This is a genomic window from Oceanobacter mangrovi (assembly GCF_019740315.1).
Lineage (GTDB): Bacteria > Pseudomonadota > Gammaproteobacteria > Pseudomonadales > Oceanobacteraceae > Oceanobacter > Oceanobacter mangrovi.
In genome coordinates this window covers 57,672-172,331 of the sequence record NZ_JAHXZR010000009.1, presented here as the reverse complement: position 1 = coordinate 172,331, position 114,660 = coordinate 57,672, and the positions used below count along the sequence as shown (strand labels likewise).

Here is a 114,660-nt window from a genome sequence, read left to right as displayed (position 1 = left end):
ATTTCCGGTACGTCATCACGGGTAATCGCACCGTCATCGACAATCGCGCCACGAATCAGCCGCCGGGCATCGGAAAATGTCAGCCCTTTAAGGTTGGCCACCAGGGTTTTCAGCGTCAGCTCATCGGTTTTCACCCGGCGGCCGGAATGAGCGGTGTAACGACGCGCCTCTTCCTGCACCAGCGACATCAGCTGCTCTTCATTGGGCATCTGCAACTGGAAGCGGGCACTCAGGCGCAATAGTTCTGCTGGAATCGTCAGCTGATGGCTAACCAGCACCAGGGTTTTGCCCGAGCTTTCATGCTGCAACGCGATGTCTTTCAGCATGCGGATAATGCCAGCTTCTTCGAGGAACGGATGCAGATCACAAAACACCCAGATGCCATCCAGATCCGAGGTTTTTACGTGTAACAGCGCCCGTAGCGGATCTTCACTTTTTTCTACCGCCGGATCTTCACCAAACCCCAGCCGTCGCAGACCATCAGTCAAGGTCCACTGTTGCAGAGCCTTGCCCTGTTTTATGGCCAGACGGGTTAATAAATCCAGCGCCCGGGGTTCTTCCCAGGTTTCGATTACCAGAATCGGGGTCTTGCGATCCAGCATCAAGCCGAGGTCATGTACATCCTGCATCTGATTCTTCACCCTGATTATTTGGAAGCTGATTTTGCGGTAAGACTCGCCACATTCGAGCCTGGCCGTGCGCGCTTGCTGCAAGAATCTGACAACAGTCATGCAGCCCGGTCCAGAAAAACGTAAACTAGCATGTCACGGCATATTTGTGGCGGAAGTCGGTAACATCTGCTTGCGCGAGAAGAGGTATTTTTATGCAGCCCCGTCAGTTTTCCATGCTCGACCGCCTGATCACCAGCGCTGATCAGGCCCTTCGTACCCTGGTTCCCGGTGCGGCCAACGCTGGCCGCCCAACCCCAGCCAATGGCCGCACCGATGCGGAAATGAGTGAAACCGAACGTAAACACGCCGCCGGTTTGATGCGGATTAACCACACCGGTGAAGTGTGCGCCCAGGCGCTGTATCAGGGCCAGGCATTAACCGCCAAATTGCCTGACGTGCGTGAAGCGATGGAAGAAGCAGCAGAAGAAGAGATTGATCATCTGGTCTGGTGTGAAGACCGCATCAAACAACTGGGTGGCCGCACCAGCTTGCTGAATCCAGTGTTCTATGGTCTGTCGCTGGGCATTGGTGCTGCGGCTGGCAAGATCAGTGACAAGATGAGTCTGGGCTTTGTTGCCGCCACCGAGCAGCAGGTTTGCAAGCATCTCACCAGTCATATCAGCTCCTTGCCAGTACAGGATGAAAAGAGCAAAGCCGTGCTGCTGCAAATGCTCGAAGATGAGTCCAAACATGCAACTGTCGCACTGGAAGCTGGTGGTCACAAATTCCCGTTGCCGGTAAAACTGGCAATGACTGGCCTGTCCAAAGTGATGACCAAGTCGGTTTACCGTATCTAGCTTTCTTCCCGATCCTGTCCTGATGAGCATGCGCTCGACCTGATTATCAGTGTCGGGCGCTGCTCTCGCCCCACAACAACCCAGTTATCCCAGCCCAGTTATCTTAACCCGCGGCTATCCATCCGCCTGCTGGACCCAATCCTCTTATTAGGTCCAACCTGCTTTTTAGATCGAATTCTGCTTTACCCGGCAGCCTGCCATTTGCTGGCTTATGGTTATATCAGTCGTCTGTTGGAGGCTGATATGAAGAACTGGAACCCGATCGTCTGGCTACGCCGTTTTTATCGTCTTCCCGATACTCCAGATCTGCTCTGGACTCAAACTGATACCCACAAGCGCCGACTCGAACAGGTCAAAACCGGCTGGATCATTGCCGGGCTATTGATGCTGGCGCTGGATCACAATGCTGCGGTGCTGATGCTGCTGTTGTTCGGCATATTTCTGACATTCGCCTTTCTCGAACGGGATATTACCGAAGAGTCCTGACGCCCTGGTTGCAGCCAACAAAAAAGCCCGCGAACCGAAGTCAGCGGGCTTTTCATCAGGCAATCTGATCAGGATCAGATGCTCAGGACTTTCTCACCACGAGAAATACCGGACACACCAGTACGCACGGTTTCGAGTACCTGGGCGGCACCAATTGCCTCAATAAAGGCTTCCAGCTTGTCGGTCGCGCCGGTCAGCTGGATGGTGTAAACGCTTGGCGATACATCAACGATCTGGCCACGGAAGATGTCTGCTGTGCGTTTGATTTCCGCACGCTGGGCACCAACAGCCTTCACCTTGATCAACATCAGTTCACGTTCAATGTGCTGACCTTCAGACAGATCCACCAGCTTCACCACTTCAATCAGCTTGTTGAGCTGTTTGGTGATCTGTTCAATCTTGCGGTCGTCGCCATGAGTGGTCATGGTCAGACGCGACAAGGTTGGATCTTCTGTTGGTGCAACCGTCAGGGTTTCAATGTTGTAACCACGCTGGGCGAACAAACCAACCACGCGGGACAAGGCCCCTGGTTCGTTTTCCAACAGGATTGAAATGATATGACGCATAATCAGGTACGCTCCGTCTTGCTCAGCCACATGTCACGCATGGAGCCCATTGGCACCTGCATTGGATATACGTGTTCTTCCGGATCAACAGCCACATCCAGGAACACCAGACGATCCTTGTATTTCACCAGCGCGTCTTCCAGAGCCTGTGGCAGCTCATCACGGGTTTTCACCTGAATACCAACATGGCCATAGGCTTCCGCCAGCTTGACGAAGTCAGGCAGCGACTGCATGTAGGAGTTGGAGTGACGACCTTCGTAGTTCATATCCTGCCACTGGCGAACCATGCCCAGTGAGCCGTTGTTCAAACAGACGATCTTGACCGGAATGCCGTACTGCAGACAGGTCGACATTTCCTGGATGTTCATCTGGATCGAACCTTCACCGGTCACACACACAACATCGTGATCCGGGAAGTTCAGCTTGATGCCCATAGCCGCCGGGAAACCAAAGCCCATGGTGCCCAGACCACCGGAGTTGATCCAGCGATTGGGCTTGTCGAACTTGTAGTACTGGGCCGCAAACATCTGGTGCTGACCCACGTCAGACGTCACGTAGGCATCGCCTTTGGTGGCTTCCCACAGACCCTGAATCACTTCCTGTGGCTTCATCAGGCCATTGTCGTTCTTGTCAAAACGCATGGCGTGACGCGGACGCCACTCGTTGATCTGTTTCCACCAGGAGGCAATGGCATCGGTGTTTGGCGCTTCGCCGGCTTCATCCAGCAATGCCATCATTTCGTCCAGCACGTTGCCAACCGGGCCTACGATCGGTACATCGGCAGTGATGGTCTTGGAAATGGAAGACGGGTCAATGTCGATATGAATGATCTTGGCGTCCGGGCAGAACTTGCTGGTCGCGTTGGTCACACGGTCATCGAAGCGCGCACCAACGGCCAGAATCACGTCGGCATGGTGCATTACCATGTTGGCTTCGTAGGTACCATGCATACCCAGCATGCCAACGAAGCGGTCTGCTGTGCCAGGGTAGGCACCCAGCCCCATCAGGGTACTGGTGCACGGGAAATCCAGACGATCAACCAGTTCGCGCAGCTTGTCAGAACTGCCATCAATTACCACACCACCACCGGAATAGATTACCGGACGCTTGGCTTTCACCAGCAATTCAACGGCTTTCTTGATCTGGCCAGAATGACCACGCTGTGGTGGCGTGTAGGAACGCAGTTTGACCTTCTTCGGATAAACGTATTCATAACGTTCATTCGGCATGGTCATATCTTTGGGAATATCGATCACCACCGGGCCAGGACGGCCAGTGCTGGCGATATAAAACGCCTTGGCAACCAGTTCCGGAATTTCTTCAGGACGACGGACACTGAAGCTGTGCTTCACCACCGGACGGGAAACGCCCAGCATGTCGGTTTCCTGGAACGCATCATCGCCAACCAGGTGACTCATCACCTGACCGGAAATAACCACCATCGGAATGGAATCGGTAAAGGCGGTCGCAATACCAGTAATGGTATTGGTAGCGCCCGGGCCGGAAGTGACCATGACCACGCCTGGTTTGCCGGTCGCACGGGCATAACCATCGGCCATATGGGCGGCGGCCTGCTCGTGACGGACCAGTACGTGTTTCACGGCACTTTGCTTGTATACGGCATCATAAACGTGTAGCAGCGAGCCACCCGGATAGCCGTAGATGTATTCAACACCTGCCTCGTGCAACGCACGAACCAGCATATCTCCGCCGGAAAGTAATTCCACCGTACTTATCCTCTTGCACAGGCTCTTCTCAGAGCATGAGTGAAATACAAAACTTGCAGGACCACGCCAGGTGTTCGCCTCGCGCTACCAGCATGATCCCCTGTTGATGAGGATGAATAACTTGTAGTTGCTCATCAGAGTCCCGTCGTCGGTCGGACGGCCGGGTTTAGAACTGGATCGGAGGATAACCGTTGTCCAGAAATGCTTGCGTCAAGCCCTGACCGGGATGTTGGCCAATATGGTCTGATGGAAGCCCGACAATTTTAACATTGCAAAGCTGTTTGTCCAGACAACATGCGGCCTTCCGATGTGTTTCAACGAGGTCTATTTCCTTGACTTACGAGATCGTTGGCATAGTGTGCAAGCATTGTTCGCTGCAATTTTCGGGTATCAGATTTATGCCATTACGTTTTTCCCTGTTGGCCGCCACCATGGCACTGGGACTGGTCTGCCTGACCACCAGTGCAACTGCTGATGTCTACCGCTGGGTCGATGAAAAAGGTCAGGTGCACTTTGGCAGTCAGCCACCACGCGCCGATGAAGGCCTGGCCGAGCGTTACGACGTCCGGTTGAACTATGAAGGCCAGGCCGCAGAACGTAAGTCTCTGGTTGATATCGCCAACCCCAAAACCGACCAGACAACCACAACGGCTGAAGCCAGTAATGTGATCAAGCCAGGTGAAAAGAAAGAAAATTGCTCCAAGGGGAAACAGTATATGGAAACCCTTGGCGGCAACCGCAGTCGCCGCTTCAAGATCCCCGGTACTGATGAGGTTCGTCCGTTAACTGATGACGAATATCAGCAGGAAGTAGCCAAGGCCAAAAAGGTTATTAGCGAAAACTGCAACTGAGTATTGCGCTGGCGAGCTCAATATTCAGACAGCGTCTAACCAGATCAGCCAGCATCAATCCAGATCAGACTGGCCATCCGGCCGGTCTGGCCATCGCGGCGGTAAGAAAAAAACTTTTCTGCCTGAGTGACGGTACACCAGTTTTCCGACCAGATTTCAGCAATACCGGCCTGCTGTAAACGCCAGCGCGCCAGCCCGTAGATATCCGCCTGCAAGCGATCTCCTTGCCCAGCTCGAAAACAGCGCTGCGGTGCACCAGCAAAGGCTTGCTGAACTTCCGGCCCCACCTCAAAGGCATCCTGACCAATCGCCGGTCCCATCCAGGCAACCAGCTGACTGGCTGGCAATCCCATCGCAGCAATGGTGTTTTCCAGCACCCCGGCTGCCAGCCCTCGCCAGCCAGCATGAGCGGCTGCCACACAGGAACCATCCTGTGCAGCAAACAAAACCGGCAAACAATCCGCCGTCATCACCGCACAGGCCAAACCGGCTGTCCGGGTCACGCAGGCATCAGCAGTGAGCGCTTGATCAGCGCCGACAGCTGTCAGACAGTCATTGCCATGAACCTGATCGAGCCACTGAATCTGCTTCACGCCGGTAAGCTGGGATTGCAATTGCCGGCGGTTACTTTGCACCTGCACCGCATCGTCGCCAACGTGTAAACCCAGATTGGCCTGATTCCAGGGAGCGGCTGATCCACCGCTCGCCATACCGCGACAACTGATCGCCAGTTGTACGCCAGCAGGCAGCGGCCAATCCGGGAGCAATAACTCAATCATCCGCTTCGGCGTCAGCCTTGAGTGCTGCCAACAGCTCTTTAAAATCTGCAGGCAGATCCACTTCCCACTCCATCCATTCCTGTTCCACCGGGTGCAATAACGACAGCGCCTTGGCGTGTAACGCCTGACGCGGGAAAGCCTGCAGCATGGAGCGCAGCTGTGGGCCAATGCCGCGGGTCAGTCGAGTACGGGCGGCATAGGTAACATCGCCCACCAGCGGATATCCAATATGGCTCATATGCACACGAATCTGGTGGGTCCGGCCAGTTTCCAGTTTCAGACGAATATGGGTGTGGGTCGGGAATTTTTTCAACACACGGTAGTGAGTGACCGCTTCCTTACCTAACGGAGAAACGGCCATCTTGGTGCGCTGGGTACCGTGACGGCCAATCGGCTCATCCACCTTGCCACCGCCGGTCATCTGCCCCTGTACAACGGCTTCATATTCACGTCCCATGGTGCGATCCTGCAGCTGGCCAACCAAGTGCACCTGGGCCTGCAGGGTCTTGGCAACCACCATCAAACCAGTGGTGTCCTTGTCGAGGCGGTGCACAATACCGGCCCGCGGTACATGAATCAGTTCCGGACAGTGATACAGCAAGCCATTCAGCAAGGTGCCGGTGTAGTTACCCGCTGCCGGATGCACCACCAGATCGGCCTGCTTGTTGATTACCAGGATATGCTCATCTTCGTAGACTATATCCAGGTCAATCGCTTCCGGCTCCCAGGTGCCTTCGGATTCCAGCACGGCTTCCAGTTGCAGCACTTCGCCGCCCACCAGCTTGTCACGTCCACGTACGACCTTGCCATCCACGGTTAGCTGGCCATCCTTGATCCACTGTTGCAGGCGCGAACGCGAATAATCCGGAAACAGCTCAGCTGCAACCTGGTCAAGGCGCTTGTTGCCAAGTTCAAAGGGAACATCTACTCGTTGGGAAATCTGGTTGGTCATAGGGACTCTGACTGTGGCCGACTGCGGTTTTGCAAGCAGGCCAATTGTTGGCTAAAAATCGATTATGCGCGTTTGGGATGACCACCGGGTCGCTATTCAACAATCCGACAACAGCCGCTGGCCACCTGTCGGGCACCTTGTTGATGCTTTGGGGTCACACAACGTCTGTGCTTTAATACCGCGCTTTGTTACCAGTATATCCAGAATCAGGAATTCTCTCCATGACACGCCACTGGCTGATGATCCTTCTTGCTGTCACCGTCACAGCCTGCTCGAACTCGCCATCCAAACCCACCGAACAAACCGAGCAAGAACTGTATAAGGAAGCCCGTGACACGCTTGAAAATGGCAGCCAGCTGGCTGCGATTGAAAAGCTCAAGGATCTGGAATCCCGTTACCCATTTGGTCGTTATGCCGAACAGGCCCAGCTGGAGCTGATTTACGCCTACTACAACAGCGCCAATATGGAGTCGGCATTGGAAGCTGCCGAGCGCTTTATTCGCTTGCACCCCCTGCACCCACAGGTTGACTACGCCTATTACATTCGGGCACTGGCTACCTACGACATGGGTTTTTCAATGATTGAACGTCGTTTCTCCGATGACGTTGCCAAGCGTGATCCCACCCCACTGCAGGATGCCTTCCGTTACTTCTCCGAATTACTGACCCGCTTCCCGGACAGCCCTTACGTCGCCGACTCCCGTGCCCGAATGGTGTACCTGCGCGAACGGCTGGCCAGCCATGAAGTGGGTGTCGCCCGTTATTATATGAAACGTCACGCCTTTATTGCCGCCGCAAACCGTGGCCAGAAAGTGATGACCGAATACCCTCGAACCAGGGCGGTAGCCGATGCCATGGCCTTGATGATCGAAGCCTATGAAGAGCTGGGCATGAAAGATGAAGAGCAGAAGACGCTGGCGCTTCTGAAGCTCAACTATCCAGACTATCCGCAATTGCAAGACGGTGAATTCGTCAGCAGCGGGCTGGCCAAAACCGACCGTCGTACCTGGCTGGAGATCATCAGCTTTGGCTTGTTTGGTAGCGAAGACTGATATTATTTTCGCTCTGACAATAAAAAACGGCGCAAATCAGCGCCGTTTTTTATTACTGCTAACCAACTGGCCAGGCAATCAAATACCGGCTTTCCAGCCATTGGTGATTGGATAACGACGATCGCGGCCAAAGCCACGGCTGGTCACCCGCACCCCAACCGGGGCCTGACGACGTTTGTATTCATTCACGTCCACCAGCCGCACCACCCGCATGACATCTTCGCGCAGGAAACCGGCGGCAATAATATCTTCCGCGCTCATATCCCGTTCGATATAGCTTTCCAGGATCACGTCCAGCACCGGATAGGCAGGCAAACTGTCTTCATCAATCTGGCCCGGTGCCAGTTCCGCAGACGGCGGACGATCAATCACGCGCTGGGGAATCACTTCACCATCGGCCAGTGAATTACGGTAGCGTGCCAGTTCGAATACGCGGGTTTTGTAAACGTCTTTCAAAGCGCCATAGCCACCAGCCATGTCGCCATACAGAGTGGCATAACCCACCGCCATTTCGCTCTTGTTGCCAGTAGTCAGCACCATGTAGCCGGTCTTGTTGGAGACGGCCATCAGAACAACACCGCGGCAACGGGACTGCAGGTTTTCTTCGGTGGTATCAACCGCCAACCCGGCAAACTCACCTGCCAGCGATTCCATAAAGGCTTCGTACATCGGGGCAATGGAAATCGACTCATAACGCACGCCCATTTTCTCTGCCTGCAAGGCGGCGTCCTGCTTGCTCATATCCGAGGTGTAACGGAACGGCATCATAAAGGCCTGCACCCGATCAGCGCCAAGCGCATCCACCGCAATCGCCAGCGTCAATGCTGAATCGATACCGCCAGACAACCCCAACACCACGCCTTTGAAGCGGTTTTTGTTAACGTAGTCCCGCACCCCCAACACCAGCGCCCCATAAAGACTGGCCAGCTCAAACTGGTGCGCAATCGCCGGTGTATCCGCAACCACAGCGGTCAGATCGCCATTCTGAAAGCTCAGGTCGCCATGCCCTTCGACATATTCCGGCAACTGGGCGACACATTCACCACGGGCGTTCATGGCAAACGAAGCACCATCGAACACCAGTTCGTCCTGACCGCCCACCTGATTCACGTAAACCACCGGCACTCCATGACGCTGGCAATGCTGACGCAGCAAGCCCATGCGCTCTTCCTGCTTGCCAATGTGGTAAGGGGAGGCATTGAGGTTGAGGATAACTTCAGCTCCGGCAGCCACCGCCTGATCAACCGGCTCTTGGTGCCAGATATCCTCACAGATGGTCAGGCCCAGTGATACGCCATCAACCGTCACAACCAGAGCGTCATCGCCAGTGGCAAAATAACGCTTCTCATCAAACACCTGATAGTTCGGCAGGCACTGCTTGGCGTAACGCCCCAGTGACGCGCCATCCAGCAAAACACTGGCGCAGTTAAACAGCTGATCCGCTTCACGCCACGGATATCCCGTCACGATGGCAATGCCATCGCTGGCGGCCATCAAACGCTGTAAGGCAGCCTCTATCCGCAGTTGCAGACTTGGCCGCAGCAGCAGGTCTTCAGGCGGGTAACCGGTCAGTGCCAGCTCGGAAAATACAATCACGCGCGCGCCGCGCTGGCGTGCTGCCGAGACTTCCGAGATCATGCGATCACAGTTGCCGTCGATGTCGCCAACCAGGAAATTACACTGCGCCATCGCAATGAGAAGTGACTCTGTCATGCTGTCGGGTTACCTTCTGATACTTTTCCCGGCTATTGTCGGGAAATTCCGGGTAGCAAGCAAACACTGCCAGGGAAAGGATTATGTCAGGAATGATTTTATGTCGAACAACATTGGCGATCTGATTGTAAACGGCAATCGATTGCTGAAGCTTTATAGTTACTACTCGTTAGGGATTTCCCTCATCATCATGGTGCTGCACTCCATCGACCCGGACGGCACTCTGATTGGCCACGAAGCCATTACTGCCAGCCTGATCGCCACCATCCTCTATGTGATTGTCGCCGCCAGTTTTGTCGCTATTGCCGCGTTGAGCCCAAATGTTCAGCAGGCCACCAGCTATTTTTTCCTCGAAACCGCACTGCTGACGGTGTTGATGTTTTCTTCCGGTGGCTTGGACACCGGCTTTTCCAGCCTGATTCTGGTGTCGGTGGTCGTTGCCAACCTGATCGCCCCCGGCTTGCTGGGCTTTGCCGTAGCGGCCTGGACCACACTGGCGACCCTGCTGATCCAGCATTTATTGCCCGAACGCTATGATTCCGGCCAATTGCTCAACTCCGGCATGTTCGGGTTTATTTGCTTTCTGCTGGCAGGACTGACCCAGGCGCTGTCACGCAAACTCAACAGTGCGCTGGAGCTGGCCACGTCCCAGACCAGTTACCTGAGAAAACTGCGCAACATCAGCTGGCAGGCACTGGCAGACCTGCCCAATGGTCTAATTGCCTGTGATCGCCATGATCAGATTATTTTCCATAACCAGAAAGCCCGCGAGTGGTTCAACCTGCAAAATGGGGATCCCTTACCCGACGCCCTGCGAGAACTGTTTTCAGGCCCTGAAGGTCGGCGGCTGATTCAAACCACCGATGTCCGTCTGCAAGCCAAAAAAATGCCACTTGCAGGCTCCGAAGCCGACGACTATCTGATTTACATGGAAGACCAGACCCAACTCGCCAGTGCCGCCCAGCAGCTTAAACTGGCCTCTCTCGGTCGCCTGACCGCCAGCATCGCCCATGAAATTCGCAACCCATTATCTGCACTGCGGCAGGCCAGCCAGTTACTGGCAGAAACCGATTATCTGAAAGATGACGAGCTATATCTTTGCCAGGTCATTGAACAGCACTGCCTGCGGATTAATCGCACAGTTGAGGATATTCTGCAGCTCAGCCGCAAACGCCAGCCGGTTACCGAGCAGATGCGCTTGCGCCCCTGGCTGGATCATTTCCGTGAACAATTTGACGGCCTTAATCGCGACAAGGACTATCACCTCCTGATTTACTGTGACGATGACCTCTTGTGTAGCGTCGATCCGGATCATTTACAGCAAATCCTGCATAATCTCTGTGCCAACGGCCTGCGTTATGCGCTCAAACAACACCCCAACGACGCCCGCCTGGTCATTTCAGCCGAGCTGCTGGATGGTAAACGCATCCAGCTGGACGTCATGGACAATGGCAGCGGCATCGATGACGAACAGGCTGAGCATTTGTTTGAGCCATTTTTTACCACCGAACATAATGGTACCGGCCTGGGGCTTTACCTCTGTCGCGAATTGGCGGAGGCCAATCGAGCCAGTATCCAGTATCTGAGAATCCCGACGGGCTCCTGTTTCCGTTTGATGTTGAACATGGAAAACACCGCATGAAAACCTATTCTGCCCTCATCATTGATGATGAACCAGACATCCGCCAGCTGATCAGCATGACGCTGTCACGGATGGATGTGGACTGCTATCTGGCTGGCACGGTCAGTGAAGCCCTGAAACTGCTGTCAGAACGCAGTTATCATTTCTGCCTCACCGATATGAAATTGCCTGACGGTAATGGCCTGGAAATTATCCAACTGTGCCACGCTCGCTATTCCGACATGCCCGTCGCCATGATAACTGCTTATGGCAGCATGGACATGGCCGTCAATGCACTCAAGGCTGGCGCCTTCGACGTCGTCGCCAAGCCGATCGACATCAATCGTTTACGTGAGCTATCTGAAGCCGCACTGCGGCTCAGCAAGGTGCCGATTCATCTGGAGTCACTGCCATCCAGCGATGCCCTGTTGGGTAAATCCGCTGCCATGTTGCAACTCAAGGATCGCATCCAGAAAGTCGCCCGCACCCAGGCGCCAGTGTTTATTTTTGGTGAATCCGGTACCGGTAAGGAACTCGTAGCCCGCTTGATCCACCACCAGAGTTCACGGGCGGATAAACCTTTTATTCCGGTGAACTGCGGTGCCATCCCAAAAGATTTGATGGAAAGCGAATTCTTTGGCCACAAACGCGGCGCCTTTACCGGTGCCAGCAGTGATAAAGAAGGTTTCTTCAAGGCCGCTGAAGGTGGCACCCTGTTTCTCGACGAAGTCGCCGAATTGCCGCTCGACATGCAAGCCAAGCTGTTGCGAGTCATTCAGGAAAAGGCCATTCGTTCGGTCGGCAGTGAGCATGAGGAAAATATCGACGTTCGAATTCTCAGTGCCAGCCACAAAAATCTCGAAGCCATGGTCGAAGCCGAAACCTTCCGCCAGGATTTGTATTTCCGCCTCGACGTCATCCAGATTGCAGTGCCACGCCTGAGTGAACGCCGTGAAGACATCCCCACGCTGGTGAATCACTTTATTACCAAATACAGCCGGGAATGGGGCATGCCAGCCTCTTCTGTCAGCCAGGATGCGATGCAAGGGCTGCTGGCCTATTCCTACCCAGGTAACGTACGGGAACTGGAAAACATCCTCCAGCGTGCGGTTACTATGGCGGAAGGCGATGAAATTGCACTGGCAGACCTGAACCTGCGTACCGACAGTGCCAGTAACCATGACCCGGCAAGCGCCATCTATGACCAGCAGGAAGAAACCATTGAGACCAATAATCTCGAGGCTTATCTGGAAAACATTGAGCGTAGAGCCATTATGCAGGCACTCGAAGTGACCCGCTGGAACAAAACCGCCGCCGCCGAAAAACTCGGTATCAGCTTTCGGGCATTGAGATACCGCTGTAAAAAACTCGATATCGACTAGGAAAAAAGTACCAGCAAAAATTTCGCCGAACTCAGTCGGTTGCCTGAGAGACAAGCGCCGCTCCGCAACAGAGAATAATGCATCAGCAGTGATCGTCAGGGAGGACGAAGCATGCTTGCTGCAAATTCTTTTAACTCATCAGGCTACAAACGGCAGCAGGGGTTGACCCTCATCGAGCTGATGGTGACCTTGCTGGTATTTACCCTGCTGGTCAGCGTTGGAGCTCCCTCGCTTTCCACCATGCTGGAGAGGACCGATGCCAGCGCCGACTTCGACAAGGTCATCACATCCATTAGCGCAGCACGAACGCTGGCCATCAGCACTTCGATTCCCCATACCCTGTGCCCACTCGATAATAGCTTGCAATGCCAACGTAGCTGGAACGAGCAGCTGACCCTGTTCGCAGACTACAACCGCAACCAGATTCTTGATGGCAATGATTGGGCCGTTCAGATCGTGCCTGCTGCTGACGCCAGCGTGCTGAGAGATTACCCACGTAACGCCATCTCATTCCGATCAACCGGAGCTGCCGGTGGCTATAACGGTTCATTCAGCTATTGCCGTAAAGGCTTACAAAATGACACTTACGGCAACGTTGCCATCATCTCACTGCAAGGCCGCATCCGGCGCGGAGCCGACAGTAATAACAATGGCCTGCCAGAAACCGCAGACGGCAAGGATATCCCCTGTAACTAGCCGCTTGTCGAAGCTTTCGAGCCATTAATCTGCCAGTAGTAGCTTATCGCCGACACTCAGATAATCTGACAATGTAAAAAATCCCCAAGCAAGGGTAGTTGTATGAAACATCGAATCTCATACGTCCAGCGTGGCTCCGCCCTGCTGGTCAGTCTGGCGGTACTAACGGCAATCACTGTTGTAGCAACCGTTGCGATGCAGCAAAGCACTCTTCAGGTTCGAATGGTCAACAACCTGAGTACTGAAAAGCAGGTATTAGCTGCCGCTAACAGCTTTGGTGATCGCGCTTTTTCAAATCTTGAAAACAGCTCCAGAGATAGGCTCGCCGCATTACGTAACAAGGAAAATCAGTCCATCTCGGAACAGGTCAATAACGGTACAGAAACGGATGATCTGCTGTATCGCCAGGCCAGTATTAATCCATTCAGTTCTGAGTCCTATAACTGGGAAGAGCCTAGCATCAGCAAGCTCAATGCGGTTAATAGTGTTAGCGCCTCAATTGTCTATGCATCTGATATAGCTCAGGACTCTTCCAGCAATACAGGAAATTACGCGGTAAAAAACAATAAAGATAACTCGTCTGGAGTATCTCAAAAATATCCCTATATCATGACAACCACAGCAACTGACAAAAGCGGCAATATTACGTCCTCAGTCCAGGTCGGGTTATTGATTGAAGGCGCAGCCAGCCAATAAGCACAGGAGAACCCCATGAATAAATTCCGGATTACATCTGCGCTTATCTTATTCAGCGCTATTCACGCCCATGCACAGACCAATCAGCACGTCGAGTACCATATAACACCAGATCAGCTGATTACTTTTTCACGAGAGGGAATTACAGCTTACTTATGCGGAGAGTGTAGTAAGCAGTCCTTTTCAATCACGAGTGATACAGAGTTAATGGAAAAGCAGCAAACTATTGACCTGTCCCGTGCCAGTGAGCTCTATCTGAGGAAAAATAGCAGCGTCATCTTTGTTGGTATCGATCAACAAAACAGTACTGTTGACTACATCAATTTTGGCGGTCATCCGACCGACGTTTATTAAGGAGGGGGCCATGAAACTGTATTGGTTGCTACTGATCACGCTGGGGCTGTTCCATAACAGCCTAGTACTGGCTGATGACACTGAGATTTATGTTGCCAAGCAAAGCACCTCTCAGCCTAATGTCGTTTTCCTGATGGATACCTCGGGCAGTATGGGGTACACCACCTATCAGGATGGGGTGAAAACAACCCGCCTGGCAGTAGTACAAGAAGTAGCAGGCGACGTAATCACAAACACCTCCGGGATTAATATTGCCATTGCCCGCTTCAACAGCAATTCAGAAGGCGGCAAGCTGAGTACCCCCATGCTCCCCATCGACAACACCGGTGTACGCAATATGGTGCGTGAGGTACTGAACGATTACTCAGCCAACGGCGGCACTCCCATCACGGAAAGCGTTATGGAAATGACCCGGTTTTACAATGGCTGGGAGAAAGAATTTGGTAGTACCAGCACGGACTATTCCAATCTATGTATGGTGTGGTCTGATTCAGGAACAGGGAGCTCTGGAACTGGCACAACCACAACAACTGAAACGACCAGTACCGATGTCTCTGCTACCTGGTGGTATCAATTACTGGACGAACACTCTGCCGATTTCGAAACCTACTTCCTGACTTCTGATCTCAGTAGCTGGAAAGCCTACAGCGACTTGACCATCACTAAAACACAGACTACGACGGAAAAGGTCTGTACTGGCTGGGGTTGGAGTAAAAGCTGTAAATCGGTTGAAACAACCACCTCTGTTGAAGACAGTAACGCCTATAAAATTCTGGGAGACTACGGAATTACAGAGGCCGAATACGGTGCGGGCGAGGTTCCCTGGTTTATGTCTCTGCTTGACTCTGGATACTGGGAACGATTATTTGACTCTTCAACCGGTACCTACAAGTCCTGGGATGAGCTGAGTGGAAATACCAAAAAGGCCCTTGAAAAAGTAGTCACTCAGGCTCAGTACGCAGCATATACCACCACCACTTATACTGTTGTCACCGAGACAGATTCAAGCACAGATACTGACGATACCTCTGGTTTGACATGCAGTGAGTACCTGAATCTGGATGATGTCTTTGACGGCACCACGTATGTTTCGCCTATCACCGATGAATGCCAAAGTAACCATATTGTTTTGTTTACAGATGGTGAGCCAAACAGCGACTCAAGTTCCAACTCGGATGTTCATACCCTGTTGTCTGCACTACCGTCTGCCGACTTCCCTAATGATTCAGACTTCAGTACCAGCTGCTCAGGTAGTGGTGGATGTGCCGAAGAGCTTGCATACGCTATCTATCACCGGGATAACAGCACATCGTTTGATGGTGACCAACCGATCTATCTGCACACTATTGGTGGTTTTATTGGCGGTGACTATGAAGAACGCCTGAACGATATGGCAACCTATGGCGGTGGTATTTCAGGTGCAGGGGATGACTCTGATGAATTGCGCGACGCACTCACCAAGGTATTTGAAAATATCACCTCAACTTCAGGTACCTTCGCAGCACCAGCCGTAACGGTTAACGCTTTTAACAACCTGGAGCATCTGGACCAACTTTACTATTCCGTATTTGGCCCAAAAACCACAGCGGGCTGGGATGGTAACGTCAAGCGCTACCGAATTGATACCAACGGTGATATTCGGGACGTCAACGACGATCTGGCAGTAGACAGTACAACCGGCTACTTTGCTGATAACGCCATCAGCTACTGGACTGAAAGCGAAGATTCGCCAGATGGCTCGACCGTCACCAAAGGCGGCGCTGCTCGCCGTCTGGACGATGCGTCATCCAGGGTTATTGTTTCTAATTTGGTCAGCAATACCCTGACAGCATCGGGAAATATAGTATCCACCAGCAACACCACGTTAAAGGCGCAGTCTGTTTTTGCGGATCTCAGTTCAGACGAGCTAACCAAAGTTCTGACCTGGCTGTCCGGCTATGATCCTGATTCTGCGACTACAACCTCCCGCCGGGAGATGGAAGATCCGTTGCACAGCCGGCCAGTACTGCTGACCTATGGTTCTCGAACCAATACCATTTCTGGCGAAGTAGAACCAGATACTACAATGTTTGTAGGAACCAACTCTGGCTACCTGCACGCTTTTGACACAGCAGAAAATAACCCCAAGGAGCGATTTGCCTTTATTCCCAAGGATCTGTTTGGTAGTGCCCTGGCGTATTATCAAAATGATACCGACAAGGTATATGGGCTGGACGGGCGTATTAGCTCTTACCACATTGATACCAACCGCGATGACATCATAGATTCTGATGAAAAAGCCTATATCTACGTTGGCATGCGCCGGGGTGGCCGCAATTATTACGCTCTGGATATTTCCGATCGGGACGCACCAAAACTGGCATGGACGATCGAAGGCGGATCAGGAGACTTTACCGAACTGGGCCAGACCTGGTCAGAAATGACTCCAATTACCATTCTGTGGAACGGCGAGCAAAAAGATGTACTGGTGTTTGGTGGTGGTTATGATGAAGCCGAAGATGACTACCTTCAACGTACCGACCATACAATGGGGAACGCTATTTATATAGTAGACCCGCTGACTGGAGAACTGATCTGGAAAGCCTCCAACTCTGGTGCAGACCTGAACTTGTCGGCTATGACCAGCAGTATTGTGGCAGATATTACACCGGTAGATAGTGACGGTGACGGTGACGTTGATGTCCTGTACACCGCTGATCTCGGTGGCCGTATCTGGCGTATCGACCTTGCCCAAACAGATTCGGATTCCGCTAATGCCAGCTCTCTGGCTACCGGCGGTGTGATTGCTGATCTTGGCAATGATAACACTGAAGTTAACAATGTTCGTTTCTTCAGTACGCCTGATATATCCTACACCGAACGCGGTACTTTCCTGGATGAGGACTCGAAGACTACTTACAAGGCAGGTCGTTATCAGATTGTGATCGGCTCTGGTTACCGTGCCCACCCACTAAATACCACAACGGTAGACAACGTCTATATCATCAATGATTTTGATGTTGACGGTGCTCCAGAGAGCTATGCGAATTTGAGTAAGTCGGATCTGGCCGATCTGAAAAACTTCGCCTCCTATTCGCAAACCAAACGTATGAATGGCGGATATTACGAGTTGACTGGTAGTGGTGAAAAAGTGCTCTCCGATGCTATCACCCTGAGTGGTACCAGCTATCTCACTTCATACAAACCAGTATCAACCACAGCCAGTTCAGGCTGTGAACCAGATATCGGTGAAAGTACTGTTTATACCTTTAGTATTAACTATGATGCCAGCGCATCCACAGCTACCGCTGAAGAAACAGATGAAATTTCCGATGGTTCAGATACAAGTGATGCAGATAGTGGTAGTGGTAGTGATACAGTGACAGTCAACCAGTCAACCGCCACAATGCCAGGAATTCAGGACAGCCCGATTGTTATCTATCAAGAAGAAGAACTACTGGTAGATGACGACTGTACTGGCGACGATTGTGCAACATACACATCCACCGATCGAAACATCGTCATTGGTCTGGAAGCGATTTCTGCAGTCGATCCAGTAGTACCCGTTGTCAGAACATACTGGAGGGAATTGCAATAGTGGAAGCCCAGCCACGTAACTGTGGGTTCGCGCCCTTACTGCGCGGATTCACACTCATTGAGCTCATGATTACCGTTGCAGTATTTGCAGTTATGGCGTCTATTGCTGTGCCATCAATGAGAGACTTCTACAACAATCGCCAGGCTGAAAGCCTGGCCCGCAAGCTGCAGACTGACCTGCAGTTTGCTCGTAACCATGCCATTACGACCTCATCTACTGTCGAGTTTGATGGTAACCCTACCTATAGCGATGGCTGGGCTATCCACGTGAGTGGTAGTTCAGTCGACCTTCGCATCGTCACGCTCGACAGTGATGTCACACTGACAGCCCAGCTGAGTACCGGTACCGTATTCGGATTTGACGAGTCCGGCCGGGCAATCGCTACCGGTTCAATTAAACTACAACAGTCCTACTGCACCGGTAATCGGGTTTACACCTTTCAAATATCAGCGATTGGACAAATCATCAGACAAGATGGAGCCTGCCCATGAAGCGCAATGGCAAGCCTAATCAGCCCCAGCGTGGCTTTGGCCTGGTTGAGATCATTGTCACAGTTGGCATTACGACGATAGGCCTGGTAGGACTGGTCGCTCTGATGCTTGAATCTGACCGCTCTGCACAGGACTCAGGTAGCCGCGCTCTGGCAATGACAATGGTCGAGGACATCAGTAACCGTATCTTTGCGAACCCTGATGGAATTGCCAATTACGACTCAGGAGGAGTCGTAAGTTGTAGCTCCTCTCCGTCCACTCGATGCGCGGCCTATTACAATGGCACGGCTCAGGTCGATGCAGCTTCCTGTACTCCGGAAGAAATGGCGGCCTTTGACCTCTGGGACGTTGCTTGCCCTGCAGGCGTCGTTGATAGCTCAGCAGACTTCACCCGCTCTGGCAATGCCGATTTTCTCCCAAACCCGCAACTAACGGTTGAGGTATCAAGTGGATTAGGGGAAGGAGCCACTTCAAATCAGGTTTCGATTACGGTTACCTGGGATGTCAGGACTTCCGGCACAGACAGCAGCGGTAACGAGGTTTATAACAACTCCAACGATATCACCTCGCGTAAAGCCTCTCTCACGTCAGAATTCAGTATTGAGGACGGTAACTAATGATTATCCCGTCACATTTGGCGATTCAGCAACGCGGCATGAGTTTGATCGAACTCATGATAGCTGGTGCCATCTCTATCATTATTGGTCTGGTCGTTATGCAATTAATGATTGGTTCCAATCGTTCCGCCAACCGTCTAGATGGCATGGCACAAGCTCAGGAAAATGCCCGTTTCAGTATCACTTGGTTGAGTCAAAATATCCGACATGGAGGTTATCATCCCAATATATACGCCGATACTATCCCTGCAGCAGCAAAGCCCTGTACATCCAACCTGATTCCACCGGCTGATAATGCCGACTGTGCGTATGAAGATACGGCGAACACCAAGTCTGGAGACCGTTTGGCCATTAGACGCGTTTATGAAGCGGGTACGGGAACTTCCTGGGACCAAACAACCTGTACAGGTACCGCACTGTCTACTTATGCTCTGGATGACGACGAAATTGTTGTCGACGTCTATTGGGTTGAGGCTGATTCAGATCCAACCAACATCGGCGACGATTATGATGATGTACTGCGCTGCGCCACCTATAGGGAGTCCACCGGTACAATATTAGGTAGCACCCAATCCATCGCATCTGGTGTCGAATCCATGCAAGTGCTTTTCACTGAGCCCGGTGCCGGTAACAGTGCATCAGAATATATCCGTGGCAATCAGATAACTTCGACCAACAGTACCGATATGAGTGATGTTACTGCTGTGCGAATAGCAATTTTGGCCAGAGCTTTTAGCGATGCTGCCCAGTTGGATGGATCACAAAGCTATATTCTACTGGATGCAGCACCTCTGGTATTTGACGATGGTATTCCAAGACAGATAATGGAAACCACCGTATTTTTCCCCAATCGCCCTGTAAATGAAGACTAGACTCTCATGAATAGAAATATGAGCTTTGCCAGACTTACGCGTACCAAAGGCTTTTCTCTGATTGAATTAATGGCTGTACTCGCCATTCTGGGTGTGTTGTCAGTTATTGTTATCCCTTCTTATCAGAATCATATCCAGAAGGCCTACCGATCCGAAGCTATCCAGGAAATCACCCAAGTTTTACAGGCACAGGAACGTTACTACAGTAACAATATGACCTACACCAAAGATCTGACCAAATTAGGTTACACATCAACCTACAAGGTGGCGGATGATCGCTACACCATTACAGCAGTTGCCTGCGACAGTGGAGCTACCCTGACCCAATGTATTCAGATAGAAGCTACAGCATCGACAGAACAAGCCGATGATGGTGATTTGATGGCTGATTCTATTGGGAATCAGACCCGCACCGTAGGTGGCGATACTTACGACTGGTAAGAAAAAGGGCTACCCGATCACGGAACAGCCCTTTTACTCAAATATGGTTTGTCGGGAAACATCACCCAGCTCAAACTTCCTGCAACCGCAGCTCCTTCGGCAAGGAAAACACCACGTTTTCCTTTACGCCTTCGATCTCCACCGGTGAGCTGCCACCGAGCTCTACCAAATGATCAACAACTTCCCGAACCAGCACATCCGGTGCTGACGCTCCGGCAGTAATACCGACACAGGCAACACCTTCCAACCATTTGGGCTGAATTTCACTGGCGTTGTCGAGCAAATAGGCGCGTGCACCCATACGTTCGCCAAGTTCGCGTAGACGATTGGAGTTGGAGCTGTTTGGTGAGCCGACCACCAGCAGCAGATCACATTCTGCTGCCAACTGTTTAACGGCATCCTGACGATTCTGGGTGGCGTAACAAATGTCGTCCTTACGCGGCCCCTGGATCAACGGGAAATGCTCACGCAGCGCATCAATCACCTTGGCCGTGTCATCCATCGACAAGGTAGTCTGGGTGACATATGACAAGCGTGCTGGGTCTTTTACCACCAACTCCGCAACATCTTGCTCATTCTCAACCAGGTAGATATCACCGCCCTTGCTGTGATCGTACTGCCCCATGGTGCCTTCCACTTCCGGATGCCCCTTGTGGCCAATCAACACGCATTCGCTACCATCAGCGCTATAACGCGCCACTTCCATGTGTACTTTGGTAACCAGTGGGCAAGTCGCATCGAAGACTTTCAGACCGCGATCTGTTGCGGTTTTACGCACAGCTTGGGAAACACCATGGGCCGAAAAAATAACAATGCTGTTATCCGGCACTTCGTCGAGTTCATCAACAAAGATGGCACCACGGTCACGCAGACCGCTGACAACAAACTTGTTGTGAACCACTTCGTGACGCACATAAATAGGCGGCTCGAACAGGTCGAGCGCCCGGTTAACAATATCAATAGCCCGATCGACCCCGGCACAAAAGCCCCGGGGATTGGCAAGTTTAATTTGCATCTTCGGTCTCGGCAGCTTGCTGCACTTCCAGAATCTGGACTTCAAAAATCAGTGGTTTGCCAGCCAATGGATGGTTGAAGTCCACTTCCACCCAGTCGCCTTCAACCGAAGCGATCACACCCGGCAATTCGTTATTGGAAGCGTCGGCAAAAGACACTACCAGGCCCGGTGCAATCGGCATATCAGCGGCAAAATCCGCACGTTTCATGCGCTGGACATTGTTCGGGTTGTGCTGGCCGAACGCTTGCTCGGGAGCCACTTCAAAGCTCTTGCGGTCACCGGTGACCAGTCCCAACAGCTTGTTTTCAAAGCCTTCGGGCAAGTTGCCGTCACCAACGACCATGACGGCTGGCGTACCATCAAACGTTGAGTCAATAACCTGCTCGCCATCCAGTTTCAGAGCAAAGTGAAAGGATACCTTGCTGCCGCTGGAAATTACGCCCAAAGACATAGTGCCACCTCTTGTTATCGGGTTATTAGTGGTTGCTATCTGGTTTGGTGGCGGATGCATCCGACGCAAAACTGTCGCGAATCACATCCACCGCCATCATCAGAGCACCAACCGTAATCGCTGAATCGGCAATGTTAAAAGCCGGGAAATACGCGTTATTCCAATGCACCGATATAAAATCGATCACGTGGCCAAACACAATCCGGTCAAACAGATTACCCAGTGCTCCTCCCAAAATCAGAGCAAGAGCGATGCCAAGCCAGACAGACCGTTTTGGCAAACGGCTCATCCACACCAGCAAGGCAATACTCACCACCAGCGAAATCAGGGTAAAAAACCAGCGTTGCCAGCCCGCCTGATCCGCCAGCATGCTGAACGCAGCCCCACGGTTATACAGCAGGGTAAAGTCCAGCACTGGCAGCAGGAAAACCGGGTTGCCGTAAGACAACAGGTTTTCTGCAATCTGTTTGGTGGCGATATCCACCACAAACACCAGCAACGCAATCCACCACCAACACAGGGCGGTTGTTTTTAACTTGGCCATCAGGCGTACAGGCGGACTTCGCCCTCTCCTTCTACGTTATCAACACAACGCTGACAAAGAGTCGGATGCTGTGGATTGGTTCCAACGCTGTCACTGTGATGCCAGCAGCGTTCGCACTTTTCTTGCTCGGAAACAACCACAGCAACACGCAGGCCAGCCAGTTCAGTTGCAGTGCCCAGCGACTCGTCGAACGCTTCCACGGTCGCAGCTGAGGTCATCAGCACAAACCGCAGTTCATTGCCCAGCTTGTCCAGCGCTGCTTTCAGTTCAGCATCAGCGTACAGCACCACTTCGGCACTCAGGCTGGCACCAATGGTTTTGTCGCTACGGGCTTTTTCCAACTGGCCGTTAACGGCTTCCTTGGCTTTCAGAATCTGCTGCCAGTACGCGTTATCAAAGCCGGTTTCGGCCAGGGCCGGGAAGCTGGTGTACCACTCTGCCAGGAACACGGAGTCTTCGCGCTCACCAGGCAGGTTGTCCCAGATCTCTTCAGCAGTGAACGACAGTACCGGTGCAATCCAGCGGGCCATGGCTTCCAGTACGTGAAACAAGGCAGTCTGGGCGCTACGACGTGGCAGGCCATCGGCTTTACAGGTGTACTGGCGATCCTTGATGACGTCCAGATAGAAACCGCCCAGCTCGGATACACAGAAGTTCATCAGGGTCTTGGTCAGGCCCTTGAAGTCATAATCCATGTAGAACGCGATCACTTTTTCCTGCAGCGCCCTGGTGTAGTCCACCATCCAGGCATCCAGAGGCAGCAGTTGTTCGCCATCAACCAGATCGGTTTTGGGGTCAAAGCCATTGATGTTGGCCAGCAGAAAACGACAGGTGTTACGTACCCGGCGGTAGGCGTCAGCGTTACGCTTGAGAATCTCGTCAGAAACCGTCATCTCGCCACTGTAATCGGTGTCAGCTACCCACCAGCGCAGGATGTCACCACCCAGACTGTTAAGCACTTTCTGTGGCTCAATGGTGTTGCCCAGTGATTTGGACATCTTGCGACCCTGACCATCGACGGTGAAGCCGTGAGTCAGCACAGTTTTGTATGGCGCATGGCCATAAGCAGCAGTACTGGTCAGCAACGAGCTCTGGAACCAGCCGCGGTGCTGGTCTGAGCCTTCCAGGTACATATCCGCCGGGAAAGTCAGTTCTTCACGAGCCTGACACACGGCGGTGTGGGTCACACCGGAGTCAAACCAGACGTCCAGCGTATCAGTAACCTTGACGTAATCTGCAGCCTCATCGCCCAACAGTTCAGCCGCTTGCAGATCAAACCAGGCATCAATACCGGTTTGTTCGACCTTCAGCGCCACCTGCTCGATCAGCTCAGCAGACCGCGGGTGCAGTTCACTGCTGTCCTTGTGAACGAACAGTGCGATCGGCACCCCCCAGGTACGCTGACGGGAGATACACCAGTCCGGACGATTGGTCATCATGCTTTCGATACGGGCCTTACCCCAGCTCGGACGCCATTCGACCGTGTTCTGCACTTCGTGCATCGCCTGATCCAGCAAGCCATTCTGGTTCATGGCAATAAACCACTGCGGTGTCGCACGGAAGATAATCGGGGTCTTGTGGCGCCAGCAGTGCGGGTAGCTGTGGGTAATATTGGCTTTTTTCAGCAGTGCGCCTTTCTCAGCCAGAATACCCAGAGCGCGGAAGTTACCCTTGTCGGCGGTACTGAGGCCGGTCAGTTCCAGCGCTTCCAGCGCCGGCGTGGCAATAAAGTTGCCCGCGCTATCGACCAGCATTTGTTCAGCCACCACACCAAACAGCTGGCAGACGTTATAGTCGTCGGCGCCGTGCATTGGCGCAGTATGTACAGAACCGGTACCGGAATCAGCGGTAACGTGATCGCCGGTAATGATTGGAACCAGTTTTTCAACGGAATCCTTGCCGGGCATAAATGGATGGCGAACAGCGAACGGTGCGCCCTTGCCAGCTGCCTTTTGTTCAGCGGTCCAGCCAAAAGCAGCACCTTTGGCGGTAGCAACCACTTCATAAGCAGATGCTTCGATGCCATAACGTTGCATCGCTTCAGCCACCAGATCCGCCGCCAGTACCAGCATTTCACCCTGCTCTTGCAACAGTACCAGCGAGTACTCCAGCGTTGGATGCACGGAAACCGCTTCGTTGGCAGGCAGTGTCCATGGCGTGGTGGTCCAGATGACGATGGAAGCCGTTTTGCCTTCCAGCGCCGCGTCAGCACCAAAGGCCGCCAGCAGTGCCGGGGTATCCGGGAAAGCAAACTTGACGTCGATGGCAATCGACTTCTTGTCCTGATATTCCACTTCAGCTTCAGCCAGCGCAGAACCACAGTCAGGACACCAGTTAACCGGCTTGAAGCCCTTGTGCAGGTGGCCCTTGTCGATGATCTTGCCCAGCGTCCGGATGATGTCCGCTTCGGTTTTGAAGTTCATGGTCAGGTAGGGGTTTTCCCAGTCACCAAACACCATCAGACGCTTGAAGTCTTCCTTCTGTCCGGCAACCTGCTCGGCAGCGTATTCACGACAGTGGGTACGGAATTCCGAAGCCGTGACCTTGTCACCGGCCTTGCCGACCTTTTCCTCGACCTTCAGCTCGATTGGCAGACCATGACAGTCCCAGCCCGGCACGTAAGGCGCATCAAAACCCGCCATGGTGCGGGACTTGACGATCATATCCTTGAGAATCTTGTTAACCGCGTGACCGATGTGAATTTTGCCGTTGGCGTATGGAGGGCCATCGTGCAATACGAACTTGTTGCGACCGGCACGGGCCTCACGAATTTTCTGGTAGAGCCCCATTTCCTCCCAGCGAGCCAGCATTTCAGGCTCACGATTGGACAGATTGCCGCGCATCGGGAAATCGGTATCCGGCAAATTCAGGGTGGTTTTGTATTGGCTTTCCACTTTATCGTTCATATCGGGTCGTCACTTCGGATAACGTTTAGTCAGTGCCATCCAGCTGTTCTTCACTGGAAGTAACGGCGGCGGCACTGCGGAGTGAGTTGGGCAAATCGGCAAAGTACCGTCTTGCAGTATTCTTGTCGCATGCAATGGCCTGCTTGAGTTCATCCAGACCATTGAATTTCTTTTCGTCGCGAATCTTGTGGCAAAAGGTCACGGTCAGATGATGACCGTACAGGTTGCCTGTAAAATCAAACAGGTGAACTTCCAGAGAAGGCTCTGGCACCTCGGTGATACTGGGCTTGTTGCCAACATTGGCAACACCTTCAAAGCGCTGGCCAGTGTTTTCATCCAGCACCTCAACGGCAAACACCCCTTGCAGCGGTAGCAGATGGCGCTTCAGCATTACGTTGGCCGTCGGTGTGTCAATGGTGCGGCCTAACTGGCGACCATAACCAACCCGCCCGGACATCCGGTACTTGTGACCGAGCAGCTTCTCGACTTCCGCCAGATTATTGGCCTGCAGCTCTGATCGTACCCGGGTACTACTTACCCGTTGGCCAGCGACCAGATAGGTGGATGAGTCTTCGACATCAAAACCGAATTGCTGTCCGGCAGCAGCCAGCGCCTGATAATCACCACTGCGGTCACAGCCAAAACGGAAGTCATCGCCCACAATCAGGTGGCGAACGCCGAGTGTTTGCACCAGTACCTGCTGGATAAAATCCGCCGCCGACATCGACCGCAATGCCTGATTAAACGGCAGGCACAGCACATAGTCGACGTGATCAGCATCAAGATCGATCAGCTTTTCACGCAGGTTGGCCAACCGAGCTGGCGCCTTGTCGATGGCAAAAAATTCTTTCGGTTGCGGCTCAAAAATCATCACCAGCGTTGGCAACTGATGGGAGTCCGCGACCCGGTGCAGAGCCTGCAAAATCGCCTGATGCCCCAGATGCAGGCCATCAAAATTGCCGATCGTTGCCGCGCAACCGGGAAAATCATCGGGAATGTTGTGAAGGCCGCGCAATAAACGCATCGTCGGGTCAGATCCTTAAATACTTCTGGCTCAAATACTTCCTGGCTGATTCGCTGCAACCAAGGGGGCGGATTATAGCCAAGGCGCTGCTCAGGTTACAGCCAAATAGCCCATCCGGAACGGATTGATTGGCTTGCAACACTGATAGCGCCTTGAATCCACCACTGTCAGACTAGTCAAACAGCGCACCACGTAAATGACGAGGCCGCAACCCCACCGCCAGCAGCGTGCCGATATAAGCCACCACGCCCGCCAGCACCACGGCGGACATCTGGCCAATACGCTGATGACTGGACATCGTCAGCCACTGGGCCACATCGCCAGCCAGCCACACCACCACCGCCCCCATAACCAGATTGGCAGCTACCAGCTTCAGCAGGAAACGCCACCAGCCCGGCTGCGGAACGTAAACTTCACTTTTACGCAGCCCCAGATACAACATCAGCGCATTAAAGTAAGACGACAAACTGGTTGCCAGCGCCAACCCCACGTGCGCCAGCGAAAACACCAGCGCCAGGTTCATCACCATGTTAACCACCATCGCCTGAATACCGATGCGCACCGGCGTCTTGGTATCCTGCCGGGCGTAATAACCAGGCGCCAGCACCTTGATCAGCATAAAGGCCAACAAACCAGCGGCATACGCCTGCAGCGCCGTACTCATCTGGCCAACGTCATAAGCGGTCATTTCGCCATGAAAAAAGATCGTCGCCATCAAGGGGCGAGCCAACAGCGCCAACGCCAGCGCTGCTGGTAAAGCCAGCAACAGCACCATCCGAATGGCCCAATCGATGGTTCTGGCAAACGCATCGGCTTCTTTCGCGGCATGCTTGCTGGACAGCGCTGGCAGGATCACCACCCCAATGGCGATGGCAAAAATCCCCAGCGGCAAGTTATTGAGACGGTCGGCGTAATACAGCCAGCTGACACTGCCACTTTCCAGAAACGACGCCAGCATGGTGTCCAACAGCAGGTTGATCTGACTGACTGACACCCCAAACAGCGCTGGCACCATCAGAGTCACAATCCGGATAACGCCTTCATCCCCCCGAGTTACTGTCGGCCGCACCAACAACTGCAAGCGCGCCAGAAATGGCAACTGGAACAGCAACTGAATCAGACCAGCAAAGAATACCCCCCAGGCCAATGCAAACAACGGCTCCTCAAACAGATCCGTGGCAAAGATAGTGGTGGCGATCAAAACCAGATTCAGCAGTACCGGCGTAAAAGCTGGCACCGCAAAGCGACCATAACTATTCAGGATACCGGCCGCTAGGGCCGTCATGGTGATAAAAAACAGATAGGGAAAGGTGATTCGCAACAGCTCACCTGTCATGGCGAACTTTTCCGGCTGCTTGGCAAAACCTGGCGCAAACAGCCAGGGCAAATAATCGGAAAACAACAGAGCAACCACAGTCACCCCAAGCACCGCCATCCCCAGAGTGCCAGACACCCGCGACACCAGTAACTGCACATCGGCCAGACTGCGCTGAGTGCGGTATTCACTCAATACCGGTACAAAAGCGACCGAAAAAGCCCCTTCTGCAAACAGCCGCCGAAAAAAATTGGGAATTTTGAACGCCACCAAAAAGGGATCGACCCTGGCGCCAAAGTACTGCGCCACAATAACGTCGCGCACCAATCCCAAAACCCGGCTCAACAGCGTAAACACACTGACGATGGAAGATGACTTCAACAGACTGTTGGAAGACTTGCCGGCGGTTGCCGGAGTGGCATTCTGCTTCTCTGCGCTCATGGGCTCTGGCCTTAAATTCCCTGTCAGCCGTGGGTACGGATGCGGATGATTACTGGCTGATGACAGCTATGGCCAACAGACAGACACAAAAAAGCCCGCATTGTGCGGGCTTTTTGCTGTTTCCGAAAGGATTAACCTTTCAGAGACACAACCTTGGCGTTCAGACGGCTCTTGGTACGTGCAGCAGTGTTCTTGTGCAGGATACCCTTGTTTACCATCTTGTCGATGTAAGGCTGAGCCTTGGTGAACGCAGCTTGCGCCTGATCGTATTCGCCTGTTACTACAGCAGCGTTAACTTTCTTGATGTAAGTGCGCACCATGGAACGCAGAGCTACAGTACGAGCACGACGCTTGATTGCCTGACGGGCGCGTTTACGAGAACCAGCAGAATTTGCCACAGTCGGCTCCTCAAAATTGGGTTCGTCTTAATTTTAGGGACCTGAACATGCAAGCCACCCGAGAAATAGGGCCGAGATTATCCAGACCCTTTACTAATGTGTCAAGCACGTTGGCCGCTTATTTAACCAGCAGCCCCCGGATAAATTCACCTGACCAAAATCAGTCGATCACAACTCTGTCAAATGACTTGACCAGATCATCAACCGCTTTCATCTGAGCCAGATACGGCTCCAGCTTGTCCAGTGGCAGCGCACATGGGCCATCACACTTGGCTTCATCCGGGTTTGGATGCGCTTCGATAAACAAACCACCCAGGCCCAGCGCCATGCCAGAACGAGCCAGTTCAAAGGCTTGCTGACGACGGCCACCCGCGGAATCGGTACGACCACCAGGACGCTGCAGTGCGTGCGTGGCATCAAATACTACAGGTGCCATCACTTTCATGTCGTCCATACCCAGCATGTCGACCACCAGGTTGTTATAACCAAAGCTGGAACCACGCTCACACAGCATCACACGCTCGTTACCGGCTTCGGCAAACTTCTTGATGATATGACGCATTTCATGCGGCGCCAGGAACTGAGGCTTCTTGACGTTGATTGCGGCACCAGTTTTGGCCATTGCCACGACCAGATCCGTTTGACGCGCCAGGAACGCCGGCAACTGAATGACATCAACGATTTCAGCAACCGGAGCTGCCTGATACGGTTCATGAACATCGGTGATCAGTGGCACATTGAACGTCTTTTTGATCTCTTCAAAGATCTTCAGACCCTCTTCCATGCCAGGACCACGATAGGAATTAATAGACGAACGGTTGGCCTTGTCGAATGACGCCTTGAACACATAAGGAATACCCAGCTTGCTGGTCACTTCCACATAGTGCTCGCAGATTTTCATGGCAAGATCACGGCTCTCCAGCACGTTCATCCCACCAAACAGGGTAAATGGCTTGTCATTGCTGACTTCGAGAGAGCCAACCTTTACCGATTCGATCATCATAATCCCCAAGATGTATTTGAATTTGTGGCGCTAGGATTCCCGCACCACCACAAGCTGTCAAGCCTGCGTTTGAAACTGTTTAAAAAACCACCAGATTGTCGCGATGGATCATCTCAGGCTCAGGCACAAAGCCAAGCGCCGCCTCCAGACCGGAAGACGGCGTGCGAAGAATTTTGACGGCTTCGGTACGGGAATAGTTCACCAACCCCTTTGCCACCAAACGACCAGAAGTATCCAGACAGGCAACCACTTCACCGCGTTCAAACCGGCCGTTGGCCTCAACAACACCAATCGGCAACAGACTGCGATGACCAACACGCAAGGCCCGCACAGCACCGTCATCCAGAATCAACTGGCCGCGCACCTTGAGGTGACCGGCAATCCACTGCTTACGGGCAGCTTCCGGCTCACGATCAGCAATCAACAGCGTACCAATCAGCTCTGCCTCGCGCAGACGCAGCAAAACGTTGTCGAGACGGCCGCCAACGATAACCGTATCAGCGCCAGAACGGGACGCTACAGAGGCAGCCCGCACCTTGGTCACCATGCCACCGCGACCCAACCGGCCACCACCACCAGCCATTTCAGCAAATTGGGGATCCGAGGCGCGACCTTCCAGCACCAATCTGGCATCCGGATTGTTACGCGGATCTGCGGTAAACAAGCCATCCTGATCAGTCAGAATCACCAGCATGTCGGCTTCCACCAGATTGGCAACCAGAGCACCCAGAGTGTCGTTGTCGCCAAAACAGATTTCATCCGTCACAACCGTGTCGTTCTCATTAACAATTGGCACGACACCATATTTCATCAATGCTCGCAGGGTGCCGCGGGCATTAAGGTAGCGAGTACGATTGGAAAGATCATCATGAGTCAGCAACACCTGCGCCGTGGTGCGCTGGTGCTGGCGAAAAGCGGTTTCATAAGCCTGAATCAGTCCCATCTGACCAACCGCCGCCGCAGCCTGCAATTGATGCACTTCATCTGGCCGATTATGCCAACCCAGCCGGGTCATACCCTCGGCAATCGAGCCGGATGACACCAGAATAACTTCGTGACCCAGACGCTGAAGCTCAGCCATCTGGTCAACCCATGACTGCATTCCCTCGCGATTCAAGCCCTTGCCGTCATTCGTCAGCAAGGCACTGCCAATCTTGATAACCCAGCGCTTCTTGGCGGCAAAACGCTGTCTGTTTTCGCGGTATAGATCGACTTCTGATGTCATGGATCGGTGAATCCCAAAGAGCCTTACAACTGGCTGTTTAAAACAGAACACGCCGGGATATACCCGGCGCTTGATTTCTAACGGAAGTTAGTGAAACTACTCTCGTAAGTAGATAACTTCAACACCATGGTCGTCGTCATCGTCGTCGTCAAACTCAGCACGACGAGCGGCAGCGCGCTCGGCACGACGGATTTGTTCCAGCTCTTCGATTTTCTCGCGAGCTTCTTCTTCAACCCGTTCGCGCTCATCCACCAACTGCTGGGCGAAGTCTTCATCTTCCAGAGCCCGACGGCGACGTGCTTCGATATATTCCATGATGTCGCAGCTGAGCTTGAAGGTACCTTCGCGGTTCAACGCCGACACCCGATACACCGGACCTTCCCAGCCCAGCTTTTCGATAATCGCCTCACAGGCCGCTTCACGCTCGTCTTCAGGCAACAGATCCAGCTTGTTCAACACCAACCAGCGATCACGCTCAGCCAGACCCGGCGAGAATTGCTCCAGCTCGTCGGCAATGGCAGTCACACAATCAGCTGGATCCGCGTCATCCAGCGGAGCCATATCAACCACGTGCAGCAACAGGTGAGTTCGCACCAGGTGCTTGAGGAAACGCACCCCCAGACCAGCGCCTTCAGATGCCCCCGGAATCAGCCCCGGAATATCAGCCACCACAAACGACCGATGCTGTTCAATCGACACCACACCCAGATTTGGCACCAGGGTAGTGAACGGATAGTCAGCCACTTTTGGCTTGGCTGCGGATACCGCCCGGATAAAAGTCGACTTACCGGCGTTCGGCAACCCCAGCAAACCGACATCAGCCAGTACTTTCAGTTCCAGCTTTAGGTTACGGGATTCGCCCATCTGACCTGGCTTGGTCTGACGTGGCGCCTGATTGGTACTGGACTTATAACGGGTGTTACCCAGACCATGGAAGCCACCGCGTGCCACCATCAGGCTTTGACCAACTTCCGTCAGGTCACCCAATGTTTCACCGGTATCTTCATCCAGTACCGTGGTGCCAACCGGCACAACCAGAACCGTGTCAGCACCCTTGGAACCGGTACAGTCACGACTGGAGCCGTTCTGGCCATTTTCGGCGCGATAACGACGGGTGTAACGGTAGTCGATCAGCGTGTTGATGTTCTCGTCGGTTTGAACATAAACCGAACCACCATCACCACCATCACCACCATCCGGACCACCTTTCGGGATGAACTTTTCGCGACGAAAGCTACAACAGCCATTGCCGCCTTTTCCCGCTTCAACAGAGATTCGTGCTTCGTCAACGAACTTCATTTATAACCCCTGAAAACAAACAAAAACGCCCCAACTGCGAGCAGCCAGGGCGCTTTGTCGTTATTTTTTGAAATAACGGCGTCTACTGACTGAAAAAAGTCAGCTTACGCAGGAATAACGCTAACGGTCTTACGGTTGTTAGGACCTTTAACCTCAAACTTCACAACACCTTCAACGGTGGCGAACAGAGTGTGGTCACGACCAACGCGTACGTTCTGACCAGCGTGAGTAGCAGTACCACGCTGACGAATGATGATAGCGCCTGCTTTAGCAACCTGGCCGCCGTACAGCTTGACGCCAAGGCGTTTGCTTTCGGAATCACGACCGTTACGAGTAGAACCTACCGCTTTTTTGTGTGCCATGGGAATAGCTCCTCTTCAAAGGGTTCTGGCCGCCCCGGGGCGTTTTAAAAACCGGATCCCTTGTAGATTAATCTTTAAAGAATTGAATTAGCCAGCGATGCTGGTGATCTTCAGTTCAGTGAACCACTGACGGTGACCCATCTGCTTCATGTGGTGCTTACGACGCTTGAACTTCATAATCTTCACTTTCTTGTGACGACCGTGAGCAACAACTTCTGCAGTCACTTTAGCGCCTTCAACAACCGGAGTACCGATTTTAACGTCGTCGCCATTGCCGATCAGCAGAACTTTTTCCAGTTCAACGGCTTCACCAGTTGCCTTCTCCAGTTTTTCAACTTTCAGAGTCTGGCCTTCTTCTACACGGTATTGCTTACCGCCAGTTACCACTACTGCGTACATAGTATTCTCCGCATGTTCGAATTACCGGGGGACGATTTCAACCCCGATCAGTTCCGAAAAGGCTGCTTTGTTGACAGAGAATGCTTCTGGTAACGACCTGCTTCTACTGGGAACACTCTGGTTACCATATGACAGGGAGCACAAATTCGGGGCGCGAGACTATACCCCAGCAGATCGCGACTTGCAACACAGTATAACAGCCTTGTTCCTTGACAGTTATGCCCCCTCTCCCTAGCATTTGCGGCATCTTCCGGGGGAATGACAAGAATGCCTGCACAGACCAATACAGCTGACAATCTGACACCATCCATGACACTCAAGGATGTCCTGCAAGGTGTCGCCAGCGACTTTCAGGCTGTCGACCAGCTGATCAACGAACAGCTGGCTTCACGCGTGCCTCTGGTTGAAAAAATTGCCGACTACATCGTTAACAGCGGTGGCAAGCGTATTCGACCCCTGCTGGTGCTGTTGGCCTCAAAAGCACTGGGCGAGTGCGGCGACGGCGCCGTCAAGCTGGCCGCAATTATTGAATTCCTGCACACCGCCACCCTGCTGCACGATGATGTCGTCGATACCTCCGACATGCGCCGTGGCAAACCCACCTCCAACGCCAAATGGGGTAATGCGCCGTCAGTATTGGTCGGCGACTTCCTTTACAGCCGTTCGTTCCAGATGCTGGTAGAGCTCGGCAACCTGGAAGTCATGCACATTTTGTCCGGCACCACCTGTGTGATTGCCGAAGGCGAAGTATTGCAGCTGACCAACGTCAAAAACCCCAACATTACCGAAGAACAATATTTCGACGTCATCAAGGGCAAAACTGCCCAGCTGTTTGAAGCCTCCACTCACGGGGCTGCTTCATTGCAGGACGCTCCAGCGGATATCAAGGAAGCCCTGCGCATTTACGGTCGTGAACTGGGTCTGGCCTTCCAGCTGATCGATGACGTGCTTGATTATGAAGGCGACGCCGCCGAACTGGGCAAGAACATTGGTGACGACCTCGCCGAAGGCAAACCAACCCTGCCACTGATTCACGCCATGGCCAATGCCGATGAAGAAGGCCGCAAACTGGTGCGTCAGGCCATCCGCAAGGGCGGCCTCGACATCATGGACGAAGTGATGGCCGTGGTTCGCTCAACCGGCTCGATGGAATACACCCGCCAACGGGCCAATGACTGTGTCAAGCTGGCCGAGCAGCAGCTGGAACTTCTGCCCGACTCCGACGCCAAAGAAGCCCTGCGCGCACTGGCTCGCATTGCCGTAAGCCGCACCAACTAAATCGCCGATTAACGAAAGCCTGATTAGAGGTACCTTGATGCGTCTCTGGATTCACTGGTTGTTTGCATGGACGCTGTTAATCGGCTTCGCCTCCGCCAACGCAGGCCTGTTCGACAAGGAACCCGAGTTCCTGCCGGTTGAACAGGCCTTCCCACTCGATACCACGATCGACGGCGGCCTGCTGGTCGCTAACTGGCAAAGCGCACCCGGTTATTACCTCTATCAGCACCGCATCTTCCTCAAACAAAATGACCAGCAGATCAACCCGGTCAATTATTCGATTGAAGGCAAAGCCAAGTTTGATGAAGCCTTTGGCGATATCATCGCCTATTACGGCCCACTGGAAGTGCTATTTCCACTGGAGCAACTGCAACCCGGCCCGGTGGTACTGAACTATCAAGGCTGTGCCGACGCCGGACTCTGTTACCCGCCACAAAGGGTCACGCTGGAAATCAGCCAGGCTGATATTGATGCTGCACAAAAAAATGCCGCAGCGGCTGCAACCCGGCAGCCAACCTCAACCACACCCATCGAAGCAATCAGCCCAGCACCTGCAGCGACCAGCGACTGGTTCTCCGGCTCACTGCTTTCAACCGTCGGGCTGTTTTTTCTGCTCGGACTTGGACTGACCTTCACCCCCTGCGTATTGCCGATGATTCCTATCATGACCTCGGTGGTAATGGGCCAGAACCGCCAGATCAGCACCAGTCGCGGCTTCCTGCTGTCGACCACCTACGTGCTCGGTATGGCCATCACCTACGCTGCCGCAGGTGTCTTGATGGGACTGCTCGGTGCCGGCGCCAACATCCAGGCCTGGATGCAAACCCCCTGGGTGCTGATCCTGTTTGCGATTTTCTTTATTGCCATGGCACTGGCCATGTTTGGCCTCTACGAGCTGCAACTGCCCGCCGCACTGCGTAACCGCCTCAATAGCATCAGCCAGAAACAGAGCGGCGGACATATCGTCAGCGTGTTTGTGATTGGCGTGTTGTCTGCGCTGGTCGTTTCACCTTGCGTATCCGCCCCGCTGGCTGGCGCACTGGTTTATCTCAGCACCACCGGCGACGTATTGATGGGCGGTGCCGCCTTGTTGGCACTCGGTTTAGGCATGGGCACTCCGCTGATTATCCTCGGCACCACTGGTGGTTCAGTATTACCAAAGGCCGGCGCCTGGATGGAACAAGCGAAGGTATTTTTTGGCGTGATGCTACTGGCCGTCGCCATCTGGTTGATCAACCGTATTATTCCGGCGCCCGCTAGCCTCGCCCTATGGGGCGCTCTGGCACTGATTTACGGCGTCGTATTGGGAGCCCTGAATTCAGCAACACCCCGTTTGCTACGCGGCATCGCTCTGTTGTTGCTGATCTACGGCACAGCGGCTGTCTGGGGAGCACTGCAGGGTAACGGCGATCCACTGCAGCCACTCGCCAATAACTGGACCGGCGACCAGACCAGCCTCGACAACACACACGCAGCGCCATTTTCCAAAACCACTTCCGTCGCTGAGATCCAGCAAATCATCAGCACCAGCAGCCAGCCGGTCATGCTGGATTTCTATGCTGACTGGTGCATCAGCTGCAAGGTCATGGACGAGGAAATATTTTCCAACAGCGATGTTCAGCAGCAACTGAAGAACGTCCGCTGGCTGCAACTGGATTTGACAGCCAACACCGAAGAACACGTCCGCTTTTTGCAAAGCCACGCGGTATTCGGCCCTCCAACCGTGCTGTTTTTTGAGCAGGGCAAGGAAATAAGCCAATTACGTATTGCCGGGGAAATAGACCGAGATGAGTTCCTGCTGCTAACCCAGCCATTGCAATAGCTTGAAATTACCCGATACGCCCCAACTATATGCTCCAGAAGCCATATTCTGGAGCAACCACCATGCACTACACCTGCCCATCCTGCGGAGCCATTAACCGCATCCCTACAGACAAGCAACAACTGTCCGGCCAATGCGGCAAATGCAAGCAGGCGCTGTTCAACGGCAAGCCGGTTGACCTGAGCGACAGCGACTTCCAGCGTTTTATCGACAAGAACGATTTGCCCGTACTGGTCGACTACTGGGCCGAATGGTGCGGTCCCTGCAAAATGATGGCGCCGATTTTCAAGGAAGTCTGTGGCGAGCTGCAGCACCAGCTACGCTTCGCCAAGGTTGATACCGAACGCGCACAAATGACCAGCCAGCGTTATGGCATTCGCAGCATCCCGACTCTGATTCTGTTTCATCAAGGCAAGGAAGTTGATCGCCTCGCCGGAGCTTTACCTGCCCCACAACTGAAACAATGGATCGCCCAGGCGATGAACAAGGCTATGACAAAATAAGCCGGTCTGTCGTCAATGCTATCCAGGGCCAATCAAAACTGATCTGAATCAAACGACACTGCTATGGTCAGAGCTAGTCTGAGGGTGAATCAACAGGAGGCGCTTAATGAGCATTGAACCGCACGATCTGCATCATGATTTTCCAGAATTCAATGACCAAATCAGTGAACTGAAAGTGAATGATCGTCACTTTGCCAAACTGATGGAGGAGTACAACCTGATTGATAAGGAAGTTCATCTGATCGAAGAGCAAAAACAAGCCGGCTCGGACGAAGTTCTTGAACAGCTGAAGCTGAATCGGATCAGCCTGAAAGACCAGCTCTACTGCATGCTGAAAACAGCAGCCAACGCCTGACTTTCAAGCAGGCAATAAAAAACGGGCTAATGCCCGTTTTTTATTGGTCGACGTTTAACTCGACGACTCTATATTCAGCAACATCATTAACCGAACAATCAGTTCTTGTTGTGACCTTGCCAAACACCCGTCACTTCTTCACCGGCTGCCTGGGCATCCGCGTGGTAGGAAGAACGAACCATAGGACCACTGGTCACACGACTGAAGCCCATTTCCCTGGCAATATCACCCAGCTCCTTGAACTCTTCCGGTGTCACAAAACGATCTACCGGCAGGTGATCACGGCTTGGCTGCAGGTACTGACCCAGCGTAATGTGATCGATGTTATGAGCACGCATGTCCTTCATCACTTCAATCACTTCTTCGTTGGTTTCACCCAGACCCAGCATCAGGCCAGACTTGGTAACCACATCCGGGCGACGGGCCTTGTACTGCTTCAGCAACTCCAGAGACCATTCGTAGTCAGAGCCCGGGCGGCTTTTCTTGTACAGGCTTGGCACGGTTTCCAGGTTGTGGTTGAAAACGTCCGGTGGCGTTTGCTCAAGAACATCCAGTGCAATCTCCATCCGACCCCGGAAATCCGGCACCAGTACTTCAATCTGGATTTTCGGACTGTGCTCGCGAGTTTTGGCAATACAGTCAGCAAAGTGCTGGGCACCACCGTCACGCAGGTCATCGCGATCCACCGAAGTAATAACCACGTACTTCAGACCCATGTCGGCAATCGCCACGGCGAGGTTTTCCGGTTCATCTTGATCCAGCGGATTTGGACGGCCGTGGCCAACGTCACAGAACGGACAACGACGGGTACAAATGTCACCCATGATCATAAAGGTCGCGGTACCACCACCAAAACACTCACCCAGATTAGGGCAGCTGGCTTCTTCACAAACGGTATGCAGCTTGTGTTTGCGCAGCTTTTCCTTGATCTCGGCGATCTTTGGCGTGGCAGGAATACGAACACGAATCCAGTCTGGCTTGCGTGGCATTTCTTCGGTTGGGATCACCTTGATCGGGATACGGGCAACCTTGTCAGCACCACGGAGTTTCTGCCCTTGTACGGCTTTTACTTTTTCAGTCATGCATTACTCCAGCGTATCAGACTGAGGGATCACCCCAGCCTGACGAAAAAACCAGATAGTCGGGCGGCGGATTATGCGCAATGCTCGACCGAATCAAAACCCAGCTGACTGACCAACTGCTGTTCCAGTTGTTCAGCAACCTGTTCCAGTGTCACACCGGCCGCTTCATTGACAACCTGGGTCATCTGCAAACCCGCATAGCCGCAGGGGTTAATACGCAGAAACGGCTCCAGATCCATATCAATATTCAGCGCCAGGCCGTGGAAGGTGCGACCATTACGAATCCGCAGTCCCAATGAGGCAATCTTGCGGCCATCGACATAGACACCGGGTGCGTCCGGCTTTGCAGCCGAAACAATACCGAAGCTTGCCAGCGCCGCAATAATGGATTCTTCCATCGCAGTTACCAGCGCCCGCGGTCCCATCCCCAGTCGTTTGATATCCAGCAACAGGTACACCACCAGCTGACCTGGGCCATGATAGGTCACCTGACCACCCCGATCGGTCTGCACCACCGGAATATCGCCAGGCATCAGCACATGCTCAGCCTTGCCCGCCTGTCCCTGGGTAAACACTCTGGGGTGCTGCAGCAACCAGATTTCGTCACTGTCAGAATCGGTACGGGACTGGGTAAATTCAACCATACGGTTGTAGGTTGGCAGGTAGTCTACCTGCCCGAGATATCGAACCTTGAGGCTGGCCATCAAATAACCATATGCACCAGCTGGTGAGCAGTAAGGTCCTTGTGCAAGGCCTGCAGTTGATCCACACCCGTCGCCGTGATGTAGACCGTCATTGAGCGAAAGTTGCCCTTGGAGCTGTCGCGCATCATCACCCGGGCGTAGTCGAACCCCGGTGCATGCACTTCAAAGATGGACAACATCACTTCACGGAAGTCTTCGGTTCCCTTGCCAACCACCTTGACCGGATAGTTGGCACACGGAAATTCGATTTTCGGTGCTTCCTGCTCTGTAACCTGTTTCCCATCTGCACCAATCAGCGCCATTCATTTACCCCAACAAACGTACAAAGAACAACTGGATCTGCCCCATCAGGCGTCCAAAGAAACCGGATTCCTCGACCGAGTTGATAGCCACCAGCGGCCGCTCAGCGATCAGTTCACCGTCTTTTTTCACAGTCAATTTACCGATCTGCTGACCGGCAGCAATCGGTGCTTCCAGATATTCGCTGGTGACCAGCTCAACATCCAGATCCCCTTCGGTACCGCGTGGCACCGTCAGGTACAAATCTTTTTGCAGGCCCAGTTGCACCTGATCCTGCTGACCCAGCCAGACCTTGCGCTGCTCCAGCGACTTGTTGGCTTCGTACAGCTTGTGGGTCTTGAAGTAGCGGAAGCCATAGGCCAGCAACTTCTGGGTTTCCTGGGCGCGGGCATCATCACTGCGAGTCCCCATTACCACCGCAATCAGACGCATGTCATCACGTACCGCGGAGGCTGCCAGACAATAACCGGCTGAATCTGTGTGACCGGTTTTCAGACCATCAACGGTTGGATCGCGCCACAACAGCTTGTTGCGGTTTGGCTGGCGGATATCGTTGTATTCGTAATACTTCTCAGAATACAGCTCATAATAGTCCGGATGGTCATTGATAATGTGCAGCGCCAGCTTGGAAATATCGCGTGCTGATGAATGATGACCTTCCGCCGGCCAGCCGGTGGCATTCATAAAATGGGTATTCGACATGCCCATTTCAAGCGCGTACTGGTTCATCCAGCCAGCAAAGGCATCTTCGGAACCAGCGAAATATTCCGCCACCGCCACCGAGGCATCGTTACCGGACTGCACAATAATACCGCGCAGCAAGTCGATCAGCGGAACTTCCGTGCCTTCCCGCACAAACATCTTGGAGCCGGCCATCCGCCAGGCCTTGACACTGATCGGCACCAGCGTGCTGTCCTTGACGTTACCCTTTTCCAGCTCATGCGCAGCAATATAGCTAGTCATCATTTTGGTCAGACTGGCAGGCGGCAGACTCTCATCAGCATTGTGTTCAACCAGCACATCGCCACTTTCGGCATCGACCAAAATATAGGCCCTGGCATCCAGATCCGGAGCGCTGGGAACAATCACAGCTGCCGAAGAAAAGGCAGCCCCAAAAACAAAGAACAAACTTGCAAATAAACGCATCGCTTCAACGTGTCACTGGTTGGAATGTGAAAGCCGCGCATTGTATCACGACTATGAAATTTTGCAGCGAATGGCCCGGCGAACCGTCAGGCTTGTCATACCAATGCCACTCATGCAGCTTTACCATCGGTTTACAGACAGCTGTTTGAGCCAGATTGACCCTTTTTATGACAGTCCCATTTCAGCTCGACTGGAGACCGCCAAACCGAACCAATAGACTGGCGCCGCTGTAAAACAACCTTCCCCCTGAACCTGAAATCGACGAGAAGTTCCCATGCAACGCCTTGTCTTGAAGAGCCTTGGTGCTCTGGCCATGACCGCCAACCTGATCAGCCCGGCTGCGTTTGCTGCCGATGAACCCGACTATCAACAAGGCCAGGCCTGGCTTGCCCATCAGCTGAACAGCCAGTTGCCAGGCCAGCAAGCCCGCAACCTGATTCTGTTCCTCGGTGATGGCATGAGTGTGACAACCCTCACCGCCGCACGCATTCTGGATGGCCAGCAACAAGGCAAGACCGGCGAAGAAAACTTCCTCTCGTTCGAACGCTTTCCCTATTCAGCGCTGGTGAAAACCTACAATACCAACCAGCAAACGCCAGACTCTGCAGGCACCATGAGCGCCATTATGACCGGCGTCAAAACCCGCGCAGGCATGATTGCAGTGGCGCCAGAACAACTGCGAGCCACCTGCCAGGGCAGTGACAAACAGGCGCTGACAACCTTGCTTGAATACGCCAGTCAACAAGGTATGGCGACCGGCGTGGTGACGACCGCTCGTATTACCCACGCGACGCCAGCCGCAACCTACGCCCACACCTCTGAACGCGACTGGGAAGCCAACAGCGATCTTTCCGAAGAAGCCGTCAACAATGGCTGTCACGACATCGCCCGGCAATTGATTGAAGAAGGTTTTGGTAACGGCCTCGACGTTGCCATGGGGGGCGGCCGCCGCAATTTCCAGCTCGAACAGCAAGGCGGCAATCGCACCGACACGGATCTGGTCGCAGATTTCGAAAAACGTTACCCCCAGGGCCAATATCTGGCGAGCCGAAATGACCTGCTGGGCATGAATGCCAACACGCCGATTCTCGGCCTGTTTGCCCGTAGCCACATGGCCTATGCCCATGACCGCGACGACAGCCAGCCATCCCTGACCGAAATGACCTTTGCCGCGATCCAGGTGTTACAGCAGCAGACTCGTGGGCAAGACAAGGGTTACGTGTTGGTTGTTGAAGGCGCTCGTATCGACCACGCCAACCACGCTGGCAACGCCTATCGAGCACTGACGGATACTATCGAAATGGCTCACGCGGCAGAATTTGCCGACCGCCTGACCGATGATTCCGATACCCTGATCGTCGTCACCGCCGACCACAGCCACACACTGTCCATGGCCGGTTATCCGGGTCGCGGCAACAGCATTCTCGGACTGGTCAGCAACGCCGGCAAACTCAGCCGCTCAACCGACGGCGCACCCTACACCACACTGGGTTACGCCAATGGCCTCGGAGGCAATGCCGTCGACCCAACCAGCAGCGATGACGCCGCCCGCAAACCGGGCCGGATTCCGTGGGATGACGAAGTCGATTGTGGCCACCCGGATTTCCATCAAGCAGCTCTGGGGCTGCGCAGCAGCGAAACCCATGGCAGTGACGACGTCGCACTACACGCCAAAGGCCCCGGCAGCCAGTGGTTCCGTGGTTTGCTGGAACAGCACAGCATTTTCCACCTGACCAGCCGGGCACTACAGCTCAGCACCCGATCACCTGAGAATCCACCAGCCACCATCCTGGCAACGACCAACGGAGAGGCCCTGTAACATGTCATTCGTACAAAAAACCGGCCTGTCCCTGGCTATCGCCACCGCGACGGCAGTGCTGCTGTCAGGCTGTGCTACTACTGGCCCATCCGAGACTTTGTTGAGCTCAGGTCTGACGGCCGTTAGCAGCCCACAATCAGCCACCCAGTGGTATCAACTGGGCGCCAGTGAAGCCGATCAGCGCCAACAGCAAACAGCCACCACCGGCAAAGCCAAAAACGTGATTCTGGTGATTGGCGATGGCATGGGCATCACCTCCCTTACCTCTGGTCGAATTTTCAGTGGCCAGCAACTGGGGCTGAAGGGGGAAGAGTTCCACCTCAGTTTTGAAAGTCTGCCGTATTCGGCACTGGTGAAAACCTACAACACCGATCAGCAAACACCGGATTCCGCAGGCACCATGAGCGCCATAATGACGGGTACCAAAACCCGTGCCGGCGTGATTGCAGTCAGCCCACAGGCTGAACGCGCCAACTGTGGCAGCAGCAAGGGCACCGAACTGACCAGCCTGATTGAGTTTGCTCACCAACAAGGCAAGGCGACCGGCGTGGTCACCACCACTCGCATCACCCACGCCACACCGGCAGCAACCTACGCCCATGGTCCGGAACGGAATTGGGAAGCCGATAGCCAGCTGCCTGAAGAAGCAAAGGCTAACGGCTGTACAGACATTGCCAGCCAGCTGGTTACAAGCGATCTTGATGTTGCCTTTGGCGGCGGTCTGAAAGCCTTCACACCGGCAGCCACAGGCGGATATCGCGCCGATGATCAGGACCTCACTGCCAACTGGCTGGCACGCCCTGGTCATCATTTTGTCAGCGATGCCCAACAGCTGCAGCAGGCGAATATGAAAAACGGCCAATGGCTGGGACTGTTCTCAGGTTCTCATCTGCCCTACGTTGACGAACGCGATGACAAGATTCCCGGCCTGCTGACCATGACCCAGGCCGCTGTCGAACGCCTGTCACAGGACAGCGATGGCTACGCACTGGTGATCGAAGCCGGACGTATCGATCATGCTCACCACGCGGGCAATGGCTATCGGGCGTTAAAGGAAACCGAAGAACTGCATCAGACGCTGGACTGGCTGATCAACCAGGTCGACCTCAGCAACACCTTGCTGCTGGTCACCGCTGACCACAGCCATACCTTGACGCTGGCGGGCTACCCAACCCGTGGCAATCCCATCAATGGCGTGGTGAAAGGTAATGATGATCGTGGCTTGCCGAAAACCACCCCGGAATTACTGGAAGACGGCCAAAGCTACACCTCAATGAACTATCGCAACGGCCCGGGTGCCGTCAGCATGCCACGTCCGGGTGTCGATGAAGCTACCGCGCTGCAGCCGGACTACCAGCAACAGGCGCTGATTCCACTGGAGTCCGAAACCCACGGTGGTGAAGACGTTGCCATCTATGGTGCCGGGCCTTATGCCCATTTGCTCGGCGGCACCATGGAGCAACACTGGATTTACCACTTGATGCGCTATGCCATCACCGGCAAGCAGGAAATCTGATTTTAACTGTTCGGGGTTGGCGGAATAGCTTGCCGTTGCGACAACCCCAAGCCCCACACCTGTCCCATCCCCAGTGGGACAGGTGTTCCAGCCAACCTATTCAGGCAGTAGCGAATAATCCCGCGCAGGATGCAGACTGATACGACTCTCTCCCGGCGTGCCTTCCCGGTAACTGTGACGCAACCGAAAAGCGCCATCCAGCCGTCGCACACACAGCGTCAGTCGCACCATCAGCCAACGGTAATCAGGCCGACTCTGGCCATAAACAATCACCGAAGCCCCCTGTTCAATAATGGCCTCACAAACCGGTTCTAACGACTGCTCGATATTTTTGTCGCGTTTTTTCAGCGCCTGCTCATCCAGCGGAAATTCGGCCAATGCCGGAGAGTTGTCAGCGATGGAAGAACGAAATTCGCGGTGAATGGCATCGTCCAGCAACACCGCATCCGTGGTTACCAGTTTGCCAATCGGCACAGTGGCGGCAGCAGCCTGCTGGTTCCAGAACTGCTGTAATTCGAACGCTTGTTGGACATCGGCCAGCCCCGGTGCCAGGGGTGTTATCCACCATAATTGCTGCAACGCCAGCAAGGCCGCTTCGCGCTCACCCTGCTGGATATACTGATCGGCCTGCTGCATGCGGCTTTCAGCCCATTGATAAGCCAACGGCAAGATGCGCCAGTCATCCGGCCACTGTTGCAGATAGAACTGAATCGCAAACATGGCATTTGGCAGCTGTGGCGGTGATAATGCGCCGCGCTCAAGTAATTGCTGAATCGTATCCAGTTGCAAGGCTGCCATTTCCTGCTCGTGGGACTCTGGCTCCGCCGCCTGCAACAACAACGACCAGCCGAGCAGAACTACTACCAGCAGCAGTCGGACTACTTGCTCAAGCAGCCGTAATCCAGACCACCATTGCAACGCTGCATTTACACAGGAGGCTGGCCAAATGGTTATGCGTATTGGATCAATTGCGTTTGTATTGCCCGTCATACTACTGCTGATTGTCTACAGTCTTGATCTTTCCCATATCACCGAATGCGACCAGCAAGGGCTGACCTATTCGATTGAAACCGGTGCCTGTGAAGCGGGTAAGGTTGAGCTGATCAGTTATTACGCCCGTCACCCCCTGCTGGTCAACCTGTCGATGCTGGTTGCTACCATAGGTGCTCTGGCTATGACCTGGGGCATGATTCTGAAAGGCATCACCCGACCAACGGAAGAACGCTGAGCCAGCGTTCTAACATCCGTCAGCTACAGCATTTTTGAATTTTTTGCCAGACCCGCACGGGCAATTGTCGTTACGCCCGGGTTGCAACGTCTGCCATTGCGCTTCGCCGTCCAGGTAACGCCAGTGGCCATCCAGCTTGATGAAGCGGGAGGTTTCAGCCAGCTGGTGAAAACGACCATCGGCACTGAAACAGGCTCGAAAACTGACACTGCCCTGATCACCATCGGCGCTGCTGTTTTCGACCTCCAGCCTTAACCAGCGTGTACCCGGGTTGCAGTAGGGCCCTTCTGGACGGGTGTCCGGGTGCCAGCTTTGCGCCAGATAATCTTCCAGCCCCAGCACAAACGCAGCATAACGCGAACGCATCAACGCCTCTGGCGAAGAGGCCAGCGCTCCCTGATGGAGCGGCTGGCAGCAATCCTGATAGGCTTTGCCAGATCCGCACGGGCAGGCCTGGGCAGCATTCACGGTCATGATGGTCGTCCTCGTACCATTCCCAGCATACGGGTAATCGCCTGATCCAGTTTGGGACTGTGCTGCCCGGCGGCAAAACAGTCGAGCATGCGCTGGCGCATGCCGGGCAAGGTCATCAGGTCGGCAACCAGCGCATTAAAGACATTCTCGCCACCCTGGTTATTGGCCAGCACTTCGAGGAAATCCCGTAATAGATCACCAGCCAAATCCGCCCAGCAACGACTGCTGAGAGCGGCCAACAGTTCTACCTGAACAGCCGCCGGATGACGCAGAATCGCTGCCAGCAACAACTGCCGCTGTTGCAGGTTTTCGCTGTGCGACAGCGCACGGGCAAAGGCTGCCAGCACATTAGCAGTCGCCCCCTGTTCAATCACTGCCGCCAGGCGATCATTCAGTGCACTGGTCAGCTGCTGATCTGGTGCGATGTTTTCCATAAAGCCCAACAGCACGTTAAGCGGCACCTCCGGCAAATACGGCATGGCGCGGGCCAGTAACTGCTGGTTGTTGTCCTGATTGATGTTGGCAACCACTTCCGCCAACCCCTGCAACCCCAGCTGTTGCCAGTTATCCCAGCCCATGTCGCCGGCCAGATAGCCCCGGGTAGTGACATAGAAACGGCTGTTATCAGCCCCCAGCTGACGCGCTGCCAAAGCATGGAAATACGCCATCCGATTGGCATCGGGCTTGAAACTGAACGGCGCTTCGCCTTCGGCAGAATCCTGTCCAGAGGCAGCCAAACGGCGGCCAATGTAATTCACAAAACCATCACGCGCCTGCACATCCAGCAGATTCTGCTCGTCTAACGGCAGCTTCAGAAACCAGATGGCATGATCACCGGGCTTGTCCGGATGCCAGCTCAGCAGACCGAGCCAGGCATGTTTGAGATAGGGGGATGGATAGGCGAAAGACTGCTGCTCAATGTCTTCGAACAGTCGGGTTTCGAGCGGCTGAATACGGCGGCCCATATCGAATACGCACAAGTTGGCGCCACGCTGGCGCACCAGTTCAGAAATCGTCACATCTAGCCCCTGTCTTGAAATCCGCCGCAGTGTAACAGATTCAGACAGTGAATATTTCAGCCCGGCCCGGTGTGATCCGCTATGATGTTGCCCAGCCTCATACCAACCCGCGTCCCGGATTCCGCTTTGCTGTTAGTGGTGTTTTTTATAAACGGGTTGGTCGATACATCATCGCAGGAGAAAAAATATGCTGATCACCTTGATTGCACTGATCGCCGGAATATTGCTGGGCGGGTCCGCCACCGGATTATGGCTGGAACGCCGCTGGCGTCAGCAAGTACTGGAAGCCGAAAAAAGCCTCAATGAAATTGCCGAGCAGCATCACAACGAACATCAGCAAAATCAGCAACTGCTGCAGAAAAATGCTGATTTGACCTACCAGCTCAACGAAGCCCGCAAGACCGTCAACTATCTGGAAAGCCGCTACCAGTCACCAGACTGATAACGGCCAGCATCAGAACGCCAGCGACTGCAGTGACGCCCGTTTCTGTTTTGCCATACGGGTGATCAAACGGCGCTGCAGATTGTAGGCGGATTCCGCCGGGTTACTGGTGACCGTGGTGGTCATCACCGACAGTTCGCCAAGGTCCTGCCAGCCCAGATGCAACAAATGACGGCGAATACGCTCCATCAAGACGATGGAGCCATCTTCCGGACAGCCTGGCAACATCAACACAAACAGGTCATCTCGGAGCCGGAACACTTCGTCGCCTGCCCGCACCTCTTCACGAATGGCCGCCACAAAACGCGGCAACGCCTGCACCAGGGCATGGGCATCGCCCTGCTCTTTCAACTGGGCAAAATCATCAATCTGAAAACCAATCAGCGACAATGGTTTGCCAACATGGTTACTGCGGCACAGCTCACGCTCCAATACCGTTTCCAGCTGATGACCGTTGTAGGCGGTTGACTCCCAGTCCCGTAACGCCACCACCGTGGTAATCACGTCCCGCTGGCGGGTCATCACGGTATAACAGGCCACCGACCCGGTGATCATCACGTATTGCAGCAAACAACGCAGTGCCATATCCATCGGCCAGACCACCAGCCCCGCCAGCAAAAGCATGCACCCCAGCGCCAGTGCCAACGCATGGGCAATTTTTTCACGCAGGCAGAAATATCCCAACAAGGGAGGCACCAGCAAACTGTGGAGCGTCAGGGCTGGCAGGGTTTCCATCGACATCAATCCCGGCAGCGCCATGACCAGCAAGGCTGGCAACACCACCGGATCCTGATGGGCTTTGGAACGCCGGATCCACACCAGCGCCGCTGCCAGCAGCAATACGCCGACTACGGTCATTTGCCACAGCACGCGGTCGTAATAACCAAGCCAGAAATGTTCCAGCGTCAGCCAGGCCGTCGCCAGCGCCGCGAACAACAATAGCATCGCCCGCAACCAGGGCTTGCGGGCATGGCGCTCAGCTACGGAAATCATGTAAAGCCCCTTCAATTCGATCCATCAGGCTTTCCAGATCATCATCTGCCTGGTAATGCAGTGCCACGATAGGAATCTCTTCATCCTTTTCCAGTTGCTGATGCAGTCGTTGTTCCAGCGCCAGCATATCGGCACCCTTGCCATGTGGCATCATGACCAGGAAATCATTGGAGTCGAGTTTATAGATGGTGTGAAACGGCAGAATCGAGGCTTTCAGAATGATCGCCAGATTTTCCAGTCGGGCCAGATACTGGTCGCGTCGCAGTTGTTGCCAACGTTGCGGAATCACCACGACGGCCAGTAACAGCCGACTGGCCTGACGATCGGTACGGCGGATTTCCTTGGCCAGATCAATGGCCAGCTGCTGACCCGTGTAGGTACCGGTTTGCGGATCACTGCCCAGCTGCTCCTGCAGATAGGAATCACCACGGTCATTCACCCAGCCCAGACAAAGCGCCGTCATCGCCGTCAGCAAATAGGTAACCAGCAGTTGACCACGTAGCCCCAGATCGCCAGCCAATAATATCCCGGCAAATACCACCGAAAAAATCAGCGTGATCCTGGCGGCCTGCTGCCAGCTGAAAGCGAATACCAGATAGAAAGGCAACCAATAAGCGGCATGGGCACTGACCGGCGGAATCAAGGCATCCGTCAGTGCCCAGCTGATCAATACCACCACCACCGCCCGTTCAGTCCAGCGGGTTTCGAACGGTCGATCGCGCCACAGCAAATAAATGCCATAAACGCCCATGATCAAAGCCAGGACCGCAGCCCCCAGCGACTTGCCAGACTGCGAATCGATCCAGTCAACCAGTGCCAACAGGCCGAGCGACAACGCCATTACCAGGCTGTAACCGGCGACCAGTCGCAAGCCCTGATGGCGCAAAAAATAAGGATTGTTCTTGCCGGTGAGCATTCACCCTGATTCCTTGTCTGTCCTGCCGCTGACCACAGTGGCAGAGTCTGTTGCGAATGCTGCGCAGAATAACGCGGTTCGGACTATCAAAGTAGTTGCAAATCATTCGTCAGCGATAACGTCAGCCCGCATGAATCAGCCATCGGGTTAGCGGCATCTGCTACCTGATTGATGCATCCGGTTGCACACTATGCATATTATTTGCACTCCCCCGTGTATACTAGCCGACTTTATTCGAGTTCGACCGATCAGGTACCAAGATGGATGTAAGCCAATACATGCTGGAGCTGGGCCAGCAGGCGCGTGATGCCGCCGCTGCCATTGCCCGGGCTTCCACCAATGACAAAAACCGCGCCCTGCTGGCGATTGCCGAAACCATTCAGGCACGCCGTGCTGAATTGCGCCAGGCCAACGCCGAGGATATGGAAAACGGCCGTGCCAAAGGCCTTGATGCCGCGCTGCTGGACCGCCTGGAACTGACCGACGCCCGTATCGATACCATGATTGAAGGGCTGCAACAGGTTGCAGCACTGCCAGACCCGATTGGTGAAATCACCGACATGAAATACCGCCCGAGCGGTATCCAGATTGGCAAGATGCGCGTGCCACTGGGTGTTATCGGCATCATTTATGAAAGCCGCCCCAATGTTACGATCGAAGCCGCCAGCCTGTGCCTGAAGTCCGGCAACTCCACCATTCTGCGTGGGGGTTCTGAATCCATTGCCAGCAACCGCATGCTCGCCAGCTGTATTCGCGCTGGCCTGGCTGCCGCCCGCCTGCCGGAAAACGCCGTGCAGGTCGTGGAAACGACCGATCGTGCCGCCGTTGGCAAACTGATCACCATGCCGGAATACGTCGATGTGATTGTACCGCGCGGTGGCAAGAGCCTGATTGAGCGCATCAGCAACGAAGCACGAGTGCCGGTCATCAAGCACCTGGACGGTATTTGTCACGTTTATATTGATGAATTTGCCGACAAGACCAAGGCCACCAATATTGCCATTAATGCCAAGACCCACCGTTACGGCACCTGCAATACCATGGAGACCCTGCTGGTTAACCGCAATGTCGCGGCTGACATGCTGCCAGAACTGGCTGACGCCTACATCGCCCTGGGCGTTGAACTGCGTGGCTGTGAAGCGTCACGGGCACTGGTCCCGGCCATGTTGGCAGCCACTGCTGAAGACTGGGACACGGAATACCTGGCACCGATTCTGGCGGTTAAAATCGTCGATTCCATCGACGAAGCGATTGTCCATATCAACCGCCACGGCTCCCATCACACCGACAGCATTGTGACCGAAAACTACACCCTCGCCCGCCGCTTCCTCACCGAAGTAGACTCGGCATCGGTGATGATCAATGCCTCAACCCGTTTTGCCGACGGCTTTGAGTACGGCCTGGGGGCAGAAATTGGTATTTCGACCGACAAGATCCACGCTCGTGGCCCGGTTGGCCTGGAAGGTCTGACTTCACAGAAATACGTCGTCTTCGGTAACGGAGAAGTACGTAAATAATGACTCCGCAGGCTGAGCAGATCCGCGGCCATTGGGCCATTCTTGGCGGAACCTTTGACCCGGTCCATATCGGCCACTTGCGAATTGCCCTGCAACTGCGTGACGCCGGTTTCGAGCGCGTGCTGATGATGCCTAACCGCATTCCTCCGCACCGCCCGGCGCCACAGGCCACCACCGAACAGCGGCTGGCGATGCTGCAACGTGCCACCGCCGGACTCGATGGCATCGAAGTCAGTGACATCGAACTGCAGCGGCCGGAGTGCAGCTACAGCGCCATCACGCTGGAAGTGCTGCAGCAGGAACATCCTGGTATTCACTTTACCTGGGTACTGGGAACTGATGCCTGGTTCAGCTTCGACCGCTGGCATCGCTGCGATGACATTCTGGCGCTGGCCAATTTGCTGGTCATCAGCCGTCCTGGCGATCGCCAGCCGCAGGCTCCCTGGCAGTATCAGCAGTGGCTGGCACGCCAGAGTTCACTGGAAGAACTGCTACACTCTCCAGCAGGCAGAATCTGCCAACACACCTTGCCTGGTCTGGATATATCAGCAACAGGCTTGCGTCGGGCAATCGCGAAAGGCGAGAATATCCGGTTCCTGACGCCAGACTCCGTGCTGGACTACCTCACTCAACAACAACTTTACCGATAATCAACGAATGCAAACCGAACAAATCAAAGATCTGGTCATCGACGCACTGGATGATATGAAGGCCAAGGACATCACCGTACTGGACGTTCGCGGCCGTACCTCAGTCACCGACTGGATGATCATCGCCACTGGTACTTCAAACCGTCACGTCAATGCTGTTGCCGGTAATGTTGAAGAAAAAGCCAAACAGGCCGGCATGCGTCCAAACGGCACTGAAGGCCGTGCTGCCGCAGACTGGGTACTGGTTGACCTGGTCGACGTCGTCGTCCATGTGATGACCGACCAGGCTCGCCAATTCTACGACCTTGAGCGCCTGTGGGGCGAACCGGGACAAGCTGCCGCCAGCAGCAAATCTGAATGAAAATTCGCCTGCTTGCGGTAGGCCAGAAAATGCCGGCCTGGGTAACCACCGGCTATCAGGAATATGCCAAACGCCTGCCAGCAGACTGTACCCTCGAATTGGTTGAAATAGCACCGGGTCACCGCAGTAAAAGCAGCAGCAAGGAAAAGGCCATGCAGCAAGAAGCGGAAGCCTTGCAAAAAGCCTTGCGACCGCAGGAACTTCTGCTGGCCCTTGATGTTAAAGGTAAGCCCTGGTCAACCGAGCAACTGGCGGAAGAATTGACCCAGTGGCGCATGGACGGCCACGACGTGGCGCTGATTATCGGCGGCCCGGACGGTATCCATCCGCAATTGCTGCAGCAGGCCCGCAAACGCTGGTCCTTATCCAACCTGACCCTGCCACACCCGCTGGTTCGTGTTGTGGTCGCAGAACAGATTTACCGGGCCTGGACCCTGATCCAGGGCCACCCTTACCACAAATGAGGCTTGCATGTGGGAGCACTCCTTCCGCGACAAATCGGCTGAACTGAGGCTGTTTCGCTCCCGCGCCATTCTGATGGGCCTGGTTATCCTGCTGATGCTGGGTGGACTGGTCTGGCGTATGGCCCATTTGCAGATCACCCTGTACGACAAATACCAGAACCTGTCGGAAAATAACCGCATCAAGATTCAGCCGCTGCCGCCCAAGCGCGGACTGATCTACGATCGCAATGGTGAACTGCTGGCCGAAAACATTCCCACCTACAGCCTGGTGGTAGTGCCGGAAAAAGTAGCCGATATGGATGCCACGCTGGCATTTCTCAACGACATGATTGGCATCAGCGAACGCGACCGCGAACAATTTGACCGCCGGCTGGAATTACGTCGACGGCCGTTCGACCCGGTGGTCGTGCGTCACCAGCTGACCGAAGACGAAATTGCCAAGGTCATGGTGAACCGCGTTTATCTGCCCGGCGTTGATGTCGAGGCCCAGCTGGTACGTCACTATCCGCAAGGGGAAACCTTTGCTCACGTGCTCGGCTATGTCGGCCGTATCAACCAGAGCGAACAGAACCAGATTGATGCTGACAGCGAAACCCAGCGACGCTATTCCGCGACTCGTTACATCGGCAAGCAGGGTGTTGAAAAGCACTACGAAAGCGATCTGCACGGCGAACCCGGCTATCAGAAAGTCGAAACCAACGCCCGCGGCCGTATCCTGCGGGTGCTGGAACAGGTTGATCCTTCTCCCGGTGAAGATCTGGTGTTACATCTGGACGCCCGCATGCAACGGCTGGCACAGCAGGAGTTTACCGGCCGCCGAGGTGCCGCAGTGGCGATTGAAGTGGAAACCGGTGGCATTCTGACCATGTACAGTAACCCCGGCTTTGACCCCAACCTGTTTGTGACCGGCATTTCCCACACCGACTACAACACCCTGCGTGACAGCCCTGACCTGCCACTGTTCGACCGTGCCATTCGAGGCCGCTATCCACCGGCCTCGACACTCAAGCCTTTTATTGGCCTTGGCGTCGCCGATATGGGAGTAACTACCTGGTCTCGCACCATCAACGACTATGGTACCTTCCAGCTTGATAACAGCGAACGCATTTACCGTGACTGGAAACGTGGTGGCCATGGCAAGGTCGACCTGGAACGGGCAATTGTTGAATCCTGTGACGTCTACTTCTACGACGTTGCGGTCAAGGCCGGCATCGACAAACTGGAACCCTTCCTCGACGAATTCGGTTTTGGCAAGCGTACGGCACTGGACGTGGATAATGCCTACACCGGTTTGCTGCCAGGCCGGGACTGGAAACACGCCACCCGCCGCTCTCACTGGTATGCCGGTGATACCGTCAACCTTGGGATCGGCCAGGGCTATATGCTGGCAACTCCATTACAAATGGCCACCGCCACGGCAGTACTGGCCCATAAAGGCAAGTGGGTAGCGCCGCGTCTGATGGCGTCTCACAGTGGCCAGAAAACCATTGATGAAAGCACTACACCGCCGGATCTGGTGCTGAACGACCCGTCCAACTGGGACAAGATGTTCCAAGCCATGTACAAGGTTGTCTCCAGCACGCACGGTACTGCGCGCGCTTTACAGCGCAATCTGCAATTCCCGATTGCCGGTAAGACCGGTACGGCCCAGGTGGTTGGGATCAAGCAAAACGAAGAGTACGACTCCGACGCCCTCAAGGAACGACTGCGCGACCACGCTCTGTTTATTGCGTTTGCCCCGGTCGATCATCCGCAGATCGCAGTTGCTGTGGTGGTCGAGAACGGCGAATCGGCCGGTCGCACCGCAGCGCCAATTGCACAGTCCCTGATTAATCTGTACCTCGGTGGAGGAGAAGGCGAGTGAAGGCCTCAGATTTTACCCGCACGCTGGATCACAGCGCCTCAGTCGCTGGTTTCAACCGTGGCCGCGCCCTCTTTGCCCGTTTCCACCTCGATCTGATTCTGTTCCTGCTGCTATTACTGCTGTGCGGTGCTGGTCTGCTGGTACTTTACAGTGGTAGTGGCAAGGACATGCATATGGTGATCCGCCAGGGTATCCATATGATTATCGGCACCATTGGCATGGTGATCGCTGCGCAGTTGCCGCCACGCTTTTATCAGCGCGTGGCGCCCTGGGCTTATATCGTTGCGGTTGCTGCCCTGGTTGCCGTACTGGTTGCCGGTGTTGGTGCCAAGGGTGCCCAGCGCTGGCTGGCGCTGCCCGGCCTGCCGCGTTTTCAGCCATCTGAAATGGTCAAACTGTTATTGCCTCTCACCGTCGCCTGGTACATGGCGAAACGCCCGGTGCCGCCACATCTGAGTGACCTGGCCAAGGCCGCTGTGATCATTTTTATCCCGACCATTCTGATCCTCAAACAGCCTGACCTGGGTACTTCCCTGCTGATTTCAGCATCAGGGATGCTGGTGCTGTTTTTTGCGGGCATGTCCTGGAAAATCATTGGATCAGTCATCGCCATGGTCGCAGCAGGCGCTCCCGCGATGTGGTTCTTTGTGATGCACGACTACCAGAAACAGCGGGTACTGACGTTCCTCAACCCGGAGAGTGATCCACTCGGTTCCGGTTGGAACATCATTCAATCGAAAACCGCGATTGGTTCTGGTGGTATTGAAGGCAAGGGCTATTTACTCGGAACCCAGTCACAGCTGGAGTTTTTACCGGAAAGCCATACCGATTTTATTGTTGCGGTGCTGGCCGAAGAACTCGGTCTGATCGGATTTTCACTACTACTGTTTCTCTACAGCTGCATCATCGTCCGCTGCCTGATTCTCAGTAGCCGTTGCGAAACCTTGTTCGGCCGTCTGGTGGCAGGTAGCCTGTCCGTCACCTTCTTCATCTATGTGTTTGTAAATATCGGCATGGTCAGCGGAATTCTGCCGGTTGTTGGTGTCCCATTACCATTGGTCAGCTATGGCGGTACGTCGGTTGTCAGTTTGCTTGCCGCGTTTGGTTTGATCATGTCGATGGCGACCCATAAAAAAAGCTAAAGGATCAGGTATGAAAAAAACAGGACAACATTTAGTGCTGGCAGGTATCGCATACAGTGTCATCCATGCAGCCAGCGCCAATGCCGGGTACGACACCCATCCAAAATTTGAGCAGTTCGCCAGCGAGCTGGAAAAGGAATATCAGGTACCTGTCGCTGAAGCCCGCGAATGGCTGGCGCAGGCCCAAAAAATGGATTCCGTGTTGGAAGCCATTGCCCGGCCAGCGGAAAAAACCCTTGAATGGGATCGTTATCAGGATATTTTCCTGACCAGCAAGCGTATCAGCCAGGGCAAGGAATTCATGCAAACCCACAAGGATTTGCTGGCTGCGGCAGAAGCCAAATATGGCGTTCCACCCGAAATCATCAGTGCCATTATTGGTGTCGAAACCTTTTATGGCCAGCGTCAGGGCAACTACCGGGTGCTGGATTCACTGGCGACCCTCGCCTTCGATTACCCGCAACGGCCGATTTTCTGGCGTGAGCTGAAAGCATTCTTTGCTGTTGCCGAACACGAAAAACTGGACCCGGCAACCATGAAAGGTTCCTATGCCGGCGCCATGGGTTACGGCCAGTTTATTCCAACCAGCTTCCTCGCCTACGCCGTCGATGGTGATGGCGATGGCAAACGCGATCTGTGGGGCAACCCTGCCGATGCGATTTTCAGTGTTGCAAACTATTTCAACCGTCATGGCTGGAAACCTGGTGAAGCAGTGACCCAGCGAGTTCACGTCAGCGGCACGGACTATGAAGCCGTCGCCAATGACAACCTCAAGCCCCAGTGGACCGTTGCCGAGCTACAGGCCAAGGGCGTCAAGCCAACCGAATCAGCCAAAGCCGATGCACCCGCCAGCCTGGTCAAACTGATTGGCAAAAACGGAGCAGAATACTGGCTCGGTGAGTACAACTATTACGTGATTACCCGTTACAACCACAGCCGGCTGTATGCCATGGCTGTCTATCAGCTGAGTGAGGCGCTGAAATCGTGAAACTCTGGTTATTGGCGGGGTTGGCACTGCTGCTCAGTGCCTGTAGTTCCCGCTACCAACACAGTCAGGACTTTTCCCCGCCAGTCCAGAATCCAGCAACAGTTGCCGAACCCACTCCCCGCCCGGAACCATTGAGCGTCACAGGTAACGGCCCGACCTACAAAGTTTATGGCAAACGCTACGAGGTACTGCAGAATCCGGTTGAATTCAGCCAGACCGGCACCGCCTCCTGGTATGGCATGAAGTTCCATGGCCACGCGACCGCCAGTGGCGAAGTCTACGACGTCTACCAATACACTGCCGCTCACAAGACCCTGCCACTGCCCAGCTATGTTAGAGTCACCCGCACCGACAATGGCAAAAGCGTCGTTGTGCGAGTGAACGACCGCGGGCCGTTTTATGAAGGCCGAATAATCGACCTTTCCTATATTGCAGCCGCCAAAATCGGCCTCGACCGTGATGGCACAGCACCGGTAAAAGTGGAGTTACTCACCCCACCGGCCAACCAGAAGGTGCGTTGGGTTCAAATCTCGGCGTTGTCGGATGGCCAGCGCGCAATCAAACAACAACAACAGCTGGAGCAGCAACTGGCGCCGGTAAAATGGCCGGTGGTGGTTCATCAGGATCAGCAGCAAGGCAAAACCCTGCACAAAGTACGTATTGGTCCGGTGCCGGAAGGCTCTGAGCTGGACAGCCTGCTGGCAAAACTGAAAACGCTGGATATCAACAACCCGATTGTGCTGGCCAGCCATCAGCTGGATGCATCAGTGGTTCACAAATAGAAGAGTCTGGAGTCTGGCAGGAAAGATTTGCTTGTCGCAGAAAGAAAAAAGGGGCCATGACCAGTTGGTCAGGCCCGAGGCAAGGGTACTCAGCGCAGAAAATCGGTCATGCAACCCGGCAATTATTCTCCAGTGCCGTGTTTGCTAATATCTTTACGAATGGCCACATAAACGCCGCCAAAGAAGGCACAGGTCAGGCCAACAATGATCAAGCCAGAAATTACGACTTCGTCCATAAACATAGTGGGATACCTCTCTGTGGTGCGGGGCTGTTGCCTTGTTCTTGAGTCCACAATAACAGCACGCCGTCGGGGCTATTTGACCTAAATCAAATCCAATCCCGCAGTCGCTGGTGAAAAAACACGCTTTTGATTCATATCAAATACCGGCCACCTGAGCCGGTTTCATCCGCTATTCTTCATAAAAACGTCGCCATCTGGCAGGGCTGTTGCTGTAACGTCAGCTTGCGGTGCACCATTGGTACTGTATAGTTTTGTCAGAGCTGGTCTGCGCACAGGGAAGTTATTAGAGGGACCAGTACGGGGCTCAATATGAGGACAGCCCATGAACAAATCTTGTCGCTATCTGTTCAGTGCCAGCCTGCTGGCCATATCCGCCTCCGCCATACCAGTCACAAGGCTGCTGGCTGCAGAAATTGCCACGCCTCTGCCTGCCGCAGACTCTCCAACCACGCCGACAGCAACAGACGTTAGCATGGCGACGCTGGTCGCAGCCGTTCGAGCCAGGCAGTTTGAACTTGCCTATCAACAGGCGCTCCAGCTGCTGGCAGACAATGAAGGCGACGAAAACTTCGACGTTCTGTATGGCACCGCCGCAATGGAAACCGGCCATTATGCGGACGCCCTGTTCGTCTATGAACGTCTGGCTCTGATGCATTCAGACAACCCCAGATATCGTTATGAGCAAGCCAGGGCCCGCTATCACAACGGCCAGCTCGACAGTGCCGAAGCAGAGTTCCGGCTGCTTGCTGCAATGACCTTGCCGCAAGCGGTCAGCCAGTCGGTGCAACAATATCTGCAGCAGATCCAGCAAAGCCGAAAAACACCTGAACGTTTTCGGCCGTATGGCCTGCTGCTGACGGCGACCGGCTATGATAACAACACCAACAGCGCTACCGATGTCCGCGAAGTCGAGCTGTTTGGCGGTCAGCTCACCGCCTATCTCAACAATGATCAACGCGCACGCCACTCAGGCTATTTCCGCCTGCACTCGGCCCTCGGTCTGGCAACCCGTTTACAGGCCGATCGATATATGGACACCAGCCTGCAATTCAGCCGCAAGGACAACTATGGCGACGATGACTACGATCTTGATGTCGCCCAGCTTGGCGCCCGGCTGATTCAGCTGACAACCAATCACCAGTTCAATCTGGAAGCCGGTTACCGTTATATCTGGCTCAGCCGCCAGGGCTATCAGGACACCATTGGGCTGCGGCTGAAATGGACTGGCTGGACCCGCTCGCACTGGCAACCACTCGCAGGACTAAGCCTCTACTCACACGACAATCGTCTCAATGATGAAGCCGATGCGCTGCAGCCAGAGCTGGAAAGTGGCATCCGTTATCTGACGCAAACGCTGCAGCTGGAACTGCTGCTGAAAGCCAGCCACGACATCGCTGACAACCAGTCACATCTGGCACGGGACTCAGCGGGCGCTGAAAGCCGCCTCAGCTGGCAAGTCAACAACAAGCTGAAACTGGGTCTGCAGGCCTCCTATCGGCAGACCCGCTATCAAAACCCACCGGTGATTGAGCCAGACCAGACCCGCCTCGAACATCTCAGCAGCGCTGGCACCAGTGGCCAATATCAGCTACTGCCGTGGTTACAGATGCAAGGCCAGCTCAGCTACTTCCGCAACCACAGTAATCTGGAAGTCTATCAATACAACCGCATGCTGATAGAGGCTGGCCTGTCGGCCAGTTTCTGACCGGAGGCTGCCATGATGTCCCTGTATAAAAATCACCTGATCAAGTCCCTGGTCAATCACATCCCGCTGCTCGTTCTGTTGATGACGGCTGCGTACACCAGCCAGGCCAATGAGATTGCCGGCAAGGTCATCATGGCCCGCGGTGAGACCATCGCCACTCATCCACAGCACGGCCAACGTCAGCTACAACGTCGCTCTGACGTGTTGCAGGGCGATACGCTACACACAGGAGCTGATGGCCGTTTGCAGGTGCGCTTCAACGACAATGCCTTACTGGCATTAACTGAAAACAGCCAGATGGTGATCAGGAGCTATCAGCCACAGCCAGCGAATAGCCCACAGCCAGAAGTACTGATGGAACTGATTGAAGGCGGCTTCCGTACCATTACCGGTAAACTCGGAAAAAGCACCGAGTCCGCTTATCGGGTCGAAACCCCGCTTGGCAGCATTGGCATTCGGGGCACCCACTACGAAGCCAGACTGGTTGGCAGACAGCTGCTTGTGGGCGCCTGGAACGGTACGATTTCACTGACCACCCGACTGAACAGTTTGCTGTTGGGGGCCAGTGGCCAATATCGCTTTGCCCGTATCTATATGGATGGCCGCATCCAGCCATTGTCCAGCGCCCCGGCGGAGCTGGAAACACAAACCGGCAGCACGCAAGGCAGCAGTGATAACGATGAAAACAGTGAAAACAGCGCCGAAGACAACAGTTCCGAAGAGACTGGCTCAGACACATCAGATGATATTGACGCCATCACGGACGACAGCACAAATACCGAGCTGGAAGACACTGACGAAATCGCTTCACCTCTGGATAAAACCGAAGACAGTAGTAACGAAGACAGCTTCGAGCTGGTCACAGACGATCATACCCCGGACGACAACAGCGACAATGAACTCACCAGCCCCGACAGCCGCCTCAGCTATGCAGAATACCAGGCATTTCTGCAAAGCCGTCGTGTCGGGGTAATCAATATTGCCGGTGAAACCCGTATCGGAACCATGATTCTGGCCGAAGATGGCCAGCCGGTATTTATTTCCCTCAATGACAGCGGCCAGCTGGACGTGGTGCGTTATCAGGGCGACAGCAGCCTGATTGAGCAACCTGACCCGACGCTGGATTTGTTCTGGGGACGCTGGAACGCCGATGCCGACGACCCGATTCTGGTGTTCCCGGATGAAGACAGCGACGCCAGCACGGATACTGCGCTGGCGGAAACCCGTGTCTGGATTCTCTCAGCCCCCGTCAACACAACGGCAGCAAGTACAACCCAAACCACCACTACCCAAATCACCACAGTCACACCAATTGAACTGACCGACACCGCCATCTGGGTTTACGGCACACCAACCAGTCTCAGTGATATTCGCGAGCAAAGCGGTACTGTTCGTTTCAGTGGCGATCAGGCCATTGGCCTCGACAGCCTGGGGCAGTCGCTCTCCAGCGCCAGTGGCCAGTTTGATCTCGACTTCAACACTGGCGTGATCACCAACGGCCAGTTAAATGCCAGCTTCGGTACGACGGGCACAGACCAATGGCAGATTCAGTTTGATGGTGACATCCAGTCATCCGGCGTTAATACGCCTTATGCAGAGATGAACATCTTGCAAGGGAATCACGGCGAACTGGGGGTTGATACGAACAACAGCAGTTTTGCCGGTTTTCTGGTTGGAGAGGATGCCGCAGGCTTTGCCGGTGGCTTTGAATTGCTCGACAGCAACGCCAACAGCGCCACCGGCGCGGTCTTGTGGCAGCAGCAATAAGCTGCGACTGCCTGCCAATCAGGACTTGGCTGAATGGTTGAAGCTGCCGTCCCAATTGGCTGGCGGCAGTTGCTGCCACTGCAACAGGCGCTCGATATAACGCTGGTACAGCGGCCTTGGGGTCGCCTGCTGCAGCTCTTCAAACGCCTGCCGGGCAGAAGCCCAGTTGGCGCTGAAGTAAAAGGCCAATGCGACCTGATGCTGCTGCAGCTCCTGCCGTGCTTCCGGGCTGATATCCGCTTCCAGCCCCAACGGTTCGTAGATATCCACCACTTCCGCTTTCCCTTTTACCCGAATACGATCGACAAACCGGTAACTGAATGCCAGTGCCTGCTGGCGGGTGCGTTCGGAAACCAGGATATCAGCCCCATAAAAGCGGCATAACGCTTCCAGCCGCGAGCCAAGATTCACCGCATCGCCCAACACGGTGTAAGCACGTCGATAGGCGGAGCCCATGTCGCCAACGTTCATCGAACCCGTGCTGATGCCAATGCCTGCACGCACAACCGGCCAGCCACGTTGGCGAAACTCCGGCTCCAGCCCGGCACAGCAAGCCTGCATTGCCAATGCGGCGGCCACTGCGTGACTGGCATGATGGCGGTCTTCCAGCGGTGCTCCCCAGAACGCCATCACCATATCACCCACGTATTTATCGATGGTCGCTTCGTGATCAAACAATACCCGCGACAGTGGCGTGAAATAGCTGTTCAGCAGCTGCTTCAGCTCGGTTGCAGACAGTCCTTCAGAGATACTGGTGAATGAACGAATATCGCTGAACAGCACCGTCATCTCGCGGGTTTCGCCCTGAAACTGGTAGGCATCGGGATCGGCCAGCATTTTTTCGATATGGGCGGGCGGTACATACTGATCAAACATTTGCTTGAGCCGGCGCTTGTCACTGTTTTCATGCACAAAGCCATAACCGAGATTGAGCACCACCAGCATCAGCGCCAGCAGCAGCGGCGCTGCCATCGGCAAGTCCAGCCCCTGCCGCCATAACCAGCAGTTACAGCCAACCAACACCAGCAGCAGCCCAAAGCTCCAGCCAATCGCCCGTAACGGCCGCATCCCAGGCAACAGCAAGGACAACAGCAAACCCGTCAGCAACAAGCTAAACAGGGTTGCACCAGCTTCCCACTCGGGCCGGTAAGGGAAACTGCCGTGTAACAAGGTATCCAGCACATTGGCATGCACCTCAACACCGGGGAACTGGGCGCCTACCGGTGTCGCCCGTAAGTCCACCAGCCCGGCAGCACTGGTGCCGATCAGGACGATTGCGCCCTCCAACAACTGCGGCTGCGCCAGCTGCCCGCGCACCACATCCACAGCTGACACATACGGATAACTGCCTTTGGGGCCGTGATAAGGAACAATAACCTGACCAAACATATCCAGCCGCGCCTGCAGACCGGCAAAGCGGATTGCGCGAGGAACCGGCACATCAGCAATCAGCACGGTTTCCAGATCAACCCGCCAGTCGAGCAAATAGGTCAACGCCAGTGCCAGCGACAGTGATGGATAGAGGTCATCGTTATGACGAGCAATCAATGGCGTCCGGCGGATTGAACCGTCGCTATCCGGGAAGGTCGATACAAACCCCGAACCGGCCGCCGCTTGCTGAATCAACGGCAGGGTTGCGGTATAGGAATCAAAGCTGATCAGTGTAGGCGGGATCACTTCCAGATTAGCGAGCTCTTCAGGCAAGGCGCCGGTGCTGCTGATATCCGCAGCACTGAAGAAAAATCCGCTGACCACATCCAGCCGGTTCATGCTGTTTGCCAGCGCCTGATCGGCTTCCAGCACAGCACCCTGACTGCCACCCGGCAGCTGTTGCCGTTGTTCTGCAGTGAGACTGTGTAACCAGCGATGCAGATCTGAATCCTCCGCTTCAGACAGCACCATATCCAGCCCGGCAACGGCAGTGCCGTAGTCGGCCAGCTGATCGAACAATTGCGCCATCGTTACCCGACTCCAGGGCCAGCGCCCCAGTGCGGCTATTGAGCGCTCATCAATATCCAGTATGACGATACGGGCAGTATCAGAGGTTGCGGGCATGACGGGCAGCAGATCAAAGCGCCAGTCGTAGAAAAGATATTCCAGTCGCTGCAGCCAATCACGCTGACTGGCAGGCAATGAAGCGTACAACAGCACCAGAACGAAGGTGAGGAGTATCCCTGCATAGACAGGGATACGTTTACCGGAAAGCAGTCGTTTGGCAATCAAGCGGGCGTATCCTTTTATGATCCTGAATCCCAGCGGATGCCTTGTTAATGGTAGTGTCTCGTGGCGACAACCACAGGACAAAAAACGACAAATGCACCAAAACCACTAGAAAACAGCAAAAACAGCTGGAATACGCACCATTTATTGCCAACATATATGCGGATTAACCGCTAACGATACGCCCCCGATAGACTCTGGTGGATGGCCCAATACGCTCCCGGTCGTCAATCATGACGCTGGAACCGCGATAGGTTTTGAAGCCATCAGACTGTCCAGCCGGTTCCGTGGTTGGTAAAAATTCCTCAATTAATACCAGCAAATCATGGCTGACCCCACTGGATACAAGGAGTCTGAGGTCCTTTTCCAAAGTCGGTGAGTCGTAATGAACAACGTAGTTCTGCTCTTCTTTCGCCAGTCGCTTTATTTTTTGTAGTAGCGCGATACTGTTGCGGTTGAATTCAACCATTATGGTTCCCCCCTATTGGTCTGGGGAAACCGTTGCAACCCTCATACCAAGCTACTGGAAACCCGGGAGGAATGCTGTCGGGCCAGCGCCAGATGCTGCTCCAGCTGATGACCAAACTGCTGTGCCACACTCTCCCAACTCAAGGCCTCAGCCGTCATCCGGGCTTGTTGGCCCACCGGCAGTAAATCCTGCTGTAGCAGCGAATCCACCGCACTAATAAAAGCGGCATTATTGTCCGGCTCCGCCAGCGCACCGTTATGACCGGTTCGGATATGCAAATGGGCTGCAGCCATATCAAATGCCACTACCGCAATACCGCTGGCCAATGCCTCCAGCGTCACCAGACCAAAGGTTTCTGTCAGGCTGGGAAACACAAACAAATCCGCCGAAGCAAAATGACGGGCCAAAGCTTCGCCGGTCTGAATACCGGCAAAGATAATATCCGGATGACTGACTTCAATTTGCTGGCGCAGCGGACCATCACCGACCATCACCAGTTTGAGTCCGGCATGTTGCTGCTTCAACTGCTCATAAGCCTCAATCGCCAGCGGAATATTTTTTTCGGCAGCGATACGGCCAACATACAGCATGACCCTCTCGTCTGAACCCGCTCCCCACTGCTGCCTCAATCCGCTACTGCGATGACCGGGATGAAACAGTTCGCAGTCGACGCCATGGGGCAATACATGCACATTGTGAAAATCACTGGCCGAGAGAAAATCAGCCACTTCCTGTGACGGCACCAGCGTTGCAGCGGTACGATTATGAAAGCGGCGCAGCCAATTCAGGGTCAGTGTCTTGACCCAACCCAGACCATAATAACTGCTATAGCGATGAAAATTGGTGTGGAAAGCACTAAGCACCGGAATCTGTCGAGCCAACGCCAGCTTCAACGCCGAGTTGCCCAGCGGACCTTCAGTCGCAATGTAGATAATTTCCGGCTGAAAACGATCCCAGGCCTGACGAATCAGACCGCTGCAAGGCAAGCCTATCTGCAAATCCGGATACATGGGAATGGTCATGCCAGTACACCAGATTTCCTCAACTTCGGGCTGCCAGTCAGAACGCGGACGAGTCCGGATCAGCTGCACCCGGAATTCGGCCGGATCAAGCGCACCAATGAGCTGACGGAGGGAGTTGGCAACGCCATTAACATCCGGAACATAGGTTTCCGTGACGATACAGATTCTACGCGGGGCCATACATCAATCGCTCTGGCTAAATTGAACCAGTGTGCCAGCCGCAGAGTGACATTTTGATGAAGCAGTGAGCAGCAAGTCAGAAAGGACACCCGCCATACGGATGCAAACCTGCAACAATATAGACCAGTGCACAGAACATCATTCCGGACACCAGCAGATGCACCAGCGAACAGGTAGTGGTGCCGGAAGGCACCACTAACGAACCTGCGCCAGTATTAAAATCAGTGAGTCAGTTCGACGTCACCGTCTTCACTGAGCTTGGCCAGGCGGTAACGCAGCTGACGCGGAGTCAGACCCAGTACCTTGGCGGCCATGGTTTTGTTGCCATTACACTTTTCAATGGCAGCATTGATGTCACCCAGTTCGTCCTGCTGAACGCGCTGGTATGGACGGGCATACAAGGTCTTGAAGTTTGGTACGACCTGAGTGGCCAGAATCTGGGCAATCTGCGCACCCATGCAGTGCACGAATGACAGTTCCAGATTATCCAGCTGGGCACCACGCAGATCCATTACCAGCACAGCAAGAACGGATTGACGCAGCATCAGCGGCACCAACAAACAACGATCCTGGCCAGTCAGCGAGCAGGAACCTGGATTAACAGCTTCCGGACGCTCACTGCCTTCCTTGATCACCAACCATTCACGTGACTCAAACTGACGGCACAGCGCATGTTGCACAGCAAAGCTGTAAACACCGTTGCTAACACCGGTAGAGCAGTATTGAGCCTTGAAGCGACTTGGTGAATCCGGCATGGCAATCGAAACATTGCGCAGCTGGGTGGTTTCGGCGATCAGCATCAGCAAGCGTTGCACGCTTTCCTCATCCTGATAGCGGCCTTCGATAATTTCAGTCAGGCCAGACAACCAGCTGGTAGCAGCAATAGCGGTCTTTGGCATGCGGTAATCTTGAATATCAGCGATTTTATACATGGGCAGGTCCTCCTTTACCTGTACTATCGCAAAGACCGTACCAGCTATTGGCGTCATTGACCAAAAAACGCCAACATCCCAAATTTGAACCTGTTTTTTCCTTATTCCGGCATTTTTCCCTGCTAAGAAAGGGGTTTTCCTGGTTCTGGTCAGAAAATCGACCCCGGCTAAAGTTGACCTCAAATGATCAATAGACGAACGCGGTCTCAATTAATGCACTCAAAACGACCAAAAAGTATCACAAAGCAGGCAATTCAGTTTCAAAAGAGTGCACCTGACTCAGAACTATTGACAAACCGTCGGAAAGGAAAATAACCAGCAAGGAATGATGCGCCAGCGGCGCATCATCAGGGACTCAGGCTACGCCTGGATCATCATCAGGCAGATATTCGTTGCGCAGCCATTGGGCAAAAAAGCGGCAGGCATCATGGGCGGTCAGAATCCCCGCCAGTTTGTCGTGCTTCATTACAATGACTGCACTAAGGCCTTCGTCGGCCATTCCGGACAGCACAATATCCAGCCGGGTATGCAGATCAATGCTGGCAAAACGGCGGCGACAAAGATCGCCAGCGGTCAGCTCTTCCAGCCCTTCATGTTCATGGCCAGGCGTTTGAGCCAACTTCAGCTCTTCCCGACTCAGCAATCCCACCACATCATTGCCACACATGACCGGCAAGTGATGGCAGTGATGCTGCTCCATCAAAACAGCGGCCTGCTCCAACGGAGCATCTTCATTTACATGAACGGGAAAGGCGGTCATGACTTCGGTGATTGTAGGCATGTGACGCATCATCTACCTCCTTAACACTCTAAACCGGGTCAAACACCAATACGGCCAAGGGTATCAACGATTTGTCTGAGGATTGCAGACAAGGTCGGATGATCCTGCTCGAACTCCACTGCCATACGCTGCATGCCTTCCGAAATATCCTGGTTATCGGTCAATTCAATGACTTCGATATCCTCAACAATCTGGCGCAGCAAGGCGGCAGACTCGGCGTCGAGATCCGGGTTGTTGGTCAGCTCCTGATGCAGTTGCTGCAGTTGTTCTTTCAGTACTTCGCTCATATCCGTGTCCTCTTTTTCTTCAGTCTAGAAGAGCGGGCTTTTAATTCCCATGACCTGATACCTGTTTGCAGCACAATTGCCACGCCAGAATCAGTATAGCCAACGCGTCAGCAAGGCTGTTGCCACTCTGAATCAAACAGGTGTCAGATACAAGACTGTCGAACGAGTTCGCCTGAACAGACGATCAGCGGGGGAGATTGTGAAATGGGCTGAGCCAGCCAAATAAAGTATTCAGACTGCCCATTGAGACAGGGCAGCACTGACATGATTGCCGCTATTGGTCGCAGAGATTAATAGGTGGCCTGACAGAAAACAGGCATGCTACAACTATCACCCAGTTCACGAACCCCGGCAAAATTGGCGAAATCGCCGATGTACAACAAAGGGGTGTGCGTCAGATCCAGCAGCTTCAATTCAGACGCAATCAAACGCAGGGCATTCAACAACAGACTGTGACTGCCAACCAATGGTACCCAGGCTTCATTTTTACCGGACATATTTCGCAACACGCCCAGCAGCGCCGACGCGTATTCACCCAAACTGCGGGTTGAATCTATATAGACGAAGTTCAATGTCTGGGCCAACGGCAGGCGATAATAATTCACCATGTGAACCGCCATTGGCATCAGTTTTTCCGCCAACACCTGGCCGCGGGAGTCTCCCTCCAGATCGTCACCGGAGTCCGTTTCACCACTGGTATCGACCAATCGGAACTGCCATTGTGCAGCACCTTTCTTGCGATTCTTTTTCTCGGCAGGAGCCGGTGAATACAGGCTTCCCAATCTTTGTACAGCTTCCATTATTCCTCCAGGGCATTGGTTGCCAACCAGAGCCACACCACTTGCTTTTCACTTGTTAAAAAGATCCAAGCATAAGCAATGCCAACTAGAGGAATACGGTGAAAAACGAGCAATAATGCTTACATATCGAGTACTTCGACCAATACCGTTTTAATAATGAAACCCAGCATGCCCAGTCCCAGTGCAAAAAACAGCACAGCCATCCCAAATTTGCCCGCCTTGGAACGCTTGGCCAAATCATAAATAATGAACATCATAAAACCGATCAGCACGGTAATGCCGATCGTCATGGCAACATCTTCAAATTGCCCTGCATTCATGCCGAGACCCTCAACTGCACCTGAAATAGAAGGTCGGCAATCCTATCAAATAGACCGGACTCTCGCACTGACATGAACAAGGACTTCGACGTCTGTATTATTGGCGCAGGGGTAATCGGCCTGGCCATCGCTGCCCGGCTGTCGCGTCGCTATTCGATTGTGGTCGTGGAACAACACGCTCGGCCGGGTACAGAAACCAGCGCTCGTAACAGCGAGGTAATCCATGCCGGGCTTTATTACCCGCCAGGTACGCTCAAGGAAAGTCTGTGCCTGCGTGGCAAACAACTGCTTTACGATTACTGCCAGCAACGCCATATCGATCACCGGCCAATTGGCAAACTGATCGTCAGCCCGGTGAAAGACCATCCCAGACTGCAGCATCTGGAAACAACCGCAGCACGTCTGGCGGTACCGCTTCAACGTCTGAGCCAGCGTGAAATTAGTACCATGCAACCGGGAATCAAGGCTGCCGAAGCCTTGCTGTCGCCGACCACCGGCATTATCAACAGTGAACAACTGATGTTGGCCTTGCAGGGCGAGGCCGAATCGAATCAGGCCATCATTAGCCTGCATACCCGATTTGAGCGAGCCGTTCGGGCAAACGATCTGTGGCAACTGGAACTGCACACTACTGACGGCCCGTTCCGGATTCACAGCCAGTATCTGATCAATGCTGCCGGACTGTCCGCCACCGATATCTATAACTACTGCCAGCCAGACGACACAACCAGAGTGGATCTTTATCCAGCTCGTGGCCACTATTTCAGTTATCAGGGCGGCCACCCATTCCGCCAGCTGGTGTATCCATTACCCGAACCTGGGCTGGCCGGTCTGGGCATTCATGCAACACTGGATCTTGGTGGTCGGCTACGTTTTGGCCCCGATGTCGAGTACCTGACCAACCAACAATTGCAGCAAGCTGACCGCTATCAAGTCAGTCCCGCCCGCAAGCAGGCATTTACAGAGGCCATCCGCCAATACTGGCCAGGTCTGGATGCCAGTCGACTGATGCCAGACTACGCCGGTATTCGTCCCAAAATCAGCCCACCTGCTGGCCCGGCAGCAGACTTCGATATCCGCCGCGACCCACAACCAGGACTGTTTCATTTATTGGGAATTGAAAGCCCCGGCCTGACCAGCAGCCTGGCAATCGCCGAGTATCTGGAGCAAGAGCTGGCGGGATAAACAGGATCCAGCATAAAGACACAATAGAAATATGGTTTTTATCAGTACCATTGGCGTATTTGCAGGTACACTCACTAACCGTATGGTTAAATCACTGACAGGCAGTATTGGTGACTAGCGGATAAATTGTCAGTTTGTTTATTACTTGAAGCATCAGGAATCAAACGCATATAGTCAAAGCACTGCTAGGCTTATTACGAATCTTGTAAATAACCCATACCTATTCAGGGTTATTCATAAGTTCTTTGCAAGGTGATAAATGATTATTTAAGTATCAGGAGTCTTGATGATTGAGCCTTTGCCTGCGCCACGAACGACATGCTATGAGGGAAACGTGAGCACAATCGTGTCAACAGAGATGTTGTTGCCCGTCACCTGTGACCACTGTGAATGCGATACGGACTTCAGCCTTGGCGTGCTGAAACAGCTGTCCCGCATCAGTTGCGGTCATTGTGGCCACAGCCGTCATTTCACCGCGATCGAATTTGATGTTCTGAAGCTGGTTCTGGCTAACGCCGGATTCCATTTCCGCGACTGACAGCGGCAGAATATCCGCGGCAGATAGTTGCCACAGCGTCGAAGACGACGCCATGAAAAACACTCAAGCCATTGTATTTAAATAGATTTTTTAAAATGGCATTGTATCTGCAGTAACTCCGTAAAGAAGCATTTTCACGCTTCCATTGCCGCATCGCCGACATCCCGGAGTTACCTATGTTGCTTGGATCACTGACCAGCTACCTGCAAAACCAGGCCAATACACCGCTTAACGACAGCGAACAGGTGCAACAATCCGCTGCAGTTGCCAAACCAGCCAACTCCGGCATCAGCGACAATGGCCAGGCTGATTACCAGCCTTCCACCCGCGCCATCCTGATCAGTGCAATTGCCACCGATGTTGACGTCACCACCCTGCCTGCAGACCAGCTTGGCCAGCTGCAACAAACCCTGCAGCAATACGGTTTGATCAGCCAGAAAGATCTCACTGCGTTCACACAGCTAAGGCTCAGCATGACCGAAACGTCCAACAACGCCCTCGAAGCGCTCGACCAGCTGGCTAACCGCGAACAGCCGTACCAGAGCCAGCAGGCGCTGAAGCGGGTACAAACCATTTTTCACAATCTCAATTCAGCCCATCAGGAACTCAATCCGGCAGCGGCATAATTGGCAGGTCATATTTTGCCTGCCAGGCGGTGTTCCAGCCCCGATTCACCCGAATGTCACGCTTCATTCAAGTAACTGTCACACTGCAACTGCATCTTTGATCGTCAAAGATAAAGAATGTAGTGAGATATGAACGACGGGCCAAAACGCGTCAGTATAGTGACTGAAACCTTCGCTCCGGAAATCAACGGAGTTGCCCACACGCTGGCACAACTGGTGGCTGGCATGCAGGCCCTTGGCATTGAAGTTCAGGTAATCCGCCCGGCCCAGCACCGCAATGACAAGTCGTTCCACGAGCCACTGCTGCAAACAGTGACCTTGCCTGGCCTGCCAATCCCCGGCTACAAGGAACTCAGATTCGGAATTCCTTTTACCGGTCGTATTTCAAGCGCACTGAAACGCTTCCAGCCCGATGCTGTTTACGTTGCCACCGAAGGCCCCATGGGCTATTCCGCTGTGCGTGCCGCCAAAAAGGCGGGCATTCCGGTATGGAGCGGCTTTCACACCAACTTTCATCAGTACATTGAGCACTACCGCCTGAAAGGACTGGAAAAAATCGCCTACCGCTACCTGCGTTATTTCCACAACCTGACCGACGGTACTTTGGTGCCAACCCGGCTGCAGCGTGACCAGCTGGAAGCCCATGGATTTCACAATGTGCAGGTGTTGTCGCGCGGCGTAGATAGCCAGTTATTCAACCCGGAGCGCCGCAGTGAACCCCTGCGACGCAGCTGGGGTGCTACCGAAAGTGATCTGGTGCTGCTCTATGTTGGCCGTATCGCCGGTGAAAAGAATATGGAACTGGCGCTGAGTTCCTATCGCCGTCTGCGTAATGCCGACGAGCGAGTCAAACTGGTGCTGGTCGGCGACGGCCCGGAATTGCCAGCCATTCAGGCCCAGTACCCGGAAGTCATCTGTTGCGGCATGCAGCGCGGTGAAGCCCTCGCGACCCACTACGCCAGTGGCGATATTTTTCTGTTTCCCAGCAAGACCGACACCTTCGGCAATGTGGTTACCGAAGCCATGTCGAGCGGCCTGGCGGTGGTCAGTTTTGACTATGCCGCAGGCCACGAACATATCCGCTCCGGTCACACCGGCATGCTGGCCCCGTTTGGCGAAGATGAAGCTTTCCGTCAGCAGGTCGAAACTCTCTCCGACAGCCCCAACCTGCTCACCCGTATTCGTTGGCAAGCCCGCCAACACGCGCTTGGCATCAGCTGGTCGAGCATTGTTGATGAGTTTGTCCAGCGCTTTGGCGCTCCTACAGAAAAGGTAACTAACGATGGCAATCGCAAAGCAGTTACAACCAAAAACCGCGCTTCTGTTCAATAAGGCCGATCAGTTCGAACTGCGGCTCTGCCAGGCACTTAACCGACTCGGCTTCCACCGTTCGGTAAGACTGTTTTTCAAAGCAATCAGCCGCGCCGGTGATGGCGTGTTCTGGTATTCGCTGGGACTGATGATGCCGCTGGTATACGGCCTTGAAGGACTGGCGGCACTGGGCCATATGACGGTACTTGGACTGCTGTGCATCGCCATTTACAGCCAGTTGAAAAACCGTCTGGTACGTCAGCGGCCGTTTATTTCGTTTGAGGCTATCTGTGCTCACACCGCGCCTCTGGATCTTTACAGTTTCCCGTCCGGCCACACCATGAATGCCGTCAATTTTGCCGTGATGTGCTGCTGGTTCTTTCCGGAGATGAGCTGGCTGGTGGTGCCATTTGCGGCTCTGGTGGCGGTATCCCGCGTGATCCTGGGTATGCACTACCCGACCGACGTACTGGTCGGCGCATTGCTGGGTCTGGTGCTGAGCTTTGGTTCTTTTGCGCTCTGGCCTGCTGGTATGTTCTCGTTTATCTTCCAATAAGAATCGGGGGATGGGCGTCTGTCAGAACAGCCGTCCCTGGGCTGGATCATCCGTCACCTTGCGGGCACCAATGCCCAACAAACGAACCTTCTTGTCCTGCCGTTTGAGCGCTTGCTGTAACAGCGCTTCAAAACCGGCGAAGTCGGCCTTGCCATGACAGTCAGCCATGGTCGTCTGGCTGAAATCGGCAAATTTGACCTTCACAAACGGCTGCAGCCGTTCACTGCTCCAGGCGGCACTGGCCAGCCGTTCATTCCAGCGTAACCAGAGATCGGGCAAATGCACCAGGCAGGCCTCTGAAGTGGCAATATCCTGCCGGAAAGTACGCTCGACACTGATAGATTTACGCTCCCGTTCAGGTTTCAGAGGCCGCTCATCAATGCCACGGCAACGATCATGCAACACCGCGCCCATACGGCCGTAATGATGTATCAGCTTGGCCAGTGACAATTCCCGAAGCTGCTCACAGTACTGAATACCATCTGCCTGCAGCTTTTCCTCCAGCCGAGGGCCCACACCGGGAATCGCCCTTACCTTCAGCGCCCGCACAAAATCATCGACCTGATGCAGCTGTACCCAGGTAAGGCCGTCTGGCTTGTTAAAATCACTGGCGACCTTGGCCAGAAAACGGTTGGGCGCCACACCTGCAGATACCGTCACGCCTACTTCACGAGCAACGTCGGCGCGAATCTGTTCAGCAATTGCTACCGCCTGTTCAGGTTCAGCAACTTCCAGATAGGCTTCATCGACGGAGACCTGTTCCATCACGGTAGCGTAACGGCCAATGATCGCCATGATCTGGCGGGAAGCGGTTTTATAGCGGTTCATGTCACCACGCATCATCACCAGCGACGGACACAGCTGCAGCGCCCGTGCCGACGGCATCGCCGAACGTACACCGTACTGGCGAGCAATATAGTTACAGGTCGACACCACCCCACGACCGGCCGGATCACCACCAATCGCCAGCGGCACGGCCCGTAAGGCCGGGTTATCACGCATTTCGACCGAGGCAAAAAAACAGTCACAATCAATATGAATCACCTGACGTATCATGTCTTTTACCTCCCGAATACGGTTACAGCCAACCAATGCCAATACTGTACAAAAAAACAGTATCAGACTTTATCCTGACAGGCTAGCCCCGAATTCTCATACCCATGATGTCCTCTGACTCACTCACCGACCTGCGGTTGTGGCGAAAAACGTCCACTACAGGCCGTTTTGGCCCCTTGTTCCATAGCCTTGCCGTGGCCATGGTGGTAGCCTCGCAGCTTCAGTAAACAGGAAATATTGACCGTGAGTGATTTCGCAACAGCCCTGCACAGCTTCCTTGAACAATTGCCACAGGCAGATTTTGAATTTGCAACTACGCTTGCTTTTATTGAGCAATGGTACGACTTCACAGCAACCGGTTTTCAAAACGGTACACTGCGTAACGAAGCAGACCAGAATCAGGGATCTTGCAGGGTGCTGGCAATGGCCACCAGCGCAGGTCTGAGCAACGAGCAGACATTGTTGTGTTTTGGTGAACATTACCGGGATGTACTGGCAGCGCCTGCTGGCGATAGCCACCAGAATATTCGTCAGCTGCAACAACAGGGTCTGCAAGGTGTCGAATTCGACCAGTTTCCACTGACGGCCAAACAACACAGTTAATCGACGTGATCGAAATGAAAACCGGAATGGTGCCGCTAACCACCATTCAACTACACAGTACGGATCTGAACGCCCTGCAGGATGAGCTGAGCCGTCGTAAAGCAGAGGCGCCGGCATTGTTTGCAGGCTTGCCCTGCCTGTTATCCCTGGCCGACTTGCCGACCGATGTTGCAGGCTTGCAACAACTGGTCAGTCTGTTACGCCAACACGGGCTGGCGCTGATTGGCGTGCGCAGTTGTCCGGCCGAATTGGCCACGGAGCTGGCGTCGTTACAGCTGGCCGATTTTGGTCAGGCCAGCCGCCCTCCCCGCAGCAAGCCTGCTGAGGAAACGCCGGATAAAAGCACGACCGATGAGTCAGGCTGCCGCCGGGCCGTCAAGGTTCACGAAGGCAACGTCCGCTCTGGCCAGCAACTTTACTTCGATGGTGACCTCTACATCATCGGCATGGTCAGTCCTGGCGCCGAAGTACTGGCAACCGGCGATATTCATGTGCTGGGTGTGTTACGCGGCAAGGCATTGGCAGGCATAAAGGGATCACCGGATGCGATAGTCAGCTGTGTGCACTTCGACGCCCAGCTGGTAGCCATTGCCGGGCACTATCAATTGTTTGAAAATGGACACGCGCTCACCAACCAGAGCGTTCTGGTACGTCTGGATGACGACCAGCTGGTAATCAAGGGCGCGGAAAAGTAAGCAACTTGCAGGATAACCACCTTGGCAAAGATCATTGTTGTGACCTCCGGTAAAGGCGGGGTCGGTAAAACAACCACCAGTGCAGCATTCGCATCAGCACTGGCGATGAAAGGACACAAAACGGTCGTTATCGACTTTGACGTGGGCCTGCGTAACCTCGATCTGGTGATGGGCTGTGAACGCCGCGTTGTTTACGACTTTGTTAACCTGATTCAGGGCGAGTCATCGCTTTCCCAAACCCTGATCCGGGATAAAAAACTCGAAAACCTCTACGTTCTGCCAGCCTCCCAGACCCGTGACAAGGACGCCCTCACCATTGAAGGCGTTGAACGGGTATTAAATGACCTGGCCGAGACCTTCGACTTTATTGTCTGTGACTCGCCAGCCGGTATTGAACACGGTGCCCAGATGGCACTGTATTTCGCCGAAGAAGCCATCATTGTGACCAACCCGGAAGTCTCGTCCGTCAGAGACTCCGACCGCATCATCGGTATTCTGCAGAGCAAGTCCCGTATGGCTGCCGAAGGCAAGAGCGTCAAGGAGCACCTGCTGCTGACCCGCTACAACCCGGCGCGGGTTGAACGGGGTGAAATGCTGTCAGTACAGGACGTTGAGGAAATTCTGGCGATTCCGCTGCTGGGCGTGATTCCGGAATCCGAAGCCGTATTGAAAGCCTCTAACCAGGGGGTTCCGGTCGTCCACTACGCCGAATCCGATGCAGGTCAGGCCTACGAAGATGCGGTTGCACGCTATCTTGGCGAGAACCGCCCACACCGTTTCCTTGAGAAGCAGAAAAAAGGCTTCCTGAAGCGGGTCTTTGGAGGTTGATATGAGCTTGTTGGATATGTTCCGCAAGGAAGAGAAAACCTCCGCATCGGTGGCCAAGGAACGCTTGCGGGTACTGGTTGCTCATGACCGCCTGCGCAACAACGGCCCGGACTATCTGCCCCAGCTGGAGCGCGATATTCTGGCGGTGATTCGTAAATACGTAGAGGTCGGCGACGACGATGTTTCCGTGCAACTGGAAACCCAGGGGCAAACCTCGATTCTGGAATTAAACGTCACCCTGCCTGACGACTGATCCAACACCCGATCCTGTCCGGCAAAGCCAGTAAACCGGACTACACTGGAAGCAGTCATTACGACCTTTATTTCCAGGCCGGACAGGAGCCCTTGCATGCAACCCAACACTGCCCGCATCAGTATTCAGCATATTCTGGTACGTAACGGCGAGCTTGCCCGCCAGTTGCATCAGGAGTTGTTAGCCGGTGCTGACTTTGCAGCCATCGCCAGTGAATATTCTGTTTGTCCCAGCAAGGAACAACAGGGCCATTGTGGCAAGCTGGCAATCGACGACCTGCCCACCACCATTCTGCAAGCTCTGACACCGCTGTCCGAAGATGTCCAACAATCCGCCTCACAGCAAACGGATTCACAGAACAACCTGTACCCGGCACCGGTACAAAGCAGCTTTGGCTATCACCTGCTGAAAGCCACCGAACGCCTGCCGCGTTCACTGCTGGCAGACGAAGAGGTCAGCGAGCCGGAAGCCTGATCACTCAGGCTTTGCGAATCCCGGCCAGCTCCGCCAGCACTTCCAGAAACGCCGTACAGGCACCCAGATCAGCGGACTCATTCATGGTGTGATAAGCCGTGGTCGGAATCTGCAAGGTCGTGCCATCTACAAGCCCGCCCGACGCTGCCACAATCCGCCCCAGCTCGGTACTACCGAGTGACTTGGGAGGTAAACCGGCGGCCGCCAGCTTGCGGTTTTCGCCGTCGATGTAGCTGTCCTTGAAGTTGTAACTCAGCTGCAGGCGTTCACACACCTGCCGCAGGGTTTCGGTCAGTTCAACGTTAAACGAGGCATTGGCATCCCGATGACGCAACACCAGCTGCTGCTGATTGGCCAGCTCGACGGTGCCATAAGGGCTGGTATCAACCACCACCAGCTGGTTGGTGGTGCCACCAAAGCGGCGGAACCATTCGAGTAAATAACGCCAGGAACGACCGGCTTCTTCCTGAGCGGTAAAAAACGCCGTGCCCTGGAAACCCAGCTCGAACAGATACACCAGCATGGCGGCGGTCAGCACGTTATCCAGCTGACCGCACAAACGACCATTTTCGGTTCTCAGCTTGTCCTGGAAGGCCACTGGCGTACCGGCAACCAGATGTGACATGTCGCTGAGTTCAAAAATCAGGTTGTTACGGAACGGACAGATATAGGCGTTCACTATGCGCCCCTGACCACGGTAAGCGCCGGACCAGGGGTCATAGGCGAACACACCTTCGTCAGCGAAACGGTCAACGATCTGCAGCATCAATTCTTCTGACACCGAGTTGCCGAGCAAGTCTGACCGTCCACCCGACACAAAAGCCGCATACTGGAATTCGTTGGGGCCGGTACAAATCAGGCCATGGCGATCAATGTGCGCTGAAAACATCAGCGACATCGGATCGTTTCCCTGAGCCACCAGCACCCCTTCGTACCAGGTTACCCGGGCACCCCGGTCTTCCAGCTCGCGTTGGAGGATCCGGAAAAACGAATGCTCGGCACCCACCACAGATGGACTGCGAATCAGGCTTTTAAGAATATCCAGTAGTGACGAAGGCAGCGTGTTCAATAGCAGGAGTTCCTCTTCCGGTATTAGTAATCAGGGAAATCAACGTCAAAGCCCAGCATCTCTGCCAGCCGCTTACGTTCTATGATGGATTCAGCATGGCGTTTCTTGCGCTCATAATCAGCACTTTTGCCGCGGGCTACACGTTTGATTTCGCTGGATTCTTCCAGTTCAGACGGATCCGCGTCATCAAGGATCTCAGGCATAATAATCTCCTCTCAACAGACTCGAAGGTAAATGTTGTCTTCAATTCGCTATGTACGACCTCTATCGCCCGCCGCAAAGCGAATTCTTATGATCGTATCGATCTGAATATTTTGATGTAAATCAAGCAGATTCACGGGCAGATTGCGCGCTTTTGCCCGCCGGAATCCTGCCCATGCCAAGCTCCGCTTTTGACTACATCGCTGACCAGCTGCGTGCATGTGGACTGGCGATTTGCACCGTCAACAGTAACGACGCCGACTGCAGCGCGCTGGCACCACTGGCAGCACAACTGCGCGAACGGGTGCTGGCGCTGGGTGAACAGGAAATGCAGCTGGCTGGCACTGGCCGTCAGCAGGACTTCCAGCTCAACCGGGATATTCGCCGCGACCGCATTCATTGGCTCAGCGCCGATAACAGCGCCGAACAGGCCTGGCTGGGGCATATGGAAGCACTGCGAGTGCACCTCAACCGTAGTCTGCTACTGGGACTGTTCAGCTACGAGGGTCACTTCGCCCACTATCCACCCGGCGCTTTCTACAAAAAGCATCTCGACGCCTTCCGCGGCCAATCCAACCGCGTCCTCACCACGGTGTTCTACCTTAACCCGGACTGGCAACCTGAGAACGGTGGTGAGCTGCTGATTTATCAGGACAACGATCACGATGACCTGCGCTCAAAAGTGCTGCCGGAAATGGGCACCCTGGTGACCTTCCTCAGTGAAGACTTCCCCCACGAAGTACTGGCTGCCGAACGCGACCGATACAGTATCGCGGGCTGGTTCCGCCTCAATAACAGCCTTAATGGTCATATTGATCCGCCCAGATAAAGCCGTCGAAGAGACTGTCAACTTTGCCGCCAAACAGCCGATACAGGGTCTACTCTTATAAAAGAACCTGACCATCGGAGTAGACACATGAACGGGTCCAACCTGGGGCTGACCGGCAAAATATTGCTGCCAACCATCCTGACCGCCGTACTGATGCTGGTACTTTCCTATTTCCAGATCAGCGCGCTGGGCAAGCTCGCCAAACAGTTTGGCGACATCAATTCCGAGTACCTCCCAGGGATAGATCTGGTACTGAACGCCGACCGCGACCTCTACCAGGCCAAGCTGGCTGAACGCAGCCTGGCACTGGGTATGAAACAAGCTGACCTGCTGACTGATCACGAAGAAAACGTCCAGCAGGTATATGACCGGGTAAACAAGGTGAAAACGCTGGCGGTTTCTGCCGAAATCAAACAGCAAGCCGACCGCTTCCTGACTGATTTCAACCAATGGCGCCAACACAGTTCGGCGTTCGTCAAAGGGCTGCAGAATGGCGATTACACGGCCGAACAAGCCCTGGCCAAAACGACCGGTGAGCTGGACAAGGAATTCTCTGCTATTCGAGGCCTGCTCAACGTACTAGGCGAAACCGTCTCGAAGGAATCCTTGCGTCTGAACGATCAGGCCAACGCTGAAAAAGATTCCGCCCTGACCACCATTTATGTGCTGGTTGCCATCGCACTGATCATGGTGGTGCTGTTTGCCATCTTCTTCCCGCGCGCGATCACCAACCCTGTCAACCTGATGGCAAAAGCGCTGGAAACCCTTGCCTCCGGCAAGGGCGACCTGAACGCCCGCATGCAGCTGCGTTCCAGTGACGAGCTGGGCGTAATGGCCCACAACTTCAATGCCTTTATGGACAACCTCAAGGGCATGATCAGCAGTATTCGGGAAGAATCCGATGGCGTCAGCCGTACCACCGAACAGATTCACCAGAACGCCGACACCAGTGATCGCATCAGCTCGGAATACAGCAGCGCCATGGAGATGGTTGCAACTTCCAACGAACAAATGGGACTGGCAATTCGCGAAGTCTCGGAAAATACCCAGCAGGTGTCTACCGAAGTCAAAGGCTCAGACGACACCGCTCGCCAGGTTGCCAAGGGCTTTGATCAGGCCATGATGGAACTGCAGGCGCTGGTCAGCCGGGTCGATGACTCCAGCCAGGTCATTCAGGCACTGGAAGCCGAAACCACCAATATTGAGTCGGTGCTTGATGTGATCAAGGGCATCGCCGAACAGACCAACCTGCTGGCACTCAACGCCGCTATCGAAGCCGCTCGCGCTGGCGAGCAAGGCCGAGGTTTTGCCGTGGTCGCCGACGAGGTTCGCACCCTCGCCAGCCGCACCCAGCAGTCTACTGGCGACATCAATCAGATGATCGAACGCCTGCGTGCCGGTGTTGGTCGTGCTGTTGGTGCCATGCGGGAAAGCCAGAACAAGGCCGAACAAACGGTTGAGTATGCTGGCCGCTCCCAGCGGGATATCCAGACGATTTCGGCCTCCTTGGTCAATATTAGCGACCGCATTATCCAGATCGCTTCAGCCATCGAAGAACAGACCTCGGTGATTGGCCATATCAACCAGAATCTGACTTCCGCCAAGGTCTTGAGTGAGCAAGGCCAGGAAAGTGTTCGCAGCACCAATACGGCAGTGCGCGACCTGCAGTCACGAGCCAACCGATTGAGCCAGCAGGTGTCCGGGTTCAGGTTGTAAGGCCGTTAGACATGGCCACCAGCGAGCAGAATTTTTAGAGTGCGTAGGGTCCCGGCATGCCGGGACAAACGCCCTCGAACGCCCTCGCTAGTCCGCCAACTTGACGATCACCCGGCCACGAACTGCTCCGGCCATCAATTGCCCAGCAGTTTCTATCACCTGCTCGAGACCAATTTCATGGCCAATGCTGCCCAGCATGCTGTCGTCCACCAGCTCGGCCAAACGTGACCAGGCTTCAATACGATCCGCTTTTGGACGCATCACACTATCGATCCCCGCCAGCGTGACACCGCGCAGAATAAACGGCATCACCGTGGTTGGCAGATCCGCCCCCTGCGCCAAACCACAGGCCGCAACCGTGCCACCATAACGCGTACTGGCGAGCACATTGGCCAGCGTATGAGAACCAACCGCGTCGACCGCCCCGGCCCAGCGTTCCTTCTGGAACGGTTTACCGGCCTCAGACAGTTCGGCCCGATCGATAATGTCAGCCGCCCCCAGCTGGCGTAAATATTCAGCTTCCGCCGGGCGTCCTGTCGACGCCACGACCTGATAGCCCAGCTTGGCTAGCAGGGCGATGGCAAAGCTGCCCACGCCACCATTGGCACCAGTAACCAGTACCTCACCGGAAGCAGGCACAACACCGTGCTTTTCCAGCGCCTGCACGCACAACATGGCGGTATAGCCAGCAGTACCTATGGCCATGGCCTGACGGCTGGAAATACCGTCTGGCAAGGCAATCAGCCAGTCGGATTTCAGCCGCGCCTTTTGCGCCAGTCCGCCCCAGTGAACTTCACCAACACCAAAACCGTTCAGCAGCACACGCTGACCAACCTCAAATACACCGGAGTCGCAGGCTTCCACCACACCGGCCAGATCGATACCCGGCACCATTGGAAAGCGTCGAACAACCGGTCCCTTACCGGTAATGGCCAAGCCATCCTTGTAGTTCAGAGTGGAGTATTCCACCCGCACCAGTACATCGCCTTCCGGCAGGCTGTCGTCGGTCAGAGTCGTTAGTTCAGCACGGTAACCATCATCGTCCTTGTTAATCTGGATGGCTTTAAACAGGTTGTCAGACACAGGCGCCTCCGTTATTGGCTTGAAATTTAGACTGATCGTCTAATTATTATTTCAAAAAACTCCGCCAGGCGGAGTTGAGCTATTTATTCGATTTTCAGGGAATCAAAAAACCAGTCACGATACAACCACAGCGGCGCATCCGACCGCGCCAGTTTGGCTCGCATTACCGCTCCTTCCCAGCCCACCCAGAACAGCTGCGCCAACTGCAGGCAGTCAAGTGTTACAGCGATTTGCTGCTGCTGTTGGGCCCGTTGCAGACAGTCTGCAACAGCCACTTCCCAACGCGCCAGAATATCCAGCAATGGCTGACGCAGGCTTTCCGGCAGCTGACCGGCTTCCTGACCCAGATTGCCAACCAGACAACCGCGCCGAAATTCAAAGCGAGCCATGTTGTCAGCTGCGCCTTCGATAAAACGGTTGAGCTGCTGCAACGGCGTCATATCATCACGCTGAAAGCAACGCTCCAGCAGTTGTTGGAAATAAGCGCCATAACGCTCTACAACCGCATGAACAAAGGCTTCCTTGCTATCGAAAAAGTGATAGAAAGAACCCTTTGGCACGCCGATCCGTTTTAATACCAAATCAATACCGGTGGCGCTGAAGCCTTGCTCGGTGAGCACTTCCATACCACTGCGAATCAACAATTCGCGGGTTTCCGCCACGCTGCGGCCATCTTTGGGTGGCCGACCACGGCGACGCGGGCCAGCCACAATCAGATCTGTTTCAGGTGCTGTTTTATTGGTCATTGCCAATATTAGACCGAGTGTCTAAATAAATACAAGCCTGCCACAAACAAACCACATCCAGACTATCAAGGACGATCCAGTGCAATCAGCTCAAACCGCACCGAACCACCCTTGAACATTTCCAGATCCAGCGGTTCGTCACGTTCAAAGCGGACTAACCCGACTCCGGCGGCGTACCACTCCCGCTGCACCACTTCCACTTCCTGGTAGCCCAGTCTGGGGTCGGCGTACAAGCCCACCTGCGCTCGCCCTTCCAACAGTATGCAATGCTCAAACCGGCCCGCTGGTGTGGTAATCGTCATATCGCTACCAGCCAGTTCATAAGTCATATCAAAGCCATTAAGGGCACGATTCCAGGCCACATGACTGCGAGTGCTGTGAATTCGATACGGCCGGGTCGCCAGCGTCCAGTTGTAACCATTGGTTAGGTCATCCAGCGGCGGCATCACCAACCGGGGCTCGGCAAAGACAGCAGGCTGCTTTTCGATCAGGTTACGTTTACCCAGCTGATACACCCCGGAGTCATCCCGGCTGTAGTAGTAGCTGGTGCCATCGCTGGTACGACGGATAAACACCTGCGTTTCATCCGTCAGCTCAACGAAACGAGTGTTAGATTGAGGCTCCAGAGTCTGGATTTCAAAACGACGGATTTGTTTTTCAGGCAAGTCCGGCCCGGACTCAGTAACTTGATAAACCCAGCGGTAACCCGGCTGCAACGGGAAATAACTGCTGTCCTGCTGCGACTGGCAGCCACCGAGCAGAACGGTGAGCGCCAGACCGACAAGTCCGTTCCTCCATGATGTGCTTATATAACGCCTGTCCAAACCCATCTCAGCACCTCACTTTTCCGGCAACGCCGGATCAGGAACCGGCACAAACTCCAGTTCCATCGGCTGGTCGCCCAATTGCTGGCGGAAGCGTTTTACTTCTGGCAAGTCTTCCCCACCGCGACGAATCCCCAACTGCAGGTTGCCAGCCTTGGCCCGCCGCATGGCACTCTCGACTTCGGCGTGTAATTCCTGACTGTAGGGCATCTGGTAGGCTCTGGGTTCAGCAGCCAGCTCGTTGTTGGCAAGGTCCGTCAGCCACAGGTAAATTGCGCCTGCGGTATTTTGCTGGTCGTCCGGCTCTTCGATCACAGCGAAGTGCAGCAGGAATTTGTCGGGTACGGCCACCGTCGATGGCCAGCCTTGGCTATCTTTCCAGCCCAAAAAACTGAGCCAATAAAACCCGGATACCAGCACCACCAGCAACCCCTTGGCCCACACATTCCAGTGACTGTGCAATAACGACAGCACCAGTAATGCCGCCAGCACAACGTAGCCAATGACCAGTATTAACGCAGTTTCTGTCATCACATACTCCAGACGGCAGGACAGACTGCGCTGCCCCGTACGGATTATTTCTGTTGTTCACCAACCAGTTTTTTCTGCAACTGGTTGATGTTGCTTACCTTGCCATCCGGGCGAATGGTGAACCGAAAGGCCGTCACTTCATCCCCCTCCTTTTCCAGCGTGTTGGTGTTGTAGAACAACACCTTCATACGAGGATTGACTTCCGCCAGATAGACGGTGACCGGCACCTCGGTGGCAGCCGCATCGCCTTGCAACTGCTCGTCCTGCTGGTTCTTGAAGTAGTGCAAATTGACGACATACTCTCCTGGTGGACGACCACGCAGGGTCAGCACCTCCTGATTGAGCGGATTTTCGATCTCAACCCCATTCACTTGCTGGACGTCGTTGATCATGCCGCGGTCATCACGATCAAGATTCATCAGGCCGTCTTGCGGCTGTTTATAGTTGACCTGACGGCCGTCCGGTCCTGCCATCCAGATATCAATGTCGTTGGGATTGCCATCCGGCCAGCTAACGGTAATCAGGAACTCGGCCTTGGGATCCACAATGCCGGTATCGGCCGGCGGGTTCAGCAGCACCAGCGCCACCAGAAACAGGAAGGTAAAAGTCAGCAGTGCGTTAAACAGCAAATCGGTGAAGGGGTCGATGTCTGCCATCTGGCTGCGATTGAAGAGTGCCACTTCAGACTTCCTGCCGGCTTTGGCCAAGCCGAATGGTTTCCACCACCAGACGGTCAGCAGCCCGGTCCAGCAGCAGGTATTGCAGCCCCAGTAACATGCTGCATACCAACCCGACCAGGGTGGTATTCATTGCCACGCCCATGCCCTCGGTCATCTGCTGCATCAGCTGTTTGATGTCTGACGTATCCAGGTTTTCCAGCCCGGAAACCGACCCCAGCATCAGAATAAAACCAATCACTGTACCGAGCAGACCCAGCTTGACCAACACCCCGGTAACGAACCAGCCAAGCTGGTGATTGCCCTTGGCGCGCTCCGCCAGCACTTCGGCAGCAACGCTGTTCTGGGCTTCGTCAGCGCCAAGCGAGGCCAGATAGTCACGACTCAGTGACGCCAGTACCGGTTGCTGCAGACGCACTGCATCAAAGTTGCGAAATTCCCGCGCCAGCCACCAGGCGCGATAACCGCAGTGGCCAGATGCCAACGCAAAGACCAGTAAGGCCAGCGCACAAATACGGGTGACGTCCTGCTGCAACATCGGCAGCAGAATATCGAGTTGCCACAGCAGCAAGCCGGCAAACAGGATCAGGCTGTTGAGTAACAGCCAATGCAGAAAGGTGAGCCAGGGACTGGGAAGATACATACCGACCCCTTTGTTATTGTTGTCCCTGATGGTAGGACGCCAGGCACCGGATCGTCAGCAGTACGTTAGCAGCGATCCGATGGCCAAACGGGGGTCGAAAGTCGCAGACTACGCCTGAGTCCGCCGTTACTCCGGCAGTAGTAAAGCCAGCAGTCGCCGTTTTTCTTCCGAAGATAACAGCAGATGCTTATCGTGATAGTCAGCCATTCGCCGAATGGAATGATTGAACTTGCGGGCAAATCGTTTGCTTCGGCGCCAGTGGTAACGAGTCACACCGGTATCGATCCAGATAACCTGGCAGGCCTCGAAATCCGCAAACACATTCCGTAAATGGCAGTCCGAAAACACGATCCCGGAATCCCGCATGCGTCTCAGGTCATCAATAACCAGATCAAGCCACTGAATTCGCTTGGCCTCGGAGATACCACTATCAAACAACTGCAACATCTCAACCGCGCCACGGGATTCGAGGTTTTCCATAATGTAATAGCCAAGATAGCGGTATCGTGGTGTCGGCAATAAGGCGATACCAACCTCTCTGATTTCGGCCACCTTCAAGCCCAAACCTGCAAGCAGCTGATTACCACGAACTTCTTTGAACAGGCGACTACGAGCCCACAGGCTTTTTGCATATTCATGCCAGCTCCTAGCTTTTATCAGTTTAAGAATCCCTCCCCCATCCGTTTGTTTTATAACAGTAGAAGGAGTGTGATCGAGTATCAGGTCACCCCCACAGAGAATCTTTCTACGCGCTGTCCCAGAGTGGTTAGCAAAGCTGAAAAACGGTTGAGATATCTCAAATGCAGGCGACGAAACAGTGGTGATTACCATAAAAACCAAGCCTCTATCGTCTCTAAATCGTAATAATAATGAAACATAATTACGAGAAAGTAATAAAGGTATCATCTCAAAACCAGTTGTTTCAAAAAGCTATCTAATCAGACATAAAAGCCAAAAAATCAAAACAAATAAAAAACAGTAAATGCCTGTTTTTCACCCAATCGAATAATTCCGTCCTCAGGAGATCCCATGGTCCGAAAAATATCTGGACCACTTCGGGCCACAAAGCCAGCCAGCTTTTTCCAGCCAAACACAGGGCATAAATCATCCACCAGCGATCAGTTCGTTTATTCTGATAACCAACATAGAAAGGTAAGATATCGTCATCAAGAGTGGCATCATAAAATATGACTAGCGCTATCTAACTCCTGGTAGTCATCACAAGTACTGAGCTATGCGAAACGATCAAGACCAGAGTTAATGCAGTGTGGTACAGGGACTAACAATTACCTTTTATGTATTCACCAAAAAAGTAACCGGCCCGTCATTCAGCAGCGAGACTTTCATATCGGCACCAAATCGGCCATTGGCGACAGTGACTTGCTTCGCCGCTTCGGCTGAAAAATAGTCGTACAGGCGTTCGGCCAGATCAGGTTTGGCCGCGGTTGAAAAGCCTGGCCGAAGCCCTTTGCGGGTATCCGCCGCCAGAGTAAATTGCGATACCACCAGCAACTCACCGCCAATATCCAGCAGACTGCGATTCATACGACCTTCCTCATCGCCGAAGATGCGGTAGTTCAGCACCTTGTGCAACATGCGTTCGGCGGCCTGCTCATCATCTTCGGGTTGAACGCCCAACAGCAGCAAAATCCCCTGTTCAATAGCCCCGACGGTCTCTCCTTCGACCACCACACTGGCATGACTGACTCGCTGAATAACCCCGATCATAACTGCTTCCCGAACGACTATAATTTTATGGATTCCGGCGTGTTCACATACTTGCCGGCACAAACGTGCCACTATAGTGTCACATATGCCGCAACACTAACGGGAATTGCCATGATCAAACGACCCCGCTTGTCTGTACGGCGGTCCAGCCACCGCAGCAGAGCAGCCCACTTGCTACGCGCCACCAGCTTGCTCGGCCTCGCATTCCTGAGCCTGGTCTCGGTCGCCGCGACCCAGGTTTATGTCACCCGTGATGCCGATGGCAACATGATTTTCAGTGACCGTGCCAGTGCCGATGCCGAAGTCCATGAAGTCGACGGTGTACCAACCGTACCGGCTTTTGTACCACCATCCCCTGACCGTTCCGACAAACCTGCCGAGCCAGTAAAAGAACAGAGCTATTACCAAAGCCTGCAGATCCTCAGCCCGGCCGACCAAACCAATGTACCGCCAGGCCTGGCTGCAGATCTAGAACTGGTTGTGGACGTTGTTCCTGCATTACGACCTGATGACACCATCAGTGTGCTGGTTGATGGTGCCGAAATTGGAAGTGGCAAAAAAACCACCTATCCCATCAACAAGCTGGTACGTGGCCAGCACGTGATGGAAGCCATGGTGCGCGATGGCACGAACAAAATCATCATGCGCAGCCCTTCAGTCACCATTTATATCCAGCGTACTTCGATCCAGAATCCGCAACGTCAAAATACTGACCGGCGCCCCTGACAAGCACCAATTCGCACCGAAAAAAATCAAATGTATTTAAATGGCACCATATTGGTGCCATTTTTTATGTGTGATTGCGTTATGTTAGACATGTTCGCCACAACATAATGCGCAGCAAGCGCCATTGTTGTGCACAAAAGCCTTCTGGCTCACTTTTTGCTGTCTGTCAGCTAACAGGGGGAATAAAAACTATGCGCGCCAGTCCATTACTCACACAACGCTTGATGGAGCACCTGAATACCGGTGTTCTCTTGCTGGATGCTGAGTTAATCATTTTGTACATGAATCCGGCCGCAGAAGCCTTGTTGGAAGTGAGTGGCAAGCGTGGCCTCGGGGCGCATTTCTACGACCTCGCAATTGAAGATGAACAGGATGTGATCGCCATGCGGGATGCGGTGGTTACCGGCCATTCCTACACCAAGCGCGAGACCATCATCCACCTGCACAACCAGCAAACGGTCACGCTGGATTACAGTGTCAGCCCGGTAGCCCATCCGGAAACCCGTATGCCGACCCTGTTGATCGAACTGCAGGGCCGTGATCGCCTGACCCGCATCAGCCGTGAAGAACAGCTGATTGCGAAGCAGGAAACCACCCGCTCGCTGGTGCGCGGACTGGCACACGAAATCAAGAATCCGCTGGGCGGTATTCGCGGTTCTGCCCAGCTCCTGGAGCGCGAACTGCCGACCGCTGAGCTGAAGGAATATACCAATATTATTATTGAAGAAGCGGATCGCCTGCGTGACCTGGTTGATCGCTTGTTAGGCCCCCGTAACCTGCCACAAAACGAGCAGGTTAATATTCACGAAGTGACTGAACGGGTGTGCCAGCTGATCGAAGTCGAAAGCGAAGGGGTGATTCATATTTCCCGCGATTACGACCCTTCAATCCCGGAAATCCAGGCCGACCGTAACCAGCTGATCCAGGCCTTCCTCAACATCTGCCGCAATGCCATGCAAGCGATGTTGGAAAACCCCTGTCAGCAACAGCCGCCAAGCCTGGTCATCAAAACTCGCAGCGTGCGGCAATTTACCATTGGCCATCAGCGTCACCGGCTGGTCGCCCAGATCGACATTATCGACAACGGCCCGGGTATTCCGGCCGAGCTACAGGAAAACCTGTTTTACCCCATGGTCAGCGGTCGGGCCGAAGGCACCGGACTGGGTTTGTCTATCGCCCAGTCGCTGATCAACCAGGTGAACGGCATTATCGAATTTACCAGTGCGCCTGATCGCACCGTGTTCTCTATCTTCATACCACTGGAATCGCTATGAGTACTGTCTGGATCATCGACGACGACAAATCTATCCGCTGGGTACTGGAAAAAACGCTGGATCAAGCGAACATCCAGACCCGCGTCTATGAACAGGCTGAACCGGCACTCAATCAGCTAAAACGGGAACGCCCGGACGCCATCATCACCGACATTCGTATGCCAGGTATGGATGGTCTGACGCTGCTGGAACAGGTGCACGAATCCTGGCCGAACCTGCCAGTGATCATTATGACCGCCCATTCCGACCTCGAAAGTGCGGTGTCGTCCTATCGTCGTGGTGCCTTCGAGTACCTGCCCAAGCCATTCGACGTCGACGAAGCCGTTTCGCTGATCCAGCGCGCGATTGCCCACTACGAAGAAGTAACAGCGGCCGCACCAGTGGTCGAGAAAGAAGAAGAAGGCCAGGAAATCATTGGTGAAGCGCCGGCGATGCAGGAAGTTTTCCGTGCAATCGGCCGTTTGTCGCAATCCCATATTACCGTGCTGATCAATGGTGAATCCGGTACCGGTAAGGAACTGGTGGCCCATGCGCTGCACAAGCACAGCCCGCGTTCCGCCGAACCCTTCATCGCCCTCAACATGGCAGCGATTCCACGCGATCTGATTGAATCCGAACTGTTTGGTCACGAAAAAGGCTCTTTCACCGGCGCCGGTGGCATGCGCCGCGGCCGTTTTGAACAAGCCAACGGCGGTACCCTGTTCCTGGATGAAATCGGTGACATGCCGTCCGAAACCCAGACCCGCTTGCTGCGGGTGCTGGCTGACGGCGAGTTCTACCGCGTTGGTGGCACCACGCCAATCAATGTGAACGTACGAATTATTGCCGCAACCCACCAGAACCTTGAAGGACTGGTAAAGGAAGGTCGTTTCCGGGAAGACTTGTTCCACCGCCTCAACGTCATCCGTATTCATATCCCTCGGCTGGCCGACCGTCGTGAAGACATTCCCAAGCTGCTGAGCCACTTCCTCAAACGGGCGGCAGAGGAGCTGGGGGTCGAAGCCAAAACCCTGCGGCCGGAAACCGAAGAATTCCTCAGCACGCTGGATTGGCCAGGTAACGTGCGTCAGCTGGAAAACACCTGTCGCTGGATTACCGTGATGGCCTCTGGCCGTGAAGTGCTGATCAGCGACTTGCCACCAGAACTGCTGGAACAAGGCGGCAGCTCACAAACCAGCGGCAACTGGGAACAGAACCTGCGTTTCTGGGCCGACCAGCAGCTGAGCCACGGTGCCAACAACCTGTTAGATACCGCCGTGCCAATATTTGAGCGCATCATGATTGAGACTGCGCTCAAGCACACTGCCGGTCGCCGTCGCGATGCCGCCAACCTGCTCGGCTGGGGTCGTAATACCCTCACCCGCAAGATCAAGGAGCTGGGGATGGAAGCCGGTTCTGACGATGATGGTGAAGCGGAAGAGTAAGTACTCTGACCAGGCAGACAGACTGAATCAACAACAGGGCTACGGCCCTGTTGTTGTTTTAGCGCCGTACCTTTAACGCACAATATCCCGCCAATAGATAATCCGGTCGTTACCACGATACTGGCCAAACTGGATCAGAGCTGATGGATCATCAGCATAGTCATCATCCTCATCGTTTTCCTCCAGCAACCAGGCTGACGCCGCATAGCGGTAGGTGACACTGCCATCATTCCCCACACCCGGTGCGGCATGCAGCAAAATGCCCTTACCCGCCGTGATGGCCTGCGCCAGACTTACGGCAGTTTCTCCTGCATTGAGATTGCCAGTCCAGTTCGATGACACCAGAGTCGTGCTGTCCAACGTCAGACCGCTACAGCTATCGTCGGTATTCAGCAGCCAACGGCCGCTTGCGCTGTTGTAATAATAAACACCGACTTGTTGTTGCAGGTTTTCTCCCTCTGGTCCAAACGCATTTTCCAGCTCAAGGCGCCCAAAACGAGCTTCGACAGCCCCCAGATTAACCCCCGAACAATTGCCACCCGAGCAGCTGCCTGTCGTGGCCGGATTCATATCCATCCCCTCAAGGCTGGTCAAACTTCCGTCGTTGTCACTCAGCCCAAGACCGATCGACAGCGCTGTATAAGGGCCATCAACCGTCACAACCGCCGCTGATTTCTGGCGATCAAATGCCAGCAGCTGACTGCCTGACAAGACTCCCTCGCTCCAGCTGTCAGTCGTCATTCCACTCAGCCGGCTGGACCGGTCCACGCCATCATCTGCATTTTCAGACAGCCAATTCAGGCCAGCCTTGGCAAAACTGCCGATGTAATTGGTTGTGACGGCGCCAGCTACATTCAGGGCCTGCAGCTGGTAATCCAGACTGATTCCCGGATAGCCCATATAAACAAAGCCCGCCGAGACACCAACATCACATTGTTGCTGCAACGAGAACCGGCTGAGATTGAAACTGGCTGGGTAAAAACGTCCAAGGTTGCTGAAATAAGACGTCGTCAACGGGTTGTCGAAATAATCTGCATCAGCGGACAGTGAAAACACCCCGACTTCACTCACGGTTTGGGTAAACGCAAGACTGCCGTTGTCAGCGTCAGTCAGGTTGATAGACGCTGTTCCCAGGCTCGCCTCCGAACCACCAGCCGGAGCCTGTAACGTGGAATCCAGCGTGACAGCACCAACGAAGTCTGTTGCCGTTGAACCATCGCTGCATACGGCAGTAGCAGTCATATCAAACTCTGCTCCGGCAGCAACAAACGGTGAACAGCTGGCATCGGCTGTACTGCAGCTGGAATTTGCAGTACTTACCGCCAGATCAATATGATCTGGCCTGACCACAAAAGAAGACGTACTGGCGACCAACGGCAATGACGCATAAGCGGCCTGGTCAAAAACAAAGTTAATCGTTTCTATTTGAGCCGCGTTGCCATAGGCAAGCGTCAGGTCAGCTTCACCAGAATCAAATTTCACCGTCAGGTTATTCGCTGTCGGTTTGCTCTGATCGCTGATCGCAGTCCCATTAACTACCAGCGATGTCGAGCTGACGACAGTCACAGCCGCTTGCGGAGGCTGCGTCAGGTTGGCATTGAACCAGACCTTCAAATCCCGATTACCGGCAAAGTTGGTCAGCTGCTGGCATTCGCTGCCGTGCTGATCTTCACCGACAGCGACCAGCCTGAGACTGGTGGCGGCACCACAGACAAAATCCTCTGGCGTGGTGGTCATTAAAAACGCCTGGGTACGAACGTCCGTGCCTTCCGACGAGGTACTACTGGTACCTGAGCTGCTATCCGTGGCGATGACCCGAAGATCGCTGTTTTCGTTTTCGTGATACAGATACACGGTTTTCAGCCCAGCGTCCGCAGCAGCAAAGGTCACCGAACTGATCTGATTTCCTGCTGATGCGGCGTCATAAAACAGTGATGCCGATGCTTCTGTTGATGACAGGCTGATGGTCCCAAGATAATCATCCTTGGCGGTGACACCATCATCACACATGGCCTGAATGGTGATTTCCGCCCGGCTCACCGGGCAAGCCAGCGAATACTCAGGCTGACTGATATCAAAACCGCCCAGTGTGCAGCTGCTGTTGGAGCACAGATCACCAAAGCTGGTATTGACGACCGCCGAAGCGTCATAAAGCACCGTGGCAGCATTGCCAACCGTAACGTTATTGGCTGAGATAGCGCCTTTGACAACAGACTGATAACCCAGCGAGACGTTACCTTCGGTATAAACCAGCCCAGACAAATAGGTCGACGTATCAGTCGTGAGATTGCCATAACCGTAAATAATCATTTGGCTGGCGTCCCCCATATTGTTGCGGCTGGTCGCATTAATACCGGAATAACTTGCCATCGATATATTACCCAATACATGCAAGCGAACAGTCCCCGAGCCAGACACCAGAATATTGGCAGACGTCCCCAGTGTCAGACTTTCAATCCAGTAATCACCAGCAGGCAAATACAGGGTTGCGTCATAGTCCAGATACAGGGAACGAATATGGTAACCATTTGAACTGCTACGAAAGGTCAGTGACGACAAGGCGTATTGAGTGATATTGCCGTAATCCGTTTGGGTTGGCCCCACACTGGCGCTCAACAGATACAGCACGTAGTAGTTGGTGGTGCTGCTGGAATACTCGAAGGCAGCCTGCTCAAGCGCTGCTGACGACTGCCCGCTCGATACACAGTCCGCCGTCTGGCAGGTATACAGATAGGAAGACGAATAGCGGCTGACGGACCCGGCAGACAAACTGGTGGAGCCATTCCCCTGCAATTGGGCGTTGTAGTCGAAATAGATGCTGCCGCTGTTATGACTGCTGATCCCTCCCGGAAAGGCATCACTGCAAACACCACTCGAGCCACTGGAGCAGACATGGGTTTGAGCAACCAGTTCGGCGACTTCTGACGAACTGAGGGTGCGGTTAAAAATAGCGACTTCGTCAATATCGCCAACCAGATAACGGCCTGACATATTCTGATCCGCGCCAATCTGTAGCGGATCTGAATTACGCATTAGCGGGTCCGAATAATAGGAAACCGCATTGGCAGTCCCATTGATATAAATGGTCTGGCGGCCACTGGTATAAGTCACCGCTATATGAGTCCAGGTATTCAGGGGTATGGTGGAGTTGCTGTACAGCCAACGAGTATCGCCATCCTCCTCAACCCACCACCAATAAACCCGGCCACTGGCATCAATATGAAATTCGTAGTTTTCATCCTTGGAAACCACTGCTGACAATTCGCTGTTATAACGATCCAGCCTCACCCAGGCACCCACAGACACGGCTGTACGAAAATCCAGCAACGCATTATCCGCAACCTGCAAATAGCCGGAGCCATTAAATTCGCCATAACGGCAACTGCCCGGATAACCGCTAACGGCAGGGCTGCTGGACGCCAGCGTCACTGTGTTGTAGGCACGCCCGTGCAGACCGTTGCCACTGCTGTCGACAACCTCGCTACTGACACCTGAATAACTGCTTTCATCAAGATGATATAACGCCACCGGTGTTGGCAGGGCCAATCCGGTCGACGTAACCAACAGCAGCCACATCACCATTAACCAGCGTCTCATCGAACCCGGGCCTCCAGCGTGCGACTGCCATTTCCACCATCACAACTGGACGTTGAGACCAGATCACAAAAGGTTTCGGTATCAACCACAAAGCTGTTGCAAGTGACCACCGCCTGACAGTTTTGCAGGCCATCCACCGCAAAGCTGATGGTGCGAGTGGCATTCACACATTGACAGGGCGTCGTTGCCAGCGTATCGACCATTACCACCTGACTGCCACTGACGGCCGCCAGCCAGGCACGGGCACCCGCGACCTGCTGGCTGTAATTTTGCTGGCTGGAGTCCATCAACCGATTCACGGCGACCCCGACCAGTGCCAGAATCAGCACCACAAAAACAGCCAACGGCAAGCCAAACCCTGCCTTCATCGCTAACCGACTGCCAAAATGCTCACGGTACATTGATTAATTGCACCTCACGGTTGATTTGCAATTGTTCACCCGTACTGCCGGTTTGATTGCCATCCCGAGCAGCTCGCAGCGTCCGGAATTCCACATGCACAATCGAGTTACGCTGCAGCTGCGCAGCCGCCAGCCCAAAACGCAGCGATCCAGGCAGAATATTGTCGAGCATCAGCACCGCATCTGAGGCCGGTAACAGCCCCGTACTGTCTTTGGCAAAGCCATAATTGGCATATCGCCAAAGCCGACCGCTGCCGTCTTCACAATAGGCAATCGGCTGGCTAATCAGAAACAACCGCCGGACAGGTGAATTATTGGGAAAGGATTGTGCCGTTGGGAAAGTCAGCGTCTGGACGTGATTATTAACCGCCCCCAGAGTGGCTGCTGCTGTTGAGATCGAGTTACCCGGCCCGGAATTACCATACACACTGTTTTCGGAATTCGGATACACCGAGATCCAGGCGCTGGTTCCGACGCTGACACCAGAAACTTCCACCACCTCGATCGAGGTACTTTTGTTGCCCTTTGGCAATGACAGATAATCTGCCGCCGCAATCACCGGAACCAGTTCCAGACAGGCATTGCCGCCATCGGTAAAGCTGCGCACGCTATGTGGCAGCGCTTCGCGAATCTGTCGCACCAGTTGCTCACTGGCCACCCAGGCAGTACCCGAAAGAGTGACACGGGCGGAAGTATCGACCCATCCCTGTACGTAGGTACTGACAAACCGCATGCTGATCAGCCCGATAATGGCGCTGATCACGATGGTCATCACCAGTTCGATCAGCGTAAAGCCTGCAGGCCGCAACCTGCGCATCAGAAGTCACCTCTCAAGGCCGCCAGACGCAACTGTTGTCCATCCGGTCCGGTCACCACCACCTGGATAAGCTTGGTGGTGCTACTGCTTGCTCCCTGCGCATCGGCACAGGTGACGCTGATCTGGATCTGATAGGCAGCATTCGAGGTAACACTGGTATCCAGAAACTGCCCCGCCTCGTTCAAACCGTTGTAGTCGTCGACATCGTCATAATCGGTACGATCATGTTCTCCGCCCTCAGTCCCTCCAATCACACAACTGCCGACGGCACCGCCCTTGGTCGGAGAGTCTTCCTGAAAACGCAATGCCATCACGTCATCCATGTACGAATGCACCAGTTGGGTTGCCCGTGCCTGCCATAAAGGATCGGCGTTATGGCGTAACGCCAGCCCCATGCCACGACTCACCGCTGCCAGCGCGATGCCAATGATCACGATGGCAATCACAGATTCCACCAGGCTGACGCCCTGCTGGGATTTACGGGAACTAGAGACAACTGCCGGCATAGGCATACCCAGAGGCACTGATGCAGACTTCAAAGCCCGCAGGAGCACAGAGGCGATAAGACTGGCCAATGGTCAGCTGACCATTGCCATCAAAGGCGAGTTGCAGCGGGGTAGACGCCAGGCTTGCACAACTGGCAGCCAGATCTGTACCACCGTAAAGTTCGGAAGAAAGATCTGTCTGGGAGCTGAAGCCGCTGCCCGACTGGGCCAGGATTTGGCTACTGAGAAGTCCACCCGCATAAACAAGTCGCAACTGGACAGAGGAATCTGCGGTGCGGGCCATAGCCACTTGCTGAGCCTCCCGCACCGCATTGATAACAAAATCTTGCCCGGCCCTGACCTCAAAATCAGATCGCCCGGCATACAGGGAAGTGGCCGCTGCCGCCAGAATCCCCAGCAGAACCATCACCATCAACAGTTCGACCAGAGTAAACCCTCGCGGCCAGCTGACCGATATCATTTAGCAACCAGTGGTAGTCGATGCAATGGTCGGCAAGGTAGTCGCATTGGCGGCTTCGGTGTAAACCACCTGACAGTCTGTCTGTACCGCCAGTGTATAGGTAGGTGGTGTTGCAGTCGCATCGGCAGTCGCAGTATAGCCAGATGCGTCAACCGCAGTACCAATGCCCGTGGCAGTGGCGGCCGGATAGCCAAACACCAGGTTTACCGTTTGACCGTCAAGGCTCACACTGGTACCCGAACTGCCATCCGCCAGATACTGGGCATGGGCGATATTCATGGCAGACCGCAAGCTGCCAGCGGCACCATCAAGACTGGCCAGACGGGCGTCGTTACTCATATCCGCAAAACGCGGCAAGGCGAATGCTGAGAGAATCCCGAGAATCACAATTACCATGATTAATTCAATCAAGGTAAAACCAGACATACGTTTCATAAGGTCAAGCTCCTGATATAGGCAAGGTATTGGTTACGAACAGATACACAAACAGGCACCAACCGGTGACTGTTTAAACGCTCTCTGTAAACCGTAGTTCAATGACTTGAGCATAGTTCAGTCTTGAACTCTTGCTGTCCCGGTTACCAAATGAAACAAAAACCGGCCGATCCAATTGCCATAGATCAAGCATGCCCTTCCGATGTCTCAGAATGTAATCCAGCCAACTATTTTCATCGGATTTGTTGCGGTTTGAGCTACCAACAGCCAGTCCCCATCGAAAGGAGGATGGGCACCCGGGCGCGAATATGGAACCTTGCTGGCCTATGGATTTCTACTTGATACACGCCCTGCCAGAGCAGCAGAGCGGTCAAAAAATCATCAAATTTGATACCCGGGTTCAATTGCCATTGTTATAGTCAGCGAACCAGCACAGGAGGCTTTTCATGAACAATCTGCACATCCTCGTAACCGGTGGAGCCAGTGGTATCGGCCTTGGAATCGCCGAAACCCTTGGCAAACAGGGCGCCCGCATCACCATCTCGGACATCAGTCAGGAGGCTCTGGATGCCGGCGTCAGCAAATTGAAAGAACAGGGAATTGACGCCAAAGGCGTCGCGGCGGATATGTCGGATGTCGCAGCGATCGACGCCATGGCTGCCAGCCTCGCCAGCGACCCCGTCAATGTCGTGGTCAACAACGCAGGCTTGCAATACGTTTCCAAACTTGAAGACTTCCCGGCTGACCGCTGGAAACTGCTGATCGATGTCATGCTGGTTGGCCCGGCGATGCTGACTCGTGCATTGTTGCCGTCCATGCGCGAGCAGGGTTACGGCAGGGTTATCAATATTGGCTCCATTCACAGCCTGGTCGCGTCACCCTACAAGTCCGCCTATGTTGCCGCCAAGCACGGCCTGATCGGCTTTGCCAAAACCGTCGCGCTGGAAACCGGCGACACCGATATCACCATCAACACGATTTGTCCGTCGTACGTCAAAACGCCTTTGGTAGAAAAGCAGATCGCAGCACAGGCCAAGGAGAATGGCATTTCAGAGGAAGATGTGATCAACAAGATCATGCTGGAACCAATGCCGAAGAAGCAGTTCATCGACATCAGTGAAATCGCCGAGACCGTCGCTTTCCTGGCCAGCCCTGCGGCCAAAAATATTACCGGCCAGACACTGGTGCTGGACGGTGGCTGGGTCGCCCGCTAACCCGCGAGCCAGTCGGAAGCCTGCTTCTGACTGGCTTTACCTTCCTCCTGCCGAGGCCCCCAGTTCCCAGATCGGCAGAAATACCCCCAGCGCCAGAATCAGTACCATAAAAGCCATCATTCCGAGCATGATGGGTTCGATGGCATCCGCCAGAAACTTGAGTTCGTAGTCCACTTCCTCTTCATAGAAATCGGCGACGTCATTCATCAGATCATCAATGGAGCCGGTTTCCTCTCCCACCGCCATCATTTGCAGTACCAGCGGAGTAAACATGCCCGTGGCCGCAGCGGTTGCGGTGAGTCGTTCACCGCGCTCAACACCCGACTGCATGCGCCGGATTGCAGCACCAATGTAGCGGTTGCCAACGCTGTCGGAAACCACATTGAGACAACGCAAAATCGGTACACCGGAACTCATCATCATCGCCAGTGAACGGGAGAAACGCGACAGGGCGATACGCTTGAACAGGGAGCCAAACACCGGCAAACGCAGCTTCAGCTGGTCCCATCCCAGACCACCCTCAGGCGTTTTGATGTAACGATAGATCGCAAAGCCCAGCACCAGCAGCGCGATACCAATCATGAGCCCATGATTAACCGCAAAGTCTGATACCCCGATCAGGATTCGGGTTGGCAATGGCAGTTCCGTATGCATGCTTTTGAAAACAGGCACAAAGCTCGGAATCACAAACAGGGTGATCACGGTCAGGGCAATCGCCATCGAAACGAGCACCAGGGTTGGATAGCGCATTGCGGTTGAAACCCGCTTGATGGTCTCCCGTTCCATTTCGAGGTGATGAATAAGTGCCTGCAAGGCTTCAGGTAACCGCCCCGTTGTTTCGCCGACCTGGATCATGCTGATGTAGATTGGCGAAAAGACTTTTGGATGCTGGCGAAACGCCGTGGTCAGATCGCCCCCCGCAGTCAGTACCCTGGCCATCTCACCCAGAATTCGTTTCAGCTCCGGGTTATTGGTCGATTCCGCTAACCCATTCAGCGCCCGGATAATCGGTACTCCGGAACGGGTTAGGGCAAAGAGCTGACGGGTCAGCAAGATGCGCTCATCCATCTTGATGCGCCGCCGGAACAGATCACCCGCAGGCTCTCGATTAACCGTTCTGGCGGCCTGCTGCTCTTCCAGTCCCAGCAGCAACACGCCCTGCCGCTGCAATACCCGTGCAGCAGCATTCTGGTCTTGCGACACCAACTGCCCAGTCACCGGTCGCCCCTGACTGTCTTTACCCCGATATTGATAGATCGGCATCAGCCATCCACCTCATCCAGCGTCGAGGCAACCCGGAACACCTCATCCACCGAGGTGATACCGGCTCGGGCGTAGTCCAGTGCGGCCAGTACCAGCGGGCGATGCCCCTCCTGTCGACTGGCTTCGTCAGCGAACAGGTTGGCGTTGTTATCGCGCAGTGCCCTTACCAGAGGCGGCGTCATTTCCAGAAATTCATACACCCCGACCCGCCCGAGGTAACCCGTGTTATGGCACTGGTGGCAACCACGGCCAATACGGTAATCATGGGAGGCAGCATCAGCCTCAATGCCGTTCAGCCATACCTTGTCCTGGACCGAGAGTTCATCCGCCTGCTGGCACTTCGGGCATAATCGTTTGATCAGCCGCTGAGCCACAATGCCGCGCAAGGACGATGCGACCAGGTAGGGGTCCATGCCCATATCGAGCAACCGCATGGCGCTGGAAGCAGCATCATTGGTATGCAATGTCGACAGCACCATGTGGCCAGTCATGGCAGCGCGCAAGCCGATTTCGGCAGTTTCCTGGTCACGCATTTCCCCCACCAGCACCACATCCGGGTCCTGACGCAAGGCGGCCCGCAGTACAGTGGCAAACTCCAGCCCGACTTTTGAGTTCACCTGCACCTGATTCACCCGCGATAGCCGGTATTCGATCGGATCTTCTGCCGTGATGATTTTCTTTTCCGGCTTGTTGAGCTGGTTCAGCGCTGCGTACAGCGTGGTGGTTTTACCCGAGCCAGTAGGCCCGGTGACCAGCAGCAAGCCATGCGGGCGACTGATTTGCTGAAGAAAACGTTTCTTCAGGCGTTCCGGCATGCCCAGCGCGTCGATGTCCAACAAACCCGCACTCTGGTCCAGCAGACGCATCACCACGGATTCACCATAGGGAACCGGCATGGTCGACAGACGAACATCAATGCTCTTGTTCAAAACCCGGATGTTGAAACGGCCGTCCTGCGGCAAACGCTTTTCGGAAATATCGAGCCCCGACATGATTTTCAGCCGCGACACCAACGCCGATGCCACCCGTCGTTCCTTCATGATCTGCTCTTGCAGATCGCCGTCGATGCGCAATCGAATCCGCAACAGGTTTTCTTCCGGCTCGACGTGAATATCAGACGCCTTGACCTGCACGGCATCTTCGAGAATGTTCTGTAACAAACGAACCACAGGCGCATCGCCAGAATCTGACTGCATCGCCATTTGGTCGATGTCGAAGTCGTTATCCTGCAGTTCGCCTTCCAGTTCACCGGCAATCGAGGCAATTTGCTGCTGGCGGCGATACTGGGTATCCAGCAGCGACAACAAGTCCATCTCGCGCACAAACGCTGGTAACACCGGCCGCCCCAGCGACCGCTGGACTTCATCGACCAGCATCAGGTCGGTAGGATCAGCCATACCAACCAGGTAGCCATTGCCTTCTTCCGCCAGTACCAGCGCCCGGAAACGGCGAGCCTGGCTTTCAGGCAGTCGATGTACCAGGCGGGAATCGAGACGAAAGTGCGTCAGGTCGATGAACGGATAACCGCAATAATCTGCCAGGGTGCCGAGCAGATTATCCTCGGTCAGAAAGCCCATATCGGTAATTGCGCGCCCGAGCTTCTTGCCCGAGCGCTTTTGTTCTGCCAATGCTTCCTGCAATTGATCTTCGGTAATCAGATTGCGTTCAAGCAGCAGGTCGCCAATACGAACCCTTTTACTCATCCGTGTCTTGCTCCGTCACTCATCGCTATGAAGATATGCCACCACCGATGTATGAGGCGTCGGCTCAACCAGCAAGGTTGCAAGATCCGTCTCGACCATATCATTCGATGTGAGCAGTGTTGCTGGCTGATTCCCGAACGGCTGCAGTTGTGGTTGCGGTTCGGTCATGCTGAGCTGATCAGAGAGGCGATTGCTGCCGGTATCGATCAACCAGGCAGTCAGGCCGATAATGACGAACATGATGCAAAGTGCACCACCGATAATCACCAGCCCATCAAGCACGCTCAATGAGCGCTCGGGGATTTCGTTAAGCTTGTGCCGCTGATGAGGGTTAATGCACCAGTCGGCATTGTCGCTTCCAACCACGCTGTTGTTATTCTCTGGATTGTGGTTCATGGTCTTGCTCCTCCGTTTTCAGAAAAGACGGGGCCAATCGCGAAAAACGCCGATTGATAGCCTCAACTTCCTGTAGCGGCGTAGCACCGTCCACGATTCGCGGCTGGATCAGGATGACCAGCTCGCTTTGCACTTTTTCCTGCCGCTGTTGGCGGAACAGCCAGCCCAATACCGGAATGTCGCCCAACAGTGGTACTTTGGCCTCGGTATTCTCCAGCCGGTTCTGCATCAGACCGCCAATCACCACCACCTGGCCCGATTTGGCGCGAATGATGGAGTCCGTTTCTCTTACCGTGCTGTAGGCCAGCGGCAGGTTGAATTCATCACTGCCCAATTCAATCGTCTTGGTCCGCTCCTCCACTTCGGTGACCGTTGGATGAACGTGTAAAATCACTTCTTCATCACTGCTCACCTGCGGCGTCACATCAAGCGCGATGCCAGAGAAGAAGGGTGTCAATTCAATGTCCGGCGACTGCGTACTACCGGTCGTTGTGGTGGTTGTGGTGGTGCTGACATTGGTCACAAAAAACTCGTCAGAACCGACCTTGATCACCGCTTTCTGGTTATTCACCGTGGCAATGCGTGGGCTGGAAAGCACCTTCACATCACCCTGGCTTTGCAGCAGCTCCACCGCACCCGCAAAATCCGCCGCACTCAAATTCAGCGAAAAAATCCCGCCAATCCGATCGCTGTTATCCAGTGCCACCGAAGTCTGTCCGAAGGTCGCCTCACGACTGCCACTCGACACCAGTGCATCCCAGTTGATCCCCTGCTGATAGCCATCGCTGAGGGTGACTTCCAGAATCTTGGTCTCTATCAATACCTGCTGCTGAATACTGATCTGGGCTCGCTGCAAATAGCTGTTAACCGACTGTTGTACGACGGGTGACGCCTTGACGATGGCGATACCCGCATGCGCGTCGACAACCACCTTGGCGTTGGCTTCATCCTGCACCAACAGTTGCAGGGTGATCCCCAACTGCTGCCAGAAGTCCGCCAGTGAGTCCGTCTCAACTTCCGTACTGTTGATGGTTCTTGAATTAACATTAGTCGAATTTGAGCCACTCGTTGAAGAATTGCTGCTTGACGATTGTCCGGCAGCTTGCGACACCTGGCCGCTACTGACCTGCATGCCGGAACGGCCAGAACGGGTGACGTTGAGATAGTTGATCGGATAAATGCGGGTTTGCTGTTTGCTCGGCAAAATCTGTACGCCGTAGCTGTTGATCCGAAAATCAAAGCCATAAATGTCCCGTACCGCTTCGAGTACATCGGCCAAGGTGACATGACGCAGCGACAGCGAAATCGTGCCTTCTACTTCTGGATGCAGGATCAGGTTAACGCCGGTCCCTGTGACCAGACTGTTGAAAAAGGCGGCCACTGGTGTGTTGTCGGCCACCACATCAAAATATTCTGTTTCCGATACTGTTGGCGCCGCAACGGCCTTGTCCGCTGCCGGGGGTTGAGGCCGTGACATTGCAGTAGCTGGAGGCTCAGGCAACATGGGTTGCTGAACCAACGCCATTTCCTTGTGGGTAGGCTGCTGGCTGCATCCTGCCAACGCCATGATCAACAGCGCCAGCAAACACTGCTGCCATACCGGCTGTTTGTTCTGCCCTCGGGCCATCATGGTTGTTTATCCTCGTTGCTTTGCTCATCGGTTTGAATGCGATGAACACGGGTCGATATGGAATCTGTCGCCGAGGTCGGCTGACGCACGTCCCGGCTATTCATCTGTAAGGTACGGGTGCCTGAGGCAGACACCAGCACGACGCCAGTAGCGTCAATCTGGCGCACCCGATAGCCCGCAATCCGGTCGCCCGAGCGGACGACTTCACCGTTGATAACCGCCACAGCAACCGGCCCAAGCAGCAACTGCTGCAACTGCATCCGGGGTGCCGGGATCGCTTTCATTTCAGGTTTTGGCGCAGCGATGCCGAGCCAGGCTGGCGGCCGGGTCGGATCATCGGCATACAGGCAGGCCGACCACACGCAGCAGAGCAGACAGACTATGCGTCTAGACACCAACCACCTCCTTGCTGGTGCTGATGGTGTATACCTCCAGCAGCAACTCGCCCCAGGGATAGGCATCCACCTGATAGTCCAGCGATTGCCAGAACAGCCGCTGTTCGCTCTGTTGCAACCGCTGCAGATAATCCAGTGCAGAAGGCCAGGTCGCCTGCAACCGGATGGTCAACTGATGACGCCAGAACAGTACTTTCTCCGGGTCCTTCTCAAGCGGCTTGGCAGTTCCTGTCGATTGGCCGATATGAATTGGTTTTGGAGGCTGGTTTTCCAGCGCAATCAGTTTGAGGCCTGAGGACTGCTGCAAAACCTGCTGCAGCAAGGCGACCATTTGCTTCGGTGCGACCAGCTGGGACGATAATTCGATGGTTTGTTGATCCAGCGAAGCCTGCAAACGGGCCAGTTGCAGCAGTTCTACGCGGCTTTGTTCGTTCGGGTCTTGCAAGGTTTGCTGGCGCAGCTGCTGCAGACTCCTCTGCAGCTCTTCCAGCTGTACTTCACCCCGCTGCAATTTCTCCTCCTGGCTGGCGAGCTGCAGCCAAACCGGTTCGGCCAACACCACTCCCAGCAACAGCATCAGACCTGCGAGACTGACACGTAGCAGTAAAAACTCTCGCGGCTGCATCGCATTGATTTGTTCAAACAGCCGTTGTAGCCGGGGATGTTGTAACCCGCTCATCGAGCATTCCCCTGCAGTTTTCGGACGGAGTCAGGCACAGTGGTTGTCGCCGCGCTGGTACCATGGGGGCGGGTGTCGAGCCAGAAACGAAATGCGTGCTGCTGCTGCTGAATATCGATCTGCTCAAACTGACGGCCCTGATAGGCAGGCAGCTGTGCAAGCAAGTCCAGATAACGGGACACGGCAACCGGTTCCTGCACCAGCCCTCCCAGCGCCACGTCACGGCCCTGATCTGTAATGTGGGCTTCGGACAACCACAAAGAAGACAGCGACAACTGTCCCAGCTCAGACATCAAGGCAACAAAACCACTGCCGCTACCAATTTGACGGTCTAACTGACCATCGACTCCCTGCAGGTAACCCACCCGCAGCCTGGCTTCCTCAACCCGTTCTTTTGATTGCTGTAACTGCTCAGCCAGTGCGGCGTCCAGCGGCGGCGCAAGCAAACGTTTATGCTCCACTTCTACCGCGGCCAGTAAACTGTCATTTTGCTGTTGCAGATCCCGCAGCTGCTGACCGATGAAAAAGCGATAACCCTGGCCAACCGCTATGGCCAGCAGAATTACCAGCACCAGCACACCCAGTTCCCGCAACAACCGTTTGACCCGGCGCGGCAGGCTGACCGGATGAAACTCCGGCAGGTAAAAGTTGACTTGCTGACGGGGCTGCCAATTCATGACATCACCTCAAGATCCTGATGGACCAGGGTTTGTCCAGGCGTCAGTGCTGCCCCCAGCGCCAATACAATGGTGCTGTTACTGGCGTTTTCTTCATCACCGAGCCAGTTACTCAGCGAAAAGCGTCGGCAAGGTATATTGACCCGCAGCTCAAGCTGCTCCATCAACGGCGACAAGATGCCAGCCCGGTCCGTGTCGAGCAGCCATAGCTGACCGACCGATCCCATGCCTTGCTGGCTTTCAAAATAATCGAGCGAACGCTGGATCTCGAGTCCCAGATTATCCAGCTGTTCGGCATGACGACCGGCGGACAGGTTAAAACTGGCGCTGGCTGACAACGCGGTGCTGTTGCCGCTGGCAACGCTCAATTCCGGCGCTATGTTGCTGAGGCCGATGGTGAAATCCCGCCGTAAAAACAGGGCACCCTGATCGTAAATCATCATTTTGCCGCTACTGTCATCCAGCTTGAGAACCGCAATGCTGGTTTCGGGGTCCAGATCTCCCAGCAGCGCCAGCACCGACATTTCGGTGATTACGATGCTTTCGATGCGGATTTGCTGCTGCCGACAACTAACGACCATGTCCTGCACCATCGCCCGTTCGCAAAACGCAACAAATGCCATTTTCTGACGTCCGCGATAGGCTTCTACAGGAAGCCTGAACGCCTGTACCAGTAACTGTTCCAGAGGTATGGTTGTGAGCTCACCCAGTCGAAAACGCATGGCATCTGCCAGCTCGTTGTCGTCGACATCCGCAGCAGCCAGCATCTGTAACTGATAGCAGTTACCGGTTAAAACCAGACTGGCTTTGGCCCTGCGCCAGCCCAGCTGTTGTACCCACTCCCCCAGCTTCGACCAGTCGGTTTTCGGCATCTGAAGACGCGCAACGACACGGCCGCCTGCGACAGCAACTGCCGCCAGTTCACCCGTCAGGGTAACAGCGATACCAATACGGCCTTTTTGTGAGTTTGAATGCCTGAACCAGGGCCAACGCATAATTCCGGATGTTCCATAAGAGACTACTGTCAGTGTAGACAGGATTTTTGTACTTGCCGGGCCAAGGCTGATCCATTGGAATAAATATGTGGAATTATGCAGAGATGCCGTACCAGGTCAGGATTCGCGCTGACTGGCGAGTCAGGGTATGCTGCGCGGCGCTGAAAACCACCCATCCGGACCACAACCATGTTCCATATCGTTCTGTTCGAACCTGAAATTCCACCCAATACCGGCAACATCATTCGGCTCTGTGCCAATACCGGCTGTCAGCTGCATTTGATCGAGCCACTGGGATTCAATATGGAAGAGAAGGCACTGCGACGGGCCGGGCTGGATTATCACGAATTTGCCAACGTCAAACGCTACGCCAGCTTTGAGGAGTTTGTGCAGCAAGCCCAGCCACAACGGCTGTTTCCGTTCACCACCAAGGGGTCAACGGTCCATTCAGCCATGGCGCTGGAGGCTGGCGATTATTTTATGTTCGGACCGGAAACCCGCGGTTTGCCCGCAGAAGTGTTGCAGCAATTTCCCCAGCAGCACTGGTTACGTTTACCCATGCTGCCAGACAGCCGCAGTCTGAACCTGTCGAATACCGTGGCGATTGTGGTGTATGAAGCCTGGCGTCAGAACGACTACCAGCAGGCCAAACTGGTCGGCCCCGGTCTGGCCTGAGGCAGGCGGGTTTGAGGCAGGCGGGTCTGAAACAAACCGGGCTGTCTCAGAACAGCCCGAGTTCCAGTACCAGCTTGTTGTCATGAACCGAAACCGATTTCAGCGTTGCCTTGGCCAGCTGCTGTTTGAGATCTTCGTCATCCAGTACATACACCGGCTTGCGTTCCAGATACTTCGACGCCAGCGGTTCGATCACGGATTTCACCTGGGCAGTGTTGCCCGAATCAATGGCCGATGAATCAATGCTGATGATTTTCGGCTTTTTGAAGAAAAAGGCTCCCTGATCCGGGTTATACATCAGATGACCGGCAATCTTGACCTGCACCACGCCACCGAGGTCGCCTGGCGCTTCAATCGTCACCTTACCGGCAAAGCCGAGCTGATCGTCTCCCACCGCCAGATCAAGCACGGGTTCATCCAGCGTTACCTTCATAAAATAGCGGTCACGATGCATCGGCATCATGGCTTCCAGCCGTTGCTGCAACTCTTGTTGGGTCAGTTCGATGGTGTAGGCCGAGGCCAGACTGGCGCTGAGAGAAAGTATGGCCAACGCAGCAGCCTGTACGAATTTTTTCAGGGACATGCGGATTCCGGGGATAACAACGACGGGATTCTATAGACCACAAAAAACGCCCGCTGTTAGCGGGCGTTTACAGATTGCCTGTCAGACTCCGCCAGCGGAGCCGGATTCAGCAATCAATGAGCAGCTTCGGTGCCTTCTGCAGCAGCGGCAGCTTCAGCGGCTTCCTGTGCCATACGCTGCTGGTACAAACCATCGAAGTTGATTGGAGCCAGCATCAGTGCAGGGAAACCGCCCTTCACAACCAGCGCGTCAATCGCTTCACGCACGTATGGGAAGATGATGTTTGGACACATCGCGCCCAGCATTGGCTTCAGCTGTTCTTCAGGAATGTTGTCAGCCAGGAACAGGCCAGACTGCATGACTTCAACCAGGAAGGCAGTTTCTTCTTCAACCTTGGCAGTCACGGTCACTTTAACAGACACTTCGTAGTGCTTGTCATCAGCCTTGCGGGCACCTGAGTTCAGGTCCAGCTTCAGTTCCGGCTTCCACTCTTTGGTGAAGATCAGTGGCGCATTCGGCACTTCAAAAGAAGCGTCTTTGATGTAAACGCGCTGCAGCGCGAATTGTGGTTGTTGATTCTCAGACATAGGTATTTCCTGGTTTTATTTACGAACGACCGGAAGGTTCTGGTTGTTCCATTCCATCATGCCACCGGACAAACGTACCGGGTTAAATTCTTTCTCTTTCAGCATTTTGGCGGCCATGGAGACAGTCTGACCACTCTTGCACACCAGCACGATCGGCTTGTCCTTGTAGACGTTCAGCTCATTCATGCGACGGGCGAAATCAGCAAATGGAATATTCATTGCGTTCGCCAGGTGACCTTCCTTGAAGTCCTTCTTGTCGCGGATATCGACAATAATGGCGCCTTCCTTGTTGATCAGCTGGGTCGCCTCAGCGGGAGAAACAGCGGCACCGTTGCGCTTGCGGTTGTCGAGCACCAGAGCAATCAGAAAGAACGCCCAGATCGCGACCAGCCACCAGTGGTTACCGATAAATTCAAGAACCTGTTGCATAATACTCATCATTAGCCAGATAAAATCAGCGCAGCAGTATACCCGCTGCAACTGCCTCTGTCGTGCCCCGAATCGCCATGCTGAAAGGGCGGACCTTCACGGAATCCGACACTTTACCGATTGTTTATCGATATTTTTATGACAATCGCCAATAGCCCTGCTCTTTTGAACCAATTGACGAGACAAACCGGACGGTCGTCCAGCTGCCTTCGCACTGGGATCAATGCCCTGCTTTCAGTACAATTGCCGTAATAACACTTTAGATTCGAGGCAAGACCATGACTCAGCGCCCAACACCTGTCGCTCTTATCATCCTGGATGGCTGGGGCTACCGCGAGGAAACCGACAACAACGCCATTGCCCACGCCAACACCCCAACCTGGGATCGTTTGCTGGAAGCCTTTCCGAATACCCTGATCCAGACTTCCGGTACCGCCGTTGGTCTGCCAGATGGCCAGATGGGCAACTCTGAAGTCGGCCACATGAACCTTGGCGCGGGTCGCATCGTTTACCAGAACTACACTCGCATCAACAAGGCGATTGAAGACGGCGAACTGGCCAACAACGCAGCACTGGCAGCGGCGATGGAAAAAGCCAAAGCAGCTGGCGGCGCGGTGCACTTCACCGGTTTATTGTCTCCAGGTGGTGTTCACAGCCACGAAGACCAGCTGGTTGCCCTGCTGGAAATGGCCAGTGCCAAAGGGGTTGAGCAGGTCTATGTCACCGGTATTCTGGATGGTCGCGACATGCCACCACGGTCTGCCGAAGATTCCATTGCCAAGATCGAAGCCAAATGCGCGGAACTGGGTAACGCCCGTTTGACCGGCATTGTTGGCCGCTATTTCGCCATGGACCGCGACAACCGTTGGGACCGGGTGCAGCAAGCCTACGACCTGATGACGCAGGGCAAGGCAGAATACACAGCCCCCAACGGCATCGAGGGTCTGAAAGCCGCTTACGAACGTGACGAAAACGACGAATTCGTCAGCGCCACCCTGCTGGGTGAAGCCGCGACAGTGAAGGATGGCGACGCCATCATCTGCTTCAACTTCCGTCCTGACCGCGCCCGTGAAATCACCCGCGCCTTTGTTGATGGTGACGAATTCAGCGGCTTCGAGCGTCAGGTTCGCCCGGCGCTGTCTGACTACGTGATGCTGACCGAATACGCCGCCACCATTCCAGCCAACTGTGCCTTCCCGCCAGAAGCGCTCAGCAATGGCCTGGGTGAATACGTTTCCAGCCTCGGCATGAAACAGCTGCGGATTGCCGAAACTGAAAAATACGCGCACGTCACCTTCTTCTTCTCTGGCGGTCGCGAACAGGAATACGACGGTGAAACCCGTATTCTGGTCAACTCACCGGATGTTGCTACCTACGACCTGCAACCAGAAATGAGTGCGCCGGAAGTGACCGAAAAACTGGTTGATGCCATCAAGAACGGTGGTTATGACCTGATCGTCTGTAACTACGCCAATGGCGATATGGTCGGTCACACCGGCAAGTTCGACGCTGCCGTCAAGGCCGCCGAAGCCATTGATGCCTCACTGGCTGCCGTAACCGAAGCGATTCTGGAAGTGGGTGGCGAATGCCTGATCACCGCCGACCATGGTAACGCCGAACAGATGCTTGATGCCCAGGGTCGGCCGATGACCCAGCACACCACCGGCCCGGTGAACCTGGTGTACGTCAACGAACGTCCACAAGGCACCCTCAACCCCGGCCGTCTGTGTGACATCGCTCCAACCCTGTTGGCCATGATGGGTGTGGAACAACCAGCAGAAATGACTGGTCAATCTCTGGTAGATTTCAGCTGATCCACCTCACTTAACACCGTCCAGGGATATTATCCGGACCATGAAACTAGCGACTCTGGCCAGCCTTGCGCTGGCCTGCCTGCTGTTGACCACAGGCACAGCCCGGGCAGAAGACAGTGATGCCGCCAAACTGCAGTCCCTGAAGGCAGAAATTGCCAAGCTGCAGCAGTGGCTCAATGAAGCCAGTGCCGAGCAGAGCAAACTGTCAGAGTCGCTGCAACAGACCGACAAGGACATCGGCAAGCTGTCGCGCCAGATTGACGAAACCCGCCGCCAGCTTGAAGAGGAGCAACAACGCCTAAAAAAGCTCCGACAGGATCAGGCGCAGCTCGATGAGCTGCGTACTCGCCATACCCAACGTTTACGCGAGCAAATCCGCGCCGCCTATCAGCTGGGCAGTGATGCGCCCATCAAGGCGCTGCTGAATCAGGACGATCCCCAGCAAGCCCAGCGGATGATGAAATACTTTGGTTATTTCAACAGTGCCCGCCAGCAACAGATCCGGTTCACCATCAGTGAACTGCAACGCCTCGACCATATCGCCGAAGCCATCCAGCAACAGGAACAACAGCTGCAGGCGACCCGCAATCAGCTCGACCAGCGCAACCAGCAGCTGCAGCAGCAAAAGACCCGGCAACAAACCCTGCTGGCCAAGCTCAACAGCCAAATGAGCAATGAACAACAACGTTTGCAGCAAAAGCAGGCGGACCGTAAACGTCTCGAATCGCTGTTTGACGAAGTTCGCACCCTGGTCGAAAAAAGCCCCCGCAAACAGGATGCCCGGCTGTTCAAAACCCTCAAACGTCATCTGCCCCGTCCCATTGATGGCCGCGTGATTGCTGCATTTGGCAATCCGGTCACCGACGGCGCCGGTCGTTGGGAAGGCTGGTTGATGAGCGCACCGGAAGGTGCCCCTATCAAGGCGGTACACCACGGTCGGGTGGTCTATTCTGACTGGTTGCGAGGCTTTGGTTTGTTACTCATTATCGATCACGGCGATGGTTACATGACTCTTTACGCCCATAACCAGTCGTTAATGTACGACGTTGGTGACTGGGTCAATCAGGGCGATGTAATCGCTTCCGTTGGCCGCAGTGGCGGGCTTAAGGAACCCCAGCTGTATTTTGAGATCCGTTACAAGGGCAAACCCCAGGACCCTGCGACCTGGTTGGCCAAAAAATAGCCTTCCGGCCGTTACCAGCAACCATGGAAGCTGACTTTCCTTACAGCGATCAGGTTACCAGCGCAGGGGATTTATGCGATGCTTCGGGCATCACCGTTGACGAGACTACCCATGAAATTTTGCCGGCCAGCTATTTCCGCCCTTGCAGTCACCCTGTTCAGTCTGTCTTTTTCCGTCTCCGCTACGGCTGACACAGTCCCCGCTGCTGCAGCGCCTGCCGACCAGTCCCAAACCGAACTGCCACTGGAAGAACTGCGCAACTTCGCCGAAGCGTTCGAGCGCATTCGCAGTTCCTATGTCGAAGAAGTTGATGACGAAACCCTGTTCGGCTATGCCATCAACGGCATGCTGACCGCACTGGACCCCCACTCGGTCTATTTACAGCCGGAAGATTTCTCCGAGCTGCGCGAAACTACTACCGGTAAATTTGGTGGCCTCGGCCTGGAAGTGGGCCAGCAAGATGGTTTGGTGCTGGTGATTACCCCGATTGATGACACCCCGGCGCAAAAAGCCGGTATCAAAGCTGGCGACCTGATCGTCACCCTCGATGGCGAAGCAGTCGTTGGCATGTCACTGGGCGAAGCGATTGAAAAAATGCGCGGCGAACCCGGCAGCCCAATCACTCTGGAAATCCGTCGCGATAACGAACCAACCCTGCTGTCGTTCACCGTTGAGCGTGATGAAATCAAGGTGCGCAGTGTGCGCTCGAAACTGTTGTCAGACGACATCGGCTATATCCGCATTACCCAGTTCCAGGAAGAAACCGGTGCGGAACTCAACAAAACCCTGAAAAAATGGCAGGACGATAAAGCCGTCAAGGGTGTGATTCTGGATCTGCGTAACAACCCGGGTGGCGTACTGGATGCCGCTGTTGATGTTTCCAACGCCTTCCTCGACAACGGCCTGATCGTCTACACCGAAGGCCGCGCCGCCAGCTCGAAACTGAAATTCTCGGCCAACAGCGACACCACCGCCAGGGATCTGCCACTGATCGTGCTGATTAACGGTGGTTCGGCATCCGCTTCGGAAATTGTTGCCGGTGCGCTGCAGGATCACAAACGCGCAGTACTGGTTGGCACCCAGTCATTCGGCAAAGGCTCCGTCCAGACCGTGTTGCCACTGGCCAACGACAAGGCTATCAAGCTGACCACTGCCCGTTATTTCACGCCAAGCGGTCGTTCGATTCAGGCCAAGGGAATCGAGCCGGATATCTGGGTTGAACAAAGCGACGTAACTCCGATTGCCCGCAACCGTACCATCAAGGAAGCCGATCTGCGTGGTCACCTGGATAATCCAAATCAGGACAAGTCTGCTGACCAGAATAAGGAAATCAGCAAGGACGACAGCCAGAACGATACTGAATTACTGGCCAAGGACTTCCAGCTCTACGAAGCCCATACCCTGCTGAAAGGAATGGCTATTCTCGGCAAGCATTGATCCAGGAAAACTGCAAACCACCTGTTATGAAACACCCGATCGTATGGCTGACCAGTCTGTTGACTGGCAGCCTGCTGGCCACCGGCCTGCAAGCCGGTGAGCTGGTTATCATCATTGACGATGTTGGCAACAATGGTCCGCTGGGCGAACTGGCAGTCAGTTTACCCGCCCCGGTCAATCTCGCCTTTCTGCCAGAAACCCCATACGCCGCCCGACTCGCCCGCAAGGCCAAAACCAAAGGCCATACGGTGATGCTGCATGCGCCGATGGCGACTGAATCCGGCTTTCCGCTGGGGCCAGATGGGCTGTACGCCGATATGGACGAAGCCAGTTTCAAACACACCCTCCAGCAAAGCCTCGACAGCATTCCTGGCGTGCAGGGTTTTAACAACCATATGGGCAGCTTGTTAACGCAGGATTGCACCCGTATGGGCTGGGCCATGGAAGTGGCTCGACAGCGTCATTTATTCTTTATCGACAGTCGCACCACGGCCAACACCTGTGCAGCCAGGTCGGCAACGGCGGCTGGCGTCGCCAACCTGTCACGGGATGTGTTTCTCGACAATGATCGCTCGGCAGCGGCACTGGAGATCCAGTTCCAGAAGGCCGTCACGATCGCGGCAACCCATGGCCGCGCCATTCTGATTGGTCATCCCTACCCGGAAACCATGGCCTACCTGCATCAAAAACTCGGTGGCGATAGTGAAACTGCCAGCCTGGCGGCGGCCGCAGCGGCAGATAGCAGTTTGCCGCTCAGTGGCAATCATGAATACGCTGGCGGAGAACCGGTACCGACAGCAGCTTCTGACCTTGCAACTTCAGAGAGCAGTACAGATATAACAGCCAACAGCCAGTGGCAACTGACGGCGCTGGATCAGTTGTTGAGCACTCCGGTATTACCCGTGGGCCAGCAACTTGCTGACGCTACAAACCAGGCAGAAACAGCCGAGAAACCAGAGCTGACACCGGAAGCAATATCAGCCGCAGCAACAGTAACCAGCGAACCGACCAGTGTGTTAGATATTGCGCGTAATAGCCTGGTGTTGGCGAACGCCGTTATCCACCAGGATGCGTTGTGGAAACAGGCAGAAGCCAGTGCAGTAACAGATGGCCGAGTCGCGAGTAACACCCAGCTCGTTACTAACATTGGTATAGAACCGCAATCCGTCCACTGGCCGAATCGGGTATTGAACGTGCGACTGCCGAATGGCAGCCGCAGTCTGGTGAATATTCGTTTACTGCCCTGAACCCAGTCCCGGCATGCGGACCCTACGCATTTGCGTTTGACGGGCATTGTTCAATGTCATCCTGTCCTGCCATCGTGAAACCCGCCGCCAGGCTGCGGATCAAAACGTGCTGCGATGGCAGCACGCCGGATTCAAACGATCAGAACTGATAACCCATACCCAGATAGAAACCATCGCTGTTGCCAGCATCTTCGTTTTGCAACTGGTAATCAGCTTTCAGCACAACGTCTGGATGCGGATAGTAGTTCACACCAAGGTTGGTCTGGGCCTGATCCACGCCATCTTCAACAGACCACACAGTCTGGCGACCAAACACCCCAACCTGCTCCAACACTTTCCAGGACAGCTCGACCTGAGCGCCGTCCTGGACATCCTTGCCGGCAGCCTTGGCGTCATCACCCGCCAGATCCCAGCGGGCAATCATGGCTTTGGCAGTCACGTCACCCAGTTGATAAATGGCATGGCCACCCAACAGGGTGGCTGATTCAGCATAGGAATCCTCAGCACTCTGGTCAAGGTCCGGCTGATACTGGGCATAGGCTGCCAGTTCCAGACCGCTGACGCCGGTATAACGAACCCGTACTGTGGTCGCCAGATCAAAGGCGTCGGCGTTGGAAGTTTTCTGTTTGCCCGCTTTCAGATCAAAGGCATCAGCGTCTGAATCCGTGGTTGGATCCTCGGTTTTCAGGCCTTCGGAAATAAAGACGTCATAGCTCAGACCATTGCTGAACTGCTGGCTCAGCATCACACCAGCAACGTACCAGGTGGTTGGAATAATGGTGGTCTCCAGCACCGGACGCTCAACACCGTAATAGGTGGTTGGCTCGTGGGTTTCGTTCACAATCCCCACTGGCGTCAGCTGGATACCGGTTTTGATCTGGGTGTTATCTGCCACCTTGAATTCAAGGTAGGCCTGCTCCAGCTCCACCGCACCTTCGCCGTCGGAACCCGGTACCACGGTGTGCTCGACTTCGAATTCGGAGTGGAAGCTGATGGTGTCTGAGAAGCGATAGCCAAGGAACATCACCCAGCGGCGGAAATCGATTTGCTTGTCGTCTTCACCATCGGCGTTGAGGTTGTGATAGTTCAGCTCACCGTAACCACCAATGCTGACCCGGCTGGCTTCCGCAGGCTGCTGTTGCTCAATCGCATCAGCCAACATACCAACACGCTCATTGAGGGTGTTTTCCAGTTGCTCAATCCGTTGTTCCAGCTGGCGAATAGTGGCAGCCTGATCATCCGCTGTCTGGCTGCCAGCAGCAAAAGCGGGCGCCGTGAAAGCGGTTACTGCCAGCACTGCCAGTGGTGCCAAGGTATTTTTCATCATCTTGTCCTGATTAAAGTTCGCCATAATCAATCGCCGTCACTGAAGTTAATGCCGAGGCTGACATCCAGCCCATCGGGAATTTCTCGTTTGAAGTTGCCGTCCAGCGACGCTGCCAGGCTGTTAAAAGTGGTGCTGTCCTGCGCACTGATGGCTTCACGGGCAGCCGTCAGATTGCTGCGCACGGTTTCGACATCAGTGCTGTTACCACCGATTTCCATCAGCTGAAACAGGCTGACGGTCGTTGCATCCGTGCCTTCCAGTAATTCGCTGGTGATATCAATGCTGGCGCTCATGGCCTGCCAGGAAGAATCGGCCAATTGGGCAATATTGCTGACGGTATCGCGTTGGGTCAGGTAGTCGTAGAACTCCTGCACCGACGTGATCAGTTCAGTCAGTGGCTCAGAACCATCATCGGTTTCACCCGCCAGCAGCATGGTCCGGTAGGAACTGCCGGAATCCAGATGATCCACCGTCCAGCCATTTACCACGTAATCGGCCTTGTTTTGCAGACTGCCAGCCAGGCCTTGCAGGGCATCACAGCGACGGCTGTCGGCTTCGAAGTCGGCAACAATATCACTGGCTAACTGGCTACGATCAGCGTCTTCAAACACCAGCACTTCCAGCGCCAGCACACCGACGTACTGGAAGGTTTTGCCGTCAAAGAAATCTGCATTGAGGGTGCTGTCGGCGGCAATCCAGCTGGCCAGCTGAGTGCGCACCGTGCTGGTGTAGTTGGTGCCACGAACTCGGAAGGAGTCGATGTACTGGTAAGCCGGGAACACGACGTCGTCGTTAAGTGGGCCAAAGTTAAACGGCAACAACTGGTACCAGCGGTTTTCCATGCTGATCCACTGCTGCTGCAAAGTGGCAAGAGTCTCGCTATCCGGTGCGGCACAAAAATCTTCAGCTGACTCCGAAAAGGCAGTAACTTCCGCAGCAAAGCCGGTCGCCGCCGGTATAATGGTGTTATCAACCATTTGCTCCAGCGCCTTGTCGATCGAACCTTCGCTCAGGGTTGGCTCATCATTGGCGCGGCTGCCACCACAACCAGTCAGCATCAGACCAGCGAGGCCGACCACTGTCGCCAGGGTACAGGGTTTCAATAAGCTCATACGGTCTGCTTCGGTAAGGTGAGAGTGAAGGTATGGTTATCCCAGTGCTTGCCATCGTACTGACGCCGCAGTTTGCGATCTTCGCGCAGACTGGTTGCTTTCAGCTCACGTACTTCGCCAGCGGAATTAGTGAGAACAAAGTGCTGTTCGTCACGGGTGACCGTCAGACCGCAGACGTCATAAAACGCGTGATAGCCCAGCAGCTCATGAGTATCAAGATGCCAGAAAGCGGCCAGATTACCGCGCGGGCTGGTAAAACCGGCAATACGTTCTCGGTTATTGATCGCCACACTGCCCATGTAATCGCGGAATTCATTCATCAAGCTGTCAGGGCCATTCAGCAACACCATTTCGGAACCCTGACGGTGAATGGCGCCCAGCGACACCAGCGAGTTGCTGGTCATGGCTGCACGTTGCACTTGGGTGGCCACTGCGACAGTGCCGTCATCGGCCACCGACAGGTGACGAATACTGGCCTTGCTTTCCGGCAGGCGGTGCTGGCTGATCAGCTCCCCGGAATAAAGAGACAGGTACACCAGTGACGGATCCATGGTGTCAAGGTTGAGAATTTCACGGCCACTGTCCGGGTGGGTACGCAAGCCACCATTGGCAACCACCAGGGTCTTGTTATCCGGCATCAGCCGGACGTCATGGGGGCCGATGCCATGAGTCAGAAATTCCGCTTCAAT

Annotated in this window: 120 protein-coding genes (2 of these 120 running past the window's edge); 53 read left to right on the top strand and 67 right to left on the bottom strand. The window is 54.4% G+C overall.

Features of this window, described 5'->3' with window-relative positions:
* Positions 1–629: the beginning of an AAA family ATPase gene (locus K6123_RS17745; RefSeq protein WP_221800209.1), read on the bottom strand. The gene continues 841 nt to the left of window position 1, outside the view; 629 of the gene's 1,470 nt are visible here — the first part of the coding sequence; its start codon is at positions 627–629; the stop codon falls past the left edge of the window.
* 194 nt (positions 630–823) lie between these two features.
* On the opposite strand from K6123_RS17745, the gene coq7 reads away from it, so the two are divergent.
* Both coq7 and K6123_RS17735 read left to right on the top strand, forming a co-directional pair.
* Entirely contained in the window at positions 824–1,468 is a 645-nt protein-coding gene (gene coq7 / locus K6123_RS17740) for a 2-polyprenyl-3-methyl-6-methoxy-1,4-benzoquinone monooxygenase (RefSeq protein ID WP_221800207.1), read from the top strand.
* 243 nt (positions 1,469–1,711) lie between these two features.
* The gene (locus K6123_RS17735) at positions 1,712–1,954 is read left to right on the top strand and encodes a hypothetical protein (RefSeq protein ID WP_221800205.1); all 243 of its coding nucleotides are present in this window, start codon (positions 1,712–1,714) and stop codon (positions 1,952–1,954) included.
* Positions 1,955–2,028: 74 nt separating this feature from the next.
* On the opposite strand, the gene ilvN is transcribed toward K6123_RS17735, so the two are convergent.
* Both ilvN and K6123_RS17725 read right to left on the bottom strand, forming a co-directional pair.
* Positions 2,029–2,520, bottom strand: coding sequence for an acetolactate synthase small subunit (gene ilvN / locus K6123_RS17730; protein WP_221800202.1), 492 nt, complete (start codon positions 2,518–2,520; stop codon positions 2,029–2,031).
* 2 nt (positions 2,521–2,522) lie between these two features.
* Positions 2,523–4,247: an acetolactate synthase 3 large subunit gene (locus K6123_RS17725; RefSeq protein WP_221800200.1), complete on the bottom strand. Its 1,725-nt coding sequence runs from the start codon at positions 4,245–4,247 to the stop codon at positions 2,523–2,525.
* A gap of 398 nt (positions 4,248–4,645) precedes the next feature.
* On the opposite strand from K6123_RS17725, the gene K6123_RS17720 reads away from it, so the two are divergent.
* Positions 4,646–5,098 (top strand): DUF4124 domain-containing protein, encoded by a 453-nt coding sequence (locus K6123_RS17720; RefSeq protein WP_221800186.1) that lies wholly within the window; start codon positions 4,646–4,648, stop codon positions 5,096–5,098.
* Between the two features lie 44 nt (positions 5,099–5,142).
* Here K6123_RS17720 and pgeF read toward each other — a convergent pair whose 3' ends face one another.
* Both pgeF and rluD read right to left on the bottom strand, forming a co-directional pair.
* The gene (pgeF, locus tag K6123_RS17715) at positions 5,143–5,877 is read right to left on the bottom strand and encodes a peptidoglycan editing factor PgeF (protein ID WP_221800184.1); all 735 of its coding nucleotides are present in this window, start codon (positions 5,875–5,877) and stop codon (positions 5,143–5,145) included.
* Positions 5,870–6,829 (bottom strand): 23S rRNA pseudouridine(1911/1915/1917) synthase RluD, encoded by a 960-nt coding sequence (gene rluD, locus K6123_RS17710; protein WP_221800182.1) that lies wholly within the window; start codon positions 6,827–6,829, stop codon positions 5,870–5,872. Before rluD ends, pgeF begins: the two co-directional genes overlap by 8 nt.
* A gap of 221 nt (positions 6,830–7,050) precedes the next feature.
* On the opposite strand from rluD, the gene K6123_RS17705 reads away from it, so the two are divergent.
* The gene (locus K6123_RS17705) at positions 7,051–7,881 is read left to right on the top strand and encodes an outer membrane protein assembly factor BamD (protein ID WP_221800180.1); all 831 of its coding nucleotides are present in this window, start codon (positions 7,051–7,053) and stop codon (positions 7,879–7,881) included.
* A 78-nt stretch (positions 7,882–7,959) separates the two neighbouring features.
* On the opposite strand, the gene K6123_RS17700 is transcribed toward K6123_RS17705, so the two are convergent.
* The gene (locus K6123_RS17700; protein ID WP_221800178.1) at positions 7,960–9,594 is read right to left on the bottom strand and encodes an NAD+ synthase; all 1,635 of its coding nucleotides are present in this window, start codon (positions 9,592–9,594) and stop codon (positions 7,960–7,962) included.
* A 100-nt stretch (positions 9,595–9,694) separates the two neighbouring features.
* On the opposite strand from K6123_RS17700, the gene K6123_RS17695 reads away from it, so the two are divergent.
* The 10 genes from K6123_RS17695 (at position 9,695) to K6123_RS17650 (ending at position 20,341) form a co-directional block, all read left to right on the top strand.
* On the top strand, positions 9,695–11,236 hold the full coding sequence (locus K6123_RS17695; RefSeq protein ID WP_221800175.1) for a sensor histidine kinase: 1,542 nt from the start codon (positions 9,695–9,697) through the stop codon (positions 11,234–11,236).
* Positions 11,233–12,597, top strand: a complete 1,365-nt coding sequence (locus tag K6123_RS17690) for a sigma-54-dependent transcriptional regulator (RefSeq protein WP_221800173.1) — start codon at positions 11,233–11,235, stop codon at positions 12,595–12,597. The genes K6123_RS17695 and K6123_RS17690 overlap by 4 nt, the downstream gene beginning before the upstream one ends.
* A 111-nt stretch (positions 12,598–12,708) precedes the next feature.
* Positions 12,709–13,293 (top strand): GspH/FimT family pseudopilin, encoded by a 585-nt coding sequence (locus K6123_RS17685; RefSeq protein ID WP_221800316.1) that lies wholly within the window; start codon positions 12,709–12,711, stop codon positions 13,291–13,293.
* Between the two features lie 102 nt (positions 13,294–13,395).
* Positions 13,396–13,989 (top strand): pilus assembly PilX family protein, encoded by a 594-nt coding sequence (locus tag K6123_RS17680; protein ID WP_221800171.1) that lies wholly within the window; start codon positions 13,396–13,398, stop codon positions 13,987–13,989.
* A gap of 15 nt (positions 13,990–14,004) precedes the next feature.
* On the top strand, positions 14,005–14,343 hold the full coding sequence (locus K6123_RS17675; RefSeq protein WP_221800170.1) for a hypothetical protein: 339 nt from the start codon (positions 14,005–14,007) through the stop codon (positions 14,341–14,343).
* 10 nt (positions 14,344–14,353) lie between these two features.
* Positions 14,354–17,920, top strand: a complete 3,567-nt coding sequence (locus tag K6123_RS17670; protein ID WP_221800168.1) for a PilC/PilY family type IV pilus protein — start codon at positions 14,354–14,356, stop codon at positions 17,918–17,920.
* Positions 17,920–18,411 (top strand): GspH/FimT family pseudopilin, encoded by a 492-nt coding sequence (locus tag K6123_RS23260; RefSeq protein WP_343224013.1) that lies wholly within the window; start codon positions 17,920–17,922, stop codon positions 18,409–18,411. Before K6123_RS17670 ends, K6123_RS23260 begins: the two co-directional genes overlap by 1 nt.
* The gene (locus K6123_RS17660; RefSeq protein ID WP_221800166.1) at positions 18,408–19,028 is read left to right on the top strand and encodes a prepilin-type N-terminal cleavage/methylation domain-containing protein; all 621 of its coding nucleotides are present in this window, start codon (positions 18,408–18,410) and stop codon (positions 19,026–19,028) included. Before K6123_RS23260 ends, K6123_RS17660 begins: the two co-directional genes overlap by 4 nt.
* Positions 19,029–19,066: 38 nt before the next feature.
* Positions 19,067–19,900: a PilW family protein gene (locus K6123_RS17655; protein WP_221800164.1), complete on the top strand. Its 834-nt coding sequence runs from the start codon at positions 19,067–19,069 to the stop codon at positions 19,898–19,900.
* A gap of 18 nt (positions 19,901–19,918) precedes the next feature.
* Complete coding sequence (locus K6123_RS17650; protein WP_221800162.1) at positions 19,919–20,341, top strand: type IV pilin protein; 423 nt, start codon at positions 19,919–19,921, stop codon at positions 20,339–20,341.
* Positions 20,342–20,411: 70 nt separating this feature from the next.
* Here K6123_RS17650 and ispH read toward each other — a convergent pair whose 3' ends face one another.
* The 12 genes from ispH to rplU form a co-directional block, all read right to left on the bottom strand.
* Positions 20,412–21,356: a 4-hydroxy-3-methylbut-2-enyl diphosphate reductase gene (gene ispH / locus K6123_RS17645; RefSeq protein WP_221800160.1), complete on the bottom strand. Its 945-nt coding sequence runs from the start codon at positions 21,354–21,356 to the stop codon at positions 20,412–20,414.
* Complete coding sequence (gene fkpB / locus K6123_RS17640; RefSeq protein ID WP_221800157.1) at positions 21,346–21,807, bottom strand: FKBP-type peptidyl-prolyl cis-trans isomerase; 462 nt, start codon at positions 21,805–21,807, stop codon at positions 21,346–21,348. Before fkpB ends, ispH begins: the two co-directional genes overlap by 11 nt.
* Before the next feature lie 25 nt (positions 21,808–21,832).
* Positions 21,833–22,351 (bottom strand): signal peptidase II, encoded by a 519-nt coding sequence (lspA, locus tag K6123_RS17635; RefSeq protein WP_221800155.1) that lies wholly within the window; start codon positions 22,349–22,351, stop codon positions 21,833–21,835.
* Positions 22,351–25,257, bottom strand: coding sequence for an isoleucine--tRNA ligase (gene ileS, locus K6123_RS17630; RefSeq protein WP_221800153.1), 2,907 nt, complete (start codon positions 25,255–25,257; stop codon positions 22,351–22,353). The genes lspA and ileS overlap by 1 nt, the downstream gene beginning before the upstream one ends.
* Before the next feature lie 25 nt (positions 25,258–25,282).
* Positions 25,283–26,281 (bottom strand): bifunctional riboflavin kinase/FAD synthetase, encoded by a 999-nt coding sequence (gene ribF, locus K6123_RS17625; RefSeq protein WP_221800152.1) that lies wholly within the window; start codon positions 26,279–26,281, stop codon positions 25,283–25,285.
* A 172-nt stretch (positions 26,282–26,453) separates the two neighbouring features.
* Positions 26,454–28,037 (bottom strand): murein biosynthesis integral membrane protein MurJ, encoded by a 1,584-nt coding sequence (gene murJ, locus K6123_RS17620; protein ID WP_221800149.1) that lies wholly within the window; start codon positions 28,035–28,037, stop codon positions 26,454–26,456.
* Between the two features lie 131 nt (positions 28,038–28,168).
* On the bottom strand, positions 28,169–28,435 hold the full coding sequence (gene rpsT / locus K6123_RS17615) for a 30S ribosomal protein S20 (protein ID WP_221800148.1): 267 nt from the start codon (positions 28,433–28,435) through the stop codon (positions 28,169–28,171).
* A gap of 160 nt (positions 28,436–28,595) precedes the next feature.
* Positions 28,596–29,435, bottom strand: a complete 840-nt coding sequence (gene kdsA / locus K6123_RS17610) for a 3-deoxy-8-phosphooctulonate synthase (protein ID WP_425517714.1) — start codon at positions 29,433–29,435, stop codon at positions 28,596–28,598.
* 82 nt (positions 29,436–29,517) lie between these two features.
* Positions 29,518–30,663 (bottom strand): glutamate 5-kinase, encoded by a 1,146-nt coding sequence (proB, locus tag K6123_RS17605; RefSeq protein WP_221800144.1) that lies wholly within the window; start codon positions 30,661–30,663, stop codon positions 29,518–29,520.
* Positions 30,664–30,759: 96 nt separating this feature from the next.
* Positions 30,760–31,962 carry an Obg family GTPase CgtA gene (cgtA, locus tag K6123_RS17600; RefSeq protein ID WP_221800142.1) on the bottom strand — a complete coding sequence of 401 codons (1,203 nt, stop codon included), beginning with the start codon at positions 31,960–31,962 and terminating at the stop codon, positions 30,760–30,762.
* A gap of 104 nt (positions 31,963–32,066) precedes the next feature.
* Positions 32,067–32,324, bottom strand: a complete 258-nt coding sequence (gene rpmA / locus K6123_RS17595) for a 50S ribosomal protein L27 (RefSeq protein ID WP_221800140.1) — start codon at positions 32,322–32,324, stop codon at positions 32,067–32,069.
* Between the two features lie 87 nt (positions 32,325–32,411).
* Positions 32,412–32,723 carry a 50S ribosomal protein L21 gene (rplU, locus tag K6123_RS17590; RefSeq protein WP_221800138.1) on the bottom strand — a complete coding sequence of 104 codons (312 nt, stop codon included), beginning with the start codon at positions 32,721–32,723 and terminating at the stop codon, positions 32,412–32,414.
* 267 nt (positions 32,724–32,990) lie between these two features.
* Here rplU and K6123_RS17585 point away from each other — a divergent pair, with 267 nt between their 5' ends.
* From K6123_RS17585 to K6123_RS17570, 4 genes are all read left to right on the top strand, one after another.
* A complete protein-coding gene (locus tag K6123_RS17585; protein ID WP_425517713.1) occupies positions 32,991–34,001 on the top strand; it encodes a polyprenyl synthetase family protein in 1,011 nt (336 codons plus the stop codon).
* Positions 34,002–34,038: 37 nt separating this feature from the next.
* A complete protein-coding gene (gene dsbD / locus K6123_RS17580; protein ID WP_221800136.1) occupies positions 34,039–35,823 on the top strand; it encodes a protein-disulfide reductase DsbD in 1,785 nt (594 codons plus the stop codon).
* Between the two features lie 62 nt (positions 35,824–35,885).
* Positions 35,886–36,326, top strand: coding sequence for a thioredoxin TrxC (trxC, locus tag K6123_RS17575; protein ID WP_221800134.1), 441 nt, complete (start codon positions 35,886–35,888; stop codon positions 36,324–36,326).
* Between the two features lie 106 nt (positions 36,327–36,432).
* Positions 36,433–36,681 (top strand): HP1242/YdcH family protein, encoded by a 249-nt coding sequence (locus tag K6123_RS17570; protein WP_221800132.1) that lies wholly within the window; start codon positions 36,433–36,435, stop codon positions 36,679–36,681.
* Positions 36,682–36,779: 98 nt separating this feature from the next.
* Here the strand turns inward: K6123_RS17570 and lipA are convergent, their stop codons facing one another.
* The 4 genes from lipA to K6123_RS17550 form a co-directional block, all read right to left on the bottom strand.
* Positions 36,780–37,763 carry a lipoyl synthase gene (gene lipA / locus K6123_RS17565; RefSeq protein ID WP_221800130.1) on the bottom strand — a complete coding sequence of 328 codons (984 nt, stop codon included), beginning with the start codon at positions 37,761–37,763 and terminating at the stop codon, positions 36,780–36,782.
* Between the two features lie 71 nt (positions 37,764–37,834).
* Positions 37,835–38,467: a lipoyl(octanoyl) transferase LipB gene (gene lipB, locus K6123_RS17560; protein WP_221800127.1), complete on the bottom strand. Its 633-nt coding sequence runs from the start codon at positions 38,465–38,467 to the stop codon at positions 37,835–37,837.
* Positions 38,467–38,769, bottom strand: a complete 303-nt coding sequence (locus K6123_RS17555; protein ID WP_221800125.1) for a YbeD family protein — start codon at positions 38,767–38,769, stop codon at positions 38,467–38,469. Before K6123_RS17555 ends, lipB begins: the two co-directional genes overlap by 1 nt.
* 4 nt (positions 38,770–38,773) lie before the next feature.
* Positions 38,774–39,913 (bottom strand): D-alanyl-D-alanine carboxypeptidase family protein, encoded by a 1,140-nt coding sequence (locus K6123_RS17550; protein WP_221800123.1) that lies wholly within the window; start codon positions 39,911–39,913, stop codon positions 38,774–38,776.
* 274 nt (positions 39,914–40,187) lie between these two features.
* Between K6123_RS17550 and K6123_RS17545 the strand changes: the two genes are divergently transcribed.
* Positions 40,188–41,732: an alkaline phosphatase gene (locus tag K6123_RS17545; protein WP_221800121.1), complete on the top strand. Its 1,545-nt coding sequence runs from the start codon at positions 40,188–40,190 to the stop codon at positions 41,730–41,732.
* A gap of 1 nt (position 41,733) precedes the next feature.
* A complete protein-coding gene (locus K6123_RS17540; RefSeq protein WP_221800119.1) occupies positions 41,734–43,248 on the top strand; it encodes an alkaline phosphatase in 1,515 nt (504 codons plus the stop codon).
* A gap of 96 nt (positions 43,249–43,344) precedes the next feature.
* Here the strand turns inward: K6123_RS17540 and K6123_RS17535 are convergent, their stop codons facing one another.
* On the bottom strand, positions 43,345–44,166 hold the full coding sequence (locus K6123_RS17535; RefSeq protein WP_221800117.1) for a hypothetical protein: 822 nt from the start codon (positions 44,164–44,166) through the stop codon (positions 43,345–43,347).
* Positions 44,167–44,194: 28 nt separating this feature from the next.
* Here K6123_RS17535 and K6123_RS17530 point away from each other — a divergent pair, with 28 nt between their 5' ends.
* The gene (locus K6123_RS17530) at positions 44,195–44,476 is read left to right on the top strand and encodes a hypothetical protein (RefSeq protein ID WP_221800115.1); all 282 of its coding nucleotides are present in this window, start codon (positions 44,195–44,197) and stop codon (positions 44,474–44,476) included.
* 9 nt (positions 44,477–44,485) lie between these two features.
* On the opposite strand, the gene K6123_RS17525 is transcribed toward K6123_RS17530, so the two are convergent.
* Entirely contained in the window at positions 44,486–44,950 is a 465-nt protein-coding gene (locus K6123_RS17525) for a YchJ family protein (RefSeq protein ID WP_221800113.1), read from the bottom strand.
* Positions 44,947–45,969 (bottom strand): DUF3549 family protein, encoded by a 1,023-nt coding sequence (locus K6123_RS17520; RefSeq protein ID WP_221800111.1) that lies wholly within the window; start codon positions 45,967–45,969, stop codon positions 44,947–44,949. The genes K6123_RS17525 and K6123_RS17520 overlap by 4 nt, the downstream gene beginning before the upstream one ends.
* Positions 45,970–46,156: 187 nt before the next feature.
* Here K6123_RS17520 and K6123_RS17515 point away from each other — a divergent pair, with 187 nt between their 5' ends.
* The gene (locus K6123_RS17515; protein ID WP_221800109.1) at positions 46,157–46,411 is read left to right on the top strand and encodes a hypothetical protein; all 255 of its coding nucleotides are present in this window, start codon (positions 46,157–46,159) and stop codon (positions 46,409–46,411) included.
* Between the two features lie 12 nt (positions 46,412–46,423).
* Here the strand turns inward: K6123_RS17515 and K6123_RS17510 are convergent, their stop codons facing one another.
* Positions 46,424–47,404: a GGDEF domain-containing protein gene (locus K6123_RS17510; RefSeq protein ID WP_221800107.1), complete on the bottom strand. Its 981-nt coding sequence runs from the start codon at positions 47,402–47,404 to the stop codon at positions 46,424–46,426.
* On the bottom strand, positions 47,388–48,320 hold the full coding sequence (locus tag K6123_RS17505; RefSeq protein ID WP_221800105.1) for an MFS transporter: 933 nt from the start codon (positions 48,318–48,320) through the stop codon (positions 47,388–47,390). The genes K6123_RS17510 and K6123_RS17505 overlap by 17 nt, the downstream gene beginning before the upstream one ends.
* Before the next feature lie 260 nt (positions 48,321–48,580).
* On the opposite strand from K6123_RS17505, the gene K6123_RS17500 reads away from it, so the two are divergent.
* The 8 genes from K6123_RS17500 to K6123_RS23415 are packed head-to-tail and all read left to right on the top strand — an operon-like array spanning position 48,581 to position 56,088.
* On the top strand, positions 48,581–49,837 hold the full coding sequence (locus tag K6123_RS17500) for a glutamate-5-semialdehyde dehydrogenase (protein WP_221800103.1): 1,257 nt from the start codon (positions 48,581–48,583) through the stop codon (positions 49,835–49,837).
* On the top strand, positions 49,837–50,487 hold the full coding sequence (nadD, locus tag K6123_RS17495) for a nicotinate-nucleotide adenylyltransferase (protein WP_221800101.1): 651 nt from the start codon (positions 49,837–49,839) through the stop codon (positions 50,485–50,487). The genes K6123_RS17500 and nadD overlap by 1 nt, the downstream gene beginning before the upstream one ends.
* Before the next feature lie 7 nt (positions 50,488–50,494).
* The gene (rsfS, locus tag K6123_RS17490; protein WP_221800099.1) at positions 50,495–50,848 is read left to right on the top strand and encodes a ribosome silencing factor; all 354 of its coding nucleotides are present in this window, start codon (positions 50,495–50,497) and stop codon (positions 50,846–50,848) included.
* Positions 50,845–51,312 (top strand): 23S rRNA (pseudouridine(1915)-N(3))-methyltransferase RlmH, encoded by a 468-nt coding sequence (rlmH, locus tag K6123_RS17485; protein WP_221800097.1) that lies wholly within the window; start codon positions 50,845–50,847, stop codon positions 51,310–51,312. Before rsfS ends, rlmH begins: the two co-directional genes overlap by 4 nt.
* 7 nt (positions 51,313–51,319) lie before the next feature.
* The gene (mrdA, locus tag K6123_RS17480; RefSeq protein WP_221800096.1) at positions 51,320–53,176 is read left to right on the top strand and encodes a penicillin-binding protein 2; all 1,857 of its coding nucleotides are present in this window, start codon (positions 51,320–51,322) and stop codon (positions 53,174–53,176) included.
* Entirely contained in the window at positions 53,173–54,318 is a 1,146-nt protein-coding gene (gene rodA / locus K6123_RS17475) for a rod shape-determining protein RodA (RefSeq protein ID WP_221800094.1), read from the top strand. Before mrdA ends, rodA begins: the two co-directional genes overlap by 4 nt.
* A 10-nt stretch (positions 54,319–54,328) precedes the next feature.
* Positions 54,329–55,306: a lytic murein transglycosylase B gene (gene mltB / locus K6123_RS17470; RefSeq protein WP_221800092.1), complete on the top strand. Its 978-nt coding sequence runs from the start codon at positions 54,329–54,331 to the stop codon at positions 55,304–55,306.
* On the top strand, positions 55,303–56,088 hold the full coding sequence (locus K6123_RS23415) for a septal ring lytic transglycosylase RlpA family protein (protein ID WP_343224012.1): 786 nt from the start codon (positions 55,303–55,305) through the stop codon (positions 56,086–56,088). Before mltB ends, K6123_RS23415 begins: the two co-directional genes overlap by 4 nt.
* Positions 56,089–56,210: 122 nt before the next feature.
* Here K6123_RS23415 and ccoM read toward each other — a convergent pair whose 3' ends face one another.
* A complete protein-coding gene (gene ccoM, locus K6123_RS23410) occupies positions 56,211–56,330 on the bottom strand; it encodes a cytochrome c oxidase subunit CcoM (protein ID WP_281423951.1) in 120 nt (39 codons plus the stop codon).
* Between the two features lie 322 nt (positions 56,331–56,652).
* Here ccoM and K6123_RS17460 point away from each other — a divergent pair, with 322 nt between their 5' ends.
* Positions 56,653–58,035: a surface lipoprotein assembly modifier gene (locus K6123_RS17460; protein ID WP_221800090.1), complete on the top strand. Its 1,383-nt coding sequence runs from the start codon at positions 56,653–56,655 to the stop codon at positions 58,033–58,035.
* 12 nt (positions 58,036–58,047) lie between these two features.
* Complete coding sequence (locus tag K6123_RS17455) at positions 58,048–59,802, top strand: FecR family protein (RefSeq protein ID WP_221800088.1); 1,755 nt, start codon at positions 58,048–58,050, stop codon at positions 59,800–59,802.
* Between the two features lie 18 nt (positions 59,803–59,820).
* Here K6123_RS17455 and K6123_RS17450 read toward each other — a convergent pair whose 3' ends face one another.
* From K6123_RS17450 to K6123_RS17415, 8 genes are all read right to left on the bottom strand, one after another.
* Positions 59,821–62,025 (bottom strand): CHASE2 domain-containing protein, encoded by a 2,205-nt coding sequence (locus K6123_RS17450; protein ID WP_221800086.1) that lies wholly within the window; start codon positions 62,023–62,025, stop codon positions 59,821–59,823.
* 163 nt (positions 62,026–62,188) lie between these two features.
* Positions 62,189–62,491, bottom strand: coding sequence for a hypothetical protein (locus K6123_RS17445; RefSeq protein ID WP_221800084.1), 303 nt, complete (start codon positions 62,489–62,491; stop codon positions 62,189–62,191).
* 41 nt (positions 62,492–62,532) lie between these two features.
* The gene (locus tag K6123_RS17440) at positions 62,533–63,693 is read right to left on the bottom strand and encodes a glycosyltransferase family 4 protein (protein ID WP_221800082.1); all 1,161 of its coding nucleotides are present in this window, start codon (positions 63,691–63,693) and stop codon (positions 62,533–62,535) included.
* A 221-nt stretch (positions 63,694–63,914) separates the two neighbouring features.
* Positions 63,915–64,625: a GAF domain-containing protein gene (locus K6123_RS17435; protein WP_221800080.1), complete on the bottom strand. Its 711-nt coding sequence runs from the start codon at positions 64,623–64,625 to the stop codon at positions 63,915–63,917.
* A 355-nt stretch (positions 64,626–64,980) separates the two neighbouring features.
* The gene (locus tag K6123_RS17430; protein WP_221800078.1) at positions 64,981–65,406 is read right to left on the bottom strand and encodes a CBS domain-containing protein; all 426 of its coding nucleotides are present in this window, start codon (positions 65,404–65,406) and stop codon (positions 64,981–64,983) included.
* A 38-nt stretch (positions 65,407–65,444) separates the two neighbouring features.
* Positions 65,445–65,693: a DUF4404 family protein gene (locus K6123_RS17425; protein ID WP_221800076.1), complete on the bottom strand. Its 249-nt coding sequence runs from the start codon at positions 65,691–65,693 to the stop codon at positions 65,445–65,447.
* A 290-nt stretch (positions 65,694–65,983) separates the two neighbouring features.
* A complete protein-coding gene (locus K6123_RS17420) occupies positions 65,984–66,493 on the bottom strand; it encodes a hypothetical protein (protein WP_221800075.1) in 510 nt (169 codons plus the stop codon).
* Positions 66,494–66,612: 119 nt separating this feature from the next.
* On the bottom strand, positions 66,613–66,813 hold the full coding sequence (locus K6123_RS17415; RefSeq protein WP_221800072.1) for a DUF2788 domain-containing protein: 201 nt from the start codon (positions 66,811–66,813) through the stop codon (positions 66,613–66,615).
* Between the two features lie 72 nt (positions 66,814–66,885).
* Here K6123_RS17415 and K6123_RS17410 point away from each other — a divergent pair, with 72 nt between their 5' ends.
* The 5 genes from K6123_RS17410 (at position 66,886) to K6123_RS17390 (ending at position 71,029) form a co-directional block, all read left to right on the top strand.
* Positions 66,886–67,998: an NAD(P)/FAD-dependent oxidoreductase gene (locus K6123_RS17410; RefSeq protein WP_221800070.1), complete on the top strand. Its 1,113-nt coding sequence runs from the start codon at positions 66,886–66,888 to the stop codon at positions 67,996–67,998.
* A 334-nt stretch (positions 67,999–68,332) separates the two neighbouring features.
* Complete coding sequence (locus tag K6123_RS17405) at positions 68,333–68,536, top strand: hypothetical protein (protein ID WP_221800068.1); 204 nt, start codon at positions 68,333–68,335, stop codon at positions 68,534–68,536.
* Positions 68,537–68,712: 176 nt separating this feature from the next.
* A complete protein-coding gene (locus K6123_RS17400) occupies positions 68,713–69,162 on the top strand; it encodes a hypothetical protein (RefSeq protein WP_221800066.1) in 450 nt (149 codons plus the stop codon).
* Between the two features lie 129 nt (positions 69,163–69,291).
* A complete protein-coding gene (locus K6123_RS17395) occupies positions 69,292–70,494 on the top strand; it encodes a glycosyltransferase family 4 protein (protein WP_221800065.1) in 1,203 nt (400 codons plus the stop codon).
* Positions 70,445–71,029: a phosphatase PAP2 family protein gene (locus K6123_RS17390; RefSeq protein ID WP_221800062.1), complete on the top strand. Its 585-nt coding sequence runs from the start codon at positions 70,445–70,447 to the stop codon at positions 71,027–71,029. The genes K6123_RS17395 and K6123_RS17390 overlap by 50 nt, the downstream gene beginning before the upstream one ends.
* A gap of 21 nt (positions 71,030–71,050) precedes the next feature.
* Here K6123_RS17390 and dinB read toward each other — a convergent pair whose 3' ends face one another.
* On the bottom strand, positions 71,051–72,085 hold the full coding sequence (gene dinB / locus K6123_RS17385) for a DNA polymerase IV (RefSeq protein ID WP_246624874.1): 1,035 nt from the start codon (positions 72,083–72,085) through the stop codon (positions 71,051–71,053).
* A 243-nt stretch (positions 72,086–72,328) separates the two neighbouring features.
* Here dinB and K6123_RS17380 point away from each other — a divergent pair, with 243 nt between their 5' ends.
* The 5 genes from K6123_RS17380 (at position 72,329) to K6123_RS17360 (ending at position 74,938) form a co-directional block, all read left to right on the top strand.
* On the top strand, positions 72,329–72,688 hold the full coding sequence (locus K6123_RS17380) for a HopJ type III effector protein (protein ID WP_221800060.1): 360 nt from the start codon (positions 72,329–72,331) through the stop codon (positions 72,686–72,688).
* Between the two features lie 14 nt (positions 72,689–72,702).
* Positions 72,703–73,383 carry a septum site-determining protein MinC gene (minC, locus tag K6123_RS17375; protein ID WP_221800059.1) on the top strand — a complete coding sequence of 227 codons (681 nt, stop codon included), beginning with the start codon at positions 72,703–72,705 and terminating at the stop codon, positions 73,381–73,383.
* A 21-nt stretch (positions 73,384–73,404) separates the two neighbouring features.
* Positions 73,405–74,211 carry a septum site-determining protein MinD gene (gene minD, locus K6123_RS17370; protein ID WP_221800058.1) on the top strand — a complete coding sequence of 269 codons (807 nt, stop codon included), beginning with the start codon at positions 73,405–73,407 and terminating at the stop codon, positions 74,209–74,211.
* 1 nt (position 74,212) lies between these two features.
* Entirely contained in the window at positions 74,213–74,464 is a 252-nt protein-coding gene (minE, locus tag K6123_RS17365; RefSeq protein WP_221800057.1) for a cell division topological specificity factor MinE, read from the top strand.
* 96 nt (positions 74,465–74,560) lie between these two features.
* Positions 74,561–74,938, top strand: coding sequence for a peptidylprolyl isomerase (locus tag K6123_RS17360; RefSeq protein ID WP_221800056.1), 378 nt, complete (start codon positions 74,561–74,563; stop codon positions 74,936–74,938).
* A 4-nt stretch (positions 74,939–74,942) separates the two neighbouring features.
* Here the strand turns inward: K6123_RS17360 and K6123_RS17355 are convergent, their stop codons facing one another.
* Both K6123_RS17355 and K6123_RS17350 read right to left on the bottom strand, forming a co-directional pair.
* Positions 74,943–76,007: a zinc-binding metallopeptidase family protein gene (locus tag K6123_RS17355; protein WP_246624873.1), complete on the bottom strand. Its 1,065-nt coding sequence runs from the start codon at positions 76,005–76,007 to the stop codon at positions 74,943–74,945.
* A gap of 23 nt (positions 76,008–76,030) precedes the next feature.
* Entirely contained in the window at positions 76,031–76,210 is a 180-nt protein-coding gene (locus tag K6123_RS17350; RefSeq protein WP_221800054.1) for a hypothetical protein, read from the bottom strand.
* 173 nt (positions 76,211–76,383) lie between these two features.
* Here K6123_RS17350 and K6123_RS17345 point away from each other — a divergent pair, with 173 nt between their 5' ends.
* A complete protein-coding gene (locus K6123_RS17345; RefSeq protein WP_221800052.1) occupies positions 76,384–77,037 on the top strand; it encodes a 2OG-Fe(II) oxygenase in 654 nt (217 codons plus the stop codon).
* An 87-nt stretch (positions 77,038–77,124) separates the two neighbouring features.
* Positions 77,125–78,753 (top strand): methyl-accepting chemotaxis protein, encoded by a 1,629-nt coding sequence (locus K6123_RS17340; protein WP_221800050.1) that lies wholly within the window; start codon positions 77,125–77,127, stop codon positions 78,751–78,753.
* An 87-nt stretch (positions 78,754–78,840) separates the two neighbouring features.
* Here the strand turns inward: K6123_RS17340 and acuI are convergent, their stop codons facing one another.
* From acuI to dtd, 8 genes are all read right to left on the bottom strand, one after another.
* On the bottom strand, positions 78,841–79,824 hold the full coding sequence (gene acuI, locus K6123_RS17335) for an acrylyl-CoA reductase (NADPH) (RefSeq protein WP_221800308.1): 984 nt from the start codon (positions 79,822–79,824) through the stop codon (positions 78,841–78,843).
* 95 nt (positions 79,825–79,919) lie between these two features.
* Positions 79,920–80,582, bottom strand: a complete 663-nt coding sequence (gene acuR / locus K6123_RS17330; RefSeq protein WP_246624872.1) for an acrylate utilization transcriptional regulator AcuR — start codon at positions 80,580–80,582, stop codon at positions 79,920–79,922.
* Between the two features lie 65 nt (positions 80,583–80,647).
* Positions 80,648–81,412 carry a hypothetical protein gene (locus K6123_RS17325; RefSeq protein ID WP_221800048.1) on the bottom strand — a complete coding sequence of 255 codons (765 nt, stop codon included), beginning with the start codon at positions 81,410–81,412 and terminating at the stop codon, positions 80,648–80,650.
* Between the two features lie 9 nt (positions 81,413–81,421).
* Entirely contained in the window at positions 81,422–81,937 is a 516-nt protein-coding gene (locus K6123_RS17320; protein ID WP_221800046.1) for a hypothetical protein, read from the bottom strand.
* 44 nt (positions 81,938–81,981) lie between these two features.
* Positions 81,982–82,617 (bottom strand): hypothetical protein, encoded by a 636-nt coding sequence (locus K6123_RS17315; RefSeq protein WP_221800044.1) that lies wholly within the window; start codon positions 82,615–82,617, stop codon positions 81,982–81,984.
* 1 nt (position 82,618) lies between these two features.
* Positions 82,619–83,257: a MotA/TolQ/ExbB proton channel family protein gene (locus K6123_RS17310; protein WP_221800042.1), complete on the bottom strand. Its 639-nt coding sequence runs from the start codon at positions 83,255–83,257 to the stop codon at positions 82,619–82,621.
* 126 nt (positions 83,258–83,383) lie between these two features.
* Positions 83,384–84,088, bottom strand: a complete 705-nt coding sequence (locus K6123_RS17305; RefSeq protein ID WP_221800041.1) for a hypothetical protein — start codon at positions 84,086–84,088, stop codon at positions 83,384–83,386.
* Positions 84,089–84,550: 462 nt separating this feature from the next.
* Entirely contained in the window at positions 84,551–84,985 is a 435-nt protein-coding gene (dtd, locus tag K6123_RS17300) for a D-aminoacyl-tRNA deacylase (RefSeq protein WP_221800039.1), read from the bottom strand.
* Between the two features lie 111 nt (positions 84,986–85,096).
* Between dtd and K6123_RS17295 the strand changes: the two genes are divergently transcribed.
* From K6123_RS17295 to ntrC, 3 genes are all read left to right on the top strand, one after another.
* On the top strand, positions 85,097–85,711 hold the full coding sequence (locus K6123_RS17295; RefSeq protein ID WP_221800037.1) for a DUF4124 domain-containing protein: 615 nt from the start codon (positions 85,097–85,099) through the stop codon (positions 85,709–85,711).
* Between the two features lie 191 nt (positions 85,712–85,902).
* On the top strand, positions 85,903–86,985 hold the full coding sequence (glnL, locus tag K6123_RS17290; RefSeq protein WP_221800035.1) for a nitrogen regulation protein NR(II): 1,083 nt from the start codon (positions 85,903–85,905) through the stop codon (positions 86,983–86,985).
* Positions 86,982–88,409, top strand: a complete 1,428-nt coding sequence (gene ntrC, locus K6123_RS17285; RefSeq protein WP_221800033.1) for a nitrogen regulation protein NR(I) — start codon at positions 86,982–86,984, stop codon at positions 88,407–88,409. Before glnL ends, ntrC begins: the two co-directional genes overlap by 4 nt.
* Before the next feature lie 72 nt (positions 88,410–88,481).
* Here ntrC and K6123_RS17280 read toward each other — a convergent pair whose 3' ends face one another.
* Genes K6123_RS17280 through K6123_RS17255 form a run of 6 tightly spaced genes read right to left on the bottom strand, consistent with a single transcriptional unit; the run spans position 88,482 to position 94,625 of the window.
* Entirely contained in the window at positions 88,482–92,006 is a 3,525-nt protein-coding gene (locus K6123_RS17280) for a LamG domain-containing protein (RefSeq protein ID WP_221800031.1), read from the bottom strand.
* Complete coding sequence (locus tag K6123_RS17275) at positions 92,003–92,374, bottom strand: hypothetical protein (RefSeq protein ID WP_221800029.1); 372 nt, start codon at positions 92,372–92,374, stop codon at positions 92,003–92,005. Before K6123_RS17275 ends, K6123_RS17280 begins: the two co-directional genes overlap by 4 nt.
* 22 nt (positions 92,375–92,396) lie before the next feature.
* Positions 92,397–93,224, bottom strand: coding sequence for a prepilin-type N-terminal cleavage/methylation domain-containing protein (locus tag K6123_RS17270; RefSeq protein WP_221800028.1), 828 nt, complete (start codon positions 93,222–93,224; stop codon positions 92,397–92,399).
* Positions 93,224–93,730 carry a prepilin-type N-terminal cleavage/methylation domain-containing protein gene (locus tag K6123_RS17265; protein WP_221800026.1) on the bottom strand — a complete coding sequence of 169 codons (507 nt, stop codon included), beginning with the start codon at positions 93,728–93,730 and terminating at the stop codon, positions 93,224–93,226. Before K6123_RS17265 ends, K6123_RS17270 begins: the two co-directional genes overlap by 1 nt.
* The gene (locus K6123_RS17260) at positions 93,711–94,190 is read right to left on the bottom strand and encodes a pilus assembly FimT family protein (RefSeq protein ID WP_221800024.1); all 480 of its coding nucleotides are present in this window, start codon (positions 94,188–94,190) and stop codon (positions 93,711–93,713) included. The genes K6123_RS17265 and K6123_RS17260 overlap by 20 nt, the downstream gene beginning before the upstream one ends.
* The gene (locus K6123_RS17255) at positions 94,191–94,625 is read right to left on the bottom strand and encodes a type II secretion system protein (RefSeq protein WP_221800022.1); all 435 of its coding nucleotides are present in this window, start codon (positions 94,623–94,625) and stop codon (positions 94,191–94,193) included.
* 446 nt (positions 94,626–95,071) lie between these two features.
* Here K6123_RS17255 and K6123_RS17250 point away from each other — a divergent pair, with 446 nt between their 5' ends.
* On the top strand, positions 95,072–95,839 hold the full coding sequence (locus K6123_RS17250; protein ID WP_221800021.1) for a 3-hydroxybutyrate dehydrogenase: 768 nt from the start codon (positions 95,072–95,074) through the stop codon (positions 95,837–95,839).
* A 36-nt stretch (positions 95,840–95,875) separates the two neighbouring features.
* Here the strand turns inward: K6123_RS17250 and K6123_RS17245 are convergent, their stop codons facing one another.
* From K6123_RS17245 to K6123_RS17210, 8 genes are read right to left on the bottom strand one after another with little or no spacing between them, the layout of a single operon-like run.
* A complete protein-coding gene (locus tag K6123_RS17245; RefSeq protein WP_221800019.1) occupies positions 95,876–97,102 on the bottom strand; it encodes a type II secretion system F family protein in 1,227 nt (408 codons plus the stop codon).
* Complete coding sequence (locus K6123_RS17240) at positions 97,102–98,805, bottom strand: GspE/PulE family protein (protein ID WP_221800017.1); 1,704 nt, start codon at positions 98,803–98,805, stop codon at positions 97,102–97,104. Before K6123_RS17240 ends, K6123_RS17245 begins: the two co-directional genes overlap by 1 nt.
* 15 nt (positions 98,806–98,820) lie before the next feature.
* Positions 98,821–99,201, bottom strand: coding sequence for a hypothetical protein (locus K6123_RS17235; RefSeq protein ID WP_221800015.1), 381 nt, complete (start codon positions 99,199–99,201; stop codon positions 98,821–98,823).
* Positions 99,179–100,831 carry a pilus (MSHA type) biogenesis protein MshL gene (mshL, locus tag K6123_RS17230; protein WP_221800013.1) on the bottom strand — a complete coding sequence of 551 codons (1,653 nt, stop codon included), beginning with the start codon at positions 100,829–100,831 and terminating at the stop codon, positions 99,179–99,181. Before mshL ends, K6123_RS17235 begins: the two co-directional genes overlap by 23 nt.
* Complete coding sequence (locus K6123_RS17225) at positions 100,828–101,226, bottom strand: general secretion pathway protein GspB (protein WP_221800011.1); 399 nt, start codon at positions 101,224–101,226, stop codon at positions 100,828–100,830. The genes mshL and K6123_RS17225 overlap by 4 nt, the downstream gene beginning before the upstream one ends.
* Complete coding sequence (locus K6123_RS17220) at positions 101,219–101,905, bottom strand: hypothetical protein (protein ID WP_221800009.1); 687 nt, start codon at positions 101,903–101,905, stop codon at positions 101,219–101,221. The genes K6123_RS17225 and K6123_RS17220 overlap by 8 nt, the downstream gene beginning before the upstream one ends.
* Positions 101,902–102,582 (bottom strand): hypothetical protein, encoded by a 681-nt coding sequence (locus K6123_RS17215; protein ID WP_221800007.1) that lies wholly within the window; start codon positions 102,580–102,582, stop codon positions 101,902–101,904. Before K6123_RS17215 ends, K6123_RS17220 begins: the two co-directional genes overlap by 4 nt.
* Positions 102,579–103,577 carry a type IV pilus biogenesis protein PilM gene (locus tag K6123_RS17210; protein ID WP_221800005.1) on the bottom strand — a complete coding sequence of 333 codons (999 nt, stop codon included), beginning with the start codon at positions 103,575–103,577 and terminating at the stop codon, positions 102,579–102,581. The genes K6123_RS17215 and K6123_RS17210 overlap by 4 nt, the downstream gene beginning before the upstream one ends.
* Positions 103,578–103,766: 189 nt before the next feature.
* Here K6123_RS17210 and trmL point away from each other — a divergent pair, with 189 nt between their 5' ends.
* The gene (trmL, locus tag K6123_RS17205) at positions 103,767–104,252 is read left to right on the top strand and encodes a tRNA (uridine(34)/cytosine(34)/5-carboxymethylaminomethyluridine(34)-2'-O)-methyltransferase TrmL (protein ID WP_221800003.1); all 486 of its coding nucleotides are present in this window, start codon (positions 103,767–103,769) and stop codon (positions 104,250–104,252) included.
* Positions 104,253–104,298: 46 nt separating this feature from the next.
* Here the strand turns inward: trmL and K6123_RS17200 are convergent, their stop codons facing one another.
* From K6123_RS17200 to K6123_RS17190, 3 genes are all read right to left on the bottom strand, one after another.
* On the bottom strand, positions 104,299–104,835 hold the full coding sequence (locus K6123_RS17200; RefSeq protein ID WP_221800001.1) for a DUF1439 domain-containing protein: 537 nt from the start codon (positions 104,833–104,835) through the stop codon (positions 104,299–104,301).
* Positions 104,836–104,948: 113 nt separating this feature from the next.
* Positions 104,949–105,422, bottom strand: a complete 474-nt coding sequence (gene secB / locus K6123_RS17195) for a protein-export chaperone SecB (RefSeq protein WP_221799999.1) — start codon at positions 105,420–105,422, stop codon at positions 104,949–104,951.
* A gap of 15 nt (positions 105,423–105,437) precedes the next feature.
* Positions 105,438–105,851 (bottom strand): rhodanese-like domain-containing protein, encoded by a 414-nt coding sequence (locus K6123_RS17190; RefSeq protein WP_221799997.1) that lies wholly within the window; start codon positions 105,849–105,851, stop codon positions 105,438–105,440.
* Between the two features lie 278 nt (positions 105,852–106,129).
* On the opposite strand from K6123_RS17190, the gene gpmI reads away from it, so the two are divergent.
* The 4 genes from gpmI (at position 106,130) to K6123_RS17170 (ending at position 111,532) form a co-directional block, all read left to right on the top strand.
* Positions 106,130–107,665 carry a 2,3-bisphosphoglycerate-independent phosphoglycerate mutase gene (gene gpmI, locus K6123_RS17185; RefSeq protein WP_221799995.1) on the top strand — a complete coding sequence of 512 codons (1,536 nt, stop codon included), beginning with the start codon at positions 106,130–106,132 and terminating at the stop codon, positions 107,663–107,665.
* Positions 107,666–107,705: 40 nt separating this feature from the next.
* Entirely contained in the window at positions 107,706–108,848 is a 1,143-nt protein-coding gene (locus K6123_RS17180) for a murein hydrolase activator EnvC family protein (RefSeq protein ID WP_221799993.1), read from the top strand.
* 111 nt (positions 108,849–108,959) lie between these two features.
* Positions 108,960–110,285: a S41 family peptidase gene (locus K6123_RS17175; RefSeq protein WP_221799991.1), complete on the top strand. Its 1,326-nt coding sequence runs from the start codon at positions 108,960–108,962 to the stop codon at positions 110,283–110,285.
* Between the two features lie 26 nt (positions 110,286–110,311).
* Complete coding sequence (locus K6123_RS17170; protein ID WP_221799989.1) at positions 110,312–111,532, top strand: divergent polysaccharide deacetylase family protein; 1,221 nt, start codon at positions 110,312–110,314, stop codon at positions 111,530–111,532.
* Between the two features lie 139 nt (positions 111,533–111,671).
* Here K6123_RS17170 and K6123_RS17165 read toward each other — a convergent pair whose 3' ends face one another.
* The 3 genes in view from K6123_RS17165 to K6123_RS17155 are tightly spaced (at most 2 nt apart) and all read right to left on the bottom strand, a layout consistent with a single transcriptional unit that may run on beyond the window.
* A complete protein-coding gene (locus tag K6123_RS17165) occupies positions 111,672–112,883 on the bottom strand; it encodes a mitochondrial porin family protein (RefSeq protein WP_221799987.1) in 1,212 nt (403 codons plus the stop codon).
* Positions 112,884–112,885: 2 nt separating this feature from the next.
* Entirely contained in the window at positions 112,886–113,971 is a 1,086-nt protein-coding gene (locus K6123_RS17160; RefSeq protein ID WP_221799985.1) for an imelysin family protein, read from the bottom strand.
* On the bottom strand, positions 113,968–114,660 hold the 3' portion of the coding sequence (locus K6123_RS17155; protein WP_221799983.1) for a DUF1513 domain-containing protein. Its footprint extends 480 nt past the window's final position; only the last 693 of its 1,173 coding nucleotides appear in the window; the start codon falls outside the window, past its right edge; the stop codon is at positions 113,968–113,970. The genes K6123_RS17160 and K6123_RS17155 overlap by 4 nt, the downstream gene beginning before the upstream one ends.

Excerpts from the sequence above, each read along its gene's own strand:
- coq7 (WP_221800207.1), top strand. The coding sequence starts at position 824 with ATGCAGCCCCGTCAGTTTTCCATGCTCGACCGCCTGATCACCAGCGCT.
- K6123_RS17735 (WP_221800205.1), top strand. The coding sequence starts at position 1,712 with ATGAAGAACTGGAACCCGATCGTCTGGCTACGCCGTTTTTATCGTCTT.
- ilvN (WP_221800202.1), bottom strand. The coding sequence starts at position 2,520 with ATGCGTCATATCATTTCAATCCTGTTGGAAAACGAACCAGGGGCCTTG.
- K6123_RS17720 (WP_221800186.1), top strand. The coding sequence starts at position 4,646 with ATGCCATTACGTTTTTCCCTGTTGGCCGCCACCATGGCACTGGGACTG.
- pgeF (WP_221800184.1), bottom strand. The coding sequence starts at position 5,877 with ATGATTGAGTTATTGCTCCCGGATTGGCCGCTGCCTGCTGGCGTACAA.
- rluD (WP_221800182.1), bottom strand. The coding sequence starts at position 6,829 with ATGACCAACCAGATTTCCCAACGAGTAGATGTTCCCTTTGAACTTGGC.
- K6123_RS17705 (WP_221800180.1), top strand. The coding sequence starts at position 7,051 with ATGACACGCCACTGGCTGATGATCCTTCTTGCTGTCACCGTCACAGCC.
- K6123_RS17700 (WP_221800178.1), bottom strand. The coding sequence starts at position 9,594 with ATGACAGAGTCACTTCTCATTGCGATGGCGCAGTGTAATTTCCTGGTT.
- K6123_RS17695 (WP_221800175.1), top strand. The coding sequence starts at position 9,695 with ATGTCGAACAACATTGGCGATCTGATTGTAAACGGCAATCGATTGCTG.
- K6123_RS17690 (WP_221800173.1), top strand. The coding sequence starts at position 11,233 with ATGAAAACCTATTCTGCCCTCATCATTGATGATGAACCAGACATCCGC.
- K6123_RS17685 (WP_221800316.1), top strand. The coding sequence starts at position 12,709 with ATGCTTGCTGCAAATTCTTTTAACTCATCAGGCTACAAACGGCAGCAG.
- K6123_RS17680 (WP_221800171.1), top strand. The coding sequence starts at position 13,396 with ATGAAACATCGAATCTCATACGTCCAGCGTGGCTCCGCCCTGCTGGTC.
- K6123_RS17675 (WP_221800170.1), top strand. The coding sequence starts at position 14,005 with ATGAATAAATTCCGGATTACATCTGCGCTTATCTTATTCAGCGCTATT.
- K6123_RS17670 (WP_221800168.1), top strand. The coding sequence starts at position 14,354 with ATGAAACTGTATTGGTTGCTACTGATCACGCTGGGGCTGTTCCATAAC.
- K6123_RS17660 (WP_221800166.1), top strand. The coding sequence starts at position 18,408 with ATGAAGCGCAATGGCAAGCCTAATCAGCCCCAGCGTGGCTTTGGCCTG.
- K6123_RS17655 (WP_221800164.1), top strand. The coding sequence starts at position 19,067 with ATGAGTTTGATCGAACTCATGATAGCTGGTGCCATCTCTATCATTATT.
- K6123_RS17650 (WP_221800162.1), top strand. The coding sequence starts at position 19,919 with ATGAGCTTTGCCAGACTTACGCGTACCAAAGGCTTTTCTCTGATTGAA.
- ispH (WP_221800160.1), bottom strand. The coding sequence starts at position 21,356 with ATGCAAATTAAACTTGCCAATCCCCGGGGCTTTTGTGCCGGGGTCGAT.
- fkpB (WP_221800157.1), bottom strand. The coding sequence starts at position 21,807 with ATGTCTTTGGGCGTAATTTCCAGCGGCAGCAAGGTATCCTTTCACTTT.
- lspA (WP_221800155.1), bottom strand. The coding sequence starts at position 22,351 with ATGGCCAAGTTAAAAACAACCGCCCTGTGTTGGTGGTGGATTGCGTTG.
- ileS (WP_221800153.1), bottom strand. The coding sequence starts at position 25,257 with ATGAACGATAAAGTGGAAAGCCAATACAAAACCACCCTGAATTTGCCG.
- ribF (WP_221800152.1), bottom strand. The coding sequence starts at position 26,281 with ATGCGTTTATTGCGCGGCCTTCACAACATTCCCGATGATTTTCCCGGT.
- murJ (WP_221800149.1), bottom strand. The coding sequence starts at position 28,037 with ATGAGCGCAGAGAAGCAGAATGCCACTCCGGCAACCGCCGGCAAGTCT.
- kdsA (WP_425517714.1), bottom strand. The coding sequence starts at position 29,435 with ATGATCGAATCGGTAAAGGTTGGCTCTCTCGAAGTCAGCAATGACAAG.
- proB (WP_221800144.1), bottom strand. The coding sequence starts at position 30,663 with ATGACATCAGAAGTCGATCTATACCGCGAAAACAGACAGCGTTTTGCC.
- cgtA (WP_221800142.1), bottom strand. The coding sequence starts at position 31,962 with ATGAAGTTCGTTGACGAAGCACGAATCTCTGTTGAAGCGGGAAAAGGC.
- rpmA (WP_221800140.1), bottom strand. The coding sequence starts at position 32,324 with ATGGCACACAAAAAAGCGGTAGGTTCTACTCGTAACGGTCGTGATTCC.
- rplU (WP_221800138.1), bottom strand. The coding sequence starts at position 32,723 with ATGTACGCAGTAGTGGTAACTGGCGGTAAGCAATACCGTGTAGAAGAA.
- K6123_RS17585 (WP_425517713.1), top strand. The coding sequence starts at position 32,991 with ATGCCTGCACAGACCAATACAGCTGACAATCTGACACCATCCATGACA.
- dsbD (WP_221800136.1), top strand. The coding sequence starts at position 34,039 with ATGCGTCTCTGGATTCACTGGTTGTTTGCATGGACGCTGTTAATCGGC.
- trxC (WP_221800134.1), top strand. The coding sequence starts at position 35,886 with ATGCACTACACCTGCCCATCCTGCGGAGCCATTAACCGCATCCCTACA.
- K6123_RS17570 (WP_221800132.1), top strand. The coding sequence starts at position 36,433 with ATGAGCATTGAACCGCACGATCTGCATCATGATTTTCCAGAATTCAAT.
- lipA (WP_221800130.1), bottom strand. The coding sequence starts at position 37,763 with ATGACTGAAAAAGTAAAAGCCGTACAAGGGCAGAAACTCCGTGGTGCT.
- lipB (WP_221800127.1), bottom strand. The coding sequence starts at position 38,467 with ATGGCCAGCCTCAAGGTTCGATATCTCGGGCAGGTAGACTACCTGCCA.
- K6123_RS17555 (WP_221800125.1), bottom strand. The coding sequence starts at position 38,769 with ATGGCGCTGATTGGTGCAGATGGGAAACAGGTTACAGAGCAGGAAGCA.
- K6123_RS17550 (WP_221800123.1), bottom strand. The coding sequence starts at position 39,913 with ATGCGTTTATTTGCAAGTTTGTTCTTTGTTTTTGGGGCTGCCTTTTCT.
- K6123_RS17545 (WP_221800121.1), top strand. The coding sequence starts at position 40,188 with ATGCAACGCCTTGTCTTGAAGAGCCTTGGTGCTCTGGCCATGACCGCC.
- K6123_RS17540 (WP_221800119.1), top strand. The coding sequence starts at position 41,734 with ATGTCATTCGTACAAAAAACCGGCCTGTCCCTGGCTATCGCCACCGCG.
- K6123_RS17530 (WP_221800115.1), top strand. The coding sequence starts at position 44,195 with ATGGTTATGCGTATTGGATCAATTGCGTTTGTATTGCCCGTCATACTA.
- K6123_RS17525 (WP_221800113.1), bottom strand. The coding sequence starts at position 44,950 with ATGACCGTGAATGCTGCCCAGGCCTGCCCGTGCGGATCTGGCAAAGCC.
- K6123_RS17515 (WP_221800109.1), top strand. The coding sequence starts at position 46,157 with ATGCTGATCACCTTGATTGCACTGATCGCCGGAATATTGCTGGGCGGG.
- K6123_RS17510 (WP_221800107.1), bottom strand. The coding sequence starts at position 47,404 with ATGATTTCCGTAGCTGAGCGCCATGCCCGCAAGCCCTGGTTGCGGGCG.
- K6123_RS17505 (WP_221800105.1), bottom strand. The coding sequence starts at position 48,320 with ATGCTCACCGGCAAGAACAATCCTTATTTTTTGCGCCATCAGGGCTTG.
- K6123_RS17500 (WP_221800103.1), top strand. The coding sequence starts at position 48,581 with ATGGATGTAAGCCAATACATGCTGGAGCTGGGCCAGCAGGCGCGTGAT.
- nadD (WP_221800101.1), top strand. The coding sequence starts at position 49,837 with ATGACTCCGCAGGCTGAGCAGATCCGCGGCCATTGGGCCATTCTTGGC.
- rsfS (WP_221800099.1), top strand. The coding sequence starts at position 50,495 with ATGCAAACCGAACAAATCAAAGATCTGGTCATCGACGCACTGGATGAT.
- rlmH (WP_221800097.1), top strand. The coding sequence starts at position 50,845 with ATGAAAATTCGCCTGCTTGCGGTAGGCCAGAAAATGCCGGCCTGGGTA.
- mrdA (WP_221800096.1), top strand. The coding sequence starts at position 51,320 with ATGTGGGAGCACTCCTTCCGCGACAAATCGGCTGAACTGAGGCTGTTT.
- mltB (WP_221800092.1), top strand. The coding sequence starts at position 54,329 with ATGAAAAAAACAGGACAACATTTAGTGCTGGCAGGTATCGCATACAGT.
- ccoM (WP_281423951.1), bottom strand. The coding sequence starts at position 56,330 with ATGTTTATGGACGAAGTCGTAATTTCTGGCTTGATCATTGTTGGCCTG.
- K6123_RS17460 (WP_221800090.1), top strand. The coding sequence starts at position 56,653 with ATGAACAAATCTTGTCGCTATCTGTTCAGTGCCAGCCTGCTGGCCATA.
- K6123_RS17455 (WP_221800088.1), top strand. The coding sequence starts at position 58,048 with ATGATGTCCCTGTATAAAAATCACCTGATCAAGTCCCTGGTCAATCAC.
- K6123_RS17445 (WP_221800084.1), bottom strand. The coding sequence starts at position 62,491 with ATGGTTGAATTCAACCGCAACAGTATCGCGCTACTACAAAAAATAAAG.
- K6123_RS17440 (WP_221800082.1), bottom strand. The coding sequence starts at position 63,693 with ATGGCCCCGCGTAGAATCTGTATCGTCACGGAAACCTATGTTCCGGAT.
- K6123_RS17435 (WP_221800080.1), bottom strand. The coding sequence starts at position 64,625 with ATGTATAAAATCGCTGATATTCAAGATTACCGCATGCCAAAGACCGCT.
- K6123_RS17430 (WP_221800078.1), bottom strand. The coding sequence starts at position 65,406 with ATGCCTACAATCACCGAAGTCATGACCGCCTTTCCCGTTCATGTAAAT.
- K6123_RS17425 (WP_221800076.1), bottom strand. The coding sequence starts at position 65,693 with ATGAGCGAAGTACTGAAAGAACAACTGCAGCAACTGCATCAGGAGCTG.
- K6123_RS17420 (WP_221800075.1), bottom strand. The coding sequence starts at position 66,493 with ATGGAAGCTGTACAAAGATTGGGAAGCCTGTATTCACCGGCTCCTGCC.
- K6123_RS17415 (WP_221800072.1), bottom strand. The coding sequence starts at position 66,813 with ATGAATGCAGGGCAATTTGAAGATGTTGCCATGACGATCGGCATTACC.
- K6123_RS17410 (WP_221800070.1), top strand. The coding sequence starts at position 66,886 with ATGAACAAGGACTTCGACGTCTGTATTATTGGCGCAGGGGTAATCGGC.
- K6123_RS17400 (WP_221800066.1), top strand. The coding sequence starts at position 68,713 with ATGTTGCTTGGATCACTGACCAGCTACCTGCAAAACCAGGCCAATACA.
- K6123_RS17395 (WP_221800065.1), top strand. The coding sequence starts at position 69,292 with ATGAACGACGGGCCAAAACGCGTCAGTATAGTGACTGAAACCTTCGCT.
- K6123_RS17390 (WP_221800062.1), top strand. The coding sequence starts at position 70,445 with ATGGCAATCGCAAAGCAGTTACAACCAAAAACCGCGCTTCTGTTCAAT.
- dinB (WP_246624874.1), bottom strand. The coding sequence starts at position 72,085 with ATGATACGTCAGGTGATTCATATTGATTGTGACTGTTTTTTTGCCTCG.
- minC (WP_221800059.1), top strand. The coding sequence starts at position 72,703 with ATGAAAACCGGAATGGTGCCGCTAACCACCATTCAACTACACAGTACG.
- minE (WP_221800057.1), top strand. The coding sequence starts at position 74,213 with ATGAGCTTGTTGGATATGTTCCGCAAGGAAGAGAAAACCTCCGCATCG.
- K6123_RS17360 (WP_221800056.1), top strand. The coding sequence starts at position 74,561 with ATGCAACCCAACACTGCCCGCATCAGTATTCAGCATATTCTGGTACGT.
- K6123_RS17350 (WP_221800054.1), bottom strand. The coding sequence starts at position 76,210 with ATGCCTGAGATCCTTGATGACGCGGATCCGTCTGAACTGGAAGAATCC.
- K6123_RS17345 (WP_221800052.1), top strand. The coding sequence starts at position 76,384 with ATGCCAAGCTCCGCTTTTGACTACATCGCTGACCAGCTGCGTGCATGT.
- K6123_RS17340 (WP_221800050.1), top strand. The coding sequence starts at position 77,125 with ATGAACGGGTCCAACCTGGGGCTGACCGGCAAAATATTGCTGCCAACC.
- acuR (WP_246624872.1), bottom strand. The coding sequence starts at position 80,582 with ATGACCAATAAAACAGCACCTGAAACAGATCTGATTGTGGCTGGCCCG.
- K6123_RS17325 (WP_221800048.1), bottom strand. The coding sequence starts at position 81,412 with ATGGGTTTGGACAGGCGTTATATAAGCACATCATGGAGGAACGGACTT.
- K6123_RS17320 (WP_221800046.1), bottom strand. The coding sequence starts at position 81,937 with ATGACAGAAACTGCGTTAATACTGGTCATTGGCTACGTTGTGCTGGCG.
- K6123_RS17310 (WP_221800042.1), bottom strand. The coding sequence starts at position 83,257 with ATGTATCTTCCCAGTCCCTGGCTCACCTTTCTGCATTGGCTGTTACTC.
- K6123_RS17305 (WP_221800041.1), bottom strand. The coding sequence starts at position 84,088 with ATGGTAATCACCACTGTTTCGTCGCCTGCATTTGAGATATCTCAACCG.
- dtd (WP_221800039.1), bottom strand. The coding sequence starts at position 84,985 with ATGATCGGGGTTATTCAGCGAGTCAGTCATGCCAGTGTGGTGGTCGAA.
- K6123_RS17295 (WP_221800037.1), top strand. The coding sequence starts at position 85,097 with ATGATCAAACGACCCCGCTTGTCTGTACGGCGGTCCAGCCACCGCAGC.
- glnL (WP_221800035.1), top strand. The coding sequence starts at position 85,903 with ATGCGCGCCAGTCCATTACTCACACAACGCTTGATGGAGCACCTGAAT.
- ntrC (WP_221800033.1), top strand. The coding sequence starts at position 86,982 with ATGAGTACTGTCTGGATCATCGACGACGACAAATCTATCCGCTGGGTA.
- K6123_RS17280 (WP_221800031.1), bottom strand. The coding sequence starts at position 92,006 with ATGAGACGCTGGTTAATGGTGATGTGGCTGCTGTTGGTTACGTCGACC.
- K6123_RS17275 (WP_221800029.1), bottom strand. The coding sequence starts at position 92,374 with ATGAAGGCAGGGTTTGGCTTGCCGTTGGCTGTTTTTGTGGTGCTGATT.
- K6123_RS17270 (WP_221800028.1), bottom strand. The coding sequence starts at position 93,224 with ATGCGCAGGTTGCGGCCTGCAGGCTTTACGCTGATCGAACTGGTGATG.
- K6123_RS17265 (WP_221800026.1), bottom strand. The coding sequence starts at position 93,730 with ATGCCGGCAGTTGTCTCTAGTTCCCGTAAATCCCAGCAGGGCGTCAGC.
- K6123_RS17260 (WP_221800024.1), bottom strand. The coding sequence starts at position 94,190 with ATGATATCGGTCAGCTGGCCGCGAGGGTTTACTCTGGTCGAACTGTTG.
- K6123_RS17255 (WP_221800022.1), bottom strand. The coding sequence starts at position 94,625 with ATGAAACGTATGTCTGGTTTTACCTTGATTGAATTAATCATGGTAATT.
- K6123_RS17250 (WP_221800021.1), top strand. The coding sequence starts at position 95,072 with ATGAACAATCTGCACATCCTCGTAACCGGTGGAGCCAGTGGTATCGGC.
- K6123_RS17245 (WP_221800019.1), bottom strand. The coding sequence starts at position 97,102 with ATGCCGATCTATCAATATCGGGGTAAAGACAGTCAGGGGCGACCGGTG.
- K6123_RS17240 (WP_221800017.1), bottom strand. The coding sequence starts at position 98,805 with ATGAGTAAAAGGGTTCGTATTGGCGACCTGCTGCTTGAACGCAATCTG.
- K6123_RS17235 (WP_221800015.1), bottom strand. The coding sequence starts at position 99,201 with ATGAACCACAATCCAGAGAATAACAACAGCGTGGTTGGAAGCGACAAT.
- mshL (WP_221800013.1), bottom strand. The coding sequence starts at position 100,831 with ATGATGGCCCGAGGGCAGAACAAACAGCCGGTATGGCAGCAGTGTTTG.
- K6123_RS17220 (WP_221800009.1), bottom strand. The coding sequence starts at position 101,905 with ATGAGCGGGTTACAACATCCCCGGCTACAACGGCTGTTTGAACAAATC.
- K6123_RS17215 (WP_221800007.1), bottom strand. The coding sequence starts at position 102,582 with ATGAATTGGCAGCCCCGTCAGCAAGTCAACTTTTACCTGCCGGAGTTT.
- K6123_RS17210 (WP_221800005.1), bottom strand. The coding sequence starts at position 103,577 with ATGCGTTGGCCCTGGTTCAGGCATTCAAACTCACAAAAAGGCCGTATT.
- trmL (WP_221800003.1), top strand. The coding sequence starts at position 103,767 with ATGTTCCATATCGTTCTGTTCGAACCTGAAATTCCACCCAATACCGGC.
- K6123_RS17200 (WP_221800001.1), bottom strand. The coding sequence starts at position 104,835 with ATGTCCCTGAAAAAATTCGTACAGGCTGCTGCGTTGGCCATACTTTCT.
- secB (WP_221799999.1), bottom strand. The coding sequence starts at position 105,422 with ATGTCTGAGAATCAACAACCACAATTCGCGCTGCAGCGCGTTTACATC.
- K6123_RS17190 (WP_221799997.1), bottom strand. The coding sequence starts at position 105,851 with ATGCAACAGGTTCTTGAATTTATCGGTAACCACTGGTGGCTGGTCGCG.
- gpmI (WP_221799995.1), top strand. The coding sequence starts at position 106,130 with ATGACTCAGCGCCCAACACCTGTCGCTCTTATCATCCTGGATGGCTGG.
- K6123_RS17180 (WP_221799993.1), top strand. The coding sequence starts at position 107,706 with ATGAAACTAGCGACTCTGGCCAGCCTTGCGCTGGCCTGCCTGCTGTTG.
- K6123_RS17175 (WP_221799991.1), top strand. The coding sequence starts at position 108,960 with ATGAAATTTTGCCGGCCAGCTATTTCCGCCCTTGCAGTCACCCTGTTC.
- K6123_RS17170 (WP_221799989.1), top strand. The coding sequence starts at position 110,312 with ATGAAACACCCGATCGTATGGCTGACCAGTCTGTTGACTGGCAGCCTG.
- K6123_RS17165 (WP_221799987.1), bottom strand. The coding sequence starts at position 112,883 with ATGGCGAACTTTAATCAGGACAAGATGATGAAAAATACCTTGGCACCA.
- K6123_RS17160 (WP_221799985.1), bottom strand. The coding sequence starts at position 113,971 with ATGAGCTTATTGAAACCCTGTACCCTGGCGACAGTGGTCGGCCTCGCT.